General features: G+C 58.9%; 106 protein-coding genes and 9 pseudogenes. 50 read left to right on the top strand and 65 right to left on the bottom strand.

Annotated elements, in window-relative coordinates:
• The 3 genes from IB262_RS30090 to IB262_RS30080 form a co-directional block, all read left to right on the top strand.
• On the top strand, nt 1-187 hold a 187-nt coding region (locus IB262_RS30090; RefSeq protein ID WP_192494099.1), incomplete at its 5' end, for a hypothetical protein.
• A gap of 220 nt (nt 188-407) precedes the next feature.
• Nucleotides 408-845, top strand: coding sequence for a DoxX family protein (locus IB262_RS30085; RefSeq protein WP_029742666.1), 438 nt, complete (start codon nt 408-410; stop codon nt 843-845).
• On the top strand, nt 842-2,440 hold the full coding sequence (locus tag IB262_RS30080; RefSeq protein WP_029742665.1) for an MFS transporter: 1,599 nt from the start codon (nt 842-844) through the stop codon (nt 2,438-2,440). Before IB262_RS30085 ends, IB262_RS30080 begins: the two co-directional genes overlap by 4 nt.
• An 89-nt stretch (nt 2,441-2,529) precedes the next feature.
• Here IB262_RS30080 and IB262_RS30075 read toward each other — a convergent pair whose 3' ends face one another.
• The 14 genes from IB262_RS30075 to IB262_RS30010 all read right to left on the bottom strand — a co-directional run bounded on the left by IB262_RS30075 (nt 2,530) and on the right by IB262_RS30010 (nt 16,294).
• Nucleotides 2,530-2,781: a hypothetical protein gene (locus IB262_RS30075; RefSeq protein WP_234798841.1), complete on the bottom strand. Its 252-nt coding sequence runs from the start codon at nt 2,779-2,781 to the stop codon at nt 2,530-2,532.
• 200 nt (nt 2,782-2,981) lie between these two features.
• The gene (locus IB262_RS30070) at nt 2,982-3,365 is read right to left on the bottom strand and encodes a RidA family protein (RefSeq protein WP_192494098.1); all 384 of its coding nucleotides are present in this window, start codon (nt 3,363-3,365) and stop codon (nt 2,982-2,984) included.
• 11 nt (nt 3,366-3,376) lie between these two features.
• Nucleotides 3,377-3,763 (bottom strand): RidA family protein, encoded by a 387-nt coding sequence (locus IB262_RS30065; RefSeq protein WP_029742662.1) that lies wholly within the window; start codon nt 3,761-3,763, stop codon nt 3,377-3,379.
• Nucleotides 3,764-3,789: 26 nt separating this feature from the next.
• On the bottom strand, nt 3,790-5,250 hold the full coding sequence (locus tag IB262_RS30060) for an NAD-dependent succinate-semialdehyde dehydrogenase (protein WP_192494097.1): 1,461 nt from the start codon (nt 5,248-5,250) through the stop codon (nt 3,790-3,792).
• Between the two features lie 14 nt (nt 5,251-5,264).
• A complete protein-coding gene (locus tag IB262_RS30055) occupies nt 5,265-6,650 on the bottom strand; it encodes an aspartate aminotransferase family protein (protein ID WP_192494096.1) in 1,386 nt (461 codons plus the stop codon).
• Between the two features lie 39 nt (nt 6,651-6,689).
• Complete coding sequence (locus IB262_RS30050; RefSeq protein ID WP_060610079.1) at nt 6,690-7,739, bottom strand: ABC transporter ATP-binding protein; 1,050 nt, start codon at nt 7,737-7,739, stop codon at nt 6,690-6,692.
• Nucleotides 7,740-7,754: 15 nt separating this feature from the next.
• The gene (locus IB262_RS30045; RefSeq protein WP_192494095.1) at nt 7,755-8,585 is read right to left on the bottom strand and encodes an ABC transporter permease; all 831 of its coding nucleotides are present in this window, start codon (nt 8,583-8,585) and stop codon (nt 7,755-7,757) included.
• Nucleotides 8,582-9,433 carry an ABC transporter permease gene (locus IB262_RS30040; protein ID WP_029742657.1) on the bottom strand — a complete coding sequence of 284 codons (852 nt, stop codon included), beginning with the start codon at nt 9,431-9,433 and terminating at the stop codon, nt 8,582-8,584. The genes IB262_RS30045 and IB262_RS30040 overlap by 4 nt, the downstream gene beginning before the upstream one ends.
• Before the next feature lie 131 nt (nt 9,434-9,564).
• Nucleotides 9,565-10,638 (bottom strand): extracellular solute-binding protein, encoded by a 1,074-nt coding sequence (locus IB262_RS30035; RefSeq protein ID WP_192494094.1) that lies wholly within the window; start codon nt 10,636-10,638, stop codon nt 9,565-9,567.
• 104 nt (nt 10,639-10,742) lie between these two features.
• Entirely contained in the window at nt 10,743-11,714 is a 972-nt protein-coding gene (locus IB262_RS30030) for a dipeptidase (RefSeq protein ID WP_192358773.1), read from the bottom strand.
• 11 nt (nt 11,715-11,725) lie between these two features.
• On the bottom strand, nt 11,726-12,442 hold the full coding sequence (locus tag IB262_RS30025; RefSeq protein ID WP_192494093.1) for a hypothetical protein: 717 nt from the start codon (nt 12,440-12,442) through the stop codon (nt 11,726-11,728).
• Nucleotides 12,439-14,175 carry a hypothetical protein gene (locus IB262_RS30020; RefSeq protein ID WP_192494092.1) on the bottom strand — a complete coding sequence of 579 codons (1,737 nt, stop codon included), beginning with the start codon at nt 14,173-14,175 and terminating at the stop codon, nt 12,439-12,441. Before IB262_RS30020 ends, IB262_RS30025 begins: the two co-directional genes overlap by 4 nt.
• Nucleotides 14,176-14,895, bottom strand: coding sequence for an IclR family transcriptional regulator (locus IB262_RS30015; protein WP_029742651.1), 720 nt, complete (start codon nt 14,893-14,895; stop codon nt 14,176-14,178).
• Nucleotides 14,896-15,733: 838 nt separating this feature from the next.
• Nucleotides 15,734-16,294: a hypothetical protein gene (locus IB262_RS30010; RefSeq protein WP_192494091.1), complete on the bottom strand. Its 561-nt coding sequence runs from the start codon at nt 16,292-16,294 to the stop codon at nt 15,734-15,736.
• 766 nt (nt 16,295-17,060) lie between these two features.
• On the opposite strand from IB262_RS30010, the pseudogene IB262_RS36780 reads away from it, so the two are divergent.
• Nucleotides 17,061-17,231, top strand: a pseudogene (locus IB262_RS36780) (alpha-hydroxy-acid oxidizing protein); the annotation flags it as partial.
• A gap of 472 nt (nt 17,232-17,703) precedes the next feature.
• On the opposite strand, the gene IB262_RS29995 reads toward IB262_RS36780, so the two are convergent.
• Entirely contained in the window at nt 17,704-20,991 is a 3,288-nt protein-coding gene (locus IB262_RS29995) for a putative Ig domain-containing protein (protein ID WP_348646941.1), read from the bottom strand.
• Nucleotides 20,992-21,257: 266 nt separating this feature from the next.
• On the opposite strand from IB262_RS29995, the gene IB262_RS36110 reads away from it, so the two are divergent.
• Entirely contained in the window at nt 21,258-21,491 is a 234-nt protein-coding gene (locus IB262_RS36110; protein ID WP_246802749.1) for a hypothetical protein, read from the top strand.
• A gap of 459 nt (nt 21,492-21,950) precedes the next feature.
• Nucleotides 21,951-22,109, top strand: a complete 159-nt coding sequence (locus IB262_RS35745; RefSeq protein WP_210337731.1) for a hypothetical protein — start codon at nt 21,951-21,953, stop codon at nt 22,107-22,109.
• Between the two features lie 394 nt (nt 22,110-22,503).
• On the opposite strand, the gene IB262_RS36775 is transcribed toward IB262_RS35745, so the two are convergent.
• From IB262_RS36775 to IB262_RS29960, 5 genes are all read right to left on the bottom strand, one after another.
• Complete coding sequence (locus IB262_RS36775; protein WP_192494088.1) at nt 22,504-23,709, bottom strand: cadherin-like beta sandwich domain-containing protein; 1,206 nt, start codon at nt 23,707-23,709, stop codon at nt 22,504-22,506.
• A 237-nt stretch (nt 23,710-23,946) separates the two neighbouring features.
• Nucleotides 23,947-24,930, bottom strand: a complete 984-nt coding sequence (locus IB262_RS29970; RefSeq protein ID WP_192494087.1) for a helix-turn-helix domain-containing protein — start codon at nt 24,928-24,930, stop codon at nt 23,947-23,949.
• A gap of 1,293 nt (nt 24,931-26,223) precedes the next feature.
• A complete protein-coding gene (locus IB262_RS29965; RefSeq protein WP_192494086.1) occupies nt 26,224-28,002 on the bottom strand; it encodes an SLC13 family permease in 1,779 nt (592 codons plus the stop codon).
• A 164-nt stretch (nt 28,003-28,166) separates the two neighbouring features.
• Nucleotides 28,167-28,289: a hypothetical protein gene (locus IB262_RS36530; protein ID WP_029742645.1), complete on the bottom strand. Its 123-nt coding sequence runs from the start codon at nt 28,287-28,289 to the stop codon at nt 28,167-28,169.
• 50 nt (nt 28,290-28,339) lie between these two features.
• Nucleotides 28,340-28,681 (bottom strand): hypothetical protein, encoded by a 342-nt coding sequence (locus IB262_RS29960; RefSeq protein ID WP_029742644.1) that lies wholly within the window; start codon nt 28,679-28,681, stop codon nt 28,340-28,342.
• 881 nt (nt 28,682-29,562) lie between these two features.
• Here IB262_RS29960 and IB262_RS29955 point away from each other — a divergent pair.
• Entirely contained in the window at nt 29,563-29,823 is a 261-nt protein-coding gene (locus tag IB262_RS29955; protein ID WP_029742643.1) for a hypothetical protein, read from the top strand.
• Between the two features lie 235 nt (nt 29,824-30,058).
• Here the strand turns inward: IB262_RS29955 and IB262_RS29950 are convergent, their stop codons facing one another.
• Entirely contained in the window at nt 30,059-30,793 is a 735-nt protein-coding gene (locus IB262_RS29950) for an NYN domain-containing protein (RefSeq protein ID WP_192494085.1), read from the bottom strand.
• A 921-nt stretch (nt 30,794-31,714) separates the two neighbouring features.
• Between IB262_RS29950 and IB262_RS29945 the strand changes: the two genes are divergently transcribed.
• Nucleotides 31,715-32,821 carry an AI-2E family transporter gene (locus IB262_RS29945; protein WP_029742640.1) on the top strand — a complete coding sequence of 369 codons (1,107 nt, stop codon included), beginning with the start codon at nt 31,715-31,717 and terminating at the stop codon, nt 32,819-32,821.
• A gap of 176 nt (nt 32,822-32,997) precedes the next feature.
• Here IB262_RS29945 and IB262_RS29940 read toward each other — a convergent pair whose 3' ends face one another.
• From IB262_RS29940 to IB262_RS29920, 5 genes and pseudogenes are all read right to left on the bottom strand, one after another.
• Complete coding sequence (locus IB262_RS29940; RefSeq protein ID WP_029742639.1) at nt 32,998-33,300, bottom strand: hypothetical protein; 303 nt, start codon at nt 33,298-33,300, stop codon at nt 32,998-33,000.
• A gap of 271 nt (nt 33,301-33,571) precedes the next feature.
• A pseudogene (locus tag IB262_RS29935) lies at nt 33,572-33,867 on the bottom strand (DUF892 family protein); the annotation flags it as partial.
• Between the two features lie 18 nt (nt 33,868-33,885).
• Nucleotides 33,886-34,050, bottom strand: a pseudogene (locus IB262_RS29930) (DUF899 family protein); the annotation flags it as partial.
• A gap of 74 nt (nt 34,051-34,124) precedes the next feature.
• Entirely contained in the window at nt 34,125-34,439 is a 315-nt protein-coding gene (locus IB262_RS29925; protein WP_029742638.1) for a hypothetical protein, read from the bottom strand.
• Nucleotides 34,440-34,625: 186 nt separating this feature from the next.
• Complete coding sequence (locus IB262_RS29920) at nt 34,626-34,919, bottom strand: hypothetical protein (protein ID WP_162728758.1); 294 nt, start codon at nt 34,917-34,919, stop codon at nt 34,626-34,628.
• A 404-nt stretch (nt 34,920-35,323) separates the two neighbouring features.
• On the opposite strand from IB262_RS29920, the gene IB262_RS29915 reads away from it, so the two are divergent.
• Together IB262_RS29915 and IB262_RS29910 are read left to right on the top strand one after the other, a co-directional pair.
• Complete coding sequence (locus IB262_RS29915) at nt 35,324-35,920, top strand: cysteine hydrolase (RefSeq protein WP_112975838.1); 597 nt, start codon at nt 35,324-35,326, stop codon at nt 35,918-35,920.
• Nucleotides 35,921-35,995: 75 nt separating this feature from the next.
• Nucleotides 35,996-36,611, top strand: a pseudogene (locus IB262_RS29910) (NAD(P)H-dependent oxidoreductase).
• A 188-nt stretch (nt 36,612-36,799) separates the two neighbouring features.
• Here the strand turns inward: IB262_RS29910 and IB262_RS29905 are convergent.
• The 3 genes from IB262_RS29905 to IB262_RS29895 form a co-directional block, all read right to left on the bottom strand.
• Complete coding sequence (locus IB262_RS29905; protein ID WP_029742773.1) at nt 36,800-37,327, bottom strand: DUF4142 domain-containing protein; 528 nt, start codon at nt 37,325-37,327, stop codon at nt 36,800-36,802.
• Nucleotides 37,328-37,462: 135 nt separating this feature from the next.
• On the bottom strand, nt 37,463-37,852 hold the full coding sequence (locus IB262_RS29900) for a hypothetical protein (RefSeq protein ID WP_192494084.1): 390 nt from the start codon (nt 37,850-37,852) through the stop codon (nt 37,463-37,465).
• 392 nt (nt 37,853-38,244) lie between these two features.
• Nucleotides 38,245-38,439 (bottom strand): hypothetical protein, encoded by a 195-nt coding sequence (locus IB262_RS29895; RefSeq protein WP_029742771.1) that lies wholly within the window; start codon nt 38,437-38,439, stop codon nt 38,245-38,247.
• Nucleotides 38,440-38,821: 382 nt separating this feature from the next.
• Between IB262_RS29895 and IB262_RS29890 the strand changes: the two are divergent.
• Nucleotides 38,822-39,010, top strand: a pseudogene (locus IB262_RS29890) (hypothetical protein); the annotation flags it as partial.
• A 189-nt stretch (nt 39,011-39,199) separates the two neighbouring features.
• On the opposite strand, the gene IB262_RS36770 reads toward IB262_RS29890, so the two are convergent.
• The 5 genes from IB262_RS36770 to IB262_RS29870 form a co-directional block, all read right to left on the bottom strand.
• The gene (locus IB262_RS36770; protein WP_326494182.1) at nt 39,200-39,439 is read right to left on the bottom strand and encodes a DUF6766 family protein; all 240 of its coding nucleotides are present in this window, start codon (nt 39,437-39,439) and stop codon (nt 39,200-39,202) included.
• Nucleotides 39,440-39,667: 228 nt separating this feature from the next.
• On the bottom strand, nt 39,668-39,922 hold the full coding sequence (locus IB262_RS29885; protein WP_034800476.1) for a hypothetical protein: 255 nt from the start codon (nt 39,920-39,922) through the stop codon (nt 39,668-39,670).
• A gap of 783 nt (nt 39,923-40,705) precedes the next feature.
• Nucleotides 40,706-41,089 (bottom strand): hypothetical protein, encoded by a 384-nt coding sequence (locus IB262_RS36765; RefSeq protein ID WP_318267003.1) that lies wholly within the window; start codon nt 41,087-41,089, stop codon nt 40,706-40,708.
• Nucleotides 41,090-41,108: 19 nt separating this feature from the next.
• Nucleotides 41,109-41,333: a hypothetical protein gene (locus IB262_RS29875; protein WP_060606995.1), complete on the bottom strand. Its 225-nt coding sequence runs from the start codon at nt 41,331-41,333 to the stop codon at nt 41,109-41,111.
• A gap of 26 nt (nt 41,334-41,359) precedes the next feature.
• Complete coding sequence (locus tag IB262_RS29870) at nt 41,360-41,542, bottom strand: hypothetical protein (RefSeq protein ID WP_029742765.1); 183 nt, start codon at nt 41,540-41,542, stop codon at nt 41,360-41,362.
• Nucleotides 41,543-43,026: 1,484 nt separating this feature from the next.
• On the opposite strand from IB262_RS29870, the gene IB262_RS36100 reads away from it, so the two are divergent.
• Nucleotides 43,027-43,257 (top strand): TOBE-like domain-containing protein, encoded by a 231-nt coding sequence (locus IB262_RS36100; protein WP_246802748.1) that lies wholly within the window; start codon nt 43,027-43,029, stop codon nt 43,255-43,257.
• A gap of 91 nt (nt 43,258-43,348) precedes the next feature.
• Here the strand turns inward: IB262_RS36100 and IB262_RS29860 are convergent, their stop codons facing one another.
• Nucleotides 43,349-43,552 carry a CsbD family protein gene (locus IB262_RS29860; RefSeq protein WP_029742764.1) on the bottom strand — a complete coding sequence of 68 codons (204 nt, stop codon included), beginning with the start codon at nt 43,550-43,552 and terminating at the stop codon, nt 43,349-43,351.
• Nucleotides 43,553-44,063: 511 nt separating this feature from the next.
• Here IB262_RS29860 and IB262_RS29855 point away from each other — a divergent pair.
• Nucleotides 44,064-44,366, top strand: coding sequence for a DUF982 domain-containing protein (locus IB262_RS29855; RefSeq protein WP_192494083.1), 303 nt, complete (start codon nt 44,064-44,066; stop codon nt 44,364-44,366).
• A 256-nt stretch (nt 44,367-44,622) separates the two neighbouring features.
• A complete protein-coding gene (locus IB262_RS29850; protein ID WP_029742762.1) occupies nt 44,623-45,543 on the top strand; it encodes an adenylate/guanylate cyclase domain-containing protein in 921 nt (306 codons plus the stop codon).
• A gap of 204 nt (nt 45,544-45,747) precedes the next feature.
• Here IB262_RS29850 and IB262_RS29845 read toward each other — a convergent pair whose 3' ends face one another.
• Nucleotides 45,748-46,284 carry a YidB family protein gene (locus IB262_RS29845; RefSeq protein ID WP_113189028.1) on the bottom strand — a complete coding sequence of 179 codons (537 nt, stop codon included), beginning with the start codon at nt 46,282-46,284 and terminating at the stop codon, nt 45,748-45,750.
• Nucleotides 46,285-46,722: 438 nt separating this feature from the next.
• Here IB262_RS29845 and IB262_RS29840 point away from each other — a divergent pair, with 438 nt between their 5' ends.
• The 3 genes and pseudogenes from IB262_RS29840 to IB262_RS29830 all read left to right on the top strand — a co-directional run bounded on the left by IB262_RS29840 (nt 46,723) and on the right by IB262_RS29830 (nt 48,410).
• Nucleotides 46,723-46,965: a hypothetical protein gene (locus IB262_RS29840; RefSeq protein ID WP_192494082.1), complete on the top strand. Its 243-nt coding sequence runs from the start codon at nt 46,723-46,725 to the stop codon at nt 46,963-46,965.
• 152 nt (nt 46,966-47,117) lie between these two features.
• Nucleotides 47,118-47,333: pseudogene (gene purU, locus IB262_RS36760) on the top strand (formyltetrahydrofolate deformylase); the annotation flags it as partial.
• 423 nt (nt 47,334-47,756) lie between these two features.
• Entirely contained in the window at nt 47,757-48,410 is a 654-nt protein-coding gene (locus IB262_RS29830) for a hypothetical protein (RefSeq protein ID WP_110819440.1), read from the top strand.
• A 246-nt stretch (nt 48,411-48,656) separates the two neighbouring features.
• Here the strand turns inward: IB262_RS29830 and IB262_RS29825 are convergent, their stop codons facing one another.
• Both IB262_RS29825 and IB262_RS29820 read right to left on the bottom strand, forming a co-directional pair.
• Entirely contained in the window at nt 48,657-49,013 is a 357-nt protein-coding gene (locus IB262_RS29825) for a type II toxin-antitoxin system HicB family antitoxin (RefSeq protein ID WP_060606947.1), read from the bottom strand.
• Nucleotides 49,010-49,264, bottom strand: coding sequence for a type II toxin-antitoxin system HicA family toxin (locus tag IB262_RS29820; RefSeq protein WP_060607022.1), 255 nt, complete (start codon nt 49,262-49,264; stop codon nt 49,010-49,012). Before IB262_RS29820 ends, IB262_RS29825 begins: the two co-directional genes overlap by 4 nt.
• A 268-nt stretch (nt 49,265-49,532) precedes the next feature.
• On the opposite strand from IB262_RS29820, the pseudogene IB262_RS29815 reads away from it, so the two are divergent.
• From IB262_RS29815 to IB262_RS29760, 12 genes and pseudogenes are all read left to right on the top strand, one after another.
• A pseudogene (locus tag IB262_RS29815) lies at nt 49,533-49,805 on the top strand (cytochrome P460 family protein); the annotation flags it as partial.
• A 684-nt stretch (nt 49,806-50,489) separates the two neighbouring features.
• Nucleotides 50,490-50,861 carry a response regulator gene (locus IB262_RS29810; protein ID WP_192494081.1) on the top strand — a complete coding sequence of 124 codons (372 nt, stop codon included), beginning with the start codon at nt 50,490-50,492 and terminating at the stop codon, nt 50,859-50,861.
• A 118-nt stretch (nt 50,862-50,979) separates the two neighbouring features.
• Nucleotides 50,980-52,911 carry a methyl-accepting chemotaxis protein gene (locus tag IB262_RS29805; protein WP_192494080.1) on the top strand — a complete coding sequence of 644 codons (1,932 nt, stop codon included), beginning with the start codon at nt 50,980-50,982 and terminating at the stop codon, nt 52,909-52,911.
• Nucleotides 52,912-52,914: 3 nt separating this feature from the next.
• The gene (locus IB262_RS29800) at nt 52,915-54,339 is read left to right on the top strand and encodes a chemotaxis protein CheW (protein WP_192494079.1); all 1,425 of its coding nucleotides are present in this window, start codon (nt 52,915-52,917) and stop codon (nt 54,337-54,339) included.
• Nucleotides 54,336-55,400: a chemotaxis-specific protein-glutamate methyltransferase CheB gene (gene cheB, locus IB262_RS29795; RefSeq protein WP_060606936.1), complete on the top strand. Its 1,065-nt coding sequence runs from the start codon at nt 54,336-54,338 to the stop codon at nt 55,398-55,400. The genes IB262_RS29800 and cheB overlap by 4 nt, the downstream gene beginning before the upstream one ends.
• A complete protein-coding gene (locus IB262_RS29790) occupies nt 55,397-56,272 on the top strand; it encodes a protein-glutamate O-methyltransferase CheR (RefSeq protein ID WP_060606933.1) in 876 nt (291 codons plus the stop codon). Before cheB ends, IB262_RS29790 begins: the two co-directional genes overlap by 4 nt.
• The gene (locus IB262_RS29785) at nt 56,265-58,211 is read left to right on the top strand and encodes a chemotaxis protein CheA (protein WP_192494078.1); all 1,947 of its coding nucleotides are present in this window, start codon (nt 56,265-56,267) and stop codon (nt 58,209-58,211) included. Before IB262_RS29790 ends, IB262_RS29785 begins: the two co-directional genes overlap by 8 nt.
• Nucleotides 58,208-58,456, top strand: a complete 249-nt coding sequence (locus tag IB262_RS29780; RefSeq protein ID WP_060606930.1) for a hypothetical protein — start codon at nt 58,208-58,210, stop codon at nt 58,454-58,456. Before IB262_RS29785 ends, IB262_RS29780 begins: the two co-directional genes overlap by 4 nt.
• Nucleotides 58,453-58,899 (top strand): response regulator, encoded by a 447-nt coding sequence (locus tag IB262_RS29775; RefSeq protein ID WP_309142327.1) that lies wholly within the window; start codon nt 58,453-58,455, stop codon nt 58,897-58,899. The genes IB262_RS29780 and IB262_RS29775 overlap by 4 nt, the downstream gene beginning before the upstream one ends.
• Nucleotides 58,896-59,534: a chemotaxis protein CheX gene (locus IB262_RS29770; RefSeq protein WP_060606924.1), complete on the top strand. Its 639-nt coding sequence runs from the start codon at nt 58,896-58,898 to the stop codon at nt 59,532-59,534. The genes IB262_RS29775 and IB262_RS29770 overlap by 4 nt, the downstream gene beginning before the upstream one ends.
• Complete coding sequence (locus tag IB262_RS29765) at nt 59,531-61,963, top strand: PAS domain-containing protein (RefSeq protein WP_246802747.1); 2,433 nt, start codon at nt 59,531-59,533, stop codon at nt 61,961-61,963. Before IB262_RS29770 ends, IB262_RS29765 begins: the two co-directional genes overlap by 4 nt.
• A 536-nt stretch (nt 61,964-62,499) precedes the next feature.
• Nucleotides 62,500-63,267 carry a hypothetical protein gene (locus IB262_RS29760; RefSeq protein ID WP_192494077.1) on the top strand — a complete coding sequence of 256 codons (768 nt, stop codon included), beginning with the start codon at nt 62,500-62,502 and terminating at the stop codon, nt 63,265-63,267.
• Nucleotides 63,268-63,501: 234 nt separating this feature from the next.
• Here IB262_RS29760 and IB262_RS29755 read toward each other — a convergent pair whose 3' ends face one another.
• From IB262_RS29755 to IB262_RS29740, 4 genes are all read right to left on the bottom strand, one after another.
• Complete coding sequence (locus IB262_RS29755) at nt 63,502-64,596, bottom strand: PHB depolymerase family esterase (protein WP_192494076.1); 1,095 nt, start codon at nt 64,594-64,596, stop codon at nt 63,502-63,504.
• Nucleotides 64,597-64,737: 141 nt separating this feature from the next.
• Entirely contained in the window at nt 64,738-64,974 is a 237-nt protein-coding gene (locus IB262_RS29750; protein WP_060607017.1) for a hypothetical protein, read from the bottom strand.
• A 420-nt stretch (nt 64,975-65,394) separates the two neighbouring features.
• Complete coding sequence (locus tag IB262_RS29745; RefSeq protein WP_192494075.1) at nt 65,395-66,174, bottom strand: ATP-dependent Clp protease proteolytic subunit; 780 nt, start codon at nt 66,172-66,174, stop codon at nt 65,395-65,397.
• Nucleotides 66,161-67,468, bottom strand: a complete 1,308-nt coding sequence (locus IB262_RS29740) for a hypothetical protein (RefSeq protein ID WP_029742848.1) — start codon at nt 67,466-67,468, stop codon at nt 66,161-66,163. The genes IB262_RS29745 and IB262_RS29740 overlap by 14 nt, the downstream gene beginning before the upstream one ends.
• 232 nt (nt 67,469-67,700) lie before the next feature.
• Between IB262_RS29740 and IB262_RS29735 the strand changes: the two genes are divergently transcribed.
• Nucleotides 67,701-67,928, top strand: coding sequence for a hypothetical protein (locus IB262_RS29735; RefSeq protein ID WP_029742849.1), 228 nt, complete (start codon nt 67,701-67,703; stop codon nt 67,926-67,928).
• A gap of 630 nt (nt 67,929-68,558) precedes the next feature.
• Here IB262_RS29735 and IB262_RS29730 read toward each other — a convergent pair.
• A complete protein-coding gene (locus IB262_RS29730; protein WP_192494074.1) occupies nt 68,559-69,029 on the bottom strand; it encodes an NUDIX hydrolase in 471 nt (156 codons plus the stop codon).
• Nucleotides 69,030-69,176: 147 nt separating this feature from the next.
• On the opposite strand from IB262_RS29730, the gene IB262_RS29725 reads away from it, so the two are divergent.
• The 3 genes and pseudogenes from IB262_RS29725 to IB262_RS29715 all read left to right on the top strand — a co-directional run bounded on the left by IB262_RS29725 (nt 69,177) and on the right by IB262_RS29715 (nt 71,369).
• Entirely contained in the window at nt 69,177-70,070 is an 894-nt protein-coding gene (locus IB262_RS29725; protein WP_034800441.1) for an SDR family oxidoreductase, read from the top strand.
• 119 nt (nt 70,071-70,189) lie between these two features.
• Nucleotides 70,190-70,312, top strand: a pseudogene (locus IB262_RS29720) (ATP-dependent DNA ligase); the annotation flags it as partial.
• A 499-nt stretch (nt 70,313-70,811) separates the two neighbouring features.
• Entirely contained in the window at nt 70,812-71,369 is a 558-nt protein-coding gene (locus IB262_RS29715) for a DUF4334 domain-containing protein (RefSeq protein ID WP_192494073.1), read from the top strand.
• 46 nt (nt 71,370-71,415) lie between these two features.
• On the opposite strand, the gene IB262_RS29710 is transcribed toward IB262_RS29715, so the two are convergent.
• The 5 genes from IB262_RS29710 to IB262_RS29690 all read right to left on the bottom strand — a co-directional run bounded on the left by IB262_RS29710 (nt 71,416) and on the right by IB262_RS29690 (nt 75,054).
• Nucleotides 71,416-72,228: a Ku protein gene (locus IB262_RS29710; RefSeq protein WP_113080046.1), complete on the bottom strand. Its 813-nt coding sequence runs from the start codon at nt 72,226-72,228 to the stop codon at nt 71,416-71,418.
• A 14-nt stretch (nt 72,229-72,242) separates the two neighbouring features.
• Nucleotides 72,243-73,136 (bottom strand): Ku protein, encoded by an 894-nt coding sequence (locus IB262_RS29705; RefSeq protein WP_029742953.1) that lies wholly within the window; start codon nt 73,134-73,136, stop codon nt 72,243-72,245.
• Nucleotides 73,137-73,360: 224 nt separating this feature from the next.
• Nucleotides 73,361-73,966, bottom strand: a complete 606-nt coding sequence (locus tag IB262_RS29700) for a general stress protein (protein ID WP_029742952.1) — start codon at nt 73,964-73,966, stop codon at nt 73,361-73,363.
• A 21-nt stretch (nt 73,967-73,987) separates the two neighbouring features.
• Entirely contained in the window at nt 73,988-74,308 is a 321-nt protein-coding gene (locus IB262_RS29695) for a PepSY domain-containing protein (RefSeq protein WP_029742951.1), read from the bottom strand.
• Between the two features lie 368 nt (nt 74,309-74,676).
• Nucleotides 74,677-75,054, bottom strand: coding sequence for a hypothetical protein (locus IB262_RS29690; protein WP_034800313.1), 378 nt, complete (start codon nt 75,052-75,054; stop codon nt 74,677-74,679).
• A 680-nt stretch (nt 75,055-75,734) separates the two neighbouring features.
• Here IB262_RS29690 and IB262_RS29685 point away from each other — a divergent pair.
• The 9 genes from IB262_RS29685 to IB262_RS29645 all read left to right on the top strand — a co-directional run bounded on the left by IB262_RS29685 (nt 75,735) and on the right by IB262_RS29645 (nt 85,066).
• On the top strand, nt 75,735-76,283 hold the full coding sequence (locus tag IB262_RS29685) for a nutrient deprivation-induced protein (RefSeq protein WP_192494072.1): 549 nt from the start codon (nt 75,735-75,737) through the stop codon (nt 76,281-76,283).
• Entirely contained in the window at nt 76,276-76,695 is a 420-nt protein-coding gene (locus tag IB262_RS29680; RefSeq protein ID WP_034800315.1) for a phage holin family protein, read from the top strand. The genes IB262_RS29685 and IB262_RS29680 overlap by 8 nt, the downstream gene beginning before the upstream one ends.
• Nucleotides 76,692-77,627, top strand: coding sequence for a DUF3618 domain-containing protein (locus tag IB262_RS29675; protein ID WP_060606898.1), 936 nt, complete (start codon nt 76,692-76,694; stop codon nt 77,625-77,627). Before IB262_RS29680 ends, IB262_RS29675 begins: the two co-directional genes overlap by 4 nt.
• 597 nt (nt 77,628-78,224) lie before the next feature.
• Entirely contained in the window at nt 78,225-79,097 is an 873-nt protein-coding gene (gene coxB / locus IB262_RS29670; protein ID WP_246802746.1) for a cytochrome c oxidase subunit II, read from the top strand.
• Nucleotides 79,094-81,610 carry a cytochrome c oxidase subunit I gene (ctaD, locus tag IB262_RS29665; protein ID WP_192494071.1) on the top strand — a complete coding sequence of 839 codons (2,517 nt, stop codon included), beginning with the start codon at nt 79,094-79,096 and terminating at the stop codon, nt 81,608-81,610. Before coxB ends, ctaD begins: the two co-directional genes overlap by 4 nt.
• The gene (locus IB262_RS29660) at nt 81,610-81,990 is read left to right on the top strand and encodes a hypothetical protein (protein ID WP_110819426.1); all 381 of its coding nucleotides are present in this window, start codon (nt 81,610-81,612) and stop codon (nt 81,988-81,990) included. Before ctaD ends, IB262_RS29660 begins: the two co-directional genes overlap by 1 nt.
• Complete coding sequence (locus tag IB262_RS29655) at nt 81,987-82,616, top strand: cytochrome c oxidase assembly protein (RefSeq protein WP_060606886.1); 630 nt, start codon at nt 81,987-81,989, stop codon at nt 82,614-82,616. The genes IB262_RS29660 and IB262_RS29655 overlap by 4 nt, the downstream gene beginning before the upstream one ends.
• Nucleotides 82,616-83,683 (top strand): c-type cytochrome, encoded by a 1,068-nt coding sequence (locus IB262_RS29650; RefSeq protein WP_246802745.1) that lies wholly within the window; start codon nt 82,616-82,618, stop codon nt 83,681-83,683. Before IB262_RS29655 ends, IB262_RS29650 begins: the two co-directional genes overlap by 1 nt.
• A 48-nt stretch (nt 83,684-83,731) precedes the next feature.
• Nucleotides 83,732-85,066, top strand: coding sequence for a sorbosone dehydrogenase family protein (locus IB262_RS29645; RefSeq protein WP_192494070.1), 1,335 nt, complete (start codon nt 83,732-83,734; stop codon nt 85,064-85,066).
• Between the two features lie 799 nt (nt 85,067-85,865).
• On the opposite strand, the gene IB262_RS29640 is transcribed toward IB262_RS29645, so the two are convergent.
• From IB262_RS29640 to IB262_RS29625, 4 genes are all read right to left on the bottom strand, one after another.
• Complete coding sequence (locus IB262_RS29640) at nt 85,866-86,843, bottom strand: quinone oxidoreductase (RefSeq protein ID WP_110819425.1); 978 nt, start codon at nt 86,841-86,843, stop codon at nt 85,866-85,868.
• A gap of 55 nt (nt 86,844-86,898) precedes the next feature.
• The gene (locus IB262_RS29635; RefSeq protein ID WP_110819491.1) at nt 86,899-87,465 is read right to left on the bottom strand and encodes a TetR/AcrR family transcriptional regulator; all 567 of its coding nucleotides are present in this window, start codon (nt 87,463-87,465) and stop codon (nt 86,899-86,901) included.
• 773 nt (nt 87,466-88,238) lie between these two features.
• Complete coding sequence (locus tag IB262_RS36095; protein ID WP_246802214.1) at nt 88,239-88,517, bottom strand: GNAT family N-acetyltransferase; 279 nt, start codon at nt 88,515-88,517, stop codon at nt 88,239-88,241.
• Between the two features lie 496 nt (nt 88,518-89,013).
• The gene (locus IB262_RS29625) at nt 89,014-89,196 is read right to left on the bottom strand and encodes a hypothetical protein (protein WP_162727309.1); all 183 of its coding nucleotides are present in this window, start codon (nt 89,194-89,196) and stop codon (nt 89,014-89,016) included.
• A gap of 331 nt (nt 89,197-89,527) precedes the next feature.
• On the opposite strand from IB262_RS29625, the gene IB262_RS29620 reads away from it, so the two are divergent.
• The 4 genes from IB262_RS29620 to IB262_RS29600 all read left to right on the top strand — a co-directional run bounded on the left by IB262_RS29620 (nt 89,528) and on the right by IB262_RS29600 (nt 92,359).
• Nucleotides 89,528-89,839, top strand: coding sequence for a hypothetical protein (locus IB262_RS29620; RefSeq protein WP_110819422.1), 312 nt, complete (start codon nt 89,528-89,530; stop codon nt 89,837-89,839).
• A gap of 8 nt (nt 89,840-89,847) precedes the next feature.
• Nucleotides 89,848-90,258: a PAS domain-containing protein gene (locus tag IB262_RS29615; protein ID WP_192494069.1), complete on the top strand. Its 411-nt coding sequence runs from the start codon at nt 89,848-89,850 to the stop codon at nt 90,256-90,258.
• A gap of 178 nt (nt 90,259-90,436) precedes the next feature.
• Nucleotides 90,437-91,327, top strand: coding sequence for a hypothetical protein (locus tag IB262_RS29610; RefSeq protein WP_192494068.1), 891 nt, complete (start codon nt 90,437-90,439; stop codon nt 91,325-91,327).
• Nucleotides 91,328-92,200: 873 nt separating this feature from the next.
• Nucleotides 92,201-92,359, top strand: a complete 159-nt coding sequence (locus IB262_RS29600; RefSeq protein ID WP_162727310.1) for a hypothetical protein — start codon at nt 92,201-92,203, stop codon at nt 92,357-92,359.
• Nucleotides 92,360-92,634: 275 nt separating this feature from the next.
• Here IB262_RS29600 and IB262_RS29595 read toward each other — a convergent pair whose 3' ends face one another.
• From IB262_RS29595 to IB262_RS29580, 4 genes are all read right to left on the bottom strand, one after another.
• Nucleotides 92,635-92,868 (bottom strand): DUF982 domain-containing protein, encoded by a 234-nt coding sequence (locus tag IB262_RS29595; RefSeq protein WP_110819419.1) that lies wholly within the window; start codon nt 92,866-92,868, stop codon nt 92,635-92,637.
• An 87-nt stretch (nt 92,869-92,955) separates the two neighbouring features.
• A complete protein-coding gene (locus tag IB262_RS29590; protein WP_112977342.1) occupies nt 92,956-93,138 on the bottom strand; it encodes a hypothetical protein in 183 nt (60 codons plus the stop codon).
• An 86-nt stretch (nt 93,139-93,224) separates the two neighbouring features.
• Nucleotides 93,225-93,473, bottom strand: coding sequence for a DUF982 domain-containing protein (locus IB262_RS29585; protein ID WP_034800356.1), 249 nt, complete (start codon nt 93,471-93,473; stop codon nt 93,225-93,227).
• A 27-nt stretch (nt 93,474-93,500) separates the two neighbouring features.
• Nucleotides 93,501-93,674: a hypothetical protein gene (locus IB262_RS29580; protein WP_192494067.1), complete on the bottom strand. Its 174-nt coding sequence runs from the start codon at nt 93,672-93,674 to the stop codon at nt 93,501-93,503.
• Between the two features lie 235 nt (nt 93,675-93,909).
• Between IB262_RS29580 and IB262_RS29575 the strand changes: the two genes are divergently transcribed.
• Nucleotides 93,910-94,194 carry a hypothetical protein gene (locus IB262_RS29575; RefSeq protein ID WP_162728932.1) on the top strand — a complete coding sequence of 95 codons (285 nt, stop codon included), beginning with the start codon at nt 93,910-93,912 and terminating at the stop codon, nt 94,192-94,194.
• Between the two features lie 603 nt (nt 94,195-94,797).
• On the opposite strand, the gene IB262_RS29570 is transcribed toward IB262_RS29575, so the two are convergent.
• The 9 genes from IB262_RS29570 to IB262_RS29550 form a co-directional block, all read right to left on the bottom strand.
• Nucleotides 94,798-95,058, bottom strand: a complete 261-nt coding sequence (locus tag IB262_RS29570) for an acyl carrier protein (protein WP_112977344.1) — start codon at nt 95,056-95,058, stop codon at nt 94,798-94,800.
• Nucleotides 95,059-95,093: 35 nt separating this feature from the next.
• Nucleotides 95,094-95,279 (bottom strand): DUF3606 domain-containing protein, encoded by a 186-nt coding sequence (locus IB262_RS29565; protein WP_060606866.1) that lies wholly within the window; start codon nt 95,277-95,279, stop codon nt 95,094-95,096.
• 398 nt (nt 95,280-95,677) lie between these two features.
• Entirely contained in the window at nt 95,678-95,803 is a 126-nt protein-coding gene (locus IB262_RS36525) for a hypothetical protein (protein WP_255381443.1), read from the bottom strand.
• 712 nt (nt 95,804-96,515) lie between these two features.
• The gene (locus IB262_RS36090) at nt 96,516-96,701 is read right to left on the bottom strand and encodes a hypothetical protein (protein WP_090300846.1); all 186 of its coding nucleotides are present in this window, start codon (nt 96,699-96,701) and stop codon (nt 96,516-96,518) included.
• 384 nt (nt 96,702-97,085) lie between these two features.
• Nucleotides 97,086-97,211: a hypothetical protein gene (locus tag IB262_RS36520; protein ID WP_256386711.1), complete on the bottom strand. Its 126-nt coding sequence runs from the start codon at nt 97,209-97,211 to the stop codon at nt 97,086-97,088.
• A gap of 197 nt (nt 97,212-97,408) precedes the next feature.
• Nucleotides 97,409-97,531, bottom strand: a complete 123-nt coding sequence (locus tag IB262_RS36515) for a hypothetical protein (RefSeq protein WP_256386710.1) — start codon at nt 97,529-97,531, stop codon at nt 97,409-97,411.
• 291 nt (nt 97,532-97,822) lie between these two features.
• Nucleotides 97,823-98,074 carry a hypothetical protein gene (locus IB262_RS29560; protein ID WP_112977345.1) on the bottom strand — a complete coding sequence of 84 codons (252 nt, stop codon included), beginning with the start codon at nt 98,072-98,074 and terminating at the stop codon, nt 97,823-97,825.
• 644 nt (nt 98,075-98,718) lie between these two features.
• The gene (locus IB262_RS36755) at nt 98,719-98,952 is read right to left on the bottom strand and encodes a hypothetical protein (protein WP_034800367.1); all 234 of its coding nucleotides are present in this window, start codon (nt 98,950-98,952) and stop codon (nt 98,719-98,721) included.
• Between the two features lie 1,315 nt (nt 98,953-100,267).
• On the bottom strand, nt 100,268-100,549 hold the full coding sequence (locus tag IB262_RS29550; protein WP_112977347.1) for a hypothetical protein: 282 nt from the start codon (nt 100,547-100,549) through the stop codon (nt 100,268-100,270).
• 1,382 nt (nt 100,550-101,931) lie between these two features.
• Between IB262_RS29550 and IB262_RS29545 the strand changes: the two genes are divergently transcribed.
• The 3 genes and pseudogenes from IB262_RS29545 to ligD all read left to right on the top strand — a co-directional run bounded on the left by IB262_RS29545 (nt 101,932) and on the right by ligD (nt 103,733).
• A complete protein-coding gene (locus IB262_RS29545) occupies nt 101,932-102,261 on the top strand; it encodes a hypothetical protein (protein ID WP_034800371.1) in 330 nt (109 codons plus the stop codon).
• A complete protein-coding gene (locus tag IB262_RS29540; RefSeq protein ID WP_110819417.1) occupies nt 102,258-102,476 on the top strand; it encodes a hypothetical protein in 219 nt (72 codons plus the stop codon). The genes IB262_RS29545 and IB262_RS29540 overlap by 4 nt, the downstream gene beginning before the upstream one ends.
• Nucleotides 102,477-103,733 (top strand): annotated as a pseudogene (ligD, locus tag IB262_RS29535) (non-homologous end-joining DNA ligase).
• The last annotated feature ends 608 nt before the right edge of the window (nt 103,734-104,341 follow it).

Raw genomic sequence — 104,341 nt, 5'->3', positions numbered from 1 at the left:
CGCCTGGGGTGAGCCCGAGGGCGCCGGAAAGCGCTCGCTCCGGCGCACCGCGATCACGTCGTGCGGCTGCGCCAGCGATTGCGGCGTCCATGGCCACGATCATGCCGGCGCCTGGACGTCGAAACTGACGATCGCCGACCTTAAGGGTTTCTTCGGCGCGCTTGGATGCTCCTGCTGGGCGGTGTGAAGGCACGCAAATCATGCATGAACACCAAAACGGGCAGCTCGGTCGCTGCCCGTTTTGGTGTTTGGCTGGAGCACATGCAATGCGCTTCTATTGTTGCAAAAAATGCAATTAAATAGTAAATATTGATGCAATTGTTGGTAGGGAACTTCCCGGTCAATATCGCTCTATCAGACGAACCACATAGCCGGTTTCAGAGACAGCGACGATCGCAGGAGCAAAAATGATCCATCACCCGACCTCTTCAATCCGTGGGCATTTTGCCGAAGTCATCGCGGCTCCCGCCATGCGGACCGCGGCGCTGCTTGCCCTTTGCGCCGCCTACATTCAGGGGCCGCTTGCCAAGATCTTCGACTTTGATGGCGCGATCGCCGAGATGGCGCATTTCGGTCTTCATCCGCCGGCGTTCTTCGCGGTTGCTGTCATCGGCTTTGAGCTTGCGGCTTCGGCCATGGTGGTATCAGGCATCCTGCGTTGGGCTGGCGCGCTGTCACTCGCGGGGTTCACTCTTCTTGCAACCTTCATTGCCCTTCGCTTCTGGGAAATGGCACCGGGCGTGGATCGCACGATGGCCGGCAATGCCTTCTTCGAGCATCTCGGCCTCGCCGGCGCATTCGTCATTGTCGCCGCAATCGATCTGACAAAAGGAGATCGCAAATGAGCGACAAAAAATCTGTCGGCGGAAGCTTCGCTCCCCTGGCTCAACCGGTTTTCGCGGTCCTTTGGACGGCCACAGTCCTGGGCAATACCGGCAGCTTCATGCGTGACGTTGCCAGCTCGTGGCTCATGACTGACCTGTCCGCTTCAACTGCCGCAGTTGCGATGGTGCAGGCGGCGGGAACCTTGCCTATTTTCCTGCTCGCCATCCCGGCCGGTGTGCTCACCGACATCCTCGACCGGCGCAAGTTCCTGATTGCTGTTCAGATCTTGCTTGCGTCCGTCAGTATCAGTTTGATGGTTCTGGCGCAGACCGGAATGCTCTCCGTCAGCGCACTGATTGGTCTGACCTTCCTCGGCGGCATCGGTGCGGCACTGATGGGGCCGACCTGGCAGGCGATCGTTCCAGAACTGGTCAAGCGAGAAGACGTCAAAAGCGCCGTGGCGCTGAACTCACTCGGGATCAATATCGCACGATCGATCGGCCCCGCGGCAGGCGGACTTTTGCTTGCCGCGTTTGGCGCAGGCGTCACTTATGGTGCCGACGTGGCCAGCTACATCATCGTCATCGCCGCGCTTCTCTGGTGGCCACGGGCAAAAAGCGCCAACGATGCGTTGTCTGAAAACTTCTTTGGCGCATTCCGTGCCGGTCTCCGCTACACCCGCGCCAGTCGTCCACTGCATGTCGTCCTGCTGCGTGCCGCGATCTTTTTTGCCTTTGCGAGCGCGGTCTGGGCACTTTTGCCGCTGGTCGCCCGCCAACTCCTGGGTGGGGACGCAAGCTTCTACGGCATTCTGCTCGGCGCTGTCGGTGCCGGTGCGATCGCAGGAGCATTGGTCATGCCGAAGCTGCGTGACCGGCTGAGCGCCGATGGACTGTTGCTCGGGGCGGCCGTTGTCACCGCGATCGTCATGGCCGTACTTTCGCTTTCCCTCCCGAAGTGGGTTGCCATCATCGCCCTTCTGTTCCTCGGTGGCGCATGGATCACCGCGCTGACAACCCTCAATGGCGCAGCACAGGCGGTTCTCCCCAACTGGGTGCGTGGTCGCGGTCTCGCGGTCTACCTCACCGTTTTTAATGGGGCGATGACCGCCGGCAGCCTTGGCTGGGGTGCAGTTGGCGAAGCAGCGGGTATCCAGGGGACGCTGCTGATCGGCGCTGCCGGACTGCTTGCCGCCGGCTTCATCATGCACCGACTGAAGCTGCCAGCCGGCGATGTGGATTTGGTGCCTTCGAACCATTGGCCGGAACCGCTTGTTGCCGAACCTGTCGCTCATGACCGTGGTCCCGTCCTGATCCTGATCGAGTACCAGGTCGAAAAACATCACCGCCGCGCCTTCCTCCATGCGCTCGACACGCTCTCCCAGGAACGTCGCCGCGATGGTGCCTATGGCTGGGGCGTGACCGAAGACTCCGCCGACCCGGAAAAGATGGTTGAGTGGTTCATGGTGGAATCCTGGGCGGAACACCTTCGCCAGCATCAGCGGGTTTCCAACGCCGACGCAGACTTGCAGGGCAAGGTTCTGACCTATCACAAAGGCCCGGAGAAGCCAGTGGTTCGACACTTCCTGAGCATCAATCGGCCTGGTCAGGCCTGATGTGACGACATCGGGGAGGGGAGCGCAATGCTCCCCTCGTGTTCGTGGGGAACCGTTTGGTTCGGAGCGGCCGCCGCAAGACCCCTTGCTCAAAACCTCAGCCCACCTGTTCTGCGGCGCAACCGCACCGTCAAAGGTTTGAGCCGGCTTCCGTCGAGGGCATAGATCACGTCTAGCGCCTCTCGCACTGAGTTGCCGTAGGTGCCGCCTTGCGCCGCCCCGGCGCGGACCCTGAACTTGCCCTTCATGAATTCTGGCGTGTCGAATGACTTGGACGAACCGGTCACCCGAGCCGCCTCGTCTCCAATCTCCTTCTCGGTCGCCACCGGCACATCACGCATGAGCGCTCTGTGGTGGAAGCCAATCAACGGATGAAGAAGGAACGGAAGGCGGCGTTTCCACATACGTTCGTGGCATGTCTGTCATTGTTAAAAAGACTTGGTTAGGGACCAGGTCCCTTTTCTCGGTAGAGGCCGGTGCCGCCGGTTGCCGTCTTCTATCTCTTTTGGACAGACAGCGCCAAACAGGCGAGACACCATCGTCACGCCGAGGAGGAAAGGACAGCCGTTGCGAGTACCTCAAGGCGTATTCCGTTGGAGAGAAGATCGACTACGACGGTGGCACGAACCGGATAAGGTGCAGTAAAGAACTCCCGGTAAATCCTATTCATGCCGCCTGCATCCGCCTTATCCGTGAGATAGGCCTGGATCTGCACAACATCGGCAAGTGTTCCGCCGGCCGCTTCGAGCGCCTGTTGGAGGTTCAGGAACACCTGGCGTGCCTGTGTCTCGATGTCACCGGTAATGGGTTCGCCCGTCGTCGGATTCTTTGCAATATGCGCGGATCGCACGATGCGGCCTGCCTTGACCGTAGCGCTCAAAGGCGCCTTTGACGAAGCGATACCGGTTTCGACTTTCTCAAACATGATCGGCCACTTTAAGCTCTGTTGCCGAGAACGGCGTGGGCAAGGATTTCGATGCGAAGGCCTTCGGCCAAAAGCTCCTTTACCACCACGGTCGCACGCACCGGATAGGGCTCCTTGAAGAACTCGGCGTAGACCTTGTTCATTCCTGGTGCGTCCGATCTTTCAGTGAGGAAAACCTGAACCTGCACGACATCGGCCAGCGTGCCGCCCGCAGCACGGATCGCGATGTCGAGATTTCCAAGCGTTCGGCGCGTCTGGGTTTCGATGTCACCTGTGACGAGGTCGCCATTCACCGGGTCTTCGGAAATATGGACCGACCAGACGAGATTGCCGGCGCGCACGACCTCGCTGACTGGCGCGTCTGAGGGGTCTGATCCGGTATCGATGGCTTCAAACATTTTGTTCTCCAAGAAAGTAAGGCTGCTCATTCGGGCCGCGCGTCGAAGCGGGTCACGAATTTCGTGTTGAGATAGCCGTCAAAGGTTTCAGTCCCACCTTCGCTACCATAGCCGCTGTCGTTGATGCCACCGAAAGGCGTTTCGGGTAGCGCCAGGCCGAAGTGATTGATGCTGACCATCCCGGCGGCAAGCGCTTTTGCGGCGTGCTGGGCTTGACTGCTGGAGGCGGTGAACACGTAGGACGCAAGGCCGAAAGGAAGGCTGTTGGCGCGCCGCATCACGTCGTCAAAACCAGAAAAAGGCGTGACGACCGCAATGGGTCCAAAGGGCTCCTCGTTCATCAGCCGCAACGCGTCGGAACCACCGGCAACCACCGTCGGCGCATAGAAAAAGCCGGCGTCGCCGATGCGACTGCCGCCGGTCACGATCTCCGCTCCCCGTTCGCGGGCATCCTGTACGAAGCCTTCCATAGCCGTGACCCGGCGGGCGTGGCAGAGCGGACCCATCTGCACTCCTTCGGCAAAGCCATAGCCAACCTTCGTGGCGGCCACCTTGTCGGCGAAGCGCGCTAGGAAACGGTCATACGCTCCTGTTTGAACGTAGAAGCGGGTCGGCGAAACGCAGACCTGTCCGGCATTGCGGACCTTTTGCGCGGCAAGCGCGTCGGCAGATGCTTCAACGTCGGCATCGTCGAAGACGATAGCCGGAGCGTGGCCGCCAAGCTCCATCGTGGAGCGCTTCATATGGCGGCCTGCGAGCGAAGCAAGCAGCTTGCCGACTTCGACGGACCCCGTAAACGAGATCTTCTTCACCTCGGGCGCCGAAAGCAGCGTTTCGGAAATATGCGAAGACGATCCCCAGACGATATTGAGGCAACCGTCCGGCAGACCCGCCTCCTGCATAAGCCGGCCGATCGCGACCGTGGAGGAGGGCGATTCCGCCGGCCCTTTGAGGATTATCGTGCAGCCGCTTGCCAAGGCTGCCACGACCTTGCGCAGTGCCTGGCTAAACGGGAAATTCCAGGGGGTAAATGCGATGCAGACGCCGACGGGTTCGCGCGTGACCGCCTGCTGTACACGTGGATCTCGCGAAGGGATAAGGCGACCATAGATGCGCCGCGCTTCCTCCGCATGCCAATCGGCATGGTCGGCGGCAAATCGGATCTCACCGATTGCTTCCGTCAGCGGTTTGCCCTGGTCAAGCACCATGTTGCGGCCGACCTCCTCGGCGTGCGTGCGAGCAAGATCGGCGAAGCGCCGCAGGATCTGCCCGCGGTCGAGCGGTGAGCGATCCTTCCAGCTTCCGAACGCCCGCTGCGCGGAGGCGACGGCCGCCGCTAGGTCGGCGTCGGTGGCGCAGGGCAAATAGCCGATGACCGCTCCGCTTGCCGGGTCGATGACCGCGTCCTGCCCCTCGGTCTCGTAAATCCAGCGGCCGCCGATCAGCATGCCGAGCCGTTCATAGGAATGTGGCGGACGGGTGGACATGTCGATCTCCGGCATCACGCGATGTAGCCTTGGCTGCGCGCCCACGAAAGCGTGTCGTCGAGAGCAAGCTGCATGCGTGCCATGAGATCGTCGATCTGCTTCTCGTTGATGATCATGGCCGGGCACAGGCTCACCATGTCGCCAAGACCACGCGTGAGGACGCCGCGCTCGGTTGCGAACTTGCCGGCATGGTTGGCGACCTGCCAGGCAGGTGGGAAGTTCTCTTTCGTTACCTTGTCCTTGACGAATTCGAGGCCCGCGACAAGACCCACACCGCGGGCTTCACCGATCAGCGGATGTTCGCCAAGCTTTCGAATGCCCTCCTGAAAGCGCGGGCCGACGGCGCCGACGTGGGAGACGATGTCTACCTCCTGGTAGATAGTCAGGGCCTCCAGAGCCACGGCCGCGGCGACCGGATGACCACCATAAGTAAAGCCATGCGAGAATGTTCCGATCTTGCGGCTCTGGTCGAGGAGGACGTCAGAGATCGTCTCGTTGATCATCAGCGCGGAGATCGGCATGTAGGCGGCCGAAAGCTGCTTTGCGCAACTGATCATGTCCGGTTTCAGCCCGTAGGTTTCCGACCCGAACATGTTACCGGTACGCCCAAAGCCGCAGATGACTTCATCTGCAACCAGAAGGATGTCGTACTTCTTCAAGACCGCCTGGAGTTTTTCGAAGTAAGTCTTCGGCGGTGTGATCACTCCCCCAGACACCATGACCGGCTCGGCGAAGAAGGCCGCCACCGTTTCCGGACCCTCTTCGAGGATCATAGCCTCGAGATTGGAGACAAGCCGGGTTGCAAAATCTTCCTCGCTCTCACCAGGTTCTGCAAACCGCCAGTAATGCGGGCAATCGGTGTGGAAGATGTTGGCGATCGGCAGATCGAAATCACGGTGGTTGAACGGAAGACCCGTGAGGCTTGCAGTTGCCACCGTTACGCCATGGTAAGCCTTGCGGCGCGAAATGATCTTCTTCTTCTCAGGCCGTCCGACCGCGTTGTTGTAGTACCAGACCAGCTTGATCGCCGTGTCGTTCGCTTCGGAACCGGAACCGGCAAAGAAGACCTTCGACATGGGTACCGGCGCCATTTCGAGCAGCTTCTCTGCAAGGCGGATACCCGGTTCCGTCGATTTGTGGGCGAAGGAATGATAGAATGGCATCGTCTTCAGCTGCCGCGTCGCCGCTTCCACCAAACGCGGCTCGCTGAAGCCGAGCCCCGCGCAGAAGAGGCCAGCAAGACCCTCGATGTAACGTTTTCCCTGATCGTCGACGACGTAAATGCCCTCACCACCGGTGATTACATGCGGCCCCACTTCCTGGTGAACCGCAAGGTTGGTGTAGGGGTGCACGAGACTTTGCCGGTCCAGGGCGTGAAGGGAGTTGGGACGGTCGTTCATGGCAGGCTCCAGGGTATGCTTGATTGCGCTTCGCGATTGTCAGGCGATGACGTGCACATCTTCGCTGCGCCAGGTGACGTGGCACTCGGAAGCACCGTCGAGCCTTCGTGCATCGACGCCGGGCACGCGCATGCGGATCGCTTGCGCGCCGAGTTTGCCGATGACCAGCAGGTTGTCACCATAGTTGATAGTGCTGTCGATCTTCATCGCCTGGCAGCTTGGGTCCGCTCCATCGGCGAGGCGGATCATCTCGGGGCGCAACAGCAATTCGGCTTTGCTGTTGCGGTCACCGCCTGCAGCTTTGGTGTCGACGACGCCGACTGGCGTCTCGTAGCGGCCATCGCCAAGCGAGGAAGCTCCGAGGATGTTGCTGTCGCCGATGAACGAGGCAACGAAGTGGGTCTTCGGCGCGAAATAGATCTCGTTTGGGGTGCCTACCTGCTCGATGCGTCCCTCGTTGAAAACGGCGATCCGGTCCGACATTGTCATGGCTTCCGACTGGTCGTGGGTGACGTAGACCATGGTGACGCCGAGGTCGCGGTGGATGCGTTTCAACTCCACCTGCATGTGCTCGCGAAGCGCCTTGTCGAGCGCGCCGAGCGGTTCGTCGAGCAGAATGATATCGGGCTCAAAGACAAGTGCGCGGGCAAGGGCCACACGCTGTTGTTGTCCGCCGGATAATTCCGAGGGAATGCGTCTCTCGAAACCTTGCAGGCCGACCTTGGCCAGCGCCTCCCGCGAGCGCCGTTCTTTCTCGGCCTTCTCCACACCGCGCATGCGCAGGGGAAAGGCGACGTTGTCGGCAATCGTCATGTGCGGGAAGAGGGCGTAGTTCTGGAAGACCATGCCGATATTGCGCTTGTGCGGCGGCAGCTTGTCGATGGCGCGTTCGCCGAGCCGGATTTCTCCGCTCGTCGGATGCTGGAAGCCGGCAATCATCATTAGCGTCGTGGTCTTGCCGGAGCCGGAGGGACCAAGGAAGGAGACGAACTCGCCAGCCTTGATCTCGAGCGACACGTTGTCGGCCGCCATATGCTTGCCGTCGTAGCTCTTGTTGACGTTGCGGAGTGTGAGAGAACGGGCGTTCATGGCTGTGCTCCTTGATCAGGATGCCGCCGCAGCGGTGTTGGTGGCGCCGTTTTCGAGCGGCTGACGTGTTGTCCCGGACCGGCGGCGCACAAATTGCGGCGCAAGCCAGACGCAGACGCCAGCCAGAACGAGCAGAAACAGGAAAGAGGATGCCGCCGAGATGGTCGGGTCTGCCTCCTGGCGGACGGCGTTGAACATCTGGCGCGGCAAGGTCGCCCTGTCGCGGCCGGAGATGAAGAGCGCGATCACCGCTTCGTCGAAGGAAGCGATAAAGGCAAAGAGACCGGCGACGGTGAAGGCGGGACGCAGGATTGGGAAGGTCACCAACCGGAATGTCGTGAAGGGCGACGCGCCGAGGTTCATGGCAGCCCGCTCGACGGACCGGTCGAACCCTTTGAGTGCCGCCGTCAGGATCAGGGTCGCCATCGGCATGGCGGTGCAGCTATGGGCAAGGATGACGCCAAGGTAGCTCTGCACGAGGCGAAGTTGACCGAAGTACATGTAGTAGCCGAGCGCCATGACGATGGTCGGCACGATCATTGGCAGCATGATCAGGAGATTGAACAATTCACGGCCGAGGAAGATATGCCGCACCAGTGCGAAGGACGCGGGGATGGCAAGGCAGAGCGTCACCAGTACCGTTCCAAGACCGATGATGACGCTGTTGATGAGCGGCTCAGTCCAGTTGGGGTCCGAGAAGAAGTTGATGTAGTTGGCAAGCGTGTAGCCGGGCGGCGGGAAGGTTAGCGACGCAGCCGAGCTGAACGACATTGGGATGACGATGAACATCGGTGCAGCGACAAAAAAAGCGATGAGGAGCGCAAGCGCGCGAACGAACGGGTTCATCGGCCACCTCCTGCCCATAGCCGGTCAAGTCCGAAGAAGCGGTTGTAGAGCGCGTAAACTGCGAGCGTCAGACCGAGCAACACGATCGAGATTGCCGAGCCAAGCCCGAAGTCGAGTGTCTGTTCGATCTGGTCGCCGATGATACCTGCGATCATCTGGTCGCGCGGGCTGCCGAGCAGCACGGGCATCACATAGAAGCCGAGGCAGGAGATGAAGACGAGCGTGCAACCGTTGACGATGCCCGGTGCCGAAAGCGGCAGATAGACTGCGAGGAAGGCACGAAGCGGGCTCGCGCCGAGGCTTTCCGCAGCGCGAACATAGAGAGGATCGATGCGCTTCATGACCGAGAACAGCGACATGGTCATGAAAGGAATGAGCGCATGGGTCATGGCAAGGGTTGCGCTGAAGGTGGTGAAGAGTAGCTTCGGCGCAGGATCGAAGCCGAGCCAGGTAAGGAGTGCCGTGACCGGCCCCTGATTGCCGAGAATCACCATCCAGGCATAGGTGCGCACGAGATAGCTCGTCCAGAAAGAAAGGGCGACCACGGTCAGGAGAAAGGTGGCGAAGCGTTTGGATCCGTTGGCCGCAGCATAGGCGAGCGGATAGGCGAAGAGGAGCGCAAGAGCGGTGACCAGGAAGGCGGTCCTGAACGTCTGATAGAGCACGGACGCAAACAGGCTCGAATGCAGAAGCCGTGCGAAGTTCTGCAGGCCGACCACCGGCTGCGAGATGCTCATCCAGCCCACATAGGCAAGCGGCACCAGGAAGAATACCGCAAGGAAGACCGCTGCCGGGGCCATCAGCGGTATCGGCCCCTCCGCAATGGGCGAAAACGATCTCTGTTTCATGTCAATGCTCTCTCAGTACCCTGATCGGTAAACCCCGATCTTCATGCCCGTGGCGTCGGGACGCCCCCGTGGCAATGCACCTGTCTTAAGATCCTCCCGGTTTCGTTTCTCACGGAACCGGGAGGCTTGCATCAAAGGCCGACCCAGCTTTCGAACCGGCTGCTCAGCTCGTCGATCTGCGCCGTCAGCTTGGCGCCATCGAGCATGACGGCGCGGGCGAGGTGATCGGGATAGGTCGGCATGGTCTTGGCCACCTCAGGTGGAATGAAATCGAACGATTTCGGGTTCATCGGGCCATTCTGGTCGGCGATGCAGAACTTCGCGAGCCCTTCTGCATTCTGGCCGATATGGCTGATCAGCTTGAAGCCGTTTTCGGCACGCGGGCTATCCTTGGCGACGATCCAGCACGCCTGATCGACGATCGCCTGGTCCCAGACGATCTCGATCGGCTCTTTCGAAGCCTTCTTCGCGCCGGCGGCATCGCTGTCCCAAAGGCCGGCCATGTCGACCTCGCCGTCGGTCAGGATCTGGCGGGCCTGCGGGCCTGCCGTCCACCAGACACGCACGTTGTCCTTGACCTTGTCGAGCGATGCGAAGGCGCGGTCGAGATCATACGGGAACAGCTGGTCGGGGGAAACGCCGTCGGCGAGCAACGCGATTGCGAGAACGCGGGCGGCGTGGCGCTGCAGGCTGCGGTTGCCCGGGAATTTCTCGACATTGAAGAAGTCGGCCCAGTTCTTCAAACCATCCGGGTACTTCGTCTTGTTGAACGCGAGCTGCGTGGCAAAGCCGTGGGTCGAGAGGCCGTTCTCATAGATGGCGCCCTGCCAAAGTTTGGACGCATCGACATGGTCTCCGAGCGTTTCCAAGAGGCCGGCTGCATTCGCACGGGCGACGTCGGCGACGCCCAGCGTCGTGACGTCGAATTCGAAGACGCCGGTCGTCTTTTGCGCAGCAAGCTTGGCGAACGAGATCGGCGAGACCGTGCGGATCTCGATGCCGGTGTCGGCCGTGAACGGATCGAAGAGGAACTTCTTGACGGAAACTTCCCAGTCGCCACCCCAGGTGTTGACATAAAGTACATTGTCCGCAGCACTTGCGCGGCGCACGAGGGGTGAGGCAAGCATGGCGGCCCCAAAAAGGCCAGCACCGAGCACTGCGCGTCGCGACATCGGTATTACCGACGCTTTCTTGAACGTGTCCATTCGTTGTTCTCCTTAGTCGAACGGTCGTTGATTGCTGTTCCCCGTGGCCGCTCGCGAGCCTGGCGGCGGCCCTTCTTTCGTTGGAAATTCGTTTCCCTAATCGGTCAGTCGGCGCGGAAGACCTCACCGTAAAGACGCAGCCAGTTGCCTCTGAGGATCTTGTTCGCCTCTTCCTGATTGAAACCGACCCGAAGAAGCGCCGGCGCCACGTCCTGAAGGTTTTCCGGTTTGAGTAGCCATTCCGGCTTCGGCACCGCACCAGGCGTGGCCGCCGAACCCGCGCCGTACTGAACGGATCGTGTCCAGCGGCCCTTTCGCATCCAGTCGTAGTCACGCTGGGTGTGGTTGTGGGAAATGTCGGTGCCGATGCCGACGTGGTCGATGCCGGCGATATCGACCGTGCGGGCCACCATCTCGCACCAGCCGTCGACCGTGGCGCAGGCGCTGTCGGGCGTGATGTTGCGGTAGGCAACGCAACCGATCACACCACCGCGGGCGGCAAGCGCCTTGATTACGCGGTCGGACTTGTTGCGCTTGTGCTCAAAGAGCGAGGCGGCGTTGGCATGAGTGATGGCCACGGGCTTTTGCGACCATTCGATCGCGTCCAGCGTCGTCTTGTCGCCGACATGCGACAGATCGACCAGCATGCCGACCCGGTTCATTTCGCGCACGACGTCCCGGCCGAACCGGGCCAGGCCGCTGTCATTTTCCTCGTAGCAGGACCCACCGAGTTCGTTCTGGTTGTTGTAGGTGAGCTGGACAACGCGCACACCAAGTTCGGCAAAGAACTCCACATAGGCGATGCGGTCTTCGAAGAGATTGGAGTTCTGATAGCCGAGCACAACAGCGAGCTTTCCTTCCTGCTCGGCGCGCTCGATATCGGCGGCGGTGCGGGCGATCAGGACGATGTCGGCGTTCTCACGCTCCATGTCGCGCCAGCGGGCAAGGGAATCGAGCGATTCCATTGTCCCCTCCCAGAAGCCGAGCGTCGGGGTGACGGCGCTGTAGCCGCCGCGTTGCAGGGCCTGGAAGGACGAGCGGTCAAAGTGGCCGCATTGCAGAGCATCGATGATCATGGTTATTCCATTCAGTGTTTGCCGGAAGCAGCGCTCTTGGGCGCGTCGGCCAGAAGCAGGGAAAAATCGGTCTCGTCTTCGTCCTGGCGGCCGATGACCTTGCCGTCGGCCTCGACGATGATCGGGCCGGCATGGCGACGCGAAAGATAGCTGTCGGGCGCAAGGGCTTCCGCCGAGCGATGGTAGAGTTCCCACCAAGTCGCGGCGTCGACGGCAACGCCATTGCGGCGGATCTTGTCGAGAAGGGCGATTTCATTGGGATCAGGCGCTTGTGTGATTGCGATAGCCGCGCGGTCGACGTCGACGGCGACTGTTGCCTTCAGGCTGAAGCGCTGCGCCAGTGCCTCGATGACTTTGAGTTCGCCGATGTCTTTGGCGTTACGCACGGTGACAACGCCGCTGCCGCCTGTCTTCATGTTTTCGACCGCGAGCTCGAGCGCTGCATCGGCGGCGAGCCAGGCATGCTGGCCGCCACAGTCGATGACGGGGTCGCCCGATACGTCGAGTGACAGGGCCTTTGGGGTGGCCTTGCTGATCGTCTCGAGCGTTGCGGTCAGACGCGAAAAGCCGCCAAGACCGAGGGCCGCAGAGTAGACGGCACAATCCCTAAGGGCCGGGACGAGGCCGCTTTCGATGCGCGTGACCTGGAGGAGACGCTCGAACACCATGCGCATCTCGCGCAGGCTCACAGTCATCGAGTTCGAAAGGTTGGACTGGCAGGTGCTCACAGGCTTGGCTCCGCAGGATAGAACCACAGCGCGTCGGCGTTTCCAGAAGCAATGTCTTCGGGAAGAGGCGCGCCATGAAACAGGACGCCGCGCAGGTTGCGGTCGAGGAAGTCGCGTGTCTTGTCGATGCCGTGAATGCCGACATTGAGAAGGCGGGTGATATGGGCTGGCGTAAACGAGCCGCTCATGATGTCGGCGTGCGGCGAATGCAGGCTGGTGCCGGCAAGCGCCTGGACGCGGGTGACGATGGCGCGGTGCTGCGGATGGGCGAACAGGAAGCGCGCCGTGCTGAGGTTGGGGTCAACCGCAGAAAGGTCGCGGTCCAGCGCCACCACGAGACGTGGCAGGTCGAGGCCGAGATTGACGACATCGTGACCGACCTCTGTTGCAAGGCCGCGACGCGGTTCTTCCGCGATCACTGACTTGTACCAGACGTAGCGCTCGGCGGCCGGCACCTCGAGATTAAGATTGAACGCCCATGCATAGTCATTGCGAACCAGGTCGCGCAGCCGGTGGACCGGCATTTCCGGGCGCCCCGTCAATTCTTCATCGATGACCAGGCCCTCGACCAGGGCGTCGGCTTCATCGGGCACGAGTTCGATCAGCAGCGAATGAAGGGTTTCCATCGCCTCCGCGTGCACGCGGCCCTCAAGCGAGGCCGCAAGCTCTGCGAAGGGCTCTGCCTCGAACCGGTTGCCCGCCTGCCAGCGTTGCAGAAGGTCGGCGACAGCGCGCCGGATGGTCTGCAGCTCTTCAGCAAGCACATCGGAGCGCGTGAAGTTCTCGTAGGCCGCACGGTCCTGGCTGCGGAAAATGATCGCCTTGTCGACGAGGGCAAGCAGCTTGGCAATCTCAGAACCTGAGTCATCAGGAAGTACCGCCTTGGCTCGCGCAATGGCCTCTTCGCGAATAAAGAGCCAGCGTTCGATCAGCCGCGGGTGGTTGTTGACGAAGAGCATCAGGCCGAGAGCCGAGCCATTGCCGACGCCGAGGAAGCGGCGAAGATCCTTGGCCATGTCGGGTGCCTGCGGCGAGCCGAGGCGGACAAGATGCTGCAGCAGGTCCTGGGCAAAGACGCGCATCATGTAGGCGCACAGCATTTGCGCGGCGAGCGACCAGCGCAGGGGGTGATCTTTTTCAAAGGCAAGGAATGTCTTGGTTCCAAACGTGCCGTTGCCGTCGAGACCTGTGTTGCGCATGAGGTAGCAGGTCTGCGCCAGCTCAGCGACGTCCGGCTGCCTTCCTGACGCAAGCGCCTGGCGTGCACTCTCGAAGAAGCGACCGCTTCGGTTGGAGCGGCACCAAATGAGCGTGCCGGCTGTGGCGCGTCCCTCATAGAGCTTGGGAAGTTCAGCGCGCGTCGTCTCGAAATCGGCCCGGCTCATATCGCCTTCGACCAGCGCGCCCATCATGTCCCAGGCCCGGCCAATGATGCGGCCGGTGCGGCCGTGGGGTGAGGGCTCAAAGGAATAGACGGGAAAGCTGAAGCGCCATCCGCCAATATCGATGCGGTATTCAGCGACACCGTTGCCCTTCTCATCGATCTCGAAGCGCTTGCACTGGATTTGCCAGCGACCGCGGATTGCCTGGCTGAGCAATGCGCGCGATGCGCTGACACGCGACGGCTGGATCGCGGCCAGGCGTTCGGGCGCCATCATTTCTCCGGCTGAACGCATTAGCCGCGCGATGCGGTGGGTGTCCGATTCCGGAGCAGGACGTCTAAGGGCAGTCATTTATTGGTCTCCTCGCATGCGTCCAGAGCTCGCCGCCGCTGCCGCGACGACGATCCCAGCGCATTTTTCAGTGTCAAAACCTTGGAACGGGCCCGAAAGGGCCAGTGCTCCAATGCACTCGCCCTGCGCATCCAGGATCGGGGCGGCCACAGCCGAGACAGTGCGCGGGCCCTCGACTTCGGAAATTGCGTATCCCTGCTGGCGAACCAGCGTCATCATCTCGTCATCGGGCAGGCTCACGCCCTGCACCCGAAGGCGCTCGATGATTTCCGGGCGTGCATGCGAAGCGAGGACGCGGCCAAATGCCGTGCGATCGAGTCTCAGATGCGCACCAACCTTGAGGTCGGCCCGAAGAACACCGCGCGATTCCACCCGGCGAACGATGACCGCATCCTTGCCATCGAGGACAGCAAGCGAAGCCGTTTCACCGCTCTGCGTCACCATTTCCTCGAGAACCCCCGCAAAGCGCGCGCCGAGATTGGACTGCTCCAACGCCATCGCTGCGTGACTGACGACCCGCAGTGTCAGCCGGTAGCGACCGTCCTGCGTCTGCTCGATCCAGCCCGCTTCGACCAGCGTGACGAGGCGCTGGTGGGCAGCGCCTCGGGCTTCTCCGAGCTGCTTGGCGACCTCGGCCAGCCGCATCGGTTCCGCGGCGGCCGCGACACAGTCGAATGCAGCAAGTGTCTTCAGCACGGATGAAAGGGGGCGGACTGCCATTCGAAATTTCTTCCTTTTTCCTATTGTCCAACATTAGAAGACGTTGTATACTTATGTTGGACGATATGTTGATAACTGTCAACTTGGGAATCGTGTGGCTGGGTGAAAAAATATCTGCGCCCGAGCGCGCTCGCGGCTGACCAGGCGCTAACAGTTTGAATGTGGCAACATCTTCGGCGAACCCACGCAATGCACCGCTCGTTGCTGGGCCGGGAATTGGGGCTGGCTTGTAGGCGGACCACTTCTCATAGACATCAGGACCGGTACCCACATTGGCAAGGCAAAGGCCACCCGAACCACCAGGTAAACTTCTGCGGCCGGTTGCGCCGCTTCCGCTGGAGCGAACTCAAAACTGGCTAGGACATTGGGGCAAGGTCAATCGTCGATGATCGGTCGTGAGTGCCGGGTGCCGGCGGCATTTGGGGTGCGCCTTTTGACGCGATCACAAAAGCGGCTCCGTGATGAAAAGGGATCCACCGCAAAGTAGAAGGGATCGACGTCCCCTCAGCAGTTCTATTGAGCAGCGGCCCAGCTCGAACTGCGGACAGAAGCAAGCTCGGCGAGGGATCGGCCTATAGGGACTGACGCAAAACCTTCGTCAGTGACGTCGGCCCCCTATGGATGATTAAGCCTCCGCGACGGGCGGAGGCTTAATCAAGGTGCGCGTTCGATAAATGGAGGAATTGCGCGGCAATAAGACCAGCACGAATCTCATTTAACGTGTGCTTTGTGGTTGCGCAATTACAGGTATATTGTTTCAAGTGGGGTGCTCAAAAGCAATGGATTTTTAGGGGTTCTGGCTAATCAATTCGAGTTACGCAGCAACCGCCGGGCTATTTCAAGATTTCACGATCGGCCAGCCGGCGTCCAGCGGAGTCGGCATCATCGGTGAACTCCCAGGGGATGGAGAGGGGCCTCTGACTTCGGCAACATACACCTCGTGGCCGAAGTGTGGATCCTGGCTCAGGTCCTGACCGTCAAACCGATCTATGAATTCTTCAAGGTCGGTCTGGTGCGAGAAGCCCATCGCAACGGCAGACATGTTTTCGATTTCGCCGCCTTGATCCTCATAAGTCGCGCTCACTTCGAGGACACCTAGCCGATCGAAGTTTGCTTGCATGTGAAATGAAAGCCAAACTAGATATTCTAGCGGATAGCCGGGATTCCCTGCATATGTAGCGACATAGGGATAAGCCAAACGAAATCGTTCGGCCAACGCTTCGCCATCGGAGGCAAAGACGAGAAGATCGCTTTCCTCGTCGACGTCGTGAAGTTCGATCGTCAGATCGTGTTTGCGCAAAGCGACGTACGCGCCAAGTCGGTCAGATGGTAAGGATGTGAATATGATGTCGCGCCATTTTTGAACGGCTTCATCGAGATCGGTGCGGATCAAAAACATGAAGCATCCTCAGCAAAGCCATCCCATGATCAAGAGCTTGGAGCCGTGCATAGTACAATTCCAGCTAGTAGATATTAGATAGATCTAAACTTCAAGCTTGGCAGGTTGTTTCCAGAGTGTGGACATTCAACAGTCGTTAGCGAGGTCGTGAATCGTATAAAACGTTACAGAAGATCGGATAATCGATCGACCGGAACCGCCGCGCGACTATCCGCGCAAACCGTTTGCAATGCGCGGAGATCGGAAGCGGACACCCAGGCCGGGAAATCGTCGCCATTCCGCAATTCAGCGGAGCGGCTTGCCGGCGGTGGTCCCAGTCCCAATCCCCCTCGGCTGGCCGGCGCTGTGCTGTCCTGCGGCGACCCTTTTGACCGGTCAAGCCGCGCGCGAACTGGTTCTGGCCGCGCGGCGCGGAGGACGCCTGGCGCTAAATCTGGGGGGAGCTACGCAATCCCGCGTTCGCCCATAAATCAGCCGCTGCGTTTGATCGAGAGACATCCGTCATCGAGTAAGCCGGAATTCCCCGCTGAAACTGACTAGGTGTTGGTGAAGCCGGTCGATGACCGCTGCTCGAGGACTGGCCCGGCGCTCTATAAGGCAGATCTGGCGGTAGATTGGCGGCTCGCCAAAGGGCACCGCGACCACCTCGCCGCCGGCTTCTTTTAAGGCGCTCCAGGGCGCGATTGAAAACTCCGAGTCCATCGACCACGCAGGCGACGACCGCTGTGATCGAGTCGATCTCGGCAATGACATTCGTGACGATCCTTTTGTCGGGCGGCCCTTCCTCTACGCAGCGGTTGTCGCCGGCAGTCCAGCTATCCGTAAAGCTATCGACATCCTAAAATCGGAAATCCATCAGGACATGGCGCTCCTCGGAGTCGTGGCGATAGATGACATCGATGGCTGTTTTGTCGTTCGCCCTGATCGCCTCGCGTGACGGTTAACGCGTGATTGCAGTAAGCGCTGTAGGTGGCGGTCGGGGTCTTGCCCAACGCAGCCAATGCCGCAGCTGGAGTCAATTGACGAAACGAGCTTATATTAGTGAGCAACGTCACCACCTCGTCTTCGATCGCCTGGCATTTGTCGGTGTATTCAGCCTTCAGCGGTTCATCAGACATGGCATGCTCGCTCAACTCATTGCGAGTGACTACAGCTAGGCCGTAGGCTTCGATCAGAGTGCTCAATGCCAGAAATCGCAATTCTGAGAGCTGTTTGCGGTGTCGTGGCAGCCGTATCATGAGGCGTGCTCGGCCGATTTTCTCGAAGTCCAATGGCTGTCGCCTCTCAGATCCAGGATCCGTCATTGTCCTCCACAAAATTGCCGATAGCAACGTCAATCCAAGCACGTGGACTAATGGTCGCCGATCGCTTCAAGAGATTGGATGCAGTAGCGATGCCTGATAGCTTATTCAGAAGCGTCCCCTGACGCCAACCTTTGCGCCCGCAGATGTCTCGCCGTCGCCTTCGATGTTGAATAGCAGACCGGTGTCAATCGACCAGCTCTCCCCAGTTTGCAGGGACAGGGCGGCCGAGAACGAACCGAAGAGGCCCGCCCCATCAAGGCCGGAGTATCCGAGCGTGCCGCCGAGTTTGGGTGTCAGGATCCTGTCGTTATCGAGGGTGAACGGCCGGGCGATCTCCGCCCCCAGGCTCACCCTCAGCTGCTCTTCGGTAAAGCCCTTGAGGTCGATCTCGTCGCCGGTGCCATTCCTCACCCCGTAGTCATCAACCGTTTCAGAGAAATAGACGGCCCGCAGCGCCGGCGTAAACACCGTTGCATCATCAAGCTGCCATTGCCCCTTGACCGCCGTGTCCAGCAGAAACCGGCGCGTGTCGAACGTGCCGTCAAGGGCAGTCGTGTCGATGGTGTTGGACGAGCCGCCATAGAGCAGGCTCGAATCCCAGAAGATGCCCTTGCCGAGTTCGAAGGAGGCATAGGGACCGGCCAGCCAGCCATCGCCGAACAGCTCCGCATCCTCGTCGGTCGGGTCGGTCATCCGGTCGTAATGGAAGGACACGCCGAGCAGTGCTGTCTCCGACAGCAGATAGTCTGCGCCAAGCGAGACCATGCCGAAGTTGCCCCACCTGTCGTCGTCGTCCTTGCGGCGGTGCATCAGGAACGTGCTGTCGAGCCAGATGTTGAAGGGCGAGGCTTCAGCCTGGTCAACCCCATCGGCCCTGTCGCGCGCGGCCTCCATTTGGGCAAGGCTGGTGGAAAAGCCGAGTGTGACGCCATCGGTGGAAGGTGTCATGCGCGTGGTGACCGTGTCCGTTCCTACGGCCATCCGCCGCCGGTCGAGCAGACCCGGCACCTTGATGGTCGAGGCGATCAGGTTCTGCCGCGTCCGCACGAAGTCACGCACGAGCGCATCGATCTCCGCGGCATGCCCGGACGCATCGAAGGCGAGATTGTAGGTCACGGTCCCGGTGTTGGAAGTACCAAGCGCACTGACCATGCGGAAGCCGACGCGCACCTGGCCGGAGTAGGCCCTGTTGGGCGTGAATTTCAGATACCAGCCAACCGGGGCGGCGACCGGACCGACCTGTGCCAATTCGCCCTGGATGATGGATGCCGTTCCGGCTTGGGCCGGCTCTACAAAGATCGTCTCGGCCGCTGTGAACGGGCCGCCCGTGGCGCCGCGATTGAGATAGACATCAGGCGGTGCCGATCCGGCCGGGACATCGACCACTTTGTCGGCGACCGTGATGGTGCGAGCTTGGACTTTCACGGTATAGCTGGCCGTTCCCGTTGCGCCGTTGGTGTCACAAACCTCGATCGTGAACGAGTAACTGCCTCCGGCGTCGGCGGCCAACGGGCCGGTCAGCTGACCGGTTGAAACGTTGAGGACCACGCCGTTAGGCAAAGCGCCGGATGCAAGGCGATAGAGCATTGGGCCGGTTCCGCCTTTGGCGGCGATCGGCTGGCTGTAGTCCTCGCCGGCCATGGCTTCCGCGAGCGCTCCAGCGGGTGGCTCGAAGGTGAAATCGACTGGAGCCGCTGCAACCACGATCGAATAGCGCGCGGTTCCCGCAGCGTTGTTGGCATCTGTCGCCGTCACGGTGAAATCGTGGTTTCCGGCCCGGGTTGGAGTGCCGCCGATCGCGCCGGTCGCGCCGTCGAGCTCGAGGCCCGCAGGAAGCTGGCCCGATGTGATCGCATATCGATAGGGCGCGCCTCCGGCCGAGGCGGTGACGGTGATGCCGCTATAGGCGCTTCCGGCGGTTCCACTCGCCAGTGCACCAGCCGGCGGCGAGAAGGTGAGCGTCGGTGCTGTCACTGTGATCGCCACCGTTGCGGCAGGGGAGGTGCCGGTGGCGTTGGTGGCCACATAGGTGAAGCTGTCGGAACCGGAATAGCCCGGTGTCGGGGTGTAGGTGATCGCCAGTTCCGACACGGCGGCCGTGCCGTGCGCCGGCTGGGCGCCGACGGCCACGGAATTCGCTGGGCCGCCGGTGAGATCGAGCCTGATCGGGTTGGCTGCGGAGTTTGCTGCGACAGTCGCCCGCACATCGTTGGCTGTCGGAGCCTGGAGGACGATGGCGATCGAGTAGCTTGCGGTTCCCGTTGCGTTGTTGGCGTCGGTCGCCGTCACGGTGAAATTGTAGCTTCCGGCCGTCGTCGGCATCCCCGAAATGCGACCGGTGATGCCATCGAGCGCAAGGCCTGCAGGCAGTGCGCCTGAAGTCACGGCAGAGCGATAGGGCGCGGTGCCGGCCGACGCGACGAGGGTGACGTCATAGGCTGTCCCGACGATACCCTCGGTCAACGTGCCCGCTGAGGGCGAGAAGCTGAGGGTGGGGGCGGTGATGGTGATCGTCACCGTCGCCGCCGTGGACGTGCCGGTGGCATTGGTGGCGGTGTAGGTGAACCTGTCGGAGCCGGAATAGCCCGGTGTCGGGGTGTAGGTGATCGCCAGTCCCGACACCGAAGCCGTGCCGTGCGTCGCCTGCGTGCCGATGGTCAGAGTATCGGCGATCCCGCCGCCGAGATCTGGTGTGACGGGGTTGGCCGTGGAGTTCGCTGCGACCGTTGCGCTCACATTGCCGGTGGTCGGCGCCTCGACCGCAATGGCGATCGAGTAGGCTGCCGTCCCCGTGGCGTTGTTGGCGTCGGTGGCCGTGATCGTGAACGGGTAGTCCCCGGCGGTCATCGGCGTTCCCGATATGAGGCCGGACGCTGGATCGAGCGTCAACCCGTCCGGCAGCGTGCCGTTGACGGCGTAGATGTAGGGGGCGGTGCCGGCTGATGCCGCGACCGTGACGCCGCTGTAGGCGGTTTTGGCGGTACCGCCGGGCAAGGCGCCGGCCACGGGCGAGAAGCTGAGGGTCGGCGCAGAAACGGTGATGGTCACAGTCGCCGCATTCGACGTACCGGTGGTGTTGGTGGCGGTGTAGGTGAAGCTGTCGGAGCCGGAATAGCCTGGTGTCGGTGTATAGCTGATCGCAAGTCCCGAAACTGAAGCTGTGCCGTGGGATGGCGACGTCCCGATGGCCAGCGTATCGGCAACCCCGCCGCCGAGATCGAGCGCTACCGCGTTCGCCGTGGAGTTTGCCGCGACCGTCGCGCTCACATCGCCGACGGTCGGCGCCTGGACCGCGATCGCGATCGAGTAGGCCGCTGTCCCCGTGGCGTTGTTGGCGTCGGTGGCCGTGACCGTAAAGGTGTAGTCTCCAGCGGCCGTCGGCGTTCCCGAGATAAGACCGGACGCTTGGTCGAGTGTCAGCCCATCGGGCAGCGTGCCGTTGACGGCGTAGGTGTAGGGCGCGGTGCCGGCTGCGGCCGTGACGGTGGCGCCACCATAAGCGGTCGCGGCCGTTCCGCCCGGTAGGAGCCGGCGGCGAGAAGGTGAGGGTCGGCGCAGAAACGGTTATCGTCACGAGCGCGGCGGCGGACGTGCCGGTGGTGTTGGTGGCGGTATAGGTGAAGCTGTCGGAACCGGAGTACCCAGGTGTCGGAGTGTAGGTGATCGCGAGTCCCGATACCGAAACCGTGCCGTGCGTCGGCTGCGTGCCGATGGCCACTGCGTCCGTCGCACCGCCATTGAGGCTGAGCGCAATCGGGTTCGCCGAGGAGTTTGCTGTAACCGTCGCAGTCACAGCGTCGGCGATCGGCGCAGGCTTCGGTGTGACCGAATTGGACGCATTGGAGGCCGGACCGGGGCCGATGCTGTTCGTGGCCGTGACTTTGAATGTGTAGGCCGTGCCGTTGGTAAGGCCCTTCACGGTGATGGGACTTGATCCGCCGGTTGTTGCGGCACCACCCGGATCAGTCGTCACGGTATAGCTGCTAATCGGTGTGGTTCCGGTATTCACAGGGGCGGTGAAGCTGACCGTCGCCTCGCCGTCACCCGACGCAGCGCTGACGGCGGTAGGAGCATCCGGAACTGCGCCCGCGCGATTGACGACGATGTCGTATGTCTTCTTGGTGACGGCGTCCTGTGCCGTAACCAAGATGCTTATGGCGTTGTCGCCGACTTGTAGGTTGACGGGAAGGCTGCCCGGCGCCGTGATGACGGTCCCGTTGACCGAGACGACGGCGCTGGGATGTGCGTTGGCCGGCGTGACGGTGATGGTGGAAACGCTATTGCCCACCGCGACCGTGTAGCTGGTGGTAGCGGCGTCGAAGACCGGCGTGAGCGTGCCACTCGAAACGCCTATGTCCGAGAGGCTTGCGTCGCTCGAGGGCGGCGCGACGATCATGGGCGTGCCGCCGGTGAACCCACCGGTCATCTCGTTGCCGGCGCTATCCTTGATCCCTGTGCCGATGGACAGGCTGAGAGCCAAGGTGCCGTCTCCCGAAACATCCGCCAGATGAACTTGATAGGCCGATCCCGATCCCGACACACTGTCAATCGTGCCTTGCGCCGTTCCTGTTTTCACCAGGTTGAACTTGCCAATGTCTACGGCCGTGACCGGTTCGGAGAATACCACGTCGAATACCGTACCCGTTGCAGCGGGATTGATTGACGCGACCGTGGGCCGGACGCCATCGATCCTGATGCCTGATGTGTCGGCAATATTGCGAAGTGTGATATCTGCATCCACTAGGCGGTTGTAGTCCGTGATCGTTGCCCCCCCGCGCGCCATTGACGAGATTGCGATTCCGTCTTCGTCGAGGTCGTTTTCGGCAACCGTGTAGGAAAACGTCATGGTGTTAAAGACGGCGCCGATCAGGTTGATCCGCCGCTCGACAGCCCCAAAGACAGCCTTCACGTACGGCCCCCGTTGCTAGCGATGTGCTGATCGAACTCCACGTCGAACATCAGCGTGGCGCCGATCGCGTAGGTTCGTGCGGGCGTATTGAGCGGCTTGACGGCGGTGACAACCGGCGCGGCGACATAGGTATAGCCGTTTGCGCGCGTCACGGAACTGTTGCCCACGGTCGTCACGGTCACATCGGCCGGGCCGGCCGCTCGTGCCGGTGCAGTGGCGGTAATCCGGGTGGCACTATCGACGGTGAACGTGGTGGCGGGAACGCCGCCGAATGCAACGGCACTCACGCCGATGAAGTTGGTGCCGGTGATGGTCACGGATTGTCCACCGGCGGTGCTTCCGATGTACGGCGCAACGCTCATGATCGTGGGCGGTGCGGCGCGGGTGACGACCACCAAATAGGTCCGCTTGATCGTGCGGTCCTCGGTCATGACAGTGACGGTGAGCGTATTATCGCCAACATTGAGTGGCACCGCGGACGATGCACCCGACACAGCGCTGGCCCCGTTGATCTTCAACGTCGCAGTGCTTCCAGGGGTGGACGGTGTCACGCCAAGGGTGGACACGCTGTTGGCCACGGTGGCCCTATAGGTCGTTGTCGCGGTGTTGAAGGCCGGCTCGAGATTGCCGCTCGACAGCGTGAGACCGGAAAGAACGGCGTCCAGCGGGTTGCTCTTCGTGACGCAGACGACGTCCATACGCCAGGGAGAGGTCGTCTGGCTATAGTTTATGGCTTCGACATAAATGCCGCCTAGGACAAGGTCCTGCCCGGAAAACGACGCGGATTCATTGCCAGTTACAACGCCGCCATCATAACTGGCCTCGATATATGGGGTTCCACTTCCCGCAAGCGCATTGAAATACGCGCTCTCCCAAAAGGATGGATTGCGGATCAGATCGATATGAAGCTGATCCGTCGCATGAAAATCGCTATTGGGATAGGCCTTCGTGAGAAATCCGACGTCCTTCCCGTTCAGATCAGCAACGATATTCTCGCACCCTTTCGACCCGGCGAACGCTTCTCCCGCAACCGCCACGAGGCCGGAAAAAAGGAAGATGAGGGCTGTCAGCAGCCGAATTTGATTGCGCCGAAACCCCTGCGTCTTTTCAGCCTTCGGCACAGCCTCCACCGGCGTGCCGATGCACTTTCGCTCGCGGCTGCCGTCAGACGGCATCGTATCGTGGGTGATGCCGCTTGCCACACGAACGGCTCGGTTGCAGGAGCGTGCGGACGTGGCCGATCGATAGCTTGGCATGACGGATTTCTCTCAACAAAAACCGCGCCATGGCAGGCGCGCTTCGTGTTAGCTCGGAGAAAGTGCCGCCTTCAATTGTCGGAGGCGGGCAGACGTGGAAATGCGCACCCCGTGCCAATGACCCTGCGTTTACTGCCAGATCGGCTGTCTCGCCACCACACCCAACGCTTGTCGCAGAGGTCCCTATCGCCCGATCAGGCCGATCCATTGTGACCAGTCGGTCGCCGACAATCCGGGTGAGAATTTCAGCAGGGCCGGATGGTGCGCCGAAAGATGGCGTAGCTCCCGCGGCGACAGGCCGAATTCGCGGCGAAATGCGCGGCTGAAATTTGCCGCGTTGGTAAAACCATGGGCCAAAGCGAGGTCCGCAATCGCGACATGTCTATAATCCGGCGATCGAAGGTTTACGAAGGCGCGCCGCAGGCGCTGCTGCGCCAGGAAAACCGAAAATCCCCCAACCTGTTCCAGAAGGCGGTAGACCGTTCGGCGCGACAGCCCGAATGCGGCCATGACACGCTCTACGGTCAGATCGGGTTCGAGCAACTGGTCAGTTATGTAGCGCCTGACCGCGATCGACAGCGCATGGCCGACGCTTGCTGCATTGCCTTCGCTCGTCTGGCTGTTTATCGCAGCGCCGGCAAGATCAAGCAGCGGAGACAGGACCGCTTCCGCGTCGCCGACGGAGATATGATCCAGCTGCTTGTGAAGGCTGCCGAGCGTGTCCCTCAGGAGCGAAACTAGCGGCATTCTCGCCGGCAGGACCAATTCATGACTGTCGTTCGGGCGCTTCAGACGGGGAGCTAGCATCTGGCGAGGGATGACGAGGCTGAGATGCTCGTGATCGATCGTGGATGTGGCGAGGGGCTGAGCCATATCGATCACATAGAGGTCGCCAGGGCGGGCGACACTGCCGGAGGTTCGACGGCTTCCACTCTCACCACTGAGATAGAACTGTACGAGATACCCATCCATGCCGTCCCGGGCGATTTTGTAACGGGATCGATCGAAATCCTGGCTTGTTGATCGGGTGCGTGCAACGCCGACGCCTCCGATCAGGGCCGCATCGACACTGGCAAAAAATGGGTCTTCGGTCGGCGCCCGAAGCCGCGTATCGAACAGTACGCCGATCGACTCACGCCACATCAGATGGGCGTCTTTCTGCCGCATGGTGGTGGTGTCGAATCGAGACCGTGGCAATCCCAAGTGCTCGGTATGGGCGACCTCAGAGCTTGCAGTCGTTTCAAATGACGGGTTCATAGACTTCATTCATTGCGGCGCGGGCTTGCGTGCAAGGATCTGCACGTTCCGACTGATTTCTAATGAAATCGCAAGTTATTGAAAACTTCCGGCAAAGCAACCGCAGGCGGTGGCATCGCGGCTTGAACTCCGAGAGGGTTGGGTCGGCGATCGCGTGACCAAGGGGTCGGGAGCCACTGACGCGTCCGCACCAGCACATATGCTTTCAACGCACGTTGGGATGGTAGCAAACTGTGATCATCCGTGAAGAACAGTCTGTTCTGATGTGATCAAGCTCGTAACCGCAACTGAGATGCGGAGGCGAGAGCGTCGAGTCGCGCTCCCGGGATGCCATATCAATGATCATCGCCAGGTCTGGAGCCCGCGGGTCCCCACGAAGAACCGATCGCCCCATGGCCTTGGCGAGGCGCGGCCGTTCGTTTCGTCGCAAGGCGGGATTCCAGTCGATACATTGTGCGATCTCTCTGGAATCGCGGCACAAACAGGGATTGCCTGATGCCGAGAGAAGGGCTCTGCGAAGTGCGCCGCGGCTGCTTGCAACGCCTGCGAAGGTAGTCTCTGAAACGATCAGTTGCGCCGCCACGCTACCACAAGCGTCGCGACCTCGCCGCTTTCGTTAAGATCTACAGCCTCGCCAAGAGGTGGCCGCCGGCCAATTGTGCGATGTCCTGAAGGTGGGCCGGCGAGCTTGTCGCGTCCACGCCGTTCTTCCCTTTATAGAACGCCATATTTACGCCTTCTCTGCCGGAAGGCGGTTCCTTCGAGGGGAACCTGGGCATGTCCATCATCGCTGCTCTGTTCATCGCCGAGCTTCTGACTCCGTCAAGCTCGGCATCCTCGGCGCTTCCGTCATCTCCGCAGCCCTGGGTCTCCTGGCGCTGATCTGGCTGACGTCTCCTGGCAGATGGTAGTAGCTCGCTCCGTCGGCGCCGCTCGGCGTTTTCCTGTCTGGATCGGCGATTGCTGGCTCTCAACTCGCGATAGACGCGGCCGGGCATAGTAGCAGCCCGTCTACGCGATTTTCGAACAGCCACCGCCCCTCGAGCGCGGGAGTATGAGCGCGGTTCATTCGGCTAAACCTCAAAGAACCTCATTGAAAAGCGGACTAGAATTCCGCGTCTGACGTGCTGGCCTCCCGTGCCACCGGCAGACCTTGGGTGCCACCACGGTGAACCTGAAAGTGGAATTGAAACGACGCTTGCGCTAAAGCGGTGGCCAAAACCATAGGATCAGAGGCACGCCCAGCACGACCACAATGAACGAGAGCGGCAGCCCCAACTTCCAATAATCGCTGAAACGATAACCGCCGGGTCCCAACACCAAGGTGTTGCACTGGTGTCCAACAGGCGTAAGAAAATCACAAGCCGCCCCCACTGCGACTGCCATCAAAAAGGCGTCCGGATTGTAGCCAAGGCGCTGAGCAAGCGTAACAGCGATCGGCGCGACGACGAGAACGGTGGCTGCATTGTTCAGGAACGGTGTTGCGGCCATTGCGACCACCATGATCATTGCAAGGGCCCCATAGGGAGGCAACGTGGTAGCAAGTTGAGCGAGGCCGCCGGCGATTAGGTCGGCACCACCGGTCGCACGGATCGACTCGCTGACCGGAATGAGAGCGCCCAGCATTATCAGTATGGGCCAATCGACAGCCTCGTAAGCTTCCCGAAGCGAAAGTGAACCGAGCATTACCGTCAGCACAGCAGCCGTAAAGAAGGCCGTGGCGACGGGCAGCAGGCCGAATGCCGTTAGCACCATGGCGCCAGCCAGGACCACCACCGGCATCAGGCCTTTTCGGGGGTTCCCCAAGCGGATTTCGCGCCCGACCAACGGAAGAAGACCGAGTTCCATCAACCTGGTCGGGAGAAGCACGAGATCGCCCTTCAAAACGAGAACGTCGCCTGGTCTTAAAGCGATGTCGCGCAATCGATCAGTGAATCGTTCGCTGCTTCGGCTTACCGCGAGTAGATTGATATTGAAGCGATCATGCAGTGCCAAACGCTTGGCGGTTTGCCCGATCAAGACTGATTTCGGGCCGATCACTGCTTCAATTCCGGCAATCTCCTCATCGGCTCCCTTCGCTTCCGTCGGGCGGTCGTGCCCCTCAAGTTCCAAACGCGCACGACTGATGCCCCGTTCGAGCGCCTGAGGGTCTCCTTCCAACAAAACGATATCGCCTTGATGGAGAATGACCTCCGGCAGGGGCATCAGCGGTTCGACCCGGTTGCGAATGAGGCCAGTGACCAGAACCTCCTCGTCCAACAAGATCGATAGGTGACGGATCGACTTGCCGATGACGGACGAAGTCGCAGTGATGCGGGCCTCTGTCATGTAGTCGTTAATGTTCAGCGCCTTCTCCATTGTCGCGGCCGCCTTGCGCTCCTTTGGAAGCAGGCGGTAACCAAACGCCAGAAAGATCACGCCCGCTGCGGCAAGCCCTACGCCGACGGGGGTGAAATCGAACATGTTGAAAGGGCGCCCCGTCAGTTCCTCGCGCATCCGGGAGACGACGATATTTGGCGATGTTCCGACGAGAGTCGTGAGACCGCCAAGCAAGGAACCGAACGCCATAGGCATCAGAAAAGACGACGGGGAGGCTTTCGAGCGGCGCGCCATCTGGAATGCGACTGGGATCATCATCGCCAAAGCGCCGATGTTCTTGATGAAGATGGAGAGAACCGAGACAGTCGTCACGAGAATGACAACCTGACCCTGGACAGAGGTCACGCTTGGCGCCGCCCGATGGAGGAGTGCCTCTATGACGCCACTTCGCTCAATCGCGGCGCTGACGACCAGCGCGCTGGCTACAATGATGACAATGTCGTCGCCGAAGCCGGAAAACGCTGCCTTGTGGGGCACTAGCCCGGTGAAAACTGCGGCAAGCAACGCGAGAACGGCAATGAGGTCATAGCGGAGCCGTCCCCAAATGAATGCGGCCATCAGGCCGATCAGAATGGCGAAGGCGAAAGCCTGAGCCTGTGTCATGGATAAAGTCCCGACCAACTCTTCCCAACGCCGGTTCCATTTTACTCGCCTGAAAGATCTAATGTCTGGATTGCTTACCAGCTTTTTTCAAAGGCGCGGCACCCCGAACGTCCATCCAGGACGTTTTCCCGCCTCGTAGCCCGGATGCACGCATGATCAGGCGACTACAGGATGCTTCCGAAGAGGACCGAATACACAATCACTGCAATCGCCAGCGTAAACGCAAGCGATACCAACAAGCGCGTGAAGTCGTACGTAGAGAAGCGGGCGGGGATGAGGTTTTTCATAACGATCTCCTATGTTTCGTCGAGATGCCCAACGAGCCGCGTACCGCGCTTCACGATAGTGCGCGACTGCAACTCGTGCTGACCTTGCTGACGACGTCAGCTGGAACTTGGATGTTGGCCATAATGCTCGCTACGAGTTCGTCACGCTTCGCACGATTGGCGTAGCCCTGAAGCGTTGCGAGATCCGTGCTGGTGGCAGTAGCCATTCGTCCAGCGGTGTCTGAACAGATGCCGGCAAAGGCGTCCACTCTGGCCGTTTCTGCCGCCAGATTGCTGGCAGTCGTAGTGGTGAGCCATCCCGCATTGAAGCCGATGATTGGGCTGAAGAAAAGCCCGACCACCAAACCAATGGCGTAGGGTTTTGCATGTTCAAGGATTTGTCCGAAGGTCATGGATTAATTCCCTTTAATCAGGTGATTATCGGGATCGTTGCGGGCCCGCGCTCCGACCAGGAGCCAATGGCAATCCAGATTTACTACAGTGCGCTTTAAAATATTTAATGTAAACAACCAATTGAAATGTTCATTCAAAAGTACGTTTCAAATAATTATCGTGCATAATTTTGAGACTAAAACCACCGTATCTCGATTTATCAGTGCTCGTATATTTATAGAGTCTGAACGTATTTTTCGATAAAACAGATTCGCAATTAATAGACAAAGTAAAGCCGTATTCAAGGCATACAGACTTTTGATTGTTTTTGGCGACAGATTGGCTTTTTGCTTTACCAAGGTTATCGATCTAGATTTCGCATATTCACCTGCGGCCCCGTCGTTATGAGCTTCGTGCGAGTACGCTGAAGCGATGGGAGCTGTTTGCGCAGTGATTGGCGCCAAACGGCCGATCCCGGCTGAATCTCGCTCACGTATGCCGCAGAAAAGGAGGGCAGCGTGTTGCCCGGACGAAACATCGAACAGTCCATTTCGACCCACCATTTTGGATGCTAGACCTCGGCGAGATAGTGGCACCTGGCGAATAGCCGCAATCTTCCCGTCACCCTAACCGCATTGGCAACGTTAAAGTGTCACCATCGATCCCGACCGGTCTGTCAGTGCGCCATGGAGATCGCGCAAATATTTCACCCCGTGCGGCGGAAACGATCACATCGCTAAATCCGCTTCAGGTACATCTCGCCTCGGTATCGCATCCGCAATGATGAACTCGGCCACGAGCAAGAGAGCAACGAAAGACAATCCGCAGCCGATGAACAGGGCATGACGCCCGATAGCAGAGCAGTGTCGCCGTACATCGGCTGCCGCAAGGATGGCTGCAGATGAAAAGCAAACACGAAGAACACGCGTTCGTCATCAGCGAATGGGAATCCGAAGGGGGGGCGCCGAACAGGTCTGAACAGCTCGGTCAGTATAGTCGCCGTTTCGACGGAGACGGAACCTATTCGATCTATCACCTCTTCACGGGAAAGACCGCAGAAATAGGCACCTGGAAGATGGAAGGGCTCAGCCCTAAAAATGCAGCGCGAGCGCTGCGTATTCTCAATACCCCCAAGCTGGCCGGCAGTCGCCTCCGCCCCTGAAGAAACATTCGCAGCGTGCGTTGATAGAACGCGCTGCGGCCCGGCGCCTGCCCAGCCTTCCATCGGCCGAAGCCCTACTACGTTCGGAGATCGCTACTCCATGCTCAGAGCCCGCTGCGGACCGCTGCCGCCGGTTGCACTCCCAGGCGTTGCCGGAGCTCTGAACACGGCGACGTCACCGGCTGACTGTCTGTTGCGAGTCTTAGGTTGGAGGGGCTTATGCCTGCAATCGTTACTATGCCTTGGTGCCTTGCTTCAGGCGAATGCTGACGGGCCGGCCCTCCGCATGCTGAACCTCGAACTTGTTGGTCTTTCGGATGAGGTCGCTAAGCTTTCGAAACCCGAAGGTACGCGGATCAAAGTCTGGTGCCAAGTTGAGCAGTTGTTTGCCAAAAGTACCGAGGTTTACCCACCCTTCTTCGGTTTCTTCTTGGGAAAGTACTTTTTTTATCAATGGCACGGCGGCGCTCGCCGGTTGCAAGGACTTTGCCGCTGATGCGGTATCCTGTTCGTCTTTCCCTGCGTCTGCGAGCAGGTTCTCAGTGTAAATGAATCGGCGGCAGGCCTGCCGGAAGCTCTCCGGAGTCTTTTGTTCGCCAAAGCCAAAAACGTCGATGCCCTGCTCGCGAATACGGGCGGCCAAACGCGTGAAATCGCTATCGGACGAAACGAGGCAGAAACCATCAAAACGACCACTATGCAGCAGGTCCATGGCGTCGATCACAAGCGTGATATCTGATGCGTTCTTGCCGGTCGTGTAGGCGAACTGCTGCTGAGGAATGATCGCGTGTTTCGCGAGCACATCCGCCCAGGCCTTGGAACGCGTGCCCGAGAAATCGCCGTAAATGCGGCGGACACTCGCCTCCCCGATCTTTGCCACCTCTTCGAACAACCCGTCGGCGATCTTTGCCGAGGTATTGTCCGCGTCGATAAGGACTGCCAGGCGTGGTGATCGAGGCTCAGACGGCATGCTTTGCTCCTCTTGTCCAATCATCAAAGCTTAGCAGCCGCTTCGCTATCGCACTATCCGGCTTTCCAGCCAGCACTCTTTTTCACCCGCATCAACGCCATCAGCATCGGGCCGAGGGAGAATTCTCCCGCCGCGCCTTGCCGATCAGATCCCTGAGATAGCCGGCTGGCGAAACTTATATTCCCCGCGCCAAGGGCGATCACGCTCTCATTTATGGAGGCGTAGTCCGGCAATTGGAGATTGCTGGTCCTTTGGAGACGCGAAAGGTCATCGAAGATGATTGTGCGGCTCCACAGAGGGCCTATGGCGGCAAGCCGCTAAGAGAAGACGGGAAACGTCATGGGCGATGGTCAACGGCGTCTGGCGTCGCGCCAAATAACAGCTCTGAACAATGGCGAGCGGGTTTACCGTCGCCCACCGCTGGGGCCGGAACGAACGCGCATTTGGCGCGTTACATCCTACGTTGGAGTACGGCAGGAAATAGCATCGTCAATCATCCTGATCGACGATAACCAGGTACTCCCAAGAGGCCCCGATGGATATCACCACACTACTCATCATCGTTCTCGTTGTTCTCTTGCTGGGGGGCGGCTGGTACGGTCGCGGTCGCTGGTATTGAGCCGTTCGTCACGGGCGGGCACTCCCCTATCCTGGACTGATCGAATTTCTCGAAGCGATCCCTTTGAGGCCCATCGTGACCGGATCGCAGCCTTATGGGTCAGTGAATTCCTCCTATTGCGGTCACGCGCATCCCTAGCTCCGAGAGTGTTTCAGCAACGCTCGTCGGAGCTACTCGTTCTGAACCTCTGACCGCTGCCAGGTTTCAGCGTTTCCGCAGTGTCCGTCCAATGCGACTTGCCATGCGAGGCGTCGCCCCGCTTTCTGGCAAAACGCGATCGGTCCAGAGGAGGCGGATCGGTAATGTTAGATCTTCGCAGCTGGATAGGCTCTTTACTCGCTCTCGGTGCGCTTACACTTCTATTTGTCGGCTGCGCGCTGGTCCTTTGGCCCTTCCTGTCGGCCTTGCTATGGGCTGCGGTTATCTGTTTTTCGACGTGGCCTCTCTACCGCCAATGCGAACGTGCCGTCGGAGGATACCGTGCCGCTGCCGCGGCGATAATGACGATGGTGGTGGTCTTTGCTTTGGCAGCACCGCTTGCATTCCTTGTGACCGCGCTCGTGGACGACATAGAGAACCTGGCAGAAGCGATTACGCAGGTCCTGGAGGAAGGGCCTTCGGCGCCACCCAACTGGGTCAACGGTCTACCCATCATCGGCGAAGGCGTCGCGGCCTACTGGGAGAACCTCGCTCACGATGCTCCAGCGTTCATAGCTGAGCTCAAGAAATTAACAGGCCCAATCACGGATATCGCGCTTTCAGGCGGAGCGGCCCTCGGCGGCGTCCTGATTGAACTTGCCCTCAGCATATTCATCACCTTCTTTCTGTTTCTGCATGGTCGTCGCATGATCGGCTTCATGCGCCAGATCAGCGAGCGCGTTGCTGGCCCGCGGTCCAAGAGGCTGCTGACGGTCATCGGTGCGACCGTAAAGGGGGTCGTCTACGGGATGATCGGAACCGCGCTTGCGCAGGGCTTGCTTGCCGGTACCGGCTTCTGGATCGCCGGTGTGCCCCAGCCCGTATTGTTGGGTTGCCTAACTTTTGCGCTGTCATTCGTGCCGGGTGGTCCACCGTTTCTTTGGGTGCCGGTGGGGCTTTGGCTTCTGCTCCAAGGTTCCATGGGCTGGGCGATTTTCGTCGGCTTGTGGGGTTTTCTTCTTGTCAGCAGCATCGACAATTTCCTGCGGCCGTACCTGCTCAACCAAAACACCAATCTGCCGGTGTTGCTCAGTTTGTTTGGACTGGTTGGCGGGGTGCTCGCCTTCGGGTTGATTGGGCTCTTTCTTGGACCCACATTGTTGGCGGTCGCGTACAATCTGTTTCTCGAGTGGGTGGCAGCCGAGATCGAGGGACGGGTCCAAGCAGCCTCCGGCTTGCCCGTGGATTTGGAAACCAACTCGAATAACTGAGCAACGTTGTAAATCTGGCCTTGCTGAAGTTCCTGTCTGGCTGGGCGCTTCTCACCGGCGGCCCGGCGATAGCAATGGCCTGGCAGTGACCTCATGCTTTGCCTGTCGAGGAGATAGCGGCTACCGGCACCAAAGTGAGCAATGCAGAAGAAAACGGCAATTGGTGCCCCATCCGATCAATGGACTGTCTCCGGCGCTGCAGCGAGATCAGGCTGTACGCCGCCACCTTCGTTTTCCCAGCGGTCGACATCTTCACACGGGAAAGGTGGCGAGAGCATTTCGATCTGGCTCATCAGAATGGTGACGAGAGCTGCTTCGGAGCAAGTGCCGCGTTGAAAAGCCGAGATCAGCAATCGAGCTGCGGCTCGTCTTTTCGCGCGGTGCCACGCACTCCCGACATCGAATATCCCGACGGTGTCGAGCACCCGTTTGAGCATATCGAGGGGAACGGGGACATGGGAGGCTACGTTGGAAGACATCTTGTCCTCCTTTGGTTGGAGGCATATCCGCAGACCGAACTTGAGGGCTGCTTAAGAGTTTGCCTGCCATCACTGTGATCCCGCTGCAAAGATATGGGAAGCACTTTCGTGATCGCAGTCTGATATCATGAGTTGGAGACGACAGACTGGACCCCCGGCTTTAGCCGGGAAGCTTTGCCAGAGTCCCGGTCCCGACGCCAAGCTTGAGCCCGGAGCCTTTGCCCGGCTCGATAAAAGGATCAAGCCGGGCTGGTGTTTGCGTCAGGCCGCTTTCGGCGGTCTGATTGACGACCTTGGTGGCGGTCGCGGTCAGGGCGATCTCCGTCGCCTGCTCTTCGTCAAGCGTCGTCATAAGCAGCTTGGCGTCTTTCATGCCCAGCTGCAGCGCCCAGGTCCTCAGCGAGCCCTTCGTAGTGTTCGACAGCCTGTGCGGCTGCAAGCAGTCCGGCGTCGAGCGCGGGCGAGCCTTGATACACTTCCATGATCGAGCCGCCTTCCCATGATTGCGCCACATCTTTTTTCAGGCTTTTTGCCGATGATCCTGAACACTTCGTCAAGCCGCTAGACATCCTCCTTCAGCAGGGGCTACGGGCTAACGATGTCAGGCTTGTTCGCAGTTCCGTAGTGGTCGTGAAGCCCCCACCACTTGTATGGATCTCCCTGCGTACGGCCGGACGGCACGTCCTGCCAGGTTTCCTGTCGGCCAAGTGGCGTGAGGTCCAGGAGCGTAAAGATCGGACCGATCGCTTTACGCGATCCCAGTCCATCATGTTTTCTCCTTGAACGTTACGTCCCACACCGGCACCCGCCGCCTGTGTCGTGGATCAATGATGGACGCTTTCCGCGTTGCGCTTACGGGTTGCAGCCGCCTTTTTTGCGGAGGCCGATCGCTCTGCTTTAGGTCTCGAAGCAGCGGCTTGTCCGCCTTTTCTTCCACCCTTTTCAGACGAGGCGTTGCTCTCCGGGTGCCCACGGCCCGAACCGGACTTGTTGCCGCCGCCGCTTTCCTTATTCACCGTGGCCCAGGCTCGACGCTCGGCCTCCTTTTTCGGAACGCCACGGTCTTCATAGCCCTCCTCAATATGCTCGGCCTTGCGCTTTTGCTTGTCGGTGTATGCGGACTTGTCACCTCGAGGCATGGTTTCGCTCCTTCTCGCTACCTCGCGTTCAAACTCTCGATAACAGGCAAGGTTCCGCTTAGGCGCGCCCTTGTCTGCCCACGTGGATCGCGGCCCCGCCGCGTGTTCTTCGCACCTTCGGTGTCGCTCACGACGACGGAGAAAATCCGGCCCTTGAGATGCCGCGGGTAAGCCCAGCCGTCCATCTCAGGGCCAATGACAAAGTGCTGGCGAGGTGGAGAAGCAAGCCGTGCGGGGGTGAATGCTTCGACCGTACTCAGAGGCTATCCGGTCGAGCGACAGGAATTCGACGTCAACATCGCCTCTTTCTTCAATCGACGCCTTAGCCAACTCCAGCATGCGATAGAACTTGGATTCTCCCCCGGACAGGTGTGCTCGCTTCGCGCGGATGCGTTGACCAACAGAATTCCAGATGGCCGACGTATTGTCGTCATGACGTACTTTCGCCTCATCGATCGCTTTTCGCGGCAATCCAGTCAACACAGAGTTCGTAGGCTGGATCTCTATAGCCGGGTCCCGCACTGCGGGTGTAGGGGCTCATTCTGGACTCATATAGGCATCCCATGCGGCGTTGGCGATGTCACTAAGCTGGGCCTTCAGGTGTTCAAACGCTGGGGGCCTCTCATTGTGTGAGATATCGTCGCGTGAATTCTCGTTTGTTGAGCCCAGGACTGGTCATGCCCGTTCGTGAGGTGAGAATCGGGTCGAAATCGGTGTGTCTGCTTGTGAGGCTATTGATGCTCTCGTGTCTCAGGAGAGAACGCGGAGCCTGCAAGAAGGTTCTGTGTGCCTGTGGTGATTGGCCTGTGGCAGAAAACTCCGGGCATCCGGGAACCAGTCACGCCGTTCGCGGGTTCGGTTGATCTTGAAGGAGGCACCGGGGCATGAAAGCAGTCGGCAAGTGGCGGCATATCTGCGTCGATGCCCAACGCATGTTTTTGGAGCAGACGCCCTGGCACGTGCCGTGGATGAAAAACGTACTACCGCAACTTTTCGAAATATCGGAACGCCATGCGAGCAACACAATCTTCACCCGATTTATGCCACCCCAGAATCCACGCGACGCGGCGGGAAGTTGGAGGGATTACTATCAAAAATGGTGGATGATGACCGGCGAGCACCTGCCTAAAGAAATGCTCGAGCTGCCGCCCTCGTTTCAAAACCTTGTGCCGCCAGCCCGCGTCTTCGACAAAACGACCTATTCGCCCTGGGTTGATGGCCGGTTGTTTTCGCACCTTCGACAAGAAGGCGTGGAAACCCTCGTCGTTACCGGCGGCGAGACGGATATCTGCGTCCTGGCGACCATCCTCGGCGCGATCGATCTCGGGTTTGGCGTCACCGTGCTTTGCGATGCGGTTTATAGCGGCGCCGACGAAACGCACGATGCCGCCATGGATCTGCTCAGCGATCGGTATTCAGTCCAGCTCGAACTCGTGAAGACCGAAGAATTCTTAGCGGCGACGCCTCGCCGTGAAGCGTAACGCAGTCCGGAGCGTCAACGACATCTGGTCGTTTGAACAACCCGGTTACCCGTCCCGAGTGAGAAGGATCCGTCGATGCCCCTGAAAGCGCTTGCCTTAAACTGCACCTTAAAATCCTCCGCAGCCACCGAGGCGTCGTCCACCGATAAAATCCTAAGTCTTATTGCGGCGGAATTCGAGAAGCATCGCGTCGACACTGAGACGGTCCGCCTGGCCGATCAACGTAAAACCAGGCGTGACTTCCGATGAAGGTGAGGGGGATGATTGGCCCGATATACGCAAGAAGATCCTCGATGCCAACATCCTGCTCATCGGCACGCCCATCTGGCTCGGGCAGCCATCGAGTGTCTGCAAGCGTGCCCTGGAGAGGATGGACGCATTCCTTGATGAAACCGACGAAAAAGGGCGCATTGTTTCTTACGGCAAGATTGCCGTCGTTGCTGTCGTCGGCAACGAAGACGGCGCCCATCACGTTTCCGCTGAAGTTTTTCAGGCACTCAACGACGTCGGCTTCACCATTCCGGCAAATGCGGTCGCTTACTGGGTTGGCGAAGCGATGGGCTCTACCAACTTCGTCGATCTGAGAAAGACCCCTGAGCCGGTAAAAACGATGATTGCAATGCTTGCCCGCAATGCATCCCATGTTGCCACCCTGCTGAAGAACTCTGCATATCCGGGTGACGAGAACTAAGGCCCTCCAACAAGCGCCAAAGTAAGCCCCATCGGTACCGGGTTTAAAACCTGGATGATGCTGCGGCTCAATCGATCAAAGCGCAATTTTGCGCCCCGCCAGTTAGACCCGGACGCTCGCACCGCGATCCTCGTCACATCGAGCTTCATCTCGGATAGTCGCGGCCGTGCCCTCGAACCGCCATTGCGCTATTTGATAAGGTTCTCCGCCATTTCTAGATGGTGCTCCAGGGCCGGAAGCGTTTTTGCAGCCCAAGCCTTCAACTCAGCGTTTTCTCCGCCTTCGCTGTAGCGCTTGAACAGGTCCACCGCATCTTCATGCGCTTCCTGCTGATCGGAACGGTACTGTTTCCCAAAGTCTTCGCCCTTGAGATCGTTCAGCTTGGCGAGCATGTCCTTTTGAGCGGTCGTCATGGTCTTCGGCAGGGTCGCCTTGACCTTGCCACTGGAGACGAGGCCACTGAGGTCAGCAGTCGTCTTTTCGTGGTCTTGGACCATTTTCTGAGCGAAGGCCTTCGTTGCGGCATCGCCCTTTTCCAAAGCAAGCCTGCTGGACTGAACTTCGAACAGATCGCTTGTCGCCGCTTCCTGGACGAAATCCTGTGTTTTAGGTGCAGCGCCGATCAGCGAGTTTATGCCGGACTTTTCCATTGCGGACTGGGCGAGGGCCGAACCGGCCAGAGTGAGCACGAGTGAAGCAAGAACGAGCTGTTTCATGATAGGTCTCCTGTCGGCAGGTCCAACTGCCAAGTGGAAAGAGTTAAGCCGTATGCGGGATCCGGGGTGCAGCCGAGCGCCCGCTGGCAACGCGCTGGCGATCGAGCAAAGAAGACGTGCGCGCGGGCCGAGTGTCTAGCTTTCGTTCTTCGTGGGATCGGAGCGTCCGGTCGGAATAGAGCTGGTGGTCGCGGCAACCGGGTCGCTTGCGGGAAACGAACTCTCGAGACCTTCGTCGAGCTGTTCTTCCAGAGTGCCGGTATCCTTTGCGCTGCGCGCGCTTCTCAAAGACTCCACCGCCGGCGATCCCGTTTCATCGCCACCGACGATTTCGCGGTCATCCCCCTTTTCGAACGCGGCTACTTGCACCATCATAGCTTTGGCCTTGGTCACGGCCGCATCGACGCCAAGGTCTCCGCCAGTGCTTTGTAGGCGAACGGAAATCACATCTCCGCCTTCTGCAACCCATTCGACGGTCATCACGCCTCCGGGATCTGTGAGCACCTGTTGTGCGATGATGTTCATGGTTCCTGTCTCCTGTCTCGTTGGTACACGCCAACGCAAAACACGGTTCGGCGACCGGTGGTTCCGAAGATTGTCAACGCTTTCATGCAAAAAGGACCGCCCGCCGGGATGGCGGACGGTCATCATGCTAAACTAGGATGAGCCAGCCCGTCCGGTATGCTAAACCAGGATGAGCCAGCCCGTCCGGTTAGCGAGTGGACAAATCGGCACTCGCGACCTCGCCTGGAACCGGGCAGACAGTCCGCATTTCGTCCTCAGTCTCCAGACGGACTTCCGCGTCATCTGATCCCGGGAAGGGCTCGAGGCACTGTGACCTGCCGACTTCCCGAAACCTCTGGGTTCGGTCGACGTCATCGAGTCGTGCACGTCCTTGGCCGCCTTTCCATGGAACCTCAGCTCTTGCGGTCGGTGCCGCGACCGCCGCCCGTGGTGCCAGCGCCACTCTTAGCCCCGCCCGAACCGGCACTCTTGCCAGCCCCGGTTTCGCGACCGCCGGATTGTCGCTGCTTGTCGTCGTTCTTATGGCTTTGTTCGCCAGCCTTGCGATGCTGTTCGCTGCTGCCGCCCTGGCTGCGTTGATTTGCCATTGTCGTTCTCCTCGGTTGGTCCCGCCCTAGAGTCGGCGGGGACCAACAGAAGCGTGGGGGATCGATATGGTTCCCCGCCGAGCAAAAAATCGCCCCGCGACGTTGGGTGTCGAACCCGCATACGTGCAGCGCGCCTGCCTGTGCGGATGCATCCCGATGGGAACTTCAACGCGCATCGCCTGTTCGGCCTTTCGAAAAGGAGGCAGAAATGTCGATTACCAAACCGAACGATGGCGCGCCGGGCAGCGCTGACCAGTCACCGCGATGGGAAGGGCCGGAGAAAACGAGGCCGAATGATCCCGAAAAGGATCGGGATGCGGCCGGCGAAAACAATCGGGAACCCGCGAGAAATCGCCCTTCTGACGCGACCAAGACCAGGGCCGACGCGAAGGGCCAGTTTGCGGAGCCCCAAGGCAACCGCAAGAGCACGGGAGTATCGAGCGCCAAGCCGACCGTGATCACCGGGTCTGAGGATATGTCGGGTCACCGCAGTCCGCCAGGAGATAGGGAACCTCCGAAAGACTGGGACGTGGGGTTCGATCAGGCCGCACCGGACCGGTCGAAAGAATAGTTCGCTCGGCGAGTGGGCGCGGTTGGAGCGGTCGTGGGAACGACCGTCGCACCCGCGAGATTTTCCAAGACGAATATCCCGGCGCTCAATCAACGAAGCTCAAGAACATGCGTCAACTGCCGCAACAACCACGAGAATGTTCCTAACGCGTTGGTTGAGTTGGGAAATCAGAACCCGCTCCCGCGCCTCTCAGCGAGCAGCGTCGATGTCCTCTCCGGCCACGCTATAGGGGCCTGCCCTCCGGTCGCGGGCCAGTTGAGGTGCGCGGGCTTGCCGCTGTCGAATACGCCCTGGTAGCCATCTCCAAGGTGTCCTTATGCCCCATTGCGGGGGGCAGAAAGAGGAACCACGGACCCTAGGGAAGATCGAGAGAGTAACGAGAACGGCGGTCGATAGAAATGCACTTTGCCAGTTCTGAAGGACGCGAATCGGAACTGAGAGCTGGCGAGGTGATCGGTCACTGAAACAGAGGATCCCCGTGGCTCGAGACTTCCGCGTTCTCCGCCTGACTGCTTCGTGTTGGGCTATCGCCTTTCAGGTGGCGCGAGAGGAATTGATTCCGACCGTAACATCATCCCTCAAGCGGTGATGGCATTCGGTGTGAGCTTCGCTGAGGCGATCAGACGTATCACGTTTGTGAATGCAATTTGCGTCTGACTACCAGCTCTCCTCGTGAAGCCGGTCAAGCACGACGACGACCTCAGCCTGTAAATCCAGGCAAAGCTGCTGAAAATCATGGATTCGCTCCTCCCGTCGGGGCGTCTCTCGCTGAAGAGCATCGAGTGTATTTGCCGCCAACGCATATTTTTCGAAGAGGTCGTACAAACCATGATCTTTGACTGAACGCAATCGTTCGCGATGAGCGGGCAGAGCCATTGCCAAGCGCGCCCGTCCGAGGTGAACTAAACCCATGTAGCCTCCAGATTACTCATGTGCCGGGCCACGAACACGGGATGTTTCACCCAGCCCACGACGAGACGAGAACTCCGATTGTCGCGTATCCCGCTTTGTGAACCAGAGAGCGCACTCCAGGAGGCAAGCCTCGTCGGTATGGCCGACACGGAACTCGTCAATCAGGAATCTTGCCAGTTGATTGCCTCGCTTGGAAAGTTTGGGAAATCCCGCTAAGAAGCAGGTCCTCTCAAATACTCGATGCAGCATTTCTACGTCTTTAGGGCCGAGAGCGCAGTTGAGATCATCCGAATGAAAGTACATTTGGGACCTCCCATGAAGGGCGGCAAAGCGTTCGTGGTATTCGCGTCCACAAAACGTCGGCAGGGCTTGCCTGGTTCCACCGGGGAAATACCCATTTCGGGCTATTCGGGCACGTGATGAAGGGGATTCTGCAGGAGGTCGACGGCGGGCAGTTGAAGACATACGAAATTATGGCGTCAGGGCTAAGGGCGACAAGCCAACTTCCAAGGCGATCAAGACCCAGAGGCGTGCAGCCTAAACCGTTCCCATATGGCGCGCTTCCAATGGTAGCTCAAGAAGCGAAACTTTCCATGTCGGCGGAGCATGCACTTCCATTGGGGTGAATTGTCGCCCCGCCCTCCATCAGTAGCTTTGGAAGCGTGCTCCATCCGTTCAGACGAGCCGCTTGCACCAGCGTGCATTGGCCTCTGCCGATCCCGGCAGAGGCTTTTATTCTACCCGTAGCCTCGGCACTGTGTCTGCCCGCGGGAGTTTGCGAAACTAGTGACGGGTGATTTCGGACGCAAGCTCTAGGAACCGGCCAATCGACCAAAGGTAGGCGACGATCTCCCACCTCAGGGCGTCGCGATCGCCGTACTTCTCTACTATTCGGTCAAGCTTTTCCTTAGTTGCGGTCTGCTCCTCAATTTCGCTAATCACGTAGCTGTCATGCCCCACGGCGCAGATGTCGCAGCCTGCCTCGATGACGTCGTCGACGAAGGCCGGGATTTCACCGGGGTCCATCTGACGTCGATTGTTTTCAGTAGAGCCGCTCCTCCATTGAGGCCGTGAAGCCATACTGCGACCCACTTCGCTATCAGGCGCAAAACTGTCTCCGCCCTTATCGGGGATACTGGGATAACGCTTGCGCTTGGCCATGCTCATGGAAATAGTAGCTCATCGGTTAGCGTGAGTAGGGCGACGACTCTGCCTTGTCGGCGTAGATCTGTTGGAGTTCGGCAATCTGCTCTTTACGGGCCGGGTATTCCCGCAGAAGCTCGCGTTGAGGAGACGAACGCGTAAGCCTCGAAGAGATCGAGTAGGCAGCGCTCTCTGGCTTGGCGTCGCTGAGGGCGATATCGTGGCAGAGCATTTCAAGGCGGGTTCGCCCTAAGTGCATCAGTCTCATGGCTGCTTTCCTGTTTCAGTCGAGAACTACTTCGAGGATGCCAAAGGTGTCGGAAGGACGATGGCGACGGATTGTTGAGGTTCGTGCGATAACGCGCTGTTCACGACGAGGTATCCGCCGATGACGAGCATCGCCAAGAGCATCACGCCGATAAGAAACCCTGTCGAGAATTTTTTCGGTGGCCCGCCGTAGCGGTATTGTTCGTACATAGTCCATTCCTCCGGTCGGCAACGACACCAGAGCGAACCGAAGGGACGGGCAGGCTGCCCTGGTGTCGTTGTCGGCCTATGCCGAATAGTTCGCCATAGGCTGAGGTTTAGAAATAGCGTATCGGGGTCAGTTCTCCACGGGATTAGGACCATTGCTCCGGGGTTATGGGACTGAAGTCCCATGGTGGAACCGTTGGCGCTTTCCTACGTTCTAACGTGTTGCTCGACCGCCACTTGGTGATCGAAAGCGCCTCTAGGCCCCACCTTCAACCTCAACTCCGCAGATGGGGCCTATCGAGCGCGGTTTGCCTGCGGACCGTTCAACAGAAGCGTCAGATGTTTTACCTCACGGCCCCAGCGATGGGGCTGTCTTTTCTAATGGACGCACCCAGGAAGTGACTAAAAAGGAAAAGGCCCCTTCCGTCGACAGAGCCAACAGGCTGTGTTGGAACGGGGTCCACTCCCACGGCGCCGCGCCGATCCTGCTCAATGCATTCGCCGCTAAATCGGGCGCCTTCGTCCACCGACGACGATAATCCTCATCGGCGACCGCGGGCCCCGTCGTGGTAATGGCCGCGGCGACTAGGGATCATAAAAGAAATGGCCCCGTCGGGACGAGGCCAGAGGCAATTATCGAGAGAGAGTACTTCACTTCCAGGCGGATTGTGAAGGTGTGTCACCCTGATCGGGGGCTCAGGGTCTCACGAAGCCAGAAACGTCGAGACTTCGTATCGGTTCCATTACACCGTAAGAAATGACCAGGCGGCGCGCTGGCGCGTGCGGCTCATCCGTCGGGCACCTAGTGGGCCAAAGCCATTGCAGGTCCGGGAATCCCCTGTCGATCAATTCATAAAGAAGTGGCCCCGTCGGGCGCGACGAGGCGAGGGGCTACTTCGGGGGACACTTGGCATCAAGACAAGCGAAAAAACGCACGGGGCTGAACAGGTTCCTGTCGGCAGGGAGCGAACACAAAAAAATGGCCCCGAAAGGCGATAACGGGGCCAAGCGAGCGTGTACCTGGCGGGTTCCGCACGCCTTCGCGTCGCAGCCCGGTCGATGATCCGGCGTCGGGATCATCGGCAAATCACAAACGGCCATCGATCCGAAAAGTTCCCTATTCGTCCGCACCGCGTCGGTGTGCTCGAGCCACATGGCACTCTCGAACAGTGCACCCTCGTCGAGTACATCCACGATCGAACTGGATACACGACTGTTTTTGTCACGCACGACCAGGGGAAGGCGCTTGAGCTAGCCGACCGTATTGTGGTGCTGAACAACGGCTCAAACGAGCAGACGGGCACGCCGGACGAGATCTCCGCTCACCCGTCTCAGTTCGTTTACGGGTTCATTGGCCAGTCGAACTGCCTAAGCGTCAGTGTTTCCGGCCGCGAGATCTGGCTTGAGGGCCGATCTACGGGGCTACCGACAACTGAGCACGATGGTCAGGCGGCCCTCTACTTTCGGCCCACGATATACAACTCGTCATGGGATCCGAACACGGTCTTGTGGGGTCTATCACCGGAAGCCGGCGCGTGGCAGGCACTCGGCATCTTGAGGTGAGGTTGGAGAAATTCGCTTCAGTTGTGGAGCTCGAACTGCCGCCCGATCGAGCACTCTTTCCCCCCGAGAGTCGTATCGCCTTCAAGACAAAATGGATGCTCTTTCGCGGCGAACAGCGCGCGAGTTTATCTGAAGCAAGTTTTCCCGACCGGTAGCTGGAGGGCAGTTTAGCGGCCCGACGCGCCGTAGCCGTCGGGCCGCTTGGGGCACACCAGATGCTCCGCCTGCGGCGGGGCGCTCTGAAGATTACCAGGTTTGCCGGCCGAACCAGTCATCCACGTCTTGTCGTGCCCGATCTTTTTCGAGGCCATACCGTTCCTGTATCTTGCCTTCGAGCTGATCGCGTTTGCCAGCGATTTGGTCCAAGTCGTCGTCGGTCAGTTTCCCCCACTGTTCCTTGATCTGTCCCTTGAATTGCTTCCAGTTACCTTCAACACGGTCCCAATCCATGTCATTTCCTCCTGTGAATTGTGGCTAGCAGCTAAACGCCTTGGCTGCGCATTTGTTCAAATGTGCCTGCGGCGATGGTTACGGGGACAACGGTGCGACGACTCCACAGGCGGCCGATCCCCCCACGGGAAGAGTTTGCCCGTCGACGATCCCGCGCCCGTAGCTTTATGGCCTCAGCGGAGAGCAACGCAGTGCTAAAGATACGCGGCGCCAACTGGACGCCGGCGAAATCCCGACATTCGTCACTCGGGGGATAGAAGCAGTCTGCGAGATCAGCGGTGGGCCACCTACAACGTCCTGACGCGTTGAAAGACGCCGCGTGAAAGGGGGGGGCTGTCGCTTCGCGACCCCATCAACAGTTTCCGAACAAGGAGCCTGGCGGGGGCACCTCGATAACGGGAAGAAGGCAGACCGGCTAAAAAAGGGGGCGGATCCGTGCCCAACCTCGTTGCTCGAACTGGGAACACATTCCTGTTTTTCCGGTTTGAAGGTGTTCGAGAAGGAGAACGCCATGGCAGAGGATCGGTGGGAACGCGAGGAACGCTACGGACGCGATCTAGAGAAAGCAAAACAACCGGCACCCTGGAACGAAAGCGTTGTGATAAGCCTGCCCAATGCGGATCACGAGGTGTTGGTTGGATCAGCCAGTGAAGCGGTAGCGGTTTTGCGAAACAATTGGTCCGGATCCAGATCCGGTCCAGCATATCAGGCTGCTTTGACCAACTGTCTCGAAGCCATGAATGGTCACTTGCCTGGTTACATGGCCCGATTGGCCTTTGAAGAAGCTGCCCGTGAAGCAGGAGTCCTGCGCTGAGGCTTGTAGGACGTCAACTTTGAAGCCTTTCACCCTCTGGCCGATGCCTTGGTGCGAGGGGAAGCGGAGTGGAACGTACCGTGTTCGAACCCTCGCAGCACTCCACCTCGAGGCAGATTTCGGTCGAGCAAAATTCGGCCTTTGGGTGATACGCCCGCGGATAAGATCAAACGTTTACGGAAGGAACAAAGCCGCGTGCTCATCGGTTGATGATCGACTGCACATCGAAACGCACGCGTTGGATCGGATCGTTCACATGGAGGCGCCACCACTTGAAAGAAAGCTTGCAGCGATCCTGGCTGCCGATATCGAAGGTTACTCGCGGTTGATGAATGCCGACGAAGAGCAGACCCTGGCGACCTTGACATCGCATCGTACTATCATCGACGGCCTTATTGAAAGTGCTCATGGAGAGATCTTCGGGACCGCGGGGGACAGCGTGTTGGCGGAATTCCCATCGATTGTGCATGCCTTCAACTGTGCGATCGCAATCCAGCAGGCCATGTGGCGTGCCAACCGGCCGCTTGCCGACAAACACAAGATGTACTTCCGCATCGGGATCAACGTCGGCGATGTTCTGGTGAAAGACGGCGATATCTTCGGGGATGGGGTCAACATCGCCGCTCGGCTTGAAGGCCTGGCCGATGCCGGCGGCATCTGTGTAACGCGAGGAGTACGAGATCATCTGCGCGATCGCGTCGACACCACCTTTGAGGATTTGGGTGAGCATCAGGTCAAGAACATTTCGCGCCCGCTCCGGGTGTTCCGTGTTCTGTTTGACCCGCAGTCCGAACCAAGCCCCAGTGCAGAGCTAACGTCCGTCCAACACCCGGAGCGATCCTCTTCGGTCGATCAGACCTTGCCGGAAGACCAAGACAAAGATGAAGCGCGCCGGGTTGAGGTGGCTTTTTGGGAGGCGGTACAGGAGAGCGATGACCCGGCCGAATATCTCCTATATCTGAAGAGATACCCTGCGGGCGAGTTCGCCGAACTCGCAGCCGCGCGCGTTGCTCAAGGTGGGTCTGGGGTGGGCGAGCCAGGTATCGAGGTTTCATTCTGGGAAACGGTGCGGGACACCGGTAACGCCGAGATGATTGAAGCGTATTTATCAAAGTATCCAACGGGTCAGTTCGTCGAACTCGCCAAGATCTTGTTGGCAGACATTCACGCCAAATAAAACACGCAACGATCGTCGTCACGACCAAATGGCTTGAAAAGCAGATGAGAGCGCCGACAGCGTCCGGAACGGGTGCGATGTTCCGGGTCGAGCCAAGTATGCAACGTGATTGTGGAGGTGCCGCTAGGGTAGCGCGTCTGATTCCTGTGCAACGCCCGCCTGAGAAACGCCAAAGAAGCGGCCGCCTTGCGGCGGCCTCTTCGACTATATGATTTGGGTCTTGGGTGGAGGAGTGATCTGCCCTTCGAAAGGGTCGTCCTCTTGAGGCAGGACGCCGTTGGGGGTCAGATCGTCAACCGCCTTTGGCAGATCTCGGCTGAGGCGGCTCAAAATCTCCTCAGGAGAAAGACCCGTCCGCGCGGAAAGATCCTCCAGGACTTCCGGCCCGAGCGCTTCCGATAACTGCCTATCATCAATTTCGCTGTTTGGACCGGTCTGCACCCAGGATTTTGCGGTCTCCCCGTGTCCGTTGTGCTCGAACTGTTTGAGGAGATCGCCGAGACCACCCCTCAACACGCCGCCGGTCGATGAACCGCCGAGCAAGCCCCCGAGGCCACCAGAGCCTCCAGTCAGACCGCCAAGCAGGTCACCCAAACCTCCTCCGGCCTCCTGTTGACCGGTTGGTCCTTGGTCTTGTCGGTTCTGGGTCAGACCTTTCAGAAGCTCGCCGATCTTGTCCCTGTTCTGGTATCCTGCCACCGCAAGGACACTTAGCAGGGCTTTAAGTGCAGTGCTTACCATGTGCTTCTCCTCTTCTGTCATATATGCCCGTTCAGGCATCTGCTGATTTACGACGGAGGTCGCGATCGCTGTTAACGCGAGGTCGGTGGCCTGCTCATCGTCGAATTTGTGGCGGATGGATCGCCAATGGCGCGGACCGAGGCTGGGTTGGTCATGGCTTTTCCTTTGGGTTAGAAGGAGCATCGGTAGACGCTTAAACTCCACCCGGCATCTCTTGTTCCGGTCAGCTGATGTTCCATGCCCCGATGGCACTGCGTATCAACTTTACTGACGAGCGAAAGTGGACTGGGGGCGGCCTCAAAATCGAGGCTCATGATGTTAACGCCAGTCTTCAGTCGAAAGAGGGGAACGATAGTCTGAGCACGGTGTTTTGATCTTATCCGCCGGGCCCGATCTGCTGCCGCGCCAGTACCTTAATCTCCAAACGAGAGAAAAGCCATGATTGAACGTCCAAATCAGCCCCCTGGGACGCTTGAGCGCAAGGTCGAACTCCAGCAGACGGTGCACTATGCAATCCAGGTCCTTGGCGAGGAAGCTTGCCTTTTGGGTTGGACCCAGGCTGAATTTCTGACGAGCATATCGGACACCGCGATCGCCAGGCTGAGCCTTCTGGATGAGGACGAAGCAATTTCCCCACCCGCAGAGGGTGACTTATCGCGGACCATTTATCCAACCGATTAGCCGGGTTGCCTGAGTGATCAAAAATGGGCTTGGAGCAGCGAAGCCTTTGTGCGGTGTCGGTCTCAAGATTTGTCCCGGCATCGTTGAGGCGCAGCTTGGCAACACCAGCCGCATCCTGATCCACAAAGAGGAACACCAATGTCGAGTTTGCCCTGCGCGTGCGCTGCGCATCCACCCGCGGCATCGTCGCCGCTATCTCCTCCTTCCTGGCGGAAGATGAATGCAACATCACCGACAGCGCACAGTTCGATGACGCTGATACCGGTCACTTCATGCGTGTCAGTTTCCGCTCCGAAGGGGGGCGGGAGCTAGAAGTGCTGAAGGATGAGTTTAAGCCGATTGCGGACCGTTTTGGCATGGAATTCGAGTTCTTCGACAGCCGATCGATGACGCGGCTGACCGCCGCCGCTTTGGCGCGCGTGCGGCTCATCTCGCCTGAAGCGGTGCGCACGATGTGGTTTAAGGCAGCCTTCGAGGCTTGGTAAGATCCAACCTCTCAGGCGATTGTCGCCGATCGAGCCGACCCGTGCGGACAAGAACAAGCAGCTCCCCGCTGAGCGGAGAGAGTTCATGATTTTTGCGTTTGTCGTCGCCTAATGTTCCTTTTGGAACTGACCGCCATGGCGATTTGTGTCCTTGTTACCTTCGAGCGATCGCTTGTTCGTTTGTTCTTTACTGCCAAGCCGAATGTCCACGATGCGCGCATCGCTTTAAGAACCAGAGTGAGAGTTATGTGGGGCTTTGGTTCGCAAATGGCGAGCATTGAGTGACTAGAGCAACATGGTGAAGTGATGCGGAGTTTTACGCTCGAAAACAACTGTCTCATCAACATCGATGAGAAGAGATCGGCCCACGGCGACATTCGCACGTTGATTGAGGCCGCAAGGCGTGGAGAGGCGGATATCGCCATTTTGGCTTCGAGCGCATATGAACGTCAGCCCGGTGGCGCACATCTAAAACGATTTGCAGACTTTGAAAGCCGAATGAGCGCGCTCGGACTTGGTCACATCAGCCTCTTGCGGCCGATCGGGCGACACGGTTTTTCATTCCATGGTTTCTCTATTATGAGTGATGAAGCGGCGATTGAGCGCGAGCGACTTATCTTCAGAACCCTTTTTCCGACGACGCCAGCACGATGGTCGGACTACGCGGTGAGCTACGGCTTGGACAAAAAGGATCTGTCCAGCGCCGCTGCTTGGCATTGGCGCAATTGCCTGGGCGCTGCTCAGGCGTTCTGGGCACATGAAAATGGCGGGCGCCATGTGTTCGTGACCACCAACGAAGGCTTTGCGCGCCTTCCGAAGAAACTTGAATTTGCCAACGCGGTAATCATGACCCCGACGCAGGCGGTTCAGGTTTTAGCTGGCGACAATCGCCGCATCCCGGTAGCCGGCTTGCGCAGACAGAGTCGGCCCGTTGCGAACATGGATTTTCTACTGAGGTAGCAACAACTGCCATCGGCCTGCTTGGACAGGCTTTCTCCGCAAGCGATCATTGCAAAGGCTCTGCGCCACCTAAAGTTGTCTAACGACTGAACTGCACCTTTGGATCATCGCCCCGTCGCGAGTTTCGTCCGACCTCGGATGAATTGAGGGTTCCTTACGCCCAAGTTCATTCTAGTGTTGGTGACGACCGTTGACCTCGACCCGGACGAGAGCCCTGCCGGCCGACCTTGCGGGGAAGCGAATGGCCTATGCCGAAAGGCGGGCCTCTGCGAAGTGCGCCGCGGCTTCTTCTAATGCCTCCTCGGCCCACTGATTGAGACTCTTCCCCGAAAGTTCGGCAGCCAGAGCAGCTCGGCGATGCACTTCGGGAGCAACTCGAAACATCATCTTGCCGGAATAGGGTCTTTGAGGCTCTTTGCCGATGCTCTTGCAGGTCTCAAGGTAATCATCGACAGCCTCATGGAACGCCTTCTTCAGTTCAGCAACGCTGTCCCCGTGAAACCCGACTACGTCAGAAATGCCAGCAATCTTGCCGAAGAACAGCTCGTCCTCCGCGTCGAATTCTATGCGAGCGTGATAACCGTTGTAAGTCATGGTGTTCATGGTTCTACTCCAATTTGCGTCAGGAATTCGCGAGCATCGCGAACTTGATAACGTTTTGCCTCCTTGTCGGGATGAGGACGATGGAAGCTCGCGATTATGCCGTCCTTTTCGAACTTAACGCGCGAGCCGTTTCCTTCGATGACGTTCGCGCCGGCAGCGACAAGCAGGTTTTCTATAGCGGCCCATTCGATGGTTCCCGAGATCGGATCTTTGAAAACCGCCACGAGAGTCTTTTTCTGCTTGCTGTTCATGCTAGCAAATATAGTGATGCTTGCTAATTCTGCAAGCATTATTTCTCATGCAAATACGATCCGTGTGTTTAGAGCCCTGGGTGCGAATCGCTCGATGGGTCCGATTTCCGTGCACCCGTGATGCTGCGAAAATCCGTGCGCTCGTGACTTTTGGCATAGTCATTTGCAAGTCGCACGCCCGGAAAGATCCGGCTGCGGGTTCGATTCTCTTCTAGGACAGAGGTTCGTTGGTTAACTTTCGGCCCAACGCCGACAATAGCTTTGAGCGGGCCGGCCAGTTCCGAATGGCACTCAAGTCGCACTGGTCGATTACCGCGACGGCGAGGTCTTCCGCTACTTCATCATGGAAAAAGGCGAGAACTGGGGACGGGACTACGACGAAAGCCGTCGCACCGCCGACTGGCAGTTTCAGTGGTTTAAGCCAGACGGCACGATCAAGATGGACGAGAACACTGCGCGCTGTCAGCGATGCCATACCTCACGGTCGGACCGGGAATTCCTGTACACGTTCAACGAAATGCGTCGGTTCGAGTTCGAATGAAAGCACTCCAGAGGCGCGGAATGAGGACTGTGATCCGCCTTCGCCTCCTTCTTGATTTTGTTGCCGCCTCCTTTCCTGCGGCGACGATCTAACGCCGTCGCAAAATACCGTTCGTGTCCGCCAACGGCCATTGCTCGGCAGGCCTTTCGAACGAGTTTCGCGGCACGCCGACCCTGAAAAGAAAACCATATGACCCTCGCGAGATAGAGCGGGTGATTGAAGAGGCTTGCCCGAGTGGGTGGACCGTATCGGGTGACGATAATCAGTTCCGCTTTCTGGTGGGATGAGAAATTCGGGGCAATCCTGGATTTGTTGGAAGGAAGGCGCCAGTTTTCCTTCAGGCGCTCGCCCTACAGGCAGCGCCCGTATTCACCCACGCATGGATGAGCTTGTCGAATTCTTTCCATCGTCATAAGGCGTGCCCGCACCGCAAGTTCGCGCGAGGGTCGAACCCGTTCTAACGCGCATTGTGGCACCCAATTGCGAAACCGGTGGTAACCACACGCGTGCCCGATGATTTCCTCTCTCATCTAGTTGCCATCGCATGGGAACTGGCCAGCCGGCCGAACGTAGAGTGGTAATAATCGTTGCCTGCGGCTCGTTGACGAATGACAGTGGCACCCTAGTTAACCCTTGTGATTTTTGTGGCTTGCCGCTGCCGACACATGGGGTTGGAGAATGTTCGTGACTGAGGCCCGATCCGTTCTCGTGCTTGAAGATGAGCCAATCATTGCACTTGATCTGGAAGAACTGTTGGCAGAAGCGGGATTTGAGATTGTTCAGGTTTTCAGTTCATGCGCGGATGCCGCAGTATGGCTAGAGGCGAATACCCCGGAGGTGGGCATTCTCGACCCCCGCGTCAGAGACGGTTTTTGCACATCGATTGCACAGACCCTTCTGCAACGATCCGTGCCGTTTGTCGTCTATTCGGGACAAGCTCCTGCGCCCGACGATGAAGCGTCGAGTGTCTTCAGCAAGGGTATCTTTCTTACCAAACCCTGCCATCCGGATATACTGTTGAACGCGATCGCGACCGAGACACTGCGCACCGGGTAGGGTCCGCATATGATCTTGAACTTCGACGACTAGTCGTCGCGATCCTTCGTCCTCGCCTCATTCAAACCGCTATCGGTTCGGCATGCCGTCCGATCATCAACACAGACGGACCCTCTTGATGGCACTGGTGAAAACAACCGAATTGGCGATAAAGCGCAGCGCAGCAAAAGTGGTATCCCCACAGCCAGTGACCGCCGTTGAAAAGACGGCGTCATCGCGTCGCGCCCAAGACCGATCCCGGCTTCGCCAGCAGAAAGCTGCAGAGCGTATCGCAACGGCGAGCGACGAGCTTGCAAGCGGAGTTGCGCAAGCTGCATCCGCCGCTGACGAGCTCAATCGGACACTGGAGCAGATTGCAAGTGGTGCGGAAGAAGCGGCCAGTGCAGCTCATGAATCACTTGCTGGAACCGGGCAGCTCCTGCTCCAGTTTTCCGACGCCCGGATGGAGGCCGAAAACGCGCGCCGGCGCGCCGAAGGACTGCAGACGACAATCACCGACGCTGCCGTCCAAATTGAGGTGTCGGTACGGACATTGGCTTCGAGCGCCCATCGTCAGCTTTCGGCTGTGGACGTCATTGCGCAACTCCAAGACCAGGCTGAAGCAATCGGTTCGACGACCCTCACCGTGGCCGATATTTCTGACCGCACAAGCCTCCTGGCGCTGAACGCCGCCATCGAGGCTGCGCGGGCCGACGACGATGGCAAAGGTTTCGCTGTCGTAGCAGACGAAGTCAGGGCGCTTGCCGAAATCGCCGAACGGGGTTCGAGGGACGTTACCCAAAACGCAGGGCGCATCGTGGCTGGTGTCGCCGCTGTGTCCGAAAAGGTTAGGAATGCCGCGGAGATCGCAAAGGCTCAGGCTCTCTCGGGGCAGGAAATAAGCACAAATCTCGCCGCAGTGCGAACGAGCCTGACGGATCTGCTCGACAGCAGTCAGTCCATTCTCACATCTGCGGTCGAAGCCGAAATTGCCGCACGCGAGGCGCAACGGGGATCGGAAACCGTTTCGGCCGCGGCTGAACAACAATCCACAGCTGCGGCCGAGGCGCATCGATCCGTCCAGCAACAAAGTACCGCTTTGGATCAAAGCCAGAAAACCGCCCAGGCGCTTGCAGCGCTTGCCGACGAACTGATGTCGGGCTCTGGATCGTCACTCAAATCCGTCGAGGTCAGCTCGGCAGCCGAGGAACTGTCGGCCACGGTTCAGGAACTTGCGAACGCTGCCGGAGAGATCTTGATCGCGGTCGAACAGATCAGCCGCGGTGCGGAGGCACAGGCCGCAGCGACCATGCAAGCCAACGCAGCAATGGCGCAGATCGAACGAAGTGGGGCGAGTGCCCATCGAAGTGCGCAGGGGTCAGGAGAATCCATCGCTTCGGTCCTGAAGCTCTTGCAGGAAAGCCGAACCAGGATTTCCAGTGTCGCCTCCGGTCTTGGCGAAGCGCTCGCCCACTCGCGCGCAGCGCTCAGCGTGCTTTCGGATCTCAGTGAGGTTGCCTTCCAGATAGAGCGTGCCGTCGACCGCATAGTTCTGGTGGCGGTCCAGACCAGCATGCTTGCCGTCAGCGGCTCGGTTGAGGCAGCGCGCGCGGGTGAGGCTGGCCGGGGATTTGCAATTGTCTCCAGCGATATCCGCAAACTCGCCTCCGATGCGGCTGAAAATATCGATGGCGTCAAAGACATTGTGCGGATCATCCAGATCAAGATCGCCGTGGTCCTTCGCGATCTGGAGATGATCGTACTGTCGCTTGACGGCGAGGTGGCCAAGAACATGCAACTCGTCGAGCGCCTGGGTGCAATCGAAGCGGAGGTGGCGGTTATCGCGACGGGAAACAGCGCGATCCAGCAAGCGGCTCAAGGCGTCCTCAGCGCAACTCAACAGGTGCGCGCCGGCACGGAACAGATCGCAACAGTCGCGCAGCAGGCAAGTGCCGCCACCATTGAGGCTGCTGCCGCCGCCCGTCAACAATCTCGTGGAGCAGAGGATTTGGCCGCAGCGATTGAAGAGATAGCTTCGCTTGCGGATGAACTCCAGCTCGCTGGAGCCTGAACGATGATGCGATCTGGCTTATCGGAGCAGAAAAGCCGGAACTTGAAGTTCCGGTTGGGCAACCGATACCTCTCTTTGGATGCGAACAAGGTGGCGGAAGTCGTACGAGCTCCCCGCATCACAAGGGTCCCCCACGGGCCTGAGAGCCTTTTGGGAATTGCCAACATTCGCGGAGAACCGGTTCCGATCTTCGACCTTGGCCACGTGCTCGGCGACGAAGGAGATGGCCGAGTTGTTGATGGATGCTGCATTGTATACGAGCGAGGCCAACGCATCGGTTTGATGGTGGACGCAGTCCTGCAAATCGTAGCCGACGATAACGACAGGATAAGCGATCTCGATGCGCGTCTGACCGCGCAAGTACGCCCCACAAGCCCGAGGAGGCAAAACACAGGCGCCGCCCGACGATCGGGTGATTTCGGCGCGAGCAGCCGACATGCAAACCCCGTTGATGCGGGTAAACCATTCCTGACCGTCAAGGTCGCCGGGCAGAGCTTTGCGATTGCGCTCGCTGACGTTCACGAGGTGCTGGCTCTTGGGGAAGAGTTTTTTACGGCGAGCCGGCCACAGGACGTAATACTTGGCATGGCCGAACATCGCGGAGCCGTGCTGCCGGTGGCAGATGCGCGCAACCTACTTGGCTTGCGCAGTGATAAAGAGCGCGCTGCAAATCGGGTCGTCGTCGTGGATTATCTGGGAACGAGGATCGGTCTGGCCGTCGAGCGAGTCCAGACTATCCTGCGTCTGGCATCGTCACAAATTGATGCCGTTCCAACGGTTCTCAAGAATGGACAAGGCCCCGCGGAACTTGAGGCGATTGGGCGCCCCGGTGAAGGGCAGTCGCTCGTTGCAATTCTCTCAACCGAAAAATTGTTTGGAAATCAGGCCGTCAACCGGGTCGCGTCGCCGGTGGGAGAACATGACATGAGCGAAAACTCGATCGTTGCCAAAGGCGAGCAGTTCTTGATTTTTTCGCTTGGATCGGAGGATTACGGCCTGCCGATGCGATGCGTGGAAGAAGTTGTACGCGTTCCTCAATCCGTTACGCGCGTACCTAAGGCGCCGAGTTTTGTGGCCGGCGTCGTCAATCTTAGGGGAAGAGCGGTCCCGTTGATCGATCAGCGCATGCGCTTTGAGGTAGCGGATACCAACCCCCTTGCATGGCAGCGCGCCATCATTGTGAACTTTGAAGAGACACGCGTTGGTTTTGTGGTTGATCGCGTGTCGGAGACCGTCGAGATAGCTGCCGAAGACCTGTTGGATGCTCCCGACATATCGGAACGTACAAGCGTGTTCGACCGGGTGGCTCGACTGAAGGCAGACGGCCGAATGATACTACTGGTCGATCCAAAAGAACTGCTCACGCGCGCAGAACAGGATGTCGTTGCGGCCTTGGCCATGACTGGATCCGAAGAGAAGGCATCTTGATCCGGCTCTTGATCGTCGACGATTCCGCGCTGATGCGCCGACTGCTTGGCCGAGTATTTGCCGAAGCCGGTGATTTTGTCCTGGAATATGCTCGCAACGGGCAAGAGGCGCTGGACATGGCGGCGAGGTTTGAGCCGGATGTCATCACGCTCGATATCCATATGCCTGACATGGATGGCCTTGCTTGCCTCGACCGGATCATGCTGGAGCGCCCTTGCCCTGTCGTGATGATTTCGGCATTGACGGAGGAGGGCGCCGAACAGACACTGGTGGCGCTCGAGATGGGAGCGGTCGATTTCGTTGCCAAACCGACGCGAGCAGTTTCGCTCGAGATCGACGCGCTTGGCCCGCTGATCGTCCAAAAAGTTCGAGGTGCCTCAAGCATTGCAATCCGGCGCAGCCGACGATTGAAAGAGCGCATCAGCCGGGCTGCATCTCGCGCCCCCGACCTTCCACGATCTTCTACTGAGGCCAGAGGACGACCCGCAGACAAGCGGCTTGTCCTGGTTGGGTCTTCGACCGGAGGGCCGCCGGCCCTTGAGGTGATCCTCTCCTCGTTGCCAGCTGACTTTCCCTTACCAATTGTCATAGCGCAGCACATGCCGGCGACGTTTACCGGACCACTTTCGCGCCGGCTGGACAAACTGTGCGCGCTTTGCGTGGTCGAAGCCGACCAGCAGCGGCCGATCGAACCGGGGCATGTCTACATAGCCAAGGGAGATGCCGACATCATCCTATCCAAAAGAGCGGAACGGCTGGTCGTGATGCCTGCTCCGTCTGATGGGCGGTGGATCTGGCATCCAAGCGTCGATCGCATGGTTCTGTCTGCAATGAACGTTGTCGCGCCCGAAGCGTTAATCGGGATCCTGTTGACGGGAATGGGCAGCGACGGTGCGTTGGCAATGGTCGATCTGAGGAAAGCCGGTGGCCGGACGATCGCGGAGGCCGAGGCGACGGCCGTCGTTTGGGGTATGCCAGGCGAGTTGGTGTCCCGCGACGGGGCAAGCGATGTGTTGCCGCTTGGACGGATTGCTTCGAAGCTTCTGGATTACGTCAAATGACCATACCGGTGCAGCCAGAAGGAGGAGCGCTCATTAGCCCGCTGTCGATCGCCGATTTGAAGGACATTTGTGCGTTCGTTCATGCGCGCACAGGGATGATCTTCGGAGAAACGAAACGATACTACGTCGAGCGGCGCATTTGCGAACTGATGCGCGTGCGGGGCAGCGCTACGCCGCAGGACTATTTGGCGGTGTTGCGAGCGGACGAGACGGAAGTCGAAAAGATCATCAACAGCTTCACCGTCAATGAGACCTATTTCTACCGCGAAGAGCACCAACTGGCTTGCCTTAGCCATTCGATCCTGCCGGAAATCGTACGCACGAAACGCCCCGGCGACCGCATCCGAATCTGGTCGATGCCCTGTTCAACAGGGGAAGAGCCCTATTCAATCGCGATATGGCTTTTGGAGAACTGGCAGCTCGTTGATGCGTATCACGTCGAAATCGTTGGCTCGGATATCGACACGGCAGTGCTGCACCAGGCCAGGGAGGCAAGCTATGGTGAGCGGGCCTTGTCGAAACTTCCGAGTGAATTGATCGAGGGCTACTTTGAACCCAAGCACGCGCGCAAACACACGTTGATTGCCGACCTAAGGGAATCCGTGAGTTTCACAAAAGCAAACATTTTGGACCCGGCAAGCCTGGCCGCGTCCGGTCGGTTCGACGTCATATTCTGCCGCAACCTCCTCATCTATTTCGATGACAAGGGCAGGCAGCTTGCTGCTCACAATCTCCATGAGGTGCTGAATCCGGGCGGATACATCTGCCTGGGGCATTCGGAGTCTATGGCAAGGATTTCCGATCGGTTCGACCTCATTCGGTTCCCCGACGCCATTGTCTACCGGAGAGGCGATGGGGCGTCCGATGGATGAATTGACGGAACAATTCGGGATCGAAGCCCGCGAGCTCGTTCACCAGGCGTTTGAATCGCTTTTGGCGTTGGAGCAAGATCCTCTTGACCAGCGCCAGCTTGAAAGCCTGTTCAGGTCCATCCACACGCTAAAGGGTTCCGTCGCCCTTTTCGAGTTCGGACCCATGGAGGCGATACTCCATCGCTGCGAGGACTATCTTTCTGCTGCGAGGGCGGGCGGGATCGATATCGACGCGGGTTTCATCGATGCCGTCGTGGTCATCGTTGAATGGACAGAACAATGCGTGGAGGAGATCGCTGCGACCGGAGCGCCATCTGCGCAGACCCTTTCGCAGGGGCCACAACTTCAGGGGACATTGGCCTTCTCGCCCGGGGTGTTAAGCGAGGGGCTCGATGCCAATGAACCGACGCCACGCTGGGCACGCGACCTCCTGAGTAAACACAGTTCGTTGCCGATTGACCATTCTGTGATCGCAGCGCGTTACGAGCCCCACGCGGAATGCTTCTTTAGCGGCGATGACCCTTTGAAGACGGTCTCGCAGGTGCCTGGCATTGCCTATCTCCGCGTGTTCGCGCGCAACATGCCTGAGCCTGAAACCCCCTATGATCCCTTCCGCTGCAATCTTGTGATCGAAGTCTTGTCGACGGCGTCGCTAAGCGAACTTCAGGCGATATTTCGGCTTATTCCAGACCAGGTCCGCCTGGTGGAGATCCTGGCGGAGCCCGCGGTCACCAATAGCAGGGCCTCAACCCATTCGAACGTTGCCTCGAGCGGCGGTGTTGCTCGCGTCAGTGTGGACCGGCTCGACACTCTCGTTACCCTCACCGGCGAGCTCATCGCTGCCAAGAACCGCCTACGAAGTGCTGCCGCCCTGTTTCCCCCTCTCCCAGGAAACACCTCGCCTGTGCGGTACCTGTTGGAAAGCCACGCCGAAATTGACCGGCTCATCGGGTCGCTCTATGCGGCCGTCACACGCACACGCATGATTCCTATTGGTCAGACCTTCCGGCGCTTTCCAAGACTTGTCCGCGAAACAGCGGCCAGACTGGGAAAAGCCGTCGACCTCGTCATGGAGGGAGAGACGATTGAAGCCGATCGGGAGATTGTAGAAAACGTGTACGAGCCCCTGGTGCACCTCATTCGCAACGCAATCGATCACGGCATCGAGGCTGGAGTGGAGCGTACAAAGGTCGCCAAGCCCGAAAGAGGGCTGATCCAGCTGAGGGCTATGCGCCTTGGCGAGCAATTGAGGATCGAGTTGCGGGATGACGGACGCGGAATGTCGCCGCAAACCATTCGTGCGAGAGCCTTGAGCGCCGGTCTGACGACAAACGAGGGTCTCGACGGGCTTTCCGATGACGCAGTCCTTCAGTTCGTCTTCCTGCCTGGGTTCTCCACGTCTGAGGGCGTCACGGACGTGTCAGGCCGAGGGGTCGGCCTTGATGTGGTTCGCTCGACCCTGTCGGCGCTCGGTGGCAGAGTGGAACTCTCAAGCACCCCAGAGAAAGGAACGATCTTTGGACTTGTTCTGCCGATAAGCTTCTCGATGAGCCGCCTCATGGTGGTTGAGGTCGGCGGCGAACAATACGGCATACCGATAGAAAAGATCCACGAGACGGTGCGCGTTTCCGCCAACGCAGTGACGCCGGTTCGTGCCGGCGAGGCGTTCGTGCTGCGTCAGCAGACGATTCCCCTGTTGGAACTCTCCCAATTGCTGCGCCTGCCGCAAACGCCACGAAAGAACGAGCTGACCGTTCTAGCCGTCTCGCTTGGAGGCGAGCCTGTCGGCGTCGCGGTGGATCGGATCGTTGACCGGTCGGATGCACTGATGCGACCGCTCACCGGCCTGCTTGCAGGCACGCCGGGAATTGTCGGATCGACGCTGATGGGCGACGGGCGTATTGTACTTGTGCTCGATATCGAAGGTCTGATGACATGACGATCGTACTTTCTGGCAGAGCAATTGAGCTTCACGGTGCTTGCGGGGTGGAGGACGCCGAAGAGCTTTTGACCGCCCTAGAAGCCAAACCGCGATTGCCCGTCTCGCTCGTGCATGCTGGCGACATCCACACGGCAGTCTGGCAATTGATACTTCTCTGCGAACGCGATCTCGAAGGTGAGCCTGCTTCGGATTTTGCTGTGCGTTACCTCTTGCCAACGCTCAAGAATAGGAAAGTTAAATGACAGACGCAGAACAACGCCGGACAAGCCGTTCAGACGAAATTGAGCACGGAGAGATCGAAATGGGTGTGACTGTGTTGGTCGTGGATGACAGCAAGCTGGCCCGCATCGTAGCCAGCAAAGCGATTGCTGCCCTCAAGCCCGACTGGCAACGTGTCGAGGCTGGCAGCGCCGATGAGGCGCTTCGCATCCTGGCCGAGCGCCAGATCGATGTCGCGGTTGTCGACTTCAACATGCCGGACAAGGACGGACTTGATCTTGCCACCGAGATGCGTGACGCGAACCCGACGCTGCCAATCGCCATCATCACGGCGAATGTTCAGGACGAAGTGATTGCGCGCGTGAGGGCACTGAACGCGACCTTTGTTGGCAAACCTGTGACGCAGGAGGGCATGAGTGCCTTCATCACAGGCGCAGCGCTTCGTTTGAAGAAGTCCCAGATATGAGCGAGATCGACATCGAGTTGGACGAGCTCGAACGCGACGCCTTGACTGAACTCGTCAACATCGGGGTGAGTCGAGCGGCCGCAAGCCTGCGAAAGATGGTTCACAAGCAGGTCTTGTTGTCTGTGCCTTCTGTCGAGGTGATCACGCGAAAATCAGCCGCAGCACTGATTGGCCAGCGCGAAAGCGAGAATCTGATCGCAGTCCAGCAGGAGTTTGACGGACCTTTTTCGGGCCGGGCCCTTCTTATCTTTCCAGAGAGCAACGGTCTCACATTAGTACGAGCGATCGTTGGAGACGAAATGAGCGAGGAAGAACTCCTCGAAATGGAGGCCGAGGCATTGGCCGAGACCGGCAACGTCATACTGAATGGCTGCCTGGGCTCGATGGCAAACATGCTCAAGAAGTCGCTCAAGATGTCAATTCCGGATGTCAGGCGTGGAAACAGCGCGTCGCTGTTTCATGTCAGCACCGAGGATGCAAATGAAGGGTTCGTGCTTTTCCTTTACATAAACTTTTCCGTCAGGGACCATGACATCCGAGGCTACATCGCCATGATCATGGATCTGCCGTCGCTGGAGGTCCTCAAAACCTTAGTCGCAGCGTTCATCGAACGCGTGACGCAGGAGGCGCCTTGAAGTCGTCGAGACCAGGTCTTTTCCCCACGGCAAGCAAATTCCCGACTGCTGACCGGGCAGATGTCGGGCATGCGACCGCGGGGCGAGAGGCTGAAGCAGAGCTTCTGGAGATCAGGACCGAGCTTGCGACGGCCCGAGAAAGGCTTGACCTGACGCTTGAGGCCGCGGGTGCAGCATCCAGCTGGAATTGGGACATTTCCGGCAATCGGCTTTTCGCTGACACGCGATTTGCGGCGATGGTCGGGCTCGATCCGATTGATCTCAAAGCCGGAGTTCGCACACAGTACTTTTTTTCCGCCATTCACCCCGAGGATATGCCGCGAATACGATTGGCCGTGGCGGGGATCCTCGCTGGCGCAGAAATATTCTCCAAGGAATATCGCCTGGTCAAAAGGGACGGGAGCATCCGATGGGTTCGTGCAGAAGGTCGCGGCGAAGCGGACGACGATGACGAGCCGGTCCGGTTTGTTGGCACGCTTGTCGACATCACCGACCAACGGCTTGCCCAAGAGAGGCTGCGAATAGCGCAGGAGGCCGGTGGCATCGGCACGTTCGAGCATGCCGCGGGATTTGCGACTGTCAACGTTTCGGACCAACTCTGCCGACTCTTCGGACTTCACCCGACCAAGGTTCTGCCGATCAAGACACTCAACAACCTCATTCACGAAGGCGACCCGCTGATCATCGATCTGGCGCGTCCCGACGGGCCACAGAGCATAGCGGACCGGGAATTCCGGATTACCCGTGCCGATGACGGCAAAGTGCGATGGCTGGCGCAACGCGGCGAGTATGTCGAGGTCGCTCAGGGCAGCCAGCGGTACATTGGCGTTCTTTATGACGTCACGGAAACAAAGGCGAGCCAGGAGCAACTGCGAACAGCCAACCTCGCCTTGGCCGAACGCGCAAGGGGCAGCATGCGCGAACGCAATCGCATGTGGCGAAATTCCCGGGACCTGGTTTTGGTTCTGAGCGGCTCGGGAGAGATTAAGGACGCCAACCCCGTCTGGCGCGAAATCCTCGGAGCGTCGCCGAGCCTCGCTGTTGGCCGCTCGATCGTCGACTTTACGTGGCCGGAAGACAAAGCCTCGATGCTGGAAGCCGTTGAGGTTGCATCCAAGGGCGGACGAAGCGACTTTGAACTACGCCTGAAGCATGCGGATGGCGCTCCACGATGGATTTCCTGGCGCACATCCCAGGAAGACGGAGCGATCTATGGATTTGGCCGCGACGTCACTTTGGAGCGGGAGCAAGCCGAGACGCTGAAAGATACCGAAGCACAATTGCGCCAGTCGCAGAAGATGGAAGCGGTCGGCCAACTGACCGGTGGCATAGCGCACGACTTCAACAACTTGCTGACAGGGATTATCGGCGCTCTCTCGATTCTGCGCCGTCGAATTTCGGCCGGGCGTCTCGACGACCTCGACCGTTTCATCGATGCTGCGACCACCTCCGCCCATCGAGCGGCTTCCTTGACCCATCGCCTGTTGGCGTTTTCGAGGCGCCAATCGCTCGACCGACAGGCGGTCGACGTGAACAAGCTCGTCAATTCCATGGAGGACTTGCTCACTCGCACGCTTGGCGAAAAAATCTCCCTTTCTGTCCTGGTACATCCAGAGACGTGTTACGCGTTCACTGATGCAAATCAGCTTGAGAATGCAATTCTCAATCTGGCAATCAACGCGCGCGACGCGATGCCGAAGGGTGGGAAGATGACCATCGAGGCGGAGAACGTAACCCTGACGAAGGCTGACATCTCGCGCAACGAGGAAATCCAGCCCGGCCCGTATGTCGTGATCGCGGTAAGCGACACCGGAACTGGCATGACGTCAGAAACGATCGCTAAGGCATTCGATCCGTTTTTCACGACGAAACCGATCGGGCAAGGAACGGGACTTGGTCTGTCGATGATCTACGGCTTTGCCCAGCAATCGGGCGGCCACGCACGAATAACGAGCCAGCTGGGAACGGGTACAACAGTCACGCTCTTTCTCCCGGATGGGTCAGGCGCCGACAAGGCAAGCATCGGCTCGGCTCCGTCCCAACACGGGAGTCTGATGGGTGAAGGTGAGGTCGTGCTCGTTGTGGAAGACGACAGCGCCGTGAGGCTGCTGATCGTCGACGTTCTGAAGGAACTTGGATACAGGACGATCGAAGCCGAAGACGGAGAACATGCGCTGCCGATAATCGAAAGCGCGCAGCGCATCGATGCCGTGGTTTCCGATGTCGGCTTACCAGGGATCAACGGGCGGCAGTTGGCCGAAGTGGCTCTGGCAAGGAGGCCGGGCCTCCGTGTTCTGTTCTTAACGGGTTATGCAGCAACAGCATCCTCACGCGCGGACTTTCTCGGACCGGGCATGGACATGATGACCAAGCCGTTTTCCATGGACGATCTGGCGCGAAAAGTTCGAGAAATGCTTGCAAAAGATTGAGACGCCGGCGCAACTCATGCCGACAGTCAGCGCCGACTAGCCGACAAGGTGTGCGGCCTCTGACGTGCCTCCGTCGCGACAACCCCTCTCTCCACGGAAAACGACCGACCGCCTTGGAACGACCCGGTTCGTGCTCGATCAAAGCATGGAAACATGGAAATCATGATTGCTAGGGGGCGTTCGGCAGGCACATCAAATAACGGTGAAGAGCGGTTGCTATTCGAATGACAAAGGCGCAGTGTCCAGTCTCCAGTAGCAGATGTCACGGGCGCTGCTGTATGAGGGTTCGATACCCTGGCCCCAATCAAGGGGGCGCCATGTCCTACACCGAACAGACATTTTCGCCTTGCGATCCAGCAAGTTCCGGTCGGTCCTAGACACTTGAGGCTGCGAACTGCACAGCGCTGTGCGCAGTATGTTCCCAGCCACGACAATCTGGCATTGGTTGGGACGAACCGATGGGCGCAGGTAAGCGCCGGCCGCAATGGCTTCACACTTCTGTGACCACTCAACCGCCCATTTGGAGACATAAGGACATGCCTCAACCGTTCTTCCTAGCGTTGGCTCTACAGGCGAGCGTTCTTCTATCCGCCACTCTGCTCTTGATCCCTGGGGCATATGGTCAAGGGTCGGTGCCAGCAAATTCCGAAGCAAAACGCTACGGATCGGGATGGGAGTGCAATCGTGGATTCCGACAAGAGGCCGATTCCTGCGTTGCTGTGACGGCTCCCGACAATGCTTTCCTGACACACGCTTCCTATGGCAACGGCTGGGAATGCGATTACGGGTTTGCCGAAAAGGACGGCCAGTGCCTTGCGGTACGGCTGCCCGCCAATGCTTTTCTCGACTCTTATTCTGGTGACCGCTGGAAGTGCATGCACGGATATCGTCAGCGCGATACTGAATGCGACCTCATCGAAGTGCCGGACAAGGCGTATCTGACGGATTCGAGCTATGGCGAGGGCTGGATCTGTGAACGGGGGTACCAGGTCATCGGTAGCAAATGCGTCGCACTGATCGTTCCTGACCATGCCTACCTGACCACCAGCGGCAATGAATGGTTGTGCGACCGTGGATTTGAAATGAAAGATCAGGCCTGTGTTGCTGTAAAGGTTCCCGAAAATGCAACCTTCGCGGACAACTCCTATGGCCAGAAATGGAAATGTGACCGCGGATTTGAAGCAAAAGGATCGGTATGTTCACAGATCAATCTTCCTGAAAACGCACATCTGGATCGTTCCGGAAACGGCTGGGAGTGCAACCGTCCGTATCGGCTCAGTCGCGAGGTATGCAGTATGGAGTGACGGCAGCGCGAAAACATCAAGTGGTGCGCAACTTCGCCGCTCGATGTGGCCGCTCTTCAAAAAAATCGTCTGGACCCACCGCATAGCTTGAGGGCCGAGCGTATGGCCCATCAGGTGGGCGACCTTGTAAATTGGATGTTCGCTGCGGCGGCGTCACTCGCCGTTTGAGGCATCTCCACGCGGTGAGTCGTCAGATCGAAAGGGCGGGTGGCCACGAAGGAAGTGTGCGCGGTGTTATCGCATCAGACCCGCTGCACGAAGCGCGTCTTCGATCGTCCGCCGAATGCCGTCCGCCGGTCCCTTGGGACTCGGATTATCGTTGCTCCGAGCCTTGGGGATAGCGACGTCAGTGGCGACGCCCGGGTTCACCTGTCTCAAGGATGGCGCCGCAACCCCGAACGATTTGGCAATTTCCTCGGTCGACGAAATGCCGACGTCAAGCATGTAGGGCCCTGCCCGACCGTACCCACTTTTCGCATCGATCGGTGTGCCGTGGCCCATACCCTTGACGCGGTAAAGCTGAAGGCGTTCCTCCCCGTTGGCATTGACCCAGACCCGGCGTTCAAGCCGCGACGTCGGTTGTTCTACCCGGGGCGATCCTCGGGTTTCAACAACGCCCAGCCACTGGTCGACAATCGCATCTGCGTTGGCCGAGTTGACGGTCATGTCCTGCGTTCCCTGCCAGACCGATATCGCCGGCCATGGGCCCGTTGTTTTGGAAGCGGACCGAAGCAGCTTTTGAAGCGTGTTAGTGTCGGGAATGCCTTGCGCGCGCATGCGGTCGAACGCTTGGGGTATCGTGTGTGCCGTGCCATAGGGGAGGCCGGCTATGATTGCGCCGCCGGCAAAGACTTCAGGATAGGTCGCCAGCATCACATTGGCCATCGCTCCACCTGCTGAAAGCCCGGTTATGTAAACTCGCGAGGTATCGATGTCATAACGTTCTTCGGCGGTCTCGATCATCTGGCGGATTGAAAGCGCTTCACCATCGCCGCGCGCCATATCGTTCGGCTGGAACCAGTTGAAGCAAAGATTGGCGTTATTGCTGCGGGTCTGCTGCGGGAAGAGGACGACAAAGCCATAGTCGTCGGCCAATCTGCTCCATCCCGAGCCTGCGTCGTATGACGACGCCGTCTGGGTGCAGCCGTGCAAGACGACGACGAGCGCCGGTCGTGGAATAACTGTCGATGGGACATGAACTTTTGCCTCAAGCTGGCCAGGATTCCGTCCAAAGGCCTCGAATTCCGACAAGTGGCTCTCCCGAGAAGGGTCGACCGGATGTGTGCGGAACTGCTTGAGCAAAGCGAGGGTGTTAGACAAGGAGCGCATAACGAAACCTCCAGGCCGTAACGGCCAGGATGGCTATCATAGCGGCCTCATACAGCACTCATTGCTGCAGTGCACAATATAATGCTGCGACGCAGTGTTTCAATGGAAGGCGCGAGATTTCGCCAGACGAACGCAAATCCGTCAATCGAGCCAGCGGTTGCGAAACGTGAGGCTGGCAACGGAGATAGGTTTGCCCTCTTCGCTGCGCACAGAAACTGAAATTTCAGTGCCATAGCCCTCGGGCAATTCGTCGCGTGCGACATCAACGAGGATGCGCGTGATTTCCTGCATGACGGCCTCGCGGGAATGTAGCTCAAGCCCCAGATCATCCCGCGTCTGTCCGTCACCATTCATAAGATCGAAGAAATAGCGCGTCATCACCACTCCGGCCTCCTCTTCCATAGAAAAGCCCGGAAGGAAGCCATTGTTCCCAGAAGTAAATCAGCGCTGCGTATTTCTTCGACAGCCAAAGCTCCAGTGCACAGCCTTTGTGCGCTCGAACCCGACAGTTCTCTCACCGGTTGAGTTGCGAGCCATGCCTAACCTCTCATCTACCGCGGACGCTGCAGATCGCGCCAATTGCATTTATGCAAAGCACACGCAGTCTAGGGTCACGATCCCAGAAACGTTATGAGGGGGCTTCCAGGAAATGGGCGTCAAGAGGCACGGCCCCGCCCTGATCTCTACGCCCGCCTTCAAGATCGGTGTTAAGTCCTCCTGTGTCCGATTGTGTTTAATCCCCAAAGAGGCCCGCCATTGTCCATGCCCTAGCGTAGAGCTGATCCGCTCGGTAGAGACCTAACTTCTCTTCTTGGGACTCGCAGCTGGCGTAGTCGTCAGTCGAAAATCAGCCATTTCCTTCGCCGTCAAATAATAAAGGCGGTCCGCAGGCGTTTCCAAAGCGTTGAACCAGAGTTCGGCAGCAATGCCCATAGCCTCGAGATGGCGGGCGACACGTGCGGTGGCGGACTGTGTGGTCGACATGAGCTCGTCTGCGGTGGGTATGACGTTTCTGACGGTAAATAGCTGGTGCACTCCAACCACCGCATCTTTTTCCGCGAGGCGTTCAACGCCGCCAGCAAGCACGATTGGACATGAGGATGCGCAAAGTGCTCTCGACACCACTTTCGTCGTCAGCGATTTTTCGCGTATCAGCTTGGAAATTGCCAGCGCGTCGTCCACTGAGCCGCCTGGGGAGTTGAGCGCGACGGTTCTTACATACTCGCCGCGAACTTCGATCTCTCTGGCAAAGCGCAAAGACGCGCCTGGATCGAAGGTGCCTTCGACAAGCAGGACGCCGCCGGGGCCAAGTTCCAATGTCATCGGCTTGTTCAGCACTTCGGCCGGGCTCGATGGGCTTTGCGCAGCATCGCTCGGATCCCCCTTGGTTCCTGCAGGCGGCAGGAACGGGACCTGGTAGGCTGGGTCGGCGGTTGACAGCTTGGGGCTGGTTTCCATGTTGCGAACGTCGATAATCAGAAAAATCGCTGTCAACGACAGCAATAGATAGAACACGCCTCGCATCGCGGTGCCATCGTCGAGGCGCTTCAAGGCCTTGATCGGTTCATCGATCCTCATGTGGGCGATCCTTGGGACGTATTCTCGGGTCGAGGTTTGTGATGTTGTTTGCCTCTTCCGTAGTTTTCTGCGCTTCAAGCTCGGCGGCAACCTCCATCAGATCCGAGCCGCTTTCCGCCAGCGCACGCTTCAATTCTATTGCCTGCACGAGTTCGGCTGCCGTGATGCGTTCGGCAAATGGCATCCTCTCTTCCTGTTTTCGGATCGCGCCGTGCACGACTGCAAGAATGAACACGAGTACACCGGGCAGGAGATCGATGGAGATGGCGCCAGCCCATGCTGGAATAAAGTCCGAAGCGTAGCGCAAAACTGCTTCGGCGGACGATAGTGGAACGAACCTTCGCTCCTTTACCGGTGCGCGCGCAAGGATCTCGTCAGCGGCGTCGGACAGAACCTTCGACTGGGCCGCTACTGAAGCGCGCACTGTCGCCATTACCCTGTCCTGGCGGTCAACTAGGTCGGCATCGCCACCGTCGGCGACCGGTGCAATAAAGCCGAGCGAAAGATCATCGGCCGCGCGACGGATCGAAGGGGCAATTGAAGTCTGTCCGAGCGAGGCTATGACCCCGGTGAGCGCCACGACTTCCGAGGAGAACTGGTCGGCACGCGGTTCAATGGCGCCGGGCGCCGATACCAGCGTACGCATGGTCTCAAGCCGCTTTTGTCCTTGTTCGAACAACGTCGTTACCTGTTCGCGCGAGGCGTTGATGCCGTTCTCTAGATCTTTCATCTGCGCTGACATCTGCGACAGCAACTGAACGACGCTTCCTGAACCGGTCGTACCGGTCAGAGCGCCCGATTGCCGTTCCGAAAGCGCCAGCTGAGCAAAGCGCTCGGAGGCGCGCTGGATATCGGGCAGAAGACTCTGGGCAGCAAGTGCGTTCTGGTGCGCCTGGTCGAGGTCGGCGGTATAGTCTTCCACCGTCTCGGCCAGGTGCTGCTCAAGTGCCGCAGAACCTGCTAGTGCAGCAGCATTTAGCCAGCTTGACATGGCCATGATCATGACCGCGCCGATGGCCATCACACCGAGCATGGCGGCGCGGCCCGTATGGGTCGTGATATGCGGAAAGAAGCGCGCCATATAGGACCAGAAAGCGTAGATGCCGACCGAGACGGAGGCCGAGTAGATAATCGCTGCGAAGAAGATCGCCGTTGGCGAACCGTCCAGGATGCTGCGCACGCCGAGATAAGTGTACACGCCGGAGGCAAGGGCTAGGACGGCAATGGCAAACCGCGTCATCGTTTCGACGGCGGCGACCCCGTCGTGCAATCGCTGGGATGCGCCGGTCGCCATGGGCCAGTCTCCGTAGAAGGAAAGTATTCCTTAAAAGAGGATCAAGAAGCGGGCGGAATAAAGGCCGGTTTAACACCGCGTCCCGGACATCCGTTCTAATTGATTGGGACGAACCAAAGCGCGCCGGTCGCGGATAAGGTTCAACGGCACCAAGCAGAAGCGCACGCACGTAAATCACCTAGGAACTATCGCGTCCTCCGGCAGTTGGTGGTGTGCGAGAAGGAGAGCGCCGATGACCCCAGATATTCGAAACTCCACTTTCTATGTGTTGACCCAGGACGATCCCTCCGCGCCAACAGACGCGGTTCCGGTTGGCTTCGAAGAGGCCTATGAGGAGGCTCAAAGGCTCACCGAAAGCGGCTTGGCGGTTCATGTCCTTTATACTGAAGACGCAACTCAAATGCAGCTGACGCGGTTTACTGAGGCCGGAATCAGAACGAGCTTGGCTTCGCAAGGGTAAGGGGAACGGTCGGTTCTCGGCGATCGACAGGATTCACGAGTTCGTTCTGCCTGAGAAGTGATGAGGCCAGCAGTTTACCTTCATGTAAACCCGGTGTGATCGCCGCTGTTGTCCTCGTCATTGCCTCGGCTTACCGGGCGCTTTTTGCTTTCAGCGACACGTTTGGGCGCCCGTCATAAACAGCACGACAATCATCACTTTTTCGTGTTCGTCCTGGAGAACTCTCAAGATCGCGACAGCATAGCTATGCAGGCCTAACTCGATGAGCATTCAGACCTCCAAGGCGTAAACGAGCATGTCGGTATCGAGAAGCTGGACGAACTCGCGTTACGAGCGCTGATCACGGTGTTGGAAAGACAAGCCGGGCGGTCTGGCGAAGAGGGAGATCGAGCGCCATCGCGCGGCCTCGGGCGTCGACTTGAGGTCCGAGCCGATAAGCGGTCGCAGGCCGCGTCAAGCCGACCGGAACATCCGGATTTTTCCGCCCTCTCCTTTTGGCCCACACAAGGGCAGTCGAGCTCGCTACCCACCCCTCCCGCGACGGTCGGTCCGCCAGCGCTCGCCAAGATACGACAGACGACGATGCAAACTTCAAAAATGGATGAGAATGGATCGTCGCAGTTTGCGTCTTCAAGGCAAAGTCGCACTGCCGAAGCGTAAAATCTGGTCGCGTAGGGATCGCTCAGCGACGCGACGGGCGGCCTCTCGATATTCGAACCAGACAAGTTTGCGCTCGCCCTTCTCCGGAAAGTTCCCGCGCAGGCCAGCAACTTTCATCGCAAAAACGTGGACCTTGCAAGAAACTTTCAGGCCACTATCTAACTTCTTCCTGTAGACGTAGTGGCCAATTGGAGCCCTCTCACAGCTCCCTTTTACGCCGGCCTCTTCGAACGCCTCCCTTGCCGCGACCTCATGAGCACGCTTTCGTTTCATGGGCCACCCCTTTGGGATGACCCAGCGACCGGTATCGCGGCTGGTGATGAGAAGTATTTCGAGCGAATGCCCTTTGCGGACACGGTAGCACAAGGCCGCATACTGCAACCTCGGCGGACGACGAAGCATCAACTGCACGTCGGCAAGGACCCTGTGCAGCAATTGCATGGAACGTTTTCTCCCTCGGCGCGAAAAGAGGTTGAAGAGACGTCAAATGAACGGTGGAGCCTGTCGTTTGGTTCCTCCGAATTGCTGGACGGGAACCCGAAACCAATCGACGAGTTTAACCGATTATCGCCACATGAGGATTTACCAATGACCGATCGTCTGATGATGCAAGATCCCCGAACACAGTACCCCTCGCCGCCGTTCGACCCTCAACCACAATCCATGCCCGGTATTGTTGGTAGGATGCATCCAAAGCCCGATCACGGCGAGAAAACCTACAAAGGGGCAGGTCGGTTGAAAGGGCGCAAAGCCCTGATCACCGGAGGAGATTCTGGCATTGGACGAGCCGCAGCGATTGCGTTTGCACGGGAGGGTGCCGACGTCGCCATATCGTTCCTGCCGGAGGAAGAACCGGACGCGAAAGAGGTTATCGAGTTGATCGAGGCCGAGGGCCGCAAGGCGCTCGCCTTGCCGGGTGATGTGAAGGATGAAGACTGGTGCCGCGCGTTGGTGTCGCGGGCACTGTCCGAGCTTGGTGGCATAGATATCCTGGTGATCAACGCGGCCCGACAACAGTTTCGCAAGAACGTCTCGCTTGTAACGTCCGAGGACTTTGACGCCACGCTGAAGACCAACCTCTACGCCTTGCACTGGATTGCTCAGGCCGCCGAGCCGCATTTGCCCCCAGGTGCGTCCGTCATCACAACCGCGTCCATCCAGGCATATCAGCCATCGCCAATTCTCCTCGACTACGCCACGACCAAAGCTGGGATCGTCGCCTACACCAAGGCACTCGCAAAACAACTCATCGAGAAGGGTGTCCGGGCCAACGTCGTGGCACCGGGTCCATTCTGGACGGTCTTGCAGCCAAGCGGCGGCCAGCCTGACGAGAAAGTGAAGAACTTCGGGAAGGACAGCGATTTCGGTCGGCCCGGCCAGCCGGTTGAGCTGGCCCCTATTTACGTCTTCCTCGCCTCGCAGGAGGCAAGTTTCGTCAATGGTGAAGTTTACGGTGCGACCGGCGGAAAAGGCGTTGATTGATGCCGTATGATTTCGGCGCGGCCGGTGCCGACGGCGGACGGGCTGGTGCGGCAAGCCGCCTTCAAGGGGCTCCCCGAGGATAAGCCAGCTGCCGAAATTAAGGCAGAAAAGCCGGCCCGACGGCGGTCGCTCCACTATCGCCGCGAGCCCGGTCAGGGGCGACTGCCTCCATGCCTCTCAATTGGGCGCAAGTGAAATCCGATCTCGCCCCGAAGCGGTTCATAGCGCGCACGGTCCCGGCGCCCTCACCAAAATCAGGGCCGAACCGCCGAGCGACGTTCGCGGTTAGAACTTCGTCAACGCTGGGCAGAAACGGAAGCCGAGCGAAGCGAACCGGAGACAAGGAAGGCACGTGGACAGGCACAATTAGTGACGAGGAGCAGGATGTAAAGGCAAAGGGCAAGGAAAAAAATACAGGCGCGCTATCCGATACTCCTCGATGGGAGATCGCCCCTACGAGCGCGCGATCGCCACGCATGTTGGAGTAGTCCTTCTAACCAGGTCTTACGGCGAAATAGCAGATATCAGAACGGTCCGTAATCTCTATTTCCCTCCATGGGTGCGATGAACTTGTCTGGGCTACCTGGCCGCGGGGTTCACTCGATGAACTGGTAAGGACCTGGTCCGAAAAAACGTCGCCGACCTCTGAACTCAAGCGGGGCTGATGGTTTCCGACATTGGAAGATTTGCGGCAGGCGCGTCGCGGGGGCAGATTGAAACGAGAAGCCGGGAGGCGTAGAGGTGAGGAGAGACAATGCGTTAAATGATCAGCAACGGACGCTGGAACAGTTTCTGCGGCTTCCGCCGCTGGAACCGTGCGAGCTTGCCGGCCTCTGGCAAGGTCGGGGAGTTCCAACTGGTCATCCCTTCGATGGCGTCTTGGAGAACCTCGGCTGGTTCGGCAAACGGTTCAATCCGGATCTGCGGGCCGATGCCCTTCTTTTTCACGTCGGTGGGCGAAAACTGCGAGCCATCGATCCGAAGTGGGTTCCGCTTCCCCTCGCACTTCGCTTTCATGCGTTTGGAAGAACGGCCCTTGCCGCCGTGCTTTTTGCCGGTCTTCAACGGTGCCTTCAGGCAAAGGGTCCCGTCGCCTCGATCAAAACGGTTGCCTTTGAAGGCGTCGCAAGCGCGGCCATGATCTATGACGACCAGCCGATCGTCGACCATTTTCGACGGATCAATGACGACAGCTTGATGGGACTGATGGCCATGCGAGATGACGATCGGTTTTATGTTTTTGAACTTGAGAGGGTCATCGATCCCATCGCGCTGGCGCAGAACCTGCCCGTGGGCTGACGAGAGCCAGCCGTGCCGTCGTCAAGGTCTAAGGGTCGCGGATGGTTCATTTCCGGGGACGACGCTCCGCTGCGACAGACTTTTTCAAGGCGTCCATGATGTTGACGACGTTGCTGGGTGGCGATGATGTGGTTGACGATTTGGACTTGGCCCTGGACGGTTTCTTTATCGCCTTCTTCTTGGCAGCGATGATGTCGACCAGGCGTTCCTGCACGGGGTCCTCCACCATGCTGGGGCTCCAATCCTTCGTCAGCTTCTTTATCAATCGCTGCACAAGCGGCATCATCTCGGGGTCCGCCTTGGCGTCGCTCGTGGTGGTGAAGTACGTTTCTTCGCCACGAACTTCATCGCCGTAGCGCAACGTCCAGAGCACGATCCCCTTGCCACGCGGCTCGAGCATGACGGCTCGTTCCCGACGCGATATGACCAGTCGTGAAATACCGACCATTTTCTGGGCTTCCATCGCATCTCGGATAACAGAAAAGGCCTCCTGGCCGACCGGTTCGCTCGGAGAAAGGTAGTAAGGCGTATCGAGCCATATCCACTCGAGGCTGTCGCGCGGGGTGAACGTCGAGATATCGATGGTCCTGGTGCTTTCGAGTGCGACAGTCTCAAGCTCCTCGTCCTCGATCACGACATACTCGTTTTCCCCGCGCTGGTAACCCATGACCTCATCGTCTTCCTTGACCTCTTTCCCGGTTACCGCATCGACGAAGTGACTGACGACACGGTTCTCGGTCTCGCGATTAAGCGTGTGAAAGCGAACCTTTTCACTCTCGGACGTGGCCGGCATCATCTCAACCGGGCACGTCACCAGCGAGAGTTTCAAATAGCCTTTCCAGTAGGGGCGGACAGCCATGGCTCAATCACCCGTCAGCCGGTGCGACGCGACGTTGCCGCCTGTTTCGACTTGGAAGACGAGCTCGACTCCTTTTGCCGACGAGCGCCCTTGTTTGCGTTGGCCGCTTGACGCTTGGACTTCGACTTGCTCGCATTGACGCCCGCGCTCTCGCGGAGCGCCTTGAGCAGATCGCCAGGTTTGGATGCTACGGGCAACTTTTTCTTCGGCAGGGCACGCCCCTCGATTTTGGCTTTGACCAGCTCGGCAACAGCCGCCTCGTACCGATCATCAAAGTCGCCGGGGTCAAAACTGCCTTTCTTGGTGCGGATAATGTGCTCTGCAAGTTCCAGCATCTCGCCCTCGATCTTGAGGTCGGGAAGCTCCTGGAACGCCTCTTTCGAAGATCGCACTTCATAGTCAAAGTTGAGGGTTGCCGCCACCAGCCCCTTGCCGTGTGCGCGGATAAGTACGGTTCGTAGCCGGCGAAAAAGCACGGTCTTGGCGATCGCGGCGACCTTGGCCTTAGCCATCCCATCACGGAGCAGTGCGAAAGCCTCCCCGCCCATCTTGTCGGGTGCAAGATAGTAGGGTTTGTCGAAATAGGTTGTGTCGATCTGCGAGCAGGGAATGAAGGCCTCGATCTTCAGGGTCTTGTCGCTTTCCGGAACCACCGCTGCGACTTCTTCAGGTTCCAGGACGACGTATCGTCCACCCTCGATTTCATAGCCTTTTACCTGATCGTCGGCCTGAACGGGCTCTCCCGACTCGCTGTCAACGAACTCGCGCTTTACCCGGTTGCCTGTTTTTCGATTGAGCCTATGGAAGCTGATGCGTTCGGACGAGGACGCGGCGGTGTAAAGTGCCACTGGACAGGTGACCTCTCCGAACTTGATGTAGCCTTTCCAGTTCGCTCGCGGGGCAACCATGGCTCCATTCCTTTCGACACCCGGGAGGACGCAACCTGTCGGTATGCAAATCGTTCCACGGTCAATTTCGTCAAACTCTACGAAACGTCTAAGCGCTTTTGTCAGGTGCCGTTGCTGCGCCTGAGTTGGGCGCCGGGACGAGAGAGCCTGCCAATCATCAGGAACGTGCGAAGGCCAATTTACGGAAAGGTGATCTGAACGCATCATGGCCGCCTTGGTTCAAACTAGCGCATGCTCTCGAGACGTTGACGTTCCTTCTCGACTTCGTCGGCGGTGTAGGGATCGAGCGTCTCGTCAAAGCGTGTCCAGCCCTGTTCCGTGTAGGCGGCGCGGCGTTGGACAGGATCCACCCAGGTCCCTCGGCGCAGGATCGCTTCGGCATCCGCCTGGAGCGCGTCGTCGACCCGTGCCGTGACGACCGTGCCACCGCGCCGTACGCCTTCCGCATAGACATGGGCATGTTCCTCCGGAACGCCCGAATCCGTCATCGCTCCGATAATCCCGCCGGCGGCACCACCTGCTACCGCGCCGGCGGCAGCACCCGCCGCAGTCGCGGCAAGCCAACCGGCTGCGACCACCGGCCCGACACCCGGGATGGCCATGAGCCCGAGACCAGTCAACAGGCCGCCAATGCCACCGACCGCAGCGCCGACACCGGCGCCCGTCCCAGCGCCTTCAGCCGCGTTGCTTTCGTCTGCAGTGCCGTACCAATCGCCAACATTGTTGGAAACGATGCTGATGTCGTCCGACGGCACGCCGCGATCTTCAAGGGCTGACACTGCTGCTTGGGCGTCCGAATAGTCGTCAAAAAGTCCACTAACGGTTTTCATGGGGATTTCCTCGTTCTGGAGTTAGTTGGCAACAATGTTGCCCTGGTAGTCGAGCGCGACCTGCATGGATTTGCCGTCCTTCGAGGCAGTTGCGCGCCAGACGCCCTTGTCGTCGAGCTTTAGACCGGTCACATCGGTGTAGCCGGCATCAGTAAGGCGATCCTTGGCCTGTTCTTCAGTGAAACTGTTGGCGCCGGCGACGGGCGCTGTTGGATTGGTGGTGTCTGGTGTTGCAACGGCAGGCGTATCACCATCTGCCGTAGCCGGAGGTGTGGCGGTCTGCGCGAGCGCGCCCAAACTCGATGCGCCGAGGAAGACCGCGGCGAGCAGTACGTTCTTCATGATGTTCGGTTCCTTGTTCTCAGCCCGTTAAAGGCAATGTTCAAACTCGGCGAAACGCTTTTGGTTCCTAAGCATTTGGTCTTTTCCACTCCCGACCGGAGCACTCGAACCATGAGCGGAGGCTAGTCCGCAATTCTTTGCGCTTACGCAAGTTGCATTTGCCGAAGTCGGGTGGGAGCTGCTTTTAGCATCAAGAGTCAACGCCGGACGTTCTCTGCTTTGTAGGAAATGTGATTGCTGCGGATAGTCGACGTGCCATCGTGAGCCGAGCCTCACTGGCACGCCCGATGGTCTGGCGCCGCAAATCTCGTTTAGCGTTGGCCCTCGAACGCCGTCCGCCGAGACCCATCAGTTAGAAGGTGCCATGCTTATTTTCTGGCGCTTTTGCCTCTTTGCATAAGAAGCTGCATTTCTTCAAATCGGCGTCGGCGTTCGCCATCTTCCTGGTCGGAAGAGTAGCAAGTCCGGGAGACGCAGAAGCGTAGGAGTTTTGTGATCGGATTTGGCTGATCGAATTCGCAGTCGAACGTATCTGACATTTCGGCCTTCTTCGTATCCGATCTCTCAGAATATTTGAAGCGGACGCCAGGGGGCTTAAGCTCAGGGAACGATTGCACGACCCCGACATTCAGCGTGTCGGTCATGAAAAAATTCCTTGCGACCGACGTGCAGGCCGATTCAAGTTCGGCACTTTGGGCAAAGGCTGGGCCAGCGATAAGAACTGCGGTGACAGGAAGCCATTTCATTTTCCTCTCCATTCGCACCTGGTCCACACGAAAAGGTTGTTGCGTGAACCCGAAAAGACCGGGAAAAGTTCCAATCCATCAGCAAAATGCAGACAACCGATAGAAACCCACGCCTGGTCCAAGAAAATCTCCTACCACCACGACCTCATCGAGGTTTCAAGGAGCGAATGGAGGGACGCCGAGCTTAGTTCAAGGTGGGCCGCCAGTCGATGTCGTCATGCTGGACAAGAACCTTCAGGGGATAGCGGGCTTCCGGTAGCAGACGCCTGCAAGGAGAAATCGATAGCGTTTCTTATCTTGAGGTTCGGGAGCGCCCAAACTGCCCCAATTCTCTCCAAGCCGTTTTCGAGCTAGGCCCTCATCGAGGGGGTTGAGGCCCTTCTTGAGCAAAGCAAGAGGAACAGCATCTTCCTCAACATGATCGGACAGTAGAGCCCTACGCTAGCAGCACCGCAGCGTCCGTTGGCGGACGCTGCGGTGCTGTGCAGGGGCTGAGGGAGTCCCTGCGCAGGGCGGGGTTGTTCCACGAGATCGATCGCAGTCGCCCAGCGTCTTCATTGGGCAGCGCCTTCGGATCGAACAAACGCCAAGCCGAGTGCCGTATGAGGCAGGGAACAAGATAGCGATCCGCTGGTTGGATCGCAACGAAGGGCCCGCATCAGAGAACCAGGAGGTTTGTGATGATCGAAAACCCGGAGAACCGTATTCAACAACAACAACAGCAACCTATTTCGCCCTCACAAGAAGGCGGCCCTTATTCTGGGGGGGGCGAGAGCGATGCAGGTTGGCCCCGCGTCGACCAGAACGTCGCGAGCGACGATCTTTCGGGCCAGGCAAAAGAGGCGGCAGCCAAAGTCGTGGATGACGAAAAGGGGGCATTGGCGCGCCAATTGCGTGGTCTTGCTGGCGCCATGGAGAAGGTGGGATCTGAACTTCGCGATTCCGATCAACCGGGGCTTGGCCGCTACACCCAGGACCTTGGAAATTCGATCGGACGGCTGGCCCGCGAATGCGAAGACCGGGATCTCGGTGAAATCGCGTCGATTGCAGAAAACTATGGGCGGAAGCAGCCCCTTGCCTTTCTTGGCATGGCAGCGATTGCGGGACTGGCAGCGAGCCGATTTCTGATCGCTTCGGCAAAGCGAACGGCCACCAAGACATCGAACTCCTCGTCATCCCCACGCGCAGGCGACGATTGGTCATTTGAAAAGGACTTCCGCGATGCATAACCCCCGTGACGACCGCTCTTTACCCGACCTGATGACGGGACTGGTGACCGATATAGCCGGACTGTTTCGCAAGGAGATCGACCTCGCCAAGGCCGAGGCAAGCGAGAATATTGACCGGGCGATCGGCAGCATCGAGACGCTCATGGTTGGCCTTATCTTTGCTATTGCCGCGATCGGCGTGCTTCTGAGCGCTGTGGTCGAGGGTCTGGGCGCCTTTTTGATGCAGCAGGGAATGCAAGAGGCAAATGCCCATGCGCTCTCAGCGGTCGCCGTTGGTCTTGTCGTCGGCGTCCTCGCGTGGGTTATGATTTCGCGCAGCCTTGCCAGGCTCGGAAACCGCAGCATTCGGTTTGAAAAAACGACGGCGTCGCTCCAGCGCGACCTCGACGTGGCCAAGGAGACAGTGAAATGAACGTCGACATGCATTCGTCCGCGGACCTTCAACGGGAGATCGAGACCGACCGTCAAAGGATTGAAGAAAAACTGCATGCCATTCAAGAGCGAATGTCGCCTGGCGAATTAATGGATGAATTCATCGCCTATGCCAGAAGGAGTGGAGGTGCCGACTTCCTCAACAATCTGGGTGGGGCAATGAAGGCGAACCCGATCCCAGTCGCATTGACAGGGATCGGTCTTGCATGGCTCCTTGCCGATCCCGCCTCGCGAGCGCCTCAAGCGTCGGGCGTTGACAAGGGAGTGGATGATTACCCGCTTGCGCGAGTAAAGGGCAATTTGCGACGTGTGGGACCGATCGAGGCAAATTTTGGCGAGCGCTACAGCCATTTTGAGGATGAGGACGGCAGTCGTTTTCGCGCCAAGACCGATGCGGCCGGCCGAAGGGCCGGTCACTTCGTCGATCCGAGTGGAACCGTCTATCGCGGTTTCGCCGATACGTCGGGCCAGGCGATTGCGGAAATCCGGGATGAGGCAGGCAGTTTGTTCGATGAAACAACCGGCTGGGCATCAGCGACATGGCGTGAGGTGAAGGGGGCGGCCAGTGGTGTTTCCGGTGCCGTTTCAGATGCCGCCCGGTCAGCAACCGACAGCATTCGGAGCGCCCATGAGAGTGCTCAGGATCACGGGGCGCAGCTGAACGCCGCCATGCTCAAGACATTTCGAGATCAGCCTCTGGTTGGCGGAGCGCTGGCCTTTGCGATCGGTGCGGCCATCGGAGCGGCACTCCCCGCAACGGACTTTGAAGATGAGACCGCTGGCGAGGTTTCGGATCGCGTTCGCGGCCAGCTTCAAGCAACGGCTGGTGCAGCTGCCGAGGGCGCGATCGAGGGTGCCAAGAACGCCTTGGGAGAGGCCAACAAGCCTGAAAACGAAAACCCTTCTGGCTGACGGCTGGAAATTGTCACTGACCGCAACCTTGCGGACGCCCGCTGTTTGCTAGGGGCAGAGGCGATCCCCGCGCGCGCTGAGGATTTGCGATCTTGGCGTTCAGGAGAATGCCGATCGCGTCGCGAAGTCTTCTCTGCTTTTGGGAGTGGCGGCAGCCGTCCTTCGGTTCCTGCGGCAATGCGGCGCGCCTCGCTCAATCGAGCGAAACGCCGTTCATGCGATGGGCAACTTCGATAACGCGCACGAATTTGTCCGCTCTTGATTGTGCCCACCGCACAATCGCAGATTGCATCCTTACCGATCAGGCCGTAAGCGGCAACGAGCATCGGAACCTCCCTGTCGAGAGCGGTGCGTAGCTCACCGTTCAACACCTACCAATCCCGAGAAGTTAAAATCGGCGCGGGAACGCTTTCTGGAACTTTGCGGGGAGGCTCGGGTTAAGCGATCAACTCTTCTGGAAAGGACAGTAAAACGCCACGCCTCCGATCTCAAAGACGAAAATTGCTCCAAAGGCTGCCCTTAATCGCGGTTGCTCTGCCTGGCTGCCAGGGCACTCAATCCGCGTTGAGCCCTGCGGGTTCGGAAGCAGAGGCGACGTTGACCCTGTTTGTCGTCATGTCCTTCGGCGCAGCTGCGATCTGGTTCGCGGTGGTCGCCTTCGTCTGCTTTGCCGTGCGCAGTCAAAGACGAGTTTTCGCAGAGCCTGCCGCAAGCCGGCTCGTCCTGTGGGGCGGCGGCGTGTTCCCAACTGTGACGCTCTTTGCCCTTTTGACATATGCATTCTGGTTAATGCCGACGCTTAGACCTTCGCCGACTTTTCGCGATGCTACGGATTTTCGGGTCGAAGTCACCGGCAGGCAATATTGGTGGCAGGTGGTCTATGTCCATCGCGGCCTCACAATCGCAGCGGCAAACGAGATCCGCTTGCCGGTCGGTCGGCGAATAGAATTTTTACTGAAGAGCGATGACGTGATCCATTCCTTCTGGATACCCTCTCTCGGGGGCAAGATGGATATGATCCCGGGTCGCGAAAACCGCCTTTCGCTGATGGCGCAAAGAACGGGGGTATTTCGCGGCGCGTGCGCCGAATTTTGCGGGACGTCTCACGCATTCATGGCGCTCACCGCAGTGACCATGGAACCCGACGCGTTCGACGCATGGCTTGCCAGCCAGGCGAAAGCCTCGATAAACGTCGCGGGAGAGGGGCGTGCTCTCTTCTTGCGCCATGGCTGTGGCTCCTGTCATCGCGTTGCGGGCACGGAGGCCGAAGGCGCGGCTGGACCCGATCTTTCTCACCTAGGGTCTCGGCAGATGCTAGGAGCCGGGATCGTCGCCAACACCGAGGACAACATTGCTGGCTTCATCGCGAACCCGGGTGCGATCAAGCCTGGTGCGGCCATGCCCGCTTTCTCCATGCTGGCGCCGCAAGATATCCGTGCAATCGCCGCCTGGCTGAAAGGACTGAGATGACCGAGCCGGGCGCCCGCGCGAGTGAAGAGGAGCGCGCAGCGCAGAGCGAGCGGCTGCGCAAAGTCTGGGAGAATCCGCACGGCTGGCGCTACTGGACGAGCGTCAACAACACGCAGGTCGGGCTGTGGTATGCGTCCACCGCCTTCATCTTTCTGCTCTTTGCCGGCGCGCTGGCATTGATTATGCGGGCGCAATTGGCCATGCCCGACAATGATCTGGTTTCGGCGGACTTCTACAATCAGCTATTCACGCTGCACGGGACCGTCATGATGTTCCTGTTTGCCGTGCCAATCTTCGAGGCAGTGGCGATTTTTCTGTTGCCGCCGATGATCGGGGCTCGAGAGTTGCCGTTTCCGCGACTGGGCGCGTTCGGGTTCTGGAGCTTTTTTCTCGGTGGCATCTTTGTGTGCGGCTCGATTTTCTTTGATGCAGCGCCTTCCTCCGGTTGGTTTATGTATCCGCCGTTGGCAACCGACGAAAAACTTTCCGGCATTGGCGCCGACATCTGGCTGCTAGGCCTCTCTTTCATCGAGGTGGCTTCGATTGCAGCGGCGGTGGAGCTCATCGTCGGGATCATGAAATGTCGCGCACCCGGCATGCGTATCAATCTGATGCCGCTCTTCGCCTGGTATCTGCTGATTGTCGCCGGCATGATCCTCTTTGCATTTCCGCCGCTGATTGCCGGCGATATCCTCTTTGAAATGCAGCGCATGTTCGACTGGCCCTTCTTCGATCCGGCACGCGGCGGCGATCCGCTGCTGTGGCAGCACCTTTTCTGGATCTTCGGCCATCCGGAGGTCTACATCATCTTCCTGCCGGCGATTGCCTTGATGGCGATGATCGTTCCGACCTTTTCGGGGCGTCCGATCGTGGGTTACTCCTGGATCGTGCTTGCCGCGGTCGGCACCGGCTTCCTGTCATTCGGCTTGTGGGTACACCACATGTTCGCGACAGGACTGCCCCAGATATCGCTTGCCTTCTTTTCGGCCGCTTCCGAGGCAGTGGCGATCCCAACGGCGGTTCAAGTCTTCGTCTTCATTGCCACCATGCTTGCTGGCCGCGTCATCCTTTCTACTCCAATGCTGTTCGGGGCAGGCGGCATCGCCATTTTCGTCATCGGCGGGCTAACCGGCGTCATGGTGGCAATTGCGCCCTTCGACTGGCAAGCGCACGACACTTACTTCGTGGTTGCCCACCTCCACTATGTCCTGATTGGAGGGATGCTGTTCCCGGTCGTTGCGGGGATCTACTACTATTACCCCCTTATCGATGCAAAACGCCTGTCCAATACGCTCGGACGCATTGCCTTCTGGCTGATGTTTGTCGGTTTCAACGTCACCTTCTTTCCAATGCATCTGACCGGCCTTTTCGGCATGCCGCGTCGGGTTTTTACCTATCCGGCCGACCTTGGGTGGAACCTCTTGAACCTTGTGTCGTCTGTCGGCGCCATCGTGTTTGCCTTCGGCGTTTTGATCGTGGTGTGGGATGTCCTGCGCCCTAAGCACCGGGAGCCTCGCGCCGAACAAAACCCATGGAATGCCGGTACGCTTGAATGGGTCAGCGAACCTGAGGAAAACTGGGGTGTGCGCTCCGTTCCCTTCGTTTCGAGCCGCTATCCACTTTGGGATCAACCGACGCTTGCCCGCGAGATCAGCGAGGGGCGATGGTATCTTCCCGACGCCAAGGAAGGGCGTCGCGAAGGCCTGGTCACCTCCGTGCTCGATGCACGGCCGGAACAGGTCTTGCGCGTTGGCGGCACCTCAAAGGTCACCATCCTCTCGGCCTTCTCGCTCGGTGCCGTGTTCATCGCCTTGACGTTTAAGTGGTGGATCGCAGGGGCGATCGCCGCCTTCACCTGTTTCTGCGCGATCCTCTATTGGCTTTGGACGGGGACCGGGGAAATTCCCGAGAAGCCGCAGAAGGACGTCGGCGTTGGGCTCGCCTTGCCGCTTTACGCATCCGGTCCGTCTTCAGTCGGCTGGTGGGCCATGTTCATCACGATGGTGGGCGACAGTACCGCCTTTGCGAGCCTGATCTTCGGCTATTTTTTCTATTGGACGATACACGAAGACTTCACGGCGGGATCAGCTGGTCCCGGAATGATGTGGCCACTGGTTTCGGCAGCGCTCTTTGTCTTTGCGTGGCTCGCCACCTTGGCTGCAAGACATTTCAACGCCCTCGCGCGTACGGCGTTCGCGCGTGCCGCTTTGATCGTGGCGCTCGCCCTGACGGTCGTCGCATCCGCGGCTGGCATCGGGGGGCCCTGGTTGCACGCCATGAACCCGACCGCACATGTTTACCCGGCCATCGTCTGGGTGCTGGTTTGCTGGACAGTCGTTCATGCTTGTGTCGGCGCTGTCATGCTAGCCTATTGTCTTGCGCGAAGCCTTGCCGGGCGCCTTACGAAAACCCACGACATGGACCTGCGCAACGTGGCCCTCTACTGGCATTTCCTGGCAATTACGGCGCTCATCACCTTCTTCGTGATCGGTCTTTTCCCGGAGGCACTTTAATGCGTCTGCTGCCAAGGGAAATCGAAACGTTCTGGACGCTGTTCACGGGGCCGGCCATCTGGGCCGGGCACTTCCTGATATGCTACGCCAGCGCGGCGATTTTCTGTGCCAAACCAGCGTTGTTCGGGATGGAGTTCAAATCCTTGCGCCTAGGCATCGCTGTCATCACGGTTTTAGCGCTCGCAGCCATTGGGCTTTCGGCGTTCCTTGCGTGGCGCCAGTGGGGCTTCGGTGCGCACGATCCTCCGCATGACGATCCGACGCGCCACGATCGCCTTCTGTTTCAGGGGTTTGCAACCTTGCTGCTTGCCGGCTTGAGTTTCGTCGCCGTCCTGATGACGGCACTGCCGACGATCTTTTTTTCGGAGTGCTTGCGATGAGGGCGCTCTGGCTTGCGAATGGTTGCCTCCTTTTGGCCGTTATCTGGCTTGGCCCGCTTTTGAGTGCGTGGCGCGGCTCGGTGACCGCCCACATGCTCGCGCATATGGGGGTCGTAGCAGTCGCAGCACCTCTGATCGCTATAGGTGTTGCTCCCCGTCTCGCCAGCTGTCGCCGGCCCGTGCTCACCGGGTTGCCGATCGTCGCCTCGCTCGTCGAACTCCTTGTGGTCTGGGGTTGGCATGCACCGGCTGCACGTCGGTTGGCGGAGAGTTCGCTTTGGGGCACCGCCCTTGAGCAGGCCTGCTTTCTAGCCGCCGGGTTGTTCCTATGGTCCACGTGTCTTGCGGCCGGGAGCACGAACAGGTCTTCAAGCAATGCGGCAGGCGCCTTCGGTTTGCTGCTGACGACCGTTCATATGACGCTCCTCGGCGCCCTTTTGGCGCTCAGCCCACGCACGCTCTATCAATTTGGCGATGTCACCTGTTTCGGCACGACCTTGACGGCGGCTCAGGATCAGCAACTCGGCGCCGTTGTCATGCTGATGGTTGGCGCCGCAGCCTATCTCGCAGGTGGGGTCGCCTTGCTTTCCGGTCTGCTTGCAGAGCCAAACCGGAGGGTCGCCTGATGCATGTTCGATGGAAGCACCTGGCCGTCGGGCTCGCCATCCTGCCGATCGTCGTCCTTTTCGCCACCTGGATCGGCTTCTTTAACGTCGGTGCGTCATCCGGCCATTGGAGGATAACCGAGTGGTTTTTGCATTTTGCCATGCGTTCGGCTGTTCGCACCTATGCGCTCGCCGTTGATGCCCCGGAGAGGCTACCTGATAACGGCATCCCACCGGCAGCCGGTCACTTTGCCCGTGGCTGTGCTACCTGCCACGGTGCGCCGGGCGAACCGCGGTCCCCCGCAGCACTTGCGATGTTGCCGCAACCGCCGGATCTTTCCGCTGTAGTCGAGCAATGGGAGGACGCAGAACTGTTTCGCATCGTGAAGCACGGGGTTCGCTTCACCGGCATGCCGGCGTGGCCGACCCAGGCGCGCGACGACGAAATCTGGAGCATGGTTGCGTTCCTGCGAAAGCTTCCGGCTATGGATGCGGCCACCTATCGTTTGCTCGCCTATCGCGAGAGGCCACAGCCACCCATGCATGCGTTCCGATTTGAAGATGCATTGGCAGAATGTACCCGCTGCCATGGGACCGATGGGATGGGCTTTAGCCCGCTCACGCCTGTTCTTGCAGGACAGAAGGAGGCCTATCTGCTCGAAAGCCTCAACGCCTATTTCGAGGGACGTAGACCAAGCGGCATGATGCAACTTCCCGTGCAGTCGGTGGATCCGGGGCATCTTCGCGCTCTTGCCAGCCATTTCGCAGCTTTGAAGCGCAATGCGGTCGTGCAACCACTAAAAGACGATCGGGTGGGGCAGGGCGAGCAGATTGCGCAGCACGGCCGTCCCGCCCAAAAAGTTCCGGCATGCTTGGGCTGCCACCAAAATTCGCAACGTAACCCGTCCTATCCAAGGCTTGACGGTCAGCCCGAGGCATTTCTCGCGGCACAACTGAAGCTCTTTCGCGAAGGCTCGCGATCGGGAACTCCGTTCAGCCATTTGATGGAGAGTGCGGCAGAATACCTGTCTGACGCAGATATCGAGAATGTTTCGGCATATTTTTCGAGTTTGCCTCCTGAGGATTGAAACACCTTCGTGCCGAAATCGTTTGGCTCGGTCATTGAGGAGCCGGTCATGAAAAAGCTGCTGATCACCGTTCTTGTTGTCGTTGCGCTTGTGGTTGCCGCGGGTGGGGGCTTAGTTGCGCTGTCCCGGCATGAAGCCACGGTGCCGATCGAGCAGACCTATGGACCGGATCCGGTTCTCGTTGAACCGAAAGCGGAGTGGTTGCCTTCCGTGAACGTCGCCGAGGCCACGCCCTGGCCCAATGGGCAAATGCCCGTCGCGGCGCAAGGGCTTGAAGTCAAGGAATACGCCGGCGATCTGGAGCATCCACGCTGGCTTCATGTGCTGCCCAATGGCGATGTTCTGGTGGCCGAAAGCAATGCGCCGCCGAAGCCCGACGCGGGCTTTTCGATCCGGGCCTTCTTCATGGGCCTCTTCCAGGCTAGAGCCGGTGCCGAGACGAAGAGCGCCAACCGCATATCGCTTCTGCGTGATTCAGATGGTGACGGCGTGGCGGAAACCAAGATACCGTTCATCACTGGGCTCTACTCCCCCTTTGGAATGTCATTGCTCGACAGCACACTCTATGTCGCCAATGCCGACGCCATCGTCGCCTTTCCCTATCAGGAAGGCGCAACGCAAATCACCGGGGCGCCTGACAAGATCGTCGACCTGCCTTCAGGTCGCAACCATCACTGGACAAAGGATGTCATCGCCAGCCGCGACGGAACAAAGCTCTATGCCACCGTGGGCTCCAATTCCAACGTAGCCGAGAATGGCATGGATGAGGAGAAAGGACGAGCCGCGGTCCACGAGATCGACCTCGCCAGCCGACAGACGCGGCTGTTCGCATCCGGTCTTCGCAACCCCAATGGGTTGTCCTGGCAGCCTGATTCAGGCCAGCTCTGGGTCGTCGTCAATGAGCGCGATGAGATCGGCCCTGACCTCGTGCCCGACTATATGACGTCCGTACAAGATGGTGCCTTCTACGGCTGGCCCTATAGCTGGTATGGCCAACATGTTGATGATCGCGTCGAACCCCAGAACCAGGAGCTTGTGGCCGTCGCTATCAAGCCTGACTACGCGCTCGGGCCTCACACGGCGTCACTCGGCCTGACTTTCAACACCGGCGATCTGTTCGGGCCCGAGATGAAAAGCGGTGCCTTTGTCGGTCAACACGGCTCATGGAACCGCATCCCGCGCAGCGGCTACAAGGTCATTTTCGTGCCTTTTGCCGCCGGCCGGCCGTCCGGCCCGCCGCGCGATATCCTCACGGGTTTCCTAAGCGCCGAAGGTAAGGCTTTGGGTCGGCCGGTGGGCGTTGCGATTGCTCGCGACGGCGCGTTGCTGGTCGCCGATGATGTCGGAAACAAGGTGTGGCGCGTAGCACCCCACGCCAATTGAGTGTCGGGATCACCGCAGCGTTCGGCTGACCTTGCCCCTGGGCTCGAGGAATGCGGCGTTGCACGGTGGTCACCGCTTTTCCAGTGCACCATGGCACGATAGCCGTAAATGTCGCCGTCACGCTCCTGTCACGCGACAAGGCGGCCAGGGCGCGATAAGTTGCGCGCTCATGTCAAGCCTCGAATTGTCGCTGGCAGCGCGCTCGGTTTCATCAGCGCAGCGGCGTCACGTACGGAGTGGGATCTCATGCGCCGCTATCTATTTAATATCCATACAGCAGGCGTCGTTAGCCGCGACGAAGTCGGTCGAAAGTATTCATCGGATGGGGCTGCCGTCGCTTACGGTCAACGGGTCGTAGATGAGCTGACCAAGGATGAGGAATATTACGACGCAATAATAGATGTGGTCACGGCATCTGGACGGTTGGTTGCGCGACTTATATCGCGCAACGCTCCGCCCATGCGTCCCGTGAGCCAGCCGACGCGCCAAGTTTCATTGCATTGAGCATTATCTTCAGTGAGAATCTCTCCCGATCGCTAAGGGACAGGATGGAGTTTTCGCAGCATCTCCGGGGAGATCATCGATATTGCTCGTTCACCGGTGTGTCAAAGAATGTGGGCTGTGCGCGGCGGCGGTACCTAACCTGGCGACCCCGCCCGAGGAGCGATGCTCGCAGTCCGCCTGGTTCCCGTCGCGACCTGTTGGATGTAACTCTCAGGATATCGCGGCCAATTTACAAACAAGCGACACGGAAGAATGGTTGTCGGGGCTGTCGACTGCTCATCCAAACGTGGGTTGTTCACGACCCTCCTGGAATCAGGAGCAGCTTGCCAGTTGTCTTGCGGCTGGCCATGTCCTTATGTGCCTGCGCAGCATCCTTGAGAGGGTAGCTTCCCCCTGCAGTGACCTTCAACGACCCGTCCGCGATCCAATCGAAAAGCCGGCCGGCGCGCTCGCGAAAGAGTTCGGGTGAGTGGATATGGTCGAAGAAGACGCCATAGCCGATCTTGACGCTTTTCGGCAGGCTCATGATGTCGAGCGGGCCCGGCCCACCCAGCACCGGGCCATACCAACAGAGCGTTCCTGACCGCCGCAGTACTTCGAGAGACGCTTTGAATGTCTTGGGACCGGAGCCATCATAAACCACGTCCACTCCCCGACCACCGGTGAAGCGGAGCACCTCGTTGACAAACTCTCCTTCTGTATCGACGATCACGTGCTCGGCGCCGGCATTTTGCGCGATGGCGACCTTGTCTTTCGATGACACGCGCCCGATGACGCGCCCGCCTCGGAGCTTTATGATCTGCGTCAGGAGCAGTCCTACGCCGCCCGCTGCAGCATGAACGAGCGCGATGTCCCCAGGTTGGACGGCATAGAAATCGGTGGCAAAGTGGCTGGCGGTCAGGCCCTGCATCATGATTGATGCGGCCGTTCGGTCATCAATGAAGTCGGGGACCTTGACGAGCGACGTTGCCGGGATCGACAGGCGCTCGGAGTAGCTTCCGGGGGCATAGACCCAGGCGACGTGATCGCCCACGGCAAGATCCGTAACGCCGTCGCCAACACTGAGCACGCGGCCGGCGCCCTCGACGCCAAGCACTTTCGGGTTCGGGGTTTCCGTCCACGCCATGCCCTGCCGAACGCCGATATCCATGAAATTCACACCTGCCACGCGGACCTCAACGATAACGTGTCCGGGCGTTGCCACAGGCTCTGGGCGCTCGACGAATTCCATAACGTCGCTATCGCCCACGCCGTTCATGACCACAGCTTTCATAGTCAGTTCCTTTCTTGACTGATTGTTCCAGAATTGTGCAAATTTTTTTGGGGTGCTACCGGATTGCACGGATTGCCAGTTCTCCGAGGGATTCCAATTCCGCGCGAGGGCTACCTCCACGGGCCGCGATACGAATGCCAGCGATGCTGGTAATGAGGAAAGAGGCAACAGCCTCTGCCGACAGCGATTTTTCGACATCGTTTTCGGTCTGGGCTTGCTTGATGCATTCCACTGCCGCTTTCCTCAAGCGATTGTCGGCAGCATGATGGAGCGCGTTAAGTTCCGGCCGGCTCTGGCCAAATTCACAAATCGAATTGACGCCGAGGCAGGCGCAATGGGCGCGCTCCACCACTCGTTCTATCATTGCCGCGATCCCGTCGACGGCCCGTCGCTGGCTGCGCAACATCGTCACGTGGGCTTCAGTTTCTTCGAATGCATAACGTTCCACTGCTAATCGGTAGAGCGCCCATTTGTCTCCAAAGGTGTCGTAGAGGCTTTGTCGTCCGATCTTCATCGCGCGCACCAGCATCTCAGTCGATGTGCCCTCGAAGCCGTGTTCGCGAAACACGTCGATTGCGGCACCCACCGCCTTGTCTTTGTCGAATTCCTTTTTTCGCGCCATCGCCGTGAAATAGGTATTCTGGAACGATCTGTCAAGAAATGACATTGTGATCTGTAGTCTATGCGGCAACGCACAGGCGATCTTGATTTCGAGGAGTCGAGCGCGTCGCGGGACAACGTCATCGATATCGCTCGACGGCGAGGCCCCTGGTAGGTGAGGGGCGGGCCTTTCTCGTTGGCGATCGGCGGAATGCCACGGCCAAGATACCTCGCCTTTGCCCCGCTTTTGGCTATGATCCTTTGGCTTGGGGGGCAAATTTTCTGAGCGAGGTCTAGGTCACCTCTTATCGCCGTCGCATCGACCAGATCTTGCGTGAAGGGCAGCCTGCCGCCTGGCAGCGCCAGTCCTCACGGACATGCGCCAGAAGATCGACCGTTATGGTCCCCTCGCGCGGCTCGGCGCCGAATTCGTTCATCAACCCGATTGCCGCAAACCAGAGAGCGTTGACTGCCGCGCGCCATCTTTGGCGTAGTGCCCGCCGGCGACGCTTCAGCCAGAGAGACTTCATACCGGTCGCGGTCGGCCAGATGTCGACCTAAAGGCTGCCGACGAGCGGACCCAGCTCCAATCAGCCGGCAACGTCTTCTGCCGACTAAAGTTCAATCCTTCACGGTCACCGACGGCGACACGGTTCGCATCAGCATGGTACGAGCGTTCGGCTTGTCGGCTTCAACACACCGGAAAAGTTCGAGCCCAGATGTTCGCGCATCGCCGATATGTCCGGTCGCTGGTGGCTGGCCAGGTGAGGTGTCGGCGCCCTGGATGCCGAGAAATTAAGCTTTCACGTCGAGTGTCATCTCGACCATCGTCGGGCGAAAGCCCGCTGCGGCAAAGAGCCGTTGAGCAGCTTCGTTTCTGTGCGCCGTGGAAAGCACGATAAGGTTTGCTCCTCGCTCTTTAAGCGCTGCAACAGCTGCCTCGAGCAGCATCCGGCCGATGCCTTGGCTGCGCTTTTCGGGCTCGACGAAAAGATCGTGAATGACGCCCGCCGGTCCTCGGAGCGCCATGTAGTCATGGCCCTCAACAGATGCATAGGCGTAACCGACGATCATTTCATCTTGCTCAGCGGCGAGGACCACGACCTCGGACTTTTCAAGCTGACTCCCAGCCATCTGGCATAAGATGCCTCTGTGCCGGTTCCCGTCGGGATGAAGCGCTCGGGGTCCCATTGATGATGAAGCGCCATCAGGTCAGCCCCGAACTTTCCGAGCACAGGCACATCTTCATCGCGGGCGGCTTTAATCGTGATGGTTGATAGCATTTTACGGCATGATCCGTCGTTGGTGTTATCCGGCCATCACCTTCGATCAGCCTGGCCGAAGAACCTTGCATCGTAGATGAACTTCGTCGTGGCTCAACGGCTCGCAGGCAAGCCAAGGCGCTCTGTCTCTGCCGCCAGGTTCTGTTCTCCGAATTAAACGGCGCGGTCGCAGGCACGCCGCGGCCGCTTGCCTTCGGGCTTTCGGGCTTTCGGGAATTGGGCGGTTTAGCCTAGAGAGTTTGCGGGGTCGCGCCCGGTCGCTCCGCAATAGCGGCAATGTTTCCAGGTTATTCTATTGCCGCTTTCCGCGGCCCGTCGCTGCTTTCGTCGAGATCGATAGCGTCGCCGAGCGGGGTAGCCGCGATTGATTTGATTTGTTGCGCGAGAGCCGAAAGCTTGCTCGCAATATCCTGCAGCTCCGACGCTGAGTTTGAGCCCGGGCGGATGCCGTTTGCGCCACGTTTGTCCACGTTCTCGTCCCTTGCGATTGAACTTGGGCGCTCAGTATATTTGTAAGATTGAACATAAGGCCACCACGTTCCGCGCGCTTTTGCCTTGGCGCACAACCGGCCGTTTGGATCTGAGTGCCGGTCCAAGCTGTGCCTCGCCTGGCGTTGTATGGTGAAACAATGCTGCTTATTGGCCACACCCATGCGTCGTTCGTTACAAAAAATGCTGCGCTTGCGAAAGAATCTGACGTGGCGGGTCGCGGTGCGGGTAGTCGTGTCTGTTAGTGCATGCTAAATCGCGTGAATGCACCGATCTGACACAAACACCGCTACGAGCGTCGCAGACCTCGTGATGCAATCTAAAACGGCCCAGTGCCAACTGGATGAGACGGTTTGCGGGTATGACATTGAGCGCTTCCGCTCATTCGAAGAGACGATTGAGCAGTTGTTTCAATCGATCGAACGACGCGTGCCGCGCGACGCAGCCGAATTCAGGACGATCGCGACATTCTATCTCGACCTTTTCGAGGACTGTGATGGCGGCTTCAATAAACGGCTTCATGATTGCTTGCGTCAGCTGGTCGATCGGCACACCACGCGTGCGCACCCGAACGGAATTGGATTTGCGACGAGTGGCCAACCGCAATGGATGGCAGAGGGTTAGACGGAGCAATGAAGGAGGACGCAGAGCGCACGTTCCTTGTTGAACTTACCGATGCGGATACGGCCGACTCCGGGATCTTCACGTGGGATATCATTCGCGACCTCGTCTATGGAGATTCTGCCCTGGCCGAACTCTTTGGTCTCGCCGCGAGCGAGACGGGCCAGGGATTGCCGCTGAAACTGTACCTCGACCGGGTCCATCCGGAGGATCGGCCAGGGTTGGCAAAGACAATTACGGAAACGATCGTGGGCGGACGAGCCCAGCAATCGTTCTATCGCGTCAGGACGCGCGGTGGCTTGTATGTCTCGGTCGTTGCTTTTGGTCGGTGTTTCCAGGATCGCGATGGAACACCGGTCCTCTATTCCGGCATCGTTGTCCTGGAAAGCGCAACATCGACCAACGACAACCGGCGGCATTAGCGCCGGAGCAGGATTTTCCCGGCGATGTTGGTGGACCTGGCCGGACCTTCGCCGGATCATTGCCGGTTGACCGGTGGACCTCGAGCTCCAATCTAAGGCTCCTGACGCTGTACAACCTGGCGCAACAACTGGTCCGCGGAATTCCTGCTCTAAGCGGAAGAAACGAGAGAGCCAAACAGTGAGACTGATCATCCGCCCGAACGACCGGTATCCGCATCTCGGATTGGACCGTCGTCCTTTGGCGATTGCGTGCGGCGAAGGTTGGCTGGGCATCCTGCACGCATTCTTCACCGAGGCCGACAAAGTGATGGCTGCAGGAGGCTCGTTTACGCTCCAACAGGTGGGGGAGAAGACGGGCGGTCTGCGCGTCCGCTTTGACACCGCAGGCGTTGCACCAGATGCTCGCCGTGCGATCGACGATGCCTGCCGGCTGGCTTTGGCGCGATCCTATCACATCTGCGAGGTTTGCGGGCGGCGCGGGCGCCCCACCAACTTCGGTGGTCTCTGGAAGGTCGTCTGCAGCGAGCACGCTGACGGCGAGTTCGGTGAGGGCCTTCATTTCGAAGGCCCTCTGAATGCTCACGATCCCTATTTCCCTGAAGCGGATCCGTTCGTAGCAGGGCGGCCGACCGTTACGGAGTACGATTCTGCTCCGCTCATTGAAGGGTGGCTTATCGAGGAGGAGAGCGAAGGCGACCCCCGGCCGTGGCTATACGGCTGGTTCTTCGGCGAGCCTCATACCAGCGACGGGGAGCATGGGCATACGTCTCCCATCGTCCAGATGGACGATATGGTGCCGCCCCGATGGGTTCGGACAGATAGCCGGCTTTACCGCCTCGGCATCTATTACCCGCCGGCCGAGCGCGAGATCCGGTACTGGGCGCAGAAGCTGTCTCGACGCCCTGTGCCCTACGGCGAGCCTCCCGGTGGCAGCGATGACATTGAGGCGATGCTGGCCTTCCTCCGTTCCAGCGGCCGCCTGCGATCAACGACGATTGACCGCCTGGAACAAACCTACCGCGAAGAGCCGGGACACGTACAAGAAGTCGGAAAAGTTCGCACGACGTAAGGCTTTGCTGATCGTGGTGCATCGGCTCCAACGCCGGAGTTCCGCTGATTTGGGGCCCCGCTTTCCTGCTCGTCGGGGTGTTGGGGTTTTCGTGCGCAGCGGGTCATTCCAAGTATGGGCGCCGGTGCGCTGACGCGCGCGGTTGCCCCATGGTACCTTGTGTAACCCTTGTCCATCAGCCGCTTCGGCGTAGCAGCCGTCGCATGCCGGGCTGAGCTTGGTGCAGCTCATCCAAGTGTGGGTGGTCCGGGAGATCGCGGAATTCTCAGCCATTATTCGGCGCTACCTGCGTTTCGGTGCGCGTTGCCGCGCTCAACCCCGATCAGGTCGTCGAAGAAGTCGAGCATCGCTACCTTGCTCTGTTGGAATTCCCGCTTGTCCATTGCCTTCACTGGCTACGTACCGGGTGACGGTCGCCTCTTTGAAATCGGCGATGGGAAAGCCGTCGATCGGCCGGATGCACGCCGCCAAGGGCGAACCCAGAAGCAATGGACGGAATGCCGTCTCAAAGCTTGGTGGAACAACGAAACCGACGTCGTTCGCTACTGGGAGATGAAGGAAGCCAACGCGGCTGAGAAGCCGCGAAGGAAGGACGAGAGCTGCTGCGTGCAGCAAAGATGGCTATGCCTAATTCATCGAAAAGGCCGCCCGTATTCGTGCACTGGCTCAGCTTGAAACAACGGCTGATCATCGCTGAGAAGCTGCGCGGTATCGGCTCGTCTCTCGCAGAATGGATCTGCCCGGAACTCACGGACGGGAGTGGCGAGTGATGCAGCAGCTTTCCATGATGCTCGACCTGATGATGTCCCGCCGGCGCCCGGCCTCGATGAACCGTTGTGGCTGAAACCAATCTCGGTAAGAGCGGATGGAACTATGGGAAAATCGGGCATCATGGCCAATGGTGTCGGTACTGGGTCGATCAGTACCGGTGACAGCGTCGCTGGGTATTGCAGCCACGGCGGACCGTTCTGGGACGAGCACGAACGCTTCAAGGCTGCGCTGACCGATGCCGTCAAGATGAAGCAGCGCTGAAAGCCATCGCCGCGTTGCGCGGAAGGGGCTGAATGACTGAGCAGCCTTGGGGTTGAGTATGGGGTGACGCACTCATGACCGACCCCGACCACCTCCGCGAAGAGATCTCGAAGCCTAGATCTTCCGCATCAAAAATCCATGAACAGCGCCGACAACGGCGTGCGAGACTATAAACTCGCAGTGATCACCCCTCTTCGTGATGGGTGCCATCGGTCACCTCGCTGCCCTTGAAGAGCGCGCGGCGGCAGCCTACCTCGGGCCGGGCGACACCAACGTTATCGGAGAATCCCGGCTTCTTTCGCAGCAGCTTCAAAGGCGGCCCTGGCGTCCGCGCCAGGAATTGTTCCCTCGGCAGCATCCAGGCACGCTTTCCGGGCCGCTGCGTAACTCGCGCTCTTCGTCTCTGGCCAGGATTTCATAAGGAATGCGACCGCCTCTCGGGCATTCCTGATGACGTGAAAATGATTATCAAACGTCACTTCAACGTTCGCATCCCAGATGTTTATCATCGCGGCCTCCGTAGGGTTGGCCTTTCCGAAACGTATATTAGGGAATTCTGTTCCAACGGAGAGATCGGACTGGGAAGCTTAGCAAGCTTAACCGCTCATCTTAGCCGGTATTTCCTCACCTGGCACAGGGGTGACGTCTGGCGCCTCTTCCGGGACGTCGTCCGGTCGGGGCTCCTCAATGGGGCGATCCGGATTGTCTGGCATGGGGTCGGGTGTCTCGCCGGGCGGGACCTCCACGGGCTTTCTCGGCTCTTTGGGGTCGTCGGTCATATCGGTCTCCCTTCTTGCAGGCCTAATGGAGCCGCATAAGTTTTGTTCCGCGAACCGGGAGGTGCGGCAGCATAAGACGAATGGATTCAGCGCAGCCTTGTGACCTTTGCCTCGGCGATCGCTTCAATGAACGCGGCGCGAGCTTGCTCCCATGGATACGTGCCCATCGCCGCGTCGGTGCATTTGTAAAGCGCGTCCGAGTACGCGACGCCAAAGTCTATGGGCCAGTTCTCGCTCAGGAGCTTAGCCGCTCGACCCGGGGTCCATACGATTTGCACCCCGTCGAGCTCCGGAAGCTGGATGATCACGCATTTGCTCCAACTCTGGATTTCCACCGGCCTCTCCTTATCTTGCGGTCGCGCCTACATTTTCGGCGGAATAATTGCGCCGGGCACACGGCTAATAGGAGGTACGTCGGGACCGACGTCGGGCTCCGGCTCCTCGATCGGGGGCTCCGGCAGATCTGGTGGAGCATCCGGCGGCAGGTCCGGCGGGAATTCGGGATCTGGAATGGTCGGGATTGGGGACTTGGGCATGGAGGCCTCCTCTTTAGTGGTGCAACCGCGACCGAGCGGTGTTTGTTCCAAGAGCTCGGGCCGGGGCGCCCCGGCGAGGTGGCGGCATGACCGAGCACGTGTCCGCGAAACAGTAACAGGCCGCCATCGCCATGCCGAAGCGTGGGAACAAGTACCAGGCGCAGCGCACCGCCTCTCGACGGCATTTGGCGTCGACGAGGTCGGCAAATGCATCGCCTCACTGATGGACGCCGGCATGATGATCCCCGCATCGATCCAGTCCGAAGATCCGACCGAGGAATATCGGATCGCTCTCACGGGCATGCTGATCCACGGTCGGCGCACCGTGTTCGTCGGCCTGAAGCGTGGGGAATACAAACTTCAGAACAGGTCCTTCCTGCCGATCTCATCAGAAATGGCGGCTATGGCCAACCTCGAATGCCGAAGCCTCCGCGAAGAGCGGATGCGCCTCGGAGATGATCAAGGCTGGCCGCCAAAACGCTGCGCTCGGTGGCCCGCGCAGCTCCCGCTACGGGCTTAAGGACCTGCGCATCACGCAGGAGAAGAGGCGAGTTCGCCGCCCAGGGCTTCGTCGTCGTCGCCGAATGCCAATCGCACGACGAGTTCGCCAACGGCTGCAAGGAGCGCCGGTGGCGTCTCGGCGCAAAGCATCTTTGGGCAATCAATCAGGTATAGGCTCCTGGCGCCGCAAAGCAGGTCCTACCGGAGGCGCATCCTCTGCTGCATAAGCATCGGCTCGGCCCAGACACCAACCGATCACGTCATCGCCGTCCGCGTCCACCAGCTGCGCACGCTCGCCTACCTGACGCCCACCGACTATGTCCGGCTTCAGAGCCTCGAACTGCGGATCCCGTCAAAGGTCATGCCCGGCCCGTCGCACTTCATATTGCTCGCGAAGGCTGTCCTCTATCTCTTCACGGACCCCCGGCGAGAGGAGGACATTGCGAAAATTCGAAGACGTTCTCGCGGCTGTCGAAGTCGCCTCGTAGGTCACCCAAGAACGCGGACCGTGTTTCGTCCATATCGCCCCAATGTCAGGTGGAAGTGCCAACTATAAGTAAATTTATAGTTTGGCAGTGGCCGTCGAGGCGAATGTATAATGTCGGTTTTTTACTCGGCTTTTTTATTGGCCATACAAGCGTTTGGATCCCCAAACGAAATCGATAACATCCCCAACTGTCACGAGTTGCTCCATCGACTCCTCGGCGATGAATATCCCAAACTCCTCTTCGATCAACATCGACAACTGGGATATTTTCACCGGGTCAGTTCCAAGATCGTCCACGATTGCAGCGGTGTCGGCAAGGTCCGCGGCTTTGACGCCGAGTATTTCGATGAAAATCATCTTGACGCGGGCGGAGATACCGGCTCGTGTGGTAGCCATACGTCGCTCCCGTTTTTGTGTTCGCGACGCCGACTTTAGCCCTTCTTTCGTTTCTCGGCTAAAGCGTTCGCCTTCTCTCGCGAGTTGCCTGCTTCTTTGATGATCTTGCGGGCCTGGTCATCGGTGAGGCCGTGCTTCCGCTTGAAGTAGTTGAGTTCGTAAGCCTGTCCGGCGGCAACTCGTCCGCGATCGCGACCAACGTTCTTCTTGTCGTCTGCCATAGGGTTCCTCCCGGGTTGTGACTGTTCACAACCGTGGAAGCCGCAGGAATGTTCCGCGACAAACTGAAATCCCATAATCTAGTGGGGGTTAGTTGTTCCGCTTTGCCACATAAGTTGTTCCCGGATCGTTCTGGTGCGTATTAATGGCCGAACCAAGCAAGTGTTCTACGTGAAAGATATCAACCACCGAGCTACCAACAGGCCGACGCGGTGGTGGCAGCTGAGGGATCCGGCAACAAATCGATGGAGGCTGGCTAGCGGCGAAAACCGAATTGGATTCGCGTTACTGTCGCTCGTCTTTATCGCCGCGTCAGTTCTACTTTTTTGGCCTTGACGACGAACCAGTGCGTAAGGCGCAGTGTCCGCTAACGCAGCCCGCTCGAATGTCGGCGTTGGCGTTACTTCTTATTGGTGTCCTTCACCTGAGATCCGAACGTCGGCGCAGCGGGTTTCGCGGCAGCCTTGTCCTTGTCCTTTTTGGGCTTTCTGGCTTCCTTGTTGCTTCGTACTTGACCCTTGGCCATTGGCGCGTCTCCTGTTGACGAAAAAGGTAGCCGCTAACGGCGGGAGATAGCAACCGAATTCGGTCATCTTGAATGCATTCCCACTCTCCAAGGTTGGATCAATACCAGTCCTGAAAAGCGCGCGATACGAGAGGTTCGCGCAGGCACTCGCCAAAGGCAAGACAGCAGATGACGCATATGCGGCTCGATCAGAGGGAACACTCGCTGGATCTTAGCGAGGACTTCACCGCCTCACGCCTTCGTCTATCACTGCTAATATTTCAGAAATCCGGCCGCCGCTGGTAACCGATTGGGCAACGTGGCGCGGCGCCTGTTAGTCTTCAGATAGTTGCTCCGCAGTCGCGACGACCTCGGAGCGCCGAACGTCCCGTCGACATACTTGAAAAAAGTATGCTCATGATCCAGGCGACGATTGCGATGACGACTATCTTCATGAGGCACTTCCGGTTCGTCACGATCTACAGCAACACCCCGGACGCCCCATTATTCCGTCGCAGAGCAATCGGGGGGTCCCTAATTGGTGGGGACCATCGCCGGCGGCTCCGGTGGTGCCGTCTCGACTCCCGGTTCGAACATTAGGATGCTCAATACCAGGGCAACGAGAATGCAGATGAGCACCAGGAAGGCGACGCCGGCTTTATCCATCCCCCACTTCAGCCCTCGAATGTGGGCATAAGGAGGCAGACAAGCGCGACGACCCAAGGACCGCGGTTTATGCGGTAGGGGCGGCAAGCAAGAGAACAATCGCGATAGCGATCAGCAGCGGCCCCATCCATCGAAAGTGCCTCGTGAGTTGAGCGAGCCATGGTACCTGAGTGTTGGTCTGAACGTAGCCAAACCCTGCTGCCGTCATCCAGAGGCCGGCGCAAAGCATGATGATCTGATCAACATAGGCCAACACTTCCAATTCCTTTGCCTACAGCCGGAGAGGTGGATGACGCGGGTAGCCAAATCGGGATACGGGGGAAATCGCAGCGGCCTTCAGTTTACCGAATGATGAACCATTCCATGGGATCGGCGCCTCGCTTGTAGCTCAGCCCCGCTTTCTCCAAGCTCTGCTTTAGGTCAACCGGACACAAACAGAGGTCCATTCGGCGCCAGTCCTCGCCGGGAGGCCATTTGGAAAACGGGTTGTGATCCTGCCACACAAGGTTTCGGCGCCGCTGAAGTCAACGAGTTCGCCAGGAGGTTGGATCATCGCCTACGGCCCGATTTGAGCACGGATCCTGGAGTCGCGGCGTCATTGATGTCCAGATTAATGCAGCCCGCGCGACCGTCGGCGTTACTTCTTATTGGTGTCCTTCACCTGAGATCCTAACGTCGGCGCAGCGGGTTTCGCGGCAGCCTTGTCCTTGTCCTTCTTGGGCTTTCTGGCTTCCTTATTGCTTCGTACCTGACCTTTGGCCATTTGCGCGTCTCCTGTTGACGAAAGAGCTAGCCGCCAACGGCGAGGGAATAGCAAGCGAATTCGGTCATCTTGAATGCCATCCCCACTCTCCGAGGTGGGATCGATGCCAGTCCCAAAAAACGCGCGCCATGAGAAGTTCGCGCAGGCACTCGCCGACAAAGGCAAGACAGCCGATGTTTTAGGGAGGACGGCGCCTGTTAGTCTTCAGATAGTTGCTCCGCAGTCGCGACCACCTCGGAAGTCCCGAACGTCCCGTCGACATACTTGAAAACAAGTATGCTCATGATCGAGGCGACAATTGCGATGACGACTATCTTCATGAGGCGCTCCCGGTTCGTTGCGATCTACAGCAACACCCCGGACGCCCCGTTGTTCCGTCGCAGACCAAGCGGAGGGCCCTAATTGGCGAGGACCATCGCCGGCAGATCTGGTTGTGCCGTCTCGACCCCCGGGTCGAACATTAGGGTCCTTAATACCAGGGCAAGGAGAATGCAGTTGAGCACGAGGAAGGCGACGCCGGCTTTGTCCACAACCAACTTCAGGCTTCGAATGTGGGCAGAAGTAGGCGGGCGAGCACGCGAAGAACGCCGGTGGTCGCTTCCAGCACTATGTTAACCGCCGCAATAGAGTTTCAGTGAGGCTGCGCGCTTGCCAATCTCAACAGATCTCGCAACGGCGGAAGGGCTTTGCGTTGGGAGCTTGCCGCCGCTTGATTGCATCATGACTTCGAGGGCTTGCTCGACTTCTGTCAGATCAACGGTCTTCTTCTGCGCAAGAAACCAATCTGATGTTTTTTGCCGTATCATGTTGCGAAATCCTGCCTCTACGGCGCCCTTGTACTTAAGTGGGGCAACCACGCGCATACGCGCCGGTTTCCCGTCGGACGTGCAACCGTAGACGAAAATGCCGTTCTTCGCGGCGATCGCGTTCTCGCTTCAAAACGAGAGGACCCCGGCTATTAGCAATGTAGCAGTCAGCGTGGGTTTCACAATTGCCCCTCGAAATTTCCCCAAGTATAACGTTCACTCAATGGCGCAACAAATGCAAGTTGTGCCCCTGGAATGCGCGACCATGCAATGACCGCCGCCTATGCGGGAGGGTGGCCGCCTTCTTTCGCGGTCTATTGGCCGTCCGATTCCCTCAACGAGGTACGGCGTCTATGCGGTCGGTTTTGGCTGCGCTAGGCGGTGTTTCATAACCAGTGAAGATCGTCGGCGCGGGTCTGAAGGCCCAAACCATAAGGATGCCCACGGAAGCGATGAGTAGCGAGAAAACGAGACGACTTGACACGGTGCTTTCCTCCTAGTTGGAGCGCTGTGAATGCTGATGCATTCGTCGCCATTGTCAGCTCGTCATTTCTGGCAAAGAGACGCGCAAGCGCCGTTTGAGCCTCGCGGTCCGTGCGGTTAGGGAGGGGTCGGTTGTGTCCGGTCGCCGCATGGCAACCCCAGAACAATAGCACAGTTATCGCCGTGTGGTCGCAATTAGATAAGCGCCGAAGTCTTCGTCAAATTACCAACTGCACGATATGAGCAAAGGGCGTCATTGCCCACTTGCCGCTGTTATCCTTCGCAGTTTTGTAGATGATGAAGTCGCGCCCAATAGTAAAGGGTCCGTGCATCGTAATCTCATTGCCGGTTGAGAGTATTGCCCGAAATTCGTTTGTGTGGCGCTGCTCAATTTGGCCCCTGATCAAATCGGATAGGTCCTGGTCCAAAATACTGGACTGCGTGTCTATCATTGGATTCCCCCGAATTGTTGCCGCCTAGATTTTGATGGCGCCACAAATCACGACCGTAGGCAAGGGGCAGCCGTCAATGTCTCCGAGCGGTGGAGCGGCCGGCACGAGTTCGCAAAGAGTGAGCACCGGCAACGATGAGATAACCAGCGTTCGAGCACCAGTCGGTCTGGTCGTGTGGGCATGGCAGGAGCGACTGGCGGCGAACCAGGACGGGCAGTTGAGAAAACACGCTCAACAATCTCAGTTACGATATCCGGCTTGTGCGGGAGATCCTCCAGTGCCTGGAAGAGAACGGTCGTGGTTCAAAGATCCGCTCGCCCAAAGCGTGAGGAAAAGAGCGTCAAATGGCGCGCTCGCCTGTTGTGGACTGTTGCTCAAACTTGCAAGCATTGCTCGGGCCCGATGCCTGCAAATGCAATCGTTGATAGCGAGCATATACACACTTATCCCGGTTTTTAGGCAGGTCGCTGAAGCGGCGGCCTCGATGCGCGCCGTGGAGGCAGGCCGACCAGGCCACCGACGCCCCCGGCAATTGCGGCAATCAGACCGACAAGTTCGGTGACAAAGGATTGCCTCGAAGGGCGCCTGACGGGGCCATAAGTTTCGAGGTCATCGACGGGTCCGGAGGGGCTCTGGACCGCTTGATTGTCAGCCGTGTCCGATCACATTGAGTGCATGACCGAGCCACCACTACTCGGTGTGCAGCAATAGATGGCTTAGCGCTTGCGGAAGAACTGTCCGGACCCTCCACGTTGGAATATAACTCGAATGTAGTACGCAGGACGCCCGTTTGGGTGAATTGCCTTGCATTTCTCAGATTGGCAAACTGCGCCTGCATTTACACAAACCGCTACCGATTTCGACGCTATCCACCTGCGTTCGCGGTTTATATTGGCGTGTAGATGCTTGATATAACATATATAATTATGCGCGCATGAGCCTCCGCTCGGTGTCCCAGCGGAGGCTCACCCTCTCAGGCGCGCCGTAGGTAAGCTCGGATTTGAAAACAAGAAACGGCGTCGCGGGCGAGGGGTTCTAATTGGGACTCATCGGTTTAGGGATCCGACTAAGAGAAATGGCCCCGATGGCGTGGTGGGGGGGAAGCCTTGGGTCGTCGCCGAACTCGACGCTGTCGCGGCGATGGCCCCCGGCGTGAGCTTCTGGGCTATTAGACGGATCGTGTCCGTGATCAGTTGCGATCTGGGCAAACAAAAAGGCCTCGTCGTTCGGGCGCGACGAGGCCAGTTGGCTTCATAATCATGAAGCACGGGCGCGCTTTCAATCCCCGGAGGGCGGGGAGCGATATGCGCGTTATCTAATATAGGGCGCAGACGTTCCAGTGCGAGGGCTCCGGCGAGAAGAAATCGCCCGGCAATACAGCGCTGATGATTGGCGTCAATGTGAGCGCTAGTGCCGCGTCGTCTCGGCCGATCGACCAGAGGTAGGCGACGATCTCCAGCCTAAGAGGATCTCGGTCCCGGTATTTCTCCGTTATCCGACGTACCTCTTCGGTTGCAGAATCCTTCACCTCGCCGATCACGTACATCTCATGTCCAATGGCCGTGATATCGCACCCAGCCGCGATCAACTCATTCACGATCCCGCAAAGGTCCTAATCCGTTGTCAGACCCAAGATCCGCCGCCTTTACTGGTTGAGTAGTAAACTGCATGCAACGATCTCAGATGATGGCCCCAAAAGTGCAACCAACGGGGCCAAGAGATTCAGTGTCCAATGAGCCCTCGCAGGGGAAGTGGATAGCTTGGGCTCGTTGTCGAAACCGCAATCCAGGGGGCTTGTTCCGCGCCACCATGTCGAATCCTACAAATTGCGCACTGGGGAAGCCTGATCTGATACAGGCATGGTCACGAAACTCACAATAGGTGGCGCTGGGTTTTCAGAAAAGAGGCCGGGGCGCACCTTCATAGGTGCCCCACATGCACGTGCGGGCTGCGCAGAACAGAAAGAATTGGCCCCCTGGAGCTATCGGGGGCCAATTCCTCTCTCCGCAGGGCAATGGGAAAACCTGGGAGCAGACTACAAACTGCTGTCTTTGGAAACGGTTCCGTCGTGACGAGACATCTAGGACGAACTCTTCAGGTGTCTGCCGACACCGTTTGGGTGCCCATCACGTTTAAAGGACTTGGAACTTAATTGATCTACGATCCGCTGCGTGAGCACGGAGTCTTCCCGCTTGACGGGCAAGGTACGCAAAGTTGTCCATCGTCTTGTCGCTTTTGCGCTTCTTAGGCTTTTCGAAGCCGATCAGTGTTGACGGTCTTTGGATCCGGGCTTTCTGTGGGGGAAATCAGGGTGAGCGTACAAAGTGCGTTGGCAAAGCCCATGATCTTAACCGAAACAAACGCGCAATTGCATCATTCGACCGAATTTGGGTGAGCTATCTGTTTGGGGCCGTTGGACAATACGTCCCCGAACTGAGGAGATGCCAACTCGAGCCAGGGTTTTTCCTGTCCTTACCGACTGAACCTATTGCAGCGACGATTGTTCATAAGGCGGCACATGCCCGGTTTATCAACGTCGGCATTCCTTACAAAAAGCTTGCATCCGACAAGCGTTCCCCCACCCACGTCGAACCAGGGTTTACTGCGACACCGCCCGCGAGCGCACTTGGAAAACAGGCGAGATCGCTAGTGTCGCCATTCGGCAAGCAAAATGGCCCCGTCATTCTCGACGGGGCCTAGAGCGCGCGTGCTATACCAACCGTGCTACACAAAAGGGGTCTCCATTCTTAAAAATTTCGATGAAGGCCCGCCTTGATCCGTTGGGCAGTGGATCATCAGCAATGCAAACAACGGCCGCGGATGCGGAATGTTCCTCTGCGCTGACCGATTGCGAATGAGATCGCTTGGTACGCCAATCGAATCGAATCAATTGTGGCGTTTAACTGTCTGTCGATAGTAAAGTGAACCTATCCACGAGTATTGCGTTAGGGCGAAGCGGTGCGTTGAGGAGGCGGTGCTGTGAACACGAAGCTCCATATCGACGGGTCATTTCAGGCCATGCGTCAGGCGATTGACGATGCGCGCCAGGCGTTCGCGAGCGGAGGCGCCGATCATCATCGCGACGCCCTACAATACCTCGGTCGCGTGGTAATGAACTCATTGGCCGAGATCATTGAAACTGACGGCGGCACAGATGGTTACCTCTACGACGCCGACGGCATCGCGCAGGATATCGAGGATTGCTACCAAAAGCTGGTAGAGGAGGAAGAGGCCGCGGAACCGGACAACGAAGCGCGGCAACCTACTCATGGAACTATGAACCTTCGACAGCAGGGAGTGGGGCGATGATCACTGGCTCGGATCTGCTGCAGATTTCCGTTGCACGCATAAACATGGAGCGCTCCGAACTCGAAGAGGCCGGCGTGATCGATAAGGGTATCGACGGCGACAAAGCATGGTCGAACTTCGGACGCGACATTGATACTTTCATTGTCAAGCTGCCGCAAAGTCGACTCGCTGCGTTAGCCGCGATAATCCAGAGACGAGCAAATCGTCAACGTTAAATGGCTAGAACCCTTAGAAAGAAACCAACCTCCACGCCGCTGCCCGAACCTATGCCGCGGCGCGTCGAGCCATGCGTCGCTACCCTCGTCGATCAGCCGCCGAAAGGTCCGGAGTGGACCTTTGAGGTGAAGTGGGACGGGTATCGGCTGGCGATCCATGTCGAGCCAGGCGAGGTGAGGGCGATCACTCGCGGCGGATATGACTGGGCTAAGAAGTTCGGGTCCGTCGTCGCCGATGCGCGCGAGCTCGGCCATGCGACCATGATCATAGACGGCGAGGCGGTTGTGCTCGACGACCGGGGCCGCTCGGACTTCGGGTTGCTGCAGCGCGCGGTCGGGAGAAGGCCGAGCCTGCGCGATGCCGGAGAGATCATCTTCTTTGCCTTCGATCTCCTCTATCTAGACGGCCAGGACCTTCGGATGATGCCCTTGGGTGAGCGCCGGCAACTGCTCGAGCCGATCGTCGCCGGTAGGGCTGGCACCATACGTTTCTCCGAGGAAGTCCAGGCTGACGGCGCCGATTTCTTCCGTGCAGCTTGCGAACTCGGCCTTGAGGGGATCATCGCGAAGCGGCGGGACGCGCCCTATCGATCCGGGCGCCGGCCGGAATGGCTCAAGGTTAAATGTTCTTGGCGCGATTGGTTCGTGATCGTCGGATATGAGCCTTCGACGATGCCAGGCGCGATCGGCCGCCTGCTTCTGGCGGCGAGGAAGGGGGACGAGCTCGTCTACGTCGGCGGGTGCGGGACGGGATGGAGCAACAACGAGTCGGTGCAGCTTCGCGAACTGCTCGACGCGATCCCGGCTAAGCGGCCACGGTCGCACTCAAGCGCAGGGGCGCGATCTTCTCCGAACCGCTGCTAGTCGCCGAGGTCGAGTATCGGGCGTGGACGCAGGACGCGAAGCTGCGCCATCCCTCATTTAGGAGGGTCGGCGAGCGAGCGGAGAAGGTCGAAGTTTACCATCTCGATTAAACGTCTGATCTTTTGGTCGCCGTGCTTGGTGAGGCAGTCAGTGCTCGTGCCCATGCCGACAAGTCGGGCAACAAATCTCCGACGGTTGTACCTCCACTGGCCGCCATCCCATAGTCGATCGGGTCGCAGAATTCCTTTAAGCGCGCTTCGAGGTCCAACTCATTACGCGTGCCGGTCATGTACAGTTCCAGCGCATATCGGGCCAAGCGCTCAGCCTCCTCGCTCTCGCGGCTTATTGCTCGCGCAATTGCGACCTTATCAAAGACCGATGAGACGACCGTAAAATCTTGAGGAAGAATGTATCCAGATCGGCGTGGAGAAAGCATAGCGCAATCACTCCCTTAGGGCGAAAGCGCATATGATCTCCCAGCCGCCGGAGCCCTTCTTAAAGTCCAGCGATAGTCTCATAATGCGCCGTTGGAGGTTCGGAAATTGCGGCGCGCAGCATCCACTCTTTAGCATTGATGCGGATGCAAACTCGCGTCGCGGAATCCCGGAATAGTTCCCGAAGTCGGTGTGTCGACACCGCGCAAACGCTCTACGCTGGGCCGGATAGCCCCACGCTCCTAGGGACCTCGACACGTCATGATTGCTCGCTCATAGCTGCGTGCCGTATCGGCCATTCATGTTCGAGAAAATCCGGCGCGTCGTAAAACGATGCGAAAATGCGGTTTGTTCCTGGCTTCAGGCGAACCGATAGCGGAACCGTCGAAGGTATCTCAAGAAGCGCTAAATATCCTCCTTCGGCAAGCTAACGGGCTGAATGCGGGTTTCAGAAAGTACGGGACAAGGATTTCAGTAAGTCGCGGACACCGATTTCAGTAAGTACGGGACAGCGATTTCACTAAGTCGCGGACAGGCATAGGCGGCGGATTTAGATCGATTTTCGTA

This window comes from Ensifer sp. ENS02 (assembly GCF_014851885.1).
Taxonomy (GTDB): domain Bacteria; phylum Pseudomonadota; class Alphaproteobacteria; order Rhizobiales; family Rhizobiaceae; genus Ensifer; species Ensifer adhaerens.
This window is presented reverse-complemented; position numbering and strand designations above follow the sequence as displayed.

What these genes read in the sequence shown, in the direction of transcription:
- IB262_RS30085 (WP_029742666.1), top strand. Translation starts at nt 408, where the DNA reads ATGATCCATCACCCGACCTCTTCAATCCGTGGGCATTTTGCCGAAGTC.
- IB262_RS30080 (WP_029742665.1), top strand. Translation starts at nt 842, where the DNA reads ATGAGCGACAAAAAATCTGTCGGCGGAAGCTTCGCTCCCCTGGCTCAA.
- IB262_RS30075 (WP_234798841.1), bottom strand. Translation starts at nt 2,781, where the DNA reads ATGCGTGATGTGCCGGTGGCGACCGAGAAGGAGATTGGAGACGAGGCG.
- IB262_RS30070 (WP_192494098.1), bottom strand. Translation starts at nt 3,365, where the DNA reads ATGTTTGAGAAAGTCGAAACCGGTATCGCTTCGTCAAAGGCGCCTTTG.
- IB262_RS30065 (WP_029742662.1), bottom strand. Translation starts at nt 3,763, where the DNA reads ATGTTTGAAGCCATCGATACCGGATCAGACCCCTCAGACGCGCCAGTC.
- IB262_RS30060 (WP_192494097.1), bottom strand. Translation starts at nt 5,250, where the DNA reads ATGTCCACCCGTCCGCCACATTCCTATGAACGGCTCGGCATGCTGATC.
- IB262_RS30055 (WP_192494096.1), bottom strand. Translation starts at nt 6,650, where the DNA reads ATGAACGACCGTCCCAACTCCCTTCACGCCCTGGACCGGCAAAGTCTC.
- IB262_RS30050 (WP_060610079.1), bottom strand. Translation starts at nt 7,739, where the DNA reads ATGAACGCCCGTTCTCTCACACTCCGCAACGTCAACAAGAGCTACGAC.
- IB262_RS30045 (WP_192494095.1), bottom strand. Translation starts at nt 8,585, where the DNA reads ATGAACCCGTTCGTTCGCGCGCTTGCGCTCCTCATCGCTTTTTTTGTC.
- IB262_RS30040 (WP_029742657.1), bottom strand. Translation starts at nt 9,433, where the DNA reads ATGAAACAGAGATCGTTTTCGCCCATTGCGGAGGGGCCGATACCGCTG.
- IB262_RS30035 (WP_192494094.1), bottom strand. Translation starts at nt 10,638, where the DNA reads ATGGACACGTTCAAGAAAGCGTCGGTAATACCGATGTCGCGACGCGCA.
- IB262_RS30030 (WP_192358773.1), bottom strand. Translation starts at nt 11,714, where the DNA reads ATGATCATCGATGCTCTGCAATGCGGCCACTTTGACCGCTCGTCCTTC.
- IB262_RS30020 (WP_192494092.1), bottom strand. Translation starts at nt 14,175, where the DNA reads ATGACTGCCCTTAGACGTCCTGCTCCGGAATCGGACACCCACCGCATC.
- IB262_RS30015 (WP_029742651.1), bottom strand. Translation starts at nt 14,895, where the DNA reads ATGGCAGTCCGCCCCCTTTCATCCGTGCTGAAGACACTTGCTGCATTC.
- IB262_RS30010 (WP_192494091.1), bottom strand. Translation starts at nt 16,294, where the DNA reads ATGTTTTTGATCCGCACCGATCTCGATGAAGCCGTTCAAAAATGGCGC.
- IB262_RS35745 (WP_210337731.1), top strand. Translation starts at nt 21,951, where the DNA reads ATGTCCGAGAGGCTTGCGTCGCTCGAGGGCGGCGCGACGATCATGGGC.
- IB262_RS29970 (WP_192494087.1), bottom strand. Translation starts at nt 24,930, where the DNA reads ATGCGGCAGAAAGACGCCCATCTGATGTGGCGTGAGTCGATCGGCGTA.
- IB262_RS29965 (WP_192494086.1), bottom strand. Translation starts at nt 28,002, where the DNA reads ATGACACAGGCTCAGGCTTTCGCCTTCGCCATTCTGATCGGCCTGATG.
- IB262_RS36530 (WP_029742645.1), bottom strand. Translation starts at nt 28,289, where the DNA reads ATGAAAAACCTCATCCCCGCCCGCTTCTCTACGTACGACTTCACGCGC.
- IB262_RS29960 (WP_029742644.1), bottom strand. Translation starts at nt 28,681, where the DNA reads ATGACCTTCGGACAAATCCTTGAACATGCAAAACCCTACGCCATTGGT.
- IB262_RS29955 (WP_029742643.1), top strand. Translation starts at nt 29,563, where the DNA reads ATGAAAAGCAAACACGAAGAACACGCGTTCGTCATCAGCGAATGGGAA.
- IB262_RS29950 (WP_192494085.1), bottom strand. Translation starts at nt 30,793, where the DNA reads ATGCCGTCTGAGCCTCGATCACCACGCCTGGCAGTCCTTATCGACGCG.
- IB262_RS29945 (WP_029742640.1), top strand. Translation starts at nt 31,715, where the DNA reads ATGTTAGATCTTCGCAGCTGGATAGGCTCTTTACTCGCTCTCGGTGCG.
- IB262_RS29940 (WP_029742639.1), bottom strand. Translation starts at nt 33,300, where the DNA reads ATGTCTTCCAACGTAGCCTCCCATGTCCCCGTTCCCCTCGATATGCTC.
- IB262_RS29925 (WP_029742638.1), bottom strand. Translation starts at nt 34,439, where the DNA reads ATGCCTCGAGGTGACAAGTCCGCATACACCGACAAGCAAAAGCGCAAG.
- IB262_RS29915 (WP_112975838.1), top strand. Translation starts at nt 35,324, where the DNA reads ATGAAAGCAGTCGGCAAGTGGCGGCATATCTGCGTCGATGCCCAACGC.
- IB262_RS29905 (WP_029742773.1), bottom strand. Translation starts at nt 37,327, where the DNA reads ATGAAACAGCTCGTTCTTGCTTCACTCGTGCTCACTCTGGCCGGTTCG.
- IB262_RS29900 (WP_192494084.1), bottom strand. Translation starts at nt 37,852, where the DNA reads ATGAACATCATCGCACAACAGGTGCTCACAGATCCCGGAGGCGTGATG.
- IB262_RS29895 (WP_029742771.1), bottom strand. Translation starts at nt 38,439, where the DNA reads ATGGCAAATCAACGCAGCCAGGGCGGCAGCAGCGAACAGCATCGCAAG.
- IB262_RS29885 (WP_034800476.1), bottom strand. Translation starts at nt 39,922, where the DNA reads ATGGGTTTAGTTCACCTCGGACGGGCGCGCTTGGCAATGGCTCTGCCC.
- IB262_RS36765 (WP_318267003.1), bottom strand. Translation starts at nt 41,089, where the DNA reads ATGAGCATGGCCAAGCGCAAGCGTTATCCCAGTATCCCCGATAAGGGC.
- IB262_RS29875 (WP_060606995.1), bottom strand. Translation starts at nt 41,333, where the DNA reads ATGAGACTGATGCACTTAGGGCGAACCCGCCTTGAAATGCTCTGCCAC.
- IB262_RS29870 (WP_029742765.1), bottom strand. Translation starts at nt 41,542, where the DNA reads ATGTACGAACAATACCGCTACGGCGGGCCACCGAAAAAATTCTCGACA.
- IB262_RS36100 (WP_246802748.1), top strand. Translation starts at nt 43,027, where the DNA reads ATGGGATCCGAACACGGTCTTGTGGGGTCTATCACCGGAAGCCGGCGC.
- IB262_RS29860 (WP_029742764.1), bottom strand. Translation starts at nt 43,552, where the DNA reads ATGGATTGGGACCGTGTTGAAGGTAACTGGAAGCAATTCAAGGGACAG.
- IB262_RS29855 (WP_192494083.1), top strand. Translation starts at nt 44,064, where the DNA reads ATGGCAGAGGATCGGTGGGAACGCGAGGAACGCTACGGACGCGATCTA.
- IB262_RS29850 (WP_029742762.1), top strand. Translation starts at nt 44,623, where the DNA reads ATGGAGGCGCCACCACTTGAAAGAAAGCTTGCAGCGATCCTGGCTGCC.
- IB262_RS29845 (WP_113189028.1), bottom strand. Translation starts at nt 46,284, where the DNA reads ATGGTAAGCACTGCACTTAAAGCCCTGCTAAGTGTCCTTGCGGTGGCA.
- IB262_RS29840 (WP_192494082.1), top strand. Translation starts at nt 46,723, where the DNA reads ATGATTGAACGTCCAAATCAGCCCCCTGGGACGCTTGAGCGCAAGGTC.
- IB262_RS29830 (WP_110819440.1), top strand. Translation starts at nt 47,757, where the DNA reads ATGCGGAGTTTTACGCTCGAAAACAACTGTCTCATCAACATCGATGAG.
- IB262_RS29825 (WP_060606947.1), bottom strand. Translation starts at nt 49,013, where the DNA reads ATGAACACCATGACTTACAACGGTTATCACGCTCGCATAGAATTCGAC.
- IB262_RS29820 (WP_060607022.1), bottom strand. Translation starts at nt 49,264, where the DNA reads ATGAACAGCAAGCAGAAAAAGACTCTCGTGGCGGTTTTCAAAGATCCG.
- IB262_RS29805 (WP_192494080.1), top strand. Translation starts at nt 50,980, where the DNA reads ATGGCACTGGTGAAAACAACCGAATTGGCGATAAAGCGCAGCGCAGCA.
- IB262_RS29800 (WP_192494079.1), top strand. Translation starts at nt 52,915, where the DNA reads ATGATGCGATCTGGCTTATCGGAGCAGAAAAGCCGGAACTTGAAGTTC.
- IB262_RS29790 (WP_060606933.1), top strand. Translation starts at nt 55,397, where the DNA reads ATGACCATACCGGTGCAGCCAGAAGGAGGAGCGCTCATTAGCCCGCTG.
- IB262_RS29785 (WP_192494078.1), top strand. Translation starts at nt 56,265, where the DNA reads ATGGATGAATTGACGGAACAATTCGGGATCGAAGCCCGCGAGCTCGTT.
- IB262_RS29780 (WP_060606930.1), top strand. Translation starts at nt 58,208, where the DNA reads ATGACGATCGTACTTTCTGGCAGAGCAATTGAGCTTCACGGTGCTTGC.
- IB262_RS29775 (WP_309142327.1), top strand. Translation starts at nt 58,453, where the DNA reads ATGACAGACGCAGAACAACGCCGGACAAGCCGTTCAGACGAAATTGAG.
- IB262_RS29770 (WP_060606924.1), top strand. Translation starts at nt 58,896, where the DNA reads ATGAGCGAGATCGACATCGAGTTGGACGAGCTCGAACGCGACGCCTTG.
- IB262_RS29760 (WP_192494077.1), top strand. Translation starts at nt 62,500, where the DNA reads ATGCCTCAACCGTTCTTCCTAGCGTTGGCTCTACAGGCGAGCGTTCTT.
- IB262_RS29755 (WP_192494076.1), bottom strand. Translation starts at nt 64,596, where the DNA reads ATGCGCTCCTTGTCTAACACCCTCGCTTTGCTCAAGCAGTTCCGCACA.
- IB262_RS29750 (WP_060607017.1), bottom strand. Translation starts at nt 64,974, where the DNA reads ATGACGCGCTATTTCTTCGATCTTATGAATGGTGACGGACAGACGCGG.
- IB262_RS29745 (WP_192494075.1), bottom strand. Translation starts at nt 66,174, where the DNA reads ATGAGGATCGATGAACCGATCAAGGCCTTGAAGCGCCTCGACGATGGC.
- IB262_RS29740 (WP_029742848.1), bottom strand. Translation starts at nt 67,468, where the DNA reads ATGGCGACCGGCGCATCCCAGCGATTGCACGACGGGGTCGCCGCCGTC.
- IB262_RS29735 (WP_029742849.1), top strand. Translation starts at nt 67,701, where the DNA reads ATGACCCCAGATATTCGAAACTCCACTTTCTATGTGTTGACCCAGGAC.
- IB262_RS29730 (WP_192494074.1), bottom strand. Translation starts at nt 69,029, where the DNA reads ATGCAATTGCTGCACAGGGTCCTTGCCGACGTGCAGTTGATGCTTCGT.
- IB262_RS29725 (WP_034800441.1), top strand. Translation starts at nt 69,177, where the DNA reads ATGACCGATCGTCTGATGATGCAAGATCCCCGAACACAGTACCCCTCG.
- IB262_RS29710 (WP_113080046.1), bottom strand. Translation starts at nt 72,228, where the DNA reads ATGGCTGTCCGCCCCTACTGGAAAGGCTATTTGAAACTCTCGCTGGTG.
- IB262_RS29705 (WP_029742953.1), bottom strand. Translation starts at nt 73,136, where the DNA reads ATGGTTGCCCCGCGAGCGAACTGGAAAGGCTACATCAAGTTCGGAGAG.
- IB262_RS29700 (WP_029742952.1), bottom strand. Translation starts at nt 73,966, where the DNA reads ATGAAAACCGTTAGTGGACTTTTTGACGACTATTCGGACGCCCAAGCA.
- IB262_RS29695 (WP_029742951.1), bottom strand. Translation starts at nt 74,308, where the DNA reads ATGAAGAACGTACTGCTCGCCGCGGTCTTCCTCGGCGCATCGAGTTTG.
- IB262_RS29690 (WP_034800313.1), bottom strand. Translation starts at nt 75,054, where the DNA reads ATGAAATGGCTTCCTGTCACCGCAGTTCTTATCGCTGGCCCAGCCTTT.
- IB262_RS29685 (WP_192494072.1), top strand. Translation starts at nt 75,735, where the DNA reads ATGATCGAAAACCCGGAGAACCGTATTCAACAACAACAACAGCAACCT.
- IB262_RS29680 (WP_034800315.1), top strand. Translation starts at nt 76,276, where the DNA reads ATGCATAACCCCCGTGACGACCGCTCTTTACCCGACCTGATGACGGGA.
- IB262_RS29675 (WP_060606898.1), top strand. Translation starts at nt 76,692, where the DNA reads ATGAACGTCGACATGCATTCGTCCGCGGACCTTCAACGGGAGATCGAG.
- ctaD (WP_192494071.1), top strand. Translation starts at nt 79,094, where the DNA reads ATGACCGAGCCGGGCGCCCGCGCGAGTGAAGAGGAGCGCGCAGCGCAG.
- IB262_RS29660 (WP_110819426.1), top strand. Translation starts at nt 81,610, where the DNA reads ATGCGTCTGCTGCCAAGGGAAATCGAAACGTTCTGGACGCTGTTCACG.
- IB262_RS29655 (WP_060606886.1), top strand. Translation starts at nt 81,987, where the DNA reads ATGAGGGCGCTCTGGCTTGCGAATGGTTGCCTCCTTTTGGCCGTTATC.
- IB262_RS29650 (WP_246802745.1), top strand. Translation starts at nt 82,616, where the DNA reads ATGCATGTTCGATGGAAGCACCTGGCCGTCGGGCTCGCCATCCTGCCG.
- IB262_RS29645 (WP_192494070.1), top strand. Translation starts at nt 83,732, where the DNA reads ATGAAAAAGCTGCTGATCACCGTTCTTGTTGTCGTTGCGCTTGTGGTT.
- IB262_RS29640 (WP_110819425.1), bottom strand. Translation starts at nt 86,843, where the DNA reads ATGAAAGCTGTGGTCATGAACGGCGTGGGCGATAGCGACGTTATGGAA.
- IB262_RS29635 (WP_110819491.1), bottom strand. Translation starts at nt 87,465, where the DNA reads ATGGCGCGAAAAAAGGAATTCGACAAAGACAAGGCGGTGGGTGCCGCA.
- IB262_RS36095 (WP_246802214.1), bottom strand. Translation starts at nt 88,517, where the DNA reads ATGATCGTCGGTTACGCCTATGCATCTGTTGAGGGCCATGACTACATG.
- IB262_RS29620 (WP_110819422.1), top strand. Translation starts at nt 89,528, where the DNA reads ATGCAATCTAAAACGGCCCAGTGCCAACTGGATGAGACGGTTTGCGGG.
- IB262_RS29615 (WP_192494069.1), top strand. Translation starts at nt 89,848, where the DNA reads ATGAAGGAGGACGCAGAGCGCACGTTCCTTGTTGAACTTACCGATGCG.
- IB262_RS29600 (WP_162727310.1), top strand. Translation starts at nt 92,201, where the DNA reads ATGGGAAAATCGGGCATCATGGCCAATGGTGTCGGTACTGGGTCGATC.
- IB262_RS29595 (WP_110819419.1), bottom strand. Translation starts at nt 92,868, where the DNA reads ATGATAAACATCTGGGATGCGAACGTTGAAGTGACGTTTGATAATCAT.
- IB262_RS29590 (WP_112977342.1), bottom strand. Translation starts at nt 93,138, where the DNA reads ATGACCGACGACCCCAAAGAGCCGAGAAAGCCCGTGGAGGTCCCGCCC.
- IB262_RS29580 (WP_192494067.1), bottom strand. Translation starts at nt 93,674, where the DNA reads ATGCCCAAGTCCCCAATCCCGACCATTCCAGATCCCGAATTCCCGCCG.
- IB262_RS29575 (WP_162728932.1), top strand. Translation starts at nt 93,910, where the DNA reads ATGATGATCCCCGCATCGATCCAGTCCGAAGATCCGACCGAGGAATAT.
- IB262_RS29570 (WP_112977344.1), bottom strand. Translation starts at nt 95,058, where the DNA reads ATGGCTACCACACGAGCCGGTATCTCCGCCCGCGTCAAGATGATTTTC.
- IB262_RS29565 (WP_060606866.1), bottom strand. Translation starts at nt 95,279, where the DNA reads ATGGCAGACGACAAGAAGAACGTTGGTCGCGATCGCGGACGAGTTGCC.
- IB262_RS36525 (WP_255381443.1), bottom strand. Translation starts at nt 95,803, where the DNA reads ATGGCCAAGGGTCAAGTACGAAGCAACAAGGAAGCCAGAAAGCCCAAA.
- IB262_RS36520 (WP_256386711.1), bottom strand. Translation starts at nt 97,211, where the DNA reads ATGGCCAAAGGTCAGGTACGAAGCAATAAGGAAGCCAGAAAGCCCAAG.
- IB262_RS36515 (WP_256386710.1), bottom strand. Translation starts at nt 97,531, where the DNA reads ATGAAGATAGTCGTCATCGCAATTGTCGCCTCGATCATGAGCATACTT.
- IB262_RS29560 (WP_112977345.1), bottom strand. Translation starts at nt 98,074, where the DNA reads ATGCGCGTGGTTGCCCCACTTAAGTACAAGGGCGCCGTAGAGGCAGGA.
- IB262_RS36755 (WP_034800367.1), bottom strand. Translation starts at nt 98,952, where the DNA reads ATGATAGACACGCAGTCCAGTATTTTGGACCAGGACCTATCCGATTTG.
- IB262_RS29540 (WP_110819417.1), top strand. Translation starts at nt 102,258, where the DNA reads ATGATCACTGGCTCGGATCTGCTGCAGATTTCCGTTGCACGCATAAAC.